The sequence below is a fragment of the Pseudomonas sp. 01L34 genome (genome assembly GCF_056400265.1).
The window spans coordinates 676973-792315 of record NZ_JBFTSX010000003.1; the positions used below are offsets into that span (position 1 = coordinate 676973).

The 115343-nt window shown below is 59.9% G+C and carries 100 protein-coding genes, 1 tRNA gene and 1 pseudogene (1 of these 102 cut by a window edge); 53 read left to right on the forward strand and 49 right to left on the reverse strand.

Features of this window, described 5'->3' with window-relative positions; all coding sequences use genetic code 11:
* Positions 1-92 precede the first annotated feature (92 nt).
* From AC1DQM_RS11675 to AC1DQM_RS11715, 9 genes are all read left to right on the forward strand, one after another.
* Positions 93-809 carry a TraX family protein gene (locus tag AC1DQM_RS11675; protein WP_064620833.1) on the forward strand — a complete coding sequence of 239 codons (717 nt, stop codon included), beginning with the start codon at positions 93-95 and terminating at the stop codon, positions 807-809.
* 316 nt (positions 810-1125) lie between these two features.
* Positions 1126-2379, forward strand: a complete 1254-nt coding sequence (gene glyA / locus AC1DQM_RS11680) for a serine hydroxymethyltransferase (RefSeq protein WP_018928796.1) — start codon at positions 1126-1128, stop codon at positions 2377-2379.
* Positions 2380-2402: 23 nt separating this feature from the next.
* Entirely contained in the window at positions 2403-3653 is a 1251-nt protein-coding gene (locus AC1DQM_RS11685; RefSeq protein ID WP_007936415.1) for a sarcosine oxidase subunit beta, read from the forward strand.
* A 14-nt stretch (positions 3654-3667) separates the two neighbouring features.
* Positions 3668-3997, forward strand: coding sequence for a sarcosine oxidase subunit delta (locus AC1DQM_RS11690; protein WP_007907563.1), 330 nt, complete (start codon positions 3668-3670; stop codon positions 3995-3997).
* Positions 3994-7011, forward strand: coding sequence for a sarcosine oxidase subunit alpha (locus AC1DQM_RS11695; protein WP_064620830.1), 3018 nt, complete (start codon positions 3994-3996; stop codon positions 7009-7011). The genes AC1DQM_RS11690 and AC1DQM_RS11695 overlap by 4 nt, the downstream gene beginning before the upstream one ends.
* Before the next feature lie 57 nt (positions 7012-7068).
* Complete coding sequence (locus AC1DQM_RS11700; protein ID WP_018928798.1) at positions 7069-7701, forward strand: sarcosine oxidase subunit gamma; 633 nt, start codon at positions 7069-7071, stop codon at positions 7699-7701.
* A 178-nt stretch (positions 7702-7879) separates the two neighbouring features.
* Positions 7880-8737 (forward strand): formyltetrahydrofolate deformylase, encoded by an 858-nt coding sequence (purU, locus tag AC1DQM_RS11705; RefSeq protein WP_018928799.1) that lies wholly within the window; start codon positions 7880-7882, stop codon positions 8735-8737.
* Positions 8738-8889: 152 nt separating this feature from the next.
* Positions 8890-10089, forward strand: a complete 1200-nt coding sequence (fdhA, locus tag AC1DQM_RS11710; RefSeq protein ID WP_477746205.1) for a formaldehyde dehydrogenase, glutathione-independent — start codon at positions 8890-8892, stop codon at positions 10087-10089.
* Between the two features lie 351 nt (positions 10090-10440).
* Positions 10441-11055: a DUF2780 domain-containing protein gene (locus tag AC1DQM_RS11715; protein ID WP_477746206.1), complete on the forward strand. Its 615-nt coding sequence runs from the start codon at positions 10441-10443 to the stop codon at positions 11053-11055.
* A 1-nt stretch (position 11056) separates the two neighbouring features.
* Here the strand turns inward: AC1DQM_RS11715 and AC1DQM_RS11720 are convergent, their stop codons facing one another.
* A complete protein-coding gene (locus AC1DQM_RS11720; protein WP_477746207.1) occupies positions 11057-11941 on the reverse strand; it encodes an acyltransferase in 885 nt (294 codons plus the stop codon).
* Positions 11942-12278: 337 nt separating this feature from the next.
* Here AC1DQM_RS11720 and rloA2 point away from each other — a divergent pair, with 337 nt between their 5' ends.
* From rloA2 to creD, 4 genes are all read left to right on the forward strand, one after another.
* Complete coding sequence (rloA2, locus tag AC1DQM_RS11725) at positions 12279-12785, forward strand: retropepsin-like aspartic peptidase RloA2 (protein WP_018928803.1); 507 nt, start codon at positions 12279-12281, stop codon at positions 12783-12785.
* Positions 12786-12844: 59 nt separating this feature from the next.
* Positions 12845-13534, forward strand: coding sequence for a two-component system response regulator CreB (gene creB / locus AC1DQM_RS11730; protein WP_477746208.1), 690 nt, complete (start codon positions 12845-12847; stop codon positions 13532-13534).
* Complete coding sequence (creC, locus tag AC1DQM_RS11735; protein WP_477746209.1) at positions 13534-14961, forward strand: two-component system sensor histidine kinase CreC; 1428 nt, start codon at positions 13534-13536, stop codon at positions 14959-14961. Before creB ends, creC begins: the two co-directional genes overlap by 1 nt.
* A gap of 119 nt (positions 14962-15080) precedes the next feature.
* The gene (gene creD / locus AC1DQM_RS11740) at positions 15081-16451 is read left to right on the forward strand and encodes a cell envelope integrity protein CreD (RefSeq protein ID WP_064620818.1); all 1371 of its coding nucleotides are present in this window, start codon (positions 15081-15083) and stop codon (positions 16449-16451) included.
* A gap of 181 nt (positions 16452-16632) precedes the next feature.
* Here the strand turns inward: creD and AC1DQM_RS11745 are convergent, their stop codons facing one another.
* From AC1DQM_RS11745 to AC1DQM_RS11755, 3 genes are all read right to left on the reverse strand, one after another.
* A complete protein-coding gene (locus AC1DQM_RS11745; protein WP_019650301.1) occupies positions 16633-17262 on the reverse strand; it encodes a glutathione S-transferase in 630 nt (209 codons plus the stop codon).
* A gap of 206 nt (positions 17263-17468) precedes the next feature.
* A complete protein-coding gene (locus AC1DQM_RS11750) occupies positions 17469-18176 on the reverse strand; it encodes a 3'-5' exonuclease (protein ID WP_477746210.1) in 708 nt (235 codons plus the stop codon).
* Positions 18173-20113, reverse strand: coding sequence for a putative nucleotidyltransferase substrate binding domain-containing protein (locus AC1DQM_RS11755; protein WP_477746211.1), 1941 nt, complete (start codon positions 20111-20113; stop codon positions 18173-18175). The genes AC1DQM_RS11750 and AC1DQM_RS11755 overlap by 4 nt, the downstream gene beginning before the upstream one ends.
* Before the next feature lie 265 nt (positions 20114-20378).
* Between AC1DQM_RS11755 and AC1DQM_RS11760 the strand changes: the two genes are divergently transcribed.
* Positions 20379-20825 carry a response regulator gene (locus tag AC1DQM_RS11760; RefSeq protein WP_477746212.1) on the forward strand — a complete coding sequence of 149 codons (447 nt, stop codon included), beginning with the start codon at positions 20379-20381 and terminating at the stop codon, positions 20823-20825.
* 261 nt (positions 20826-21086) lie between these two features.
* Here AC1DQM_RS11760 and AC1DQM_RS11765 read toward each other — a convergent pair whose 3' ends face one another.
* Positions 21087-23264: a malate synthase G gene (locus tag AC1DQM_RS11765; RefSeq protein ID WP_477746213.1), complete on the reverse strand. Its 2178-nt coding sequence runs from the start codon at positions 23262-23264 to the stop codon at positions 21087-21089.
* Positions 23265-23844: 580 nt separating this feature from the next.
* Between AC1DQM_RS11765 and AC1DQM_RS11770 the strand changes: the two genes are divergently transcribed.
* Positions 23845-24363, forward strand: coding sequence for a glycine cleavage system transcriptional repressor (locus tag AC1DQM_RS11770; protein ID WP_007936467.1), 519 nt, complete (start codon positions 23845-23847; stop codon positions 24361-24363).
* Positions 24364-24578: 215 nt separating this feature from the next.
* Here the strand turns inward: AC1DQM_RS11770 and rarD are convergent, their stop codons facing one another.
* The 5 genes from rarD to AC1DQM_RS11795 all read right to left on the reverse strand — a co-directional run bounded on the left by rarD (position 24579) and on the right by AC1DQM_RS11795 (position 30307).
* Complete coding sequence (gene rarD / locus AC1DQM_RS11775) at positions 24579-25466, reverse strand: EamA family transporter RarD (RefSeq protein ID WP_428633034.1); 888 nt, start codon at positions 25464-25466, stop codon at positions 24579-24581.
* 160 nt (positions 25467-25626) lie between these two features.
* A complete protein-coding gene (locus AC1DQM_RS11780) occupies positions 25627-26601 on the reverse strand; it encodes a serine/threonine protein kinase (RefSeq protein WP_477746214.1) in 975 nt (324 codons plus the stop codon).
* A 163-nt stretch (positions 26602-26764) separates the two neighbouring features.
* On the reverse strand, positions 26765-28666 hold the full coding sequence (locus tag AC1DQM_RS11785; RefSeq protein WP_477746215.1) for a PhoX family protein: 1902 nt from the start codon (positions 28664-28666) through the stop codon (positions 26765-26767).
* A 72-nt stretch (positions 28667-28738) separates the two neighbouring features.
* Positions 28739-29503 carry a TOBE domain-containing protein gene (locus tag AC1DQM_RS11790; RefSeq protein ID WP_477746216.1) on the reverse strand — a complete coding sequence of 255 codons (765 nt, stop codon included), beginning with the start codon at positions 29501-29503 and terminating at the stop codon, positions 28739-28741.
* Between the two features lie 63 nt (positions 29504-29566).
* On the reverse strand, positions 29567-30307 hold the full coding sequence (locus AC1DQM_RS11795) for a ComF family protein (RefSeq protein ID WP_064620802.1): 741 nt from the start codon (positions 30305-30307) through the stop codon (positions 29567-29569).
* 90 nt (positions 30308-30397) lie between these two features.
* Here AC1DQM_RS11795 and bioB point away from each other — a divergent pair, with 90 nt between their 5' ends.
* The 10 genes from bioB to AC1DQM_RS11845 all read left to right on the forward strand — a co-directional run bounded on the left by bioB (position 30398) and on the right by AC1DQM_RS11845 (position 42827).
* Positions 30398-31453 carry a biotin synthase BioB gene (bioB, locus tag AC1DQM_RS11800; protein WP_008008198.1) on the forward strand — a complete coding sequence of 352 codons (1056 nt, stop codon included), beginning with the start codon at positions 30398-30400 and terminating at the stop codon, positions 31451-31453.
* 120 nt (positions 31454-31573) lie between these two features.
* Positions 31574-32752 carry an 8-amino-7-oxononanoate synthase gene (bioF, locus tag AC1DQM_RS11805; RefSeq protein ID WP_477746217.1) on the forward strand — a complete coding sequence of 393 codons (1179 nt, stop codon included), beginning with the start codon at positions 31574-31576 and terminating at the stop codon, positions 32750-32752.
* Positions 32745-33476 carry an alpha/beta fold hydrolase gene (locus AC1DQM_RS11810; RefSeq protein WP_018928818.1) on the forward strand — a complete coding sequence of 244 codons (732 nt, stop codon included), beginning with the start codon at positions 32745-32747 and terminating at the stop codon, positions 33474-33476. Before bioF ends, AC1DQM_RS11810 begins: the two co-directional genes overlap by 8 nt.
* Positions 33469-34281 (forward strand): malonyl-ACP O-methyltransferase BioC, encoded by an 813-nt coding sequence (bioC, locus tag AC1DQM_RS11815; RefSeq protein ID WP_477746218.1) that lies wholly within the window; start codon positions 33469-33471, stop codon positions 34279-34281. Before AC1DQM_RS11810 ends, bioC begins: the two co-directional genes overlap by 8 nt.
* Entirely contained in the window at positions 34278-34958 is a 681-nt protein-coding gene (gene bioD, locus AC1DQM_RS11820; RefSeq protein WP_018928820.1) for a dethiobiotin synthase, read from the forward strand. Before bioC ends, bioD begins: the two co-directional genes overlap by 4 nt.
* 120 nt (positions 34959-35078) lie before the next feature.
* The gene (locus tag AC1DQM_RS11825; RefSeq protein ID WP_018928821.1) at positions 35079-35375 is read left to right on the forward strand and encodes a hypothetical protein; all 297 of its coding nucleotides are present in this window, start codon (positions 35079-35081) and stop codon (positions 35373-35375) included.
* Between the two features lie 277 nt (positions 35376-35652).
* The gene (locus tag AC1DQM_RS11830; RefSeq protein WP_007936490.1) at positions 35653-37458 is read left to right on the forward strand and encodes a phenylacyl-CoA dehydrogenase; all 1806 of its coding nucleotides are present in this window, start codon (positions 35653-35655) and stop codon (positions 37456-37458) included.
* 226 nt (positions 37459-37684) lie between these two features.
* On the forward strand, positions 37685-38974 hold the full coding sequence (locus tag AC1DQM_RS11835) for a GGDEF domain-containing protein (RefSeq protein WP_018928822.1): 1290 nt from the start codon (positions 37685-37687) through the stop codon (positions 38972-38974).
* A 90-nt stretch (positions 38975-39064) separates the two neighbouring features.
* Positions 39065-40861, forward strand: coding sequence for an acyl-CoA dehydrogenase C-terminal domain-containing protein (locus AC1DQM_RS11840; protein ID WP_477746219.1), 1797 nt, complete (start codon positions 39065-39067; stop codon positions 40859-40861).
* Positions 40862-41048: 187 nt separating this feature from the next.
* Positions 41049-42827: an acyl-CoA dehydrogenase C-terminal domain-containing protein gene (locus AC1DQM_RS11845; protein WP_018928824.1), complete on the forward strand. Its 1779-nt coding sequence runs from the start codon at positions 41049-41051 to the stop codon at positions 42825-42827.
* A 226-nt stretch (positions 42828-43053) separates the two neighbouring features.
* Here the strand turns inward: AC1DQM_RS11845 and AC1DQM_RS11850 are convergent, their stop codons facing one another.
* The gene (locus AC1DQM_RS11850; RefSeq protein WP_028940266.1) at positions 43054-43974 is read right to left on the reverse strand and encodes a LysR family transcriptional regulator; all 921 of its coding nucleotides are present in this window, start codon (positions 43972-43974) and stop codon (positions 43054-43056) included.
* Positions 43975-44143: 169 nt separating this feature from the next.
* Here AC1DQM_RS11850 and AC1DQM_RS11855 point away from each other — a divergent pair, with 169 nt between their 5' ends.
* On the forward strand, positions 44144-45427 hold the full coding sequence (locus tag AC1DQM_RS11855; RefSeq protein WP_477746220.1) for an aspartate aminotransferase family protein: 1284 nt from the start codon (positions 44144-44146) through the stop codon (positions 45425-45427).
* A gap of 169 nt (positions 45428-45596) precedes the next feature.
* Here AC1DQM_RS11855 and AC1DQM_RS11860 read toward each other — a convergent pair whose 3' ends face one another.
* The 10 genes from AC1DQM_RS11860 to AC1DQM_RS11905 form a co-directional block, all read right to left on the reverse strand.
* Positions 45597-47429 carry a S9 family peptidase gene (locus tag AC1DQM_RS11860; RefSeq protein ID WP_477746221.1) on the reverse strand — a complete coding sequence of 611 codons (1833 nt, stop codon included), beginning with the start codon at positions 47427-47429 and terminating at the stop codon, positions 45597-45599.
* Positions 47395-48537, reverse strand: a complete 1143-nt coding sequence (gene pqqE, locus AC1DQM_RS11865; protein WP_167331194.1) for a pyrroloquinoline quinone biosynthesis protein PqqE — start codon at positions 48535-48537, stop codon at positions 47395-47397. Before pqqE ends, AC1DQM_RS11860 begins: the two co-directional genes overlap by 35 nt.
* Before the next feature lie 4 nt (positions 48538-48541).
* On the reverse strand, positions 48542-48817 hold the full coding sequence (pqqD, locus tag AC1DQM_RS11870; RefSeq protein WP_018928829.1) for a pyrroloquinoline quinone biosynthesis peptide chaperone PqqD: 276 nt from the start codon (positions 48815-48817) through the stop codon (positions 48542-48544).
* On the reverse strand, positions 48814-49566 hold the full coding sequence (pqqC, locus tag AC1DQM_RS11875) for a pyrroloquinoline-quinone synthase PqqC (RefSeq protein WP_007936521.1): 753 nt from the start codon (positions 49564-49566) through the stop codon (positions 48814-48816). Before pqqC ends, pqqD begins: the two co-directional genes overlap by 4 nt.
* Positions 49567-49693: 127 nt before the next feature.
* Positions 49694-50605 (reverse strand): pyrroloquinoline quinone biosynthesis protein PqqB, encoded by a 912-nt coding sequence (gene pqqB, locus AC1DQM_RS11880; protein ID WP_018928830.1) that lies wholly within the window; start codon positions 50603-50605, stop codon positions 49694-49696.
* 84 nt (positions 50606-50689) lie between these two features.
* Entirely contained in the window at positions 50690-50764 is a 75-nt protein-coding gene (gene pqqA, locus AC1DQM_RS11885; protein ID WP_009045898.1) for a pyrroloquinoline quinone precursor peptide PqqA, read from the reverse strand.
* 156 nt (positions 50765-50920) lie between these two features.
* Positions 50921-53359: a pyrroloquinoline quinone biosynthesis protein PqqF gene (pqqF, locus tag AC1DQM_RS11890; RefSeq protein ID WP_477746222.1), complete on the reverse strand. Its 2439-nt coding sequence runs from the start codon at positions 53357-53359 to the stop codon at positions 50921-50923.
* A gap of 107 nt (positions 53360-53466) precedes the next feature.
* Entirely contained in the window at positions 53467-54261 is a 795-nt protein-coding gene (locus AC1DQM_RS11895; RefSeq protein ID WP_477746223.1) for a carbon-nitrogen hydrolase family protein, read from the reverse strand.
* 12 nt (positions 54262-54273) lie between these two features.
* Positions 54274-55956 carry a flavin monoamine oxidase family protein gene (locus AC1DQM_RS11900; RefSeq protein ID WP_018928833.1) on the reverse strand — a complete coding sequence of 561 codons (1683 nt, stop codon included), beginning with the start codon at positions 55954-55956 and terminating at the stop codon, positions 54274-54276.
* Between the two features lie 215 nt (positions 55957-56171).
* Positions 56172-56633, reverse strand: coding sequence for an Lrp/AsnC family transcriptional regulator (locus AC1DQM_RS11905; protein ID WP_007980298.1), 462 nt, complete (start codon positions 56631-56633; stop codon positions 56172-56174).
* Between the two features lie 138 nt (positions 56634-56771).
* Here AC1DQM_RS11905 and AC1DQM_RS11910 point away from each other — a divergent pair, with 138 nt between their 5' ends.
* Positions 56772-57416, forward strand: coding sequence for a peptidase M41 (locus AC1DQM_RS11910; protein WP_477746224.1), 645 nt, complete (start codon positions 56772-56774; stop codon positions 57414-57416).
* A gap of 70 nt (positions 57417-57486) precedes the next feature.
* Here the strand turns inward: AC1DQM_RS11910 and AC1DQM_RS11915 are convergent.
* Positions 57487-57796, reverse strand: a pseudogene (locus AC1DQM_RS11915) (DUF3077 domain-containing protein).
* 450 nt (positions 57797-58246) lie between these two features.
* On the opposite strand from AC1DQM_RS11915, the gene AC1DQM_RS11920 reads away from it, so the two are divergent.
* Both AC1DQM_RS11920 and AC1DQM_RS11925 read left to right on the forward strand, forming a co-directional pair.
* Entirely contained in the window at positions 58247-58441 is a 195-nt protein-coding gene (locus AC1DQM_RS11920) for a hypothetical protein (RefSeq protein ID WP_018928835.1), read from the forward strand.
* 125 nt (positions 58442-58566) lie between these two features.
* The gene (locus tag AC1DQM_RS11925; protein WP_007936539.1) at positions 58567-58752 is read left to right on the forward strand and encodes a hypothetical protein; all 186 of its coding nucleotides are present in this window, start codon (positions 58567-58569) and stop codon (positions 58750-58752) included.
* A 65-nt stretch (positions 58753-58817) separates the two neighbouring features.
* Here the strand turns inward: AC1DQM_RS11925 and AC1DQM_RS11930 are convergent.
* The 5 genes from AC1DQM_RS11930 to rpsU all read right to left on the reverse strand — a co-directional run bounded on the left by AC1DQM_RS11930 (position 58818) and on the right by rpsU (position 67361).
* Positions 58818-58894, reverse strand: a tRNA-Ile gene (locus tag AC1DQM_RS11930).
* A 15-nt stretch (positions 58895-58909) separates the two neighbouring features.
* Positions 58910-62656, reverse strand: coding sequence for a bifunctional diguanylate cyclase/phosphodiesterase (locus AC1DQM_RS11935; RefSeq protein ID WP_477746225.1), 3747 nt, complete (start codon positions 62654-62656; stop codon positions 58910-58912).
* A 123-nt stretch (positions 62657-62779) separates the two neighbouring features.
* Complete coding sequence (gene rpoD, locus AC1DQM_RS11940; protein WP_007936542.1) at positions 62780-64627, reverse strand: RNA polymerase sigma factor RpoD; 1848 nt, start codon at positions 64625-64627, stop codon at positions 62780-62782.
* A gap of 67 nt (positions 64628-64694) precedes the next feature.
* On the reverse strand, positions 64695-66662 hold the full coding sequence (gene dnaG, locus AC1DQM_RS11945; protein WP_018928839.1) for a DNA primase: 1968 nt from the start codon (positions 66660-66662) through the stop codon (positions 64695-64697).
* A gap of 483 nt (positions 66663-67145) precedes the next feature.
* Positions 67146-67361: a 30S ribosomal protein S21 gene (gene rpsU, locus AC1DQM_RS11950; protein WP_002551877.1), complete on the reverse strand. Its 216-nt coding sequence runs from the start codon at positions 67359-67361 to the stop codon at positions 67146-67148.
* Positions 67362-67560: 199 nt separating this feature from the next.
* Here rpsU and tsaD point away from each other — a divergent pair, with 199 nt between their 5' ends.
* Positions 67561-68586 carry a tRNA (adenosine(37)-N6)-threonylcarbamoyltransferase complex transferase subunit TsaD gene (tsaD, locus tag AC1DQM_RS11955; RefSeq protein WP_018928841.1) on the forward strand — a complete coding sequence of 342 codons (1026 nt, stop codon included), beginning with the start codon at positions 67561-67563 and terminating at the stop codon, positions 68584-68586.
* Between the two features lie 23 nt (positions 68587-68609).
* Here the strand turns inward: tsaD and plsY are convergent, their stop codons facing one another.
* The gene (gene plsY / locus AC1DQM_RS11960; protein ID WP_018928842.1) at positions 68610-69179 is read right to left on the reverse strand and encodes a glycerol-3-phosphate 1-O-acyltransferase PlsY; all 570 of its coding nucleotides are present in this window, start codon (positions 69177-69179) and stop codon (positions 68610-68612) included.
* Between the two features lie 74 nt (positions 69180-69253).
* Here plsY and folB point away from each other — a divergent pair, with 74 nt between their 5' ends.
* Both folB and folK read left to right on the forward strand, forming a co-directional pair.
* Positions 69254-69607 carry a dihydroneopterin aldolase gene (gene folB, locus AC1DQM_RS11965; protein ID WP_018928843.1) on the forward strand — a complete coding sequence of 118 codons (354 nt, stop codon included), beginning with the start codon at positions 69254-69256 and terminating at the stop codon, positions 69605-69607.
* On the forward strand, positions 69598-70116 hold the full coding sequence (folK, locus tag AC1DQM_RS11970) for a 2-amino-4-hydroxy-6-hydroxymethyldihydropteridine diphosphokinase (RefSeq protein ID WP_477746226.1): 519 nt from the start codon (positions 69598-69600) through the stop codon (positions 70114-70116). Before folB ends, folK begins: the two co-directional genes overlap by 10 nt.
* A 101-nt stretch (positions 70117-70217) precedes the next feature.
* Here folK and AC1DQM_RS11975 read toward each other — a convergent pair whose 3' ends face one another.
* From AC1DQM_RS11975 to AC1DQM_RS12025, 11 genes are all read right to left on the reverse strand, one after another.
* Complete coding sequence (locus AC1DQM_RS11975; protein ID WP_477746227.1) at positions 70218-71447, reverse strand: multifunctional CCA addition/repair protein; 1230 nt, start codon at positions 71445-71447, stop codon at positions 70218-70220.
* Between the two features lie 63 nt (positions 71448-71510).
* On the reverse strand, positions 71511-73073 hold the full coding sequence (locus AC1DQM_RS11980; protein WP_018928846.1) for a SpoVR family protein: 1563 nt from the start codon (positions 73071-73073) through the stop codon (positions 71511-71513).
* Positions 73070-74341, reverse strand: coding sequence for a YeaH/YhbH family protein (locus AC1DQM_RS11985; protein WP_018928847.1), 1272 nt, complete (start codon positions 74339-74341; stop codon positions 73070-73072). Before AC1DQM_RS11985 ends, AC1DQM_RS11980 begins: the two co-directional genes overlap by 4 nt.
* Positions 74342-74544: 203 nt before the next feature.
* A complete protein-coding gene (locus AC1DQM_RS11990) occupies positions 74545-76467 on the reverse strand; it encodes a PrkA family serine protein kinase (RefSeq protein WP_007904259.1) in 1923 nt (640 codons plus the stop codon).
* A 296-nt stretch (positions 76468-76763) separates the two neighbouring features.
* Positions 76764-77093, reverse strand: coding sequence for a thiosulfate sulfurtransferase GlpE (gene glpE / locus AC1DQM_RS11995; protein WP_018928848.1), 330 nt, complete (start codon positions 77091-77093; stop codon positions 76764-76766).
* 33 nt (positions 77094-77126) lie between these two features.
* Positions 77127-78008, reverse strand: a complete 882-nt coding sequence (locus AC1DQM_RS12000; protein WP_477746228.1) for a symmetrical bis(5'-nucleosyl)-tetraphosphatase — start codon at positions 78006-78008, stop codon at positions 77127-77129.
* A complete protein-coding gene (gene apaG / locus AC1DQM_RS12005; RefSeq protein WP_018928850.1) occupies positions 78008-78388 on the reverse strand; it encodes a Co2+/Mg2+ efflux protein ApaG in 381 nt (126 codons plus the stop codon). Before apaG ends, AC1DQM_RS12000 begins: the two co-directional genes overlap by 1 nt.
* 115 nt (positions 78389-78503) lie before the next feature.
* Entirely contained in the window at positions 78504-79322 is an 819-nt protein-coding gene (gene rsmA / locus AC1DQM_RS12010) for a 16S rRNA (adenine(1518)-N(6)/adenine(1519)-N(6))-dimethyltransferase RsmA (protein ID WP_018928851.1), read from the reverse strand.
* Positions 79319-80308, reverse strand: a complete 990-nt coding sequence (gene pdxA, locus AC1DQM_RS12015) for a 4-hydroxythreonine-4-phosphate dehydrogenase PdxA (RefSeq protein WP_019580736.1) — start codon at positions 80306-80308, stop codon at positions 79319-79321. Before pdxA ends, rsmA begins: the two co-directional genes overlap by 4 nt.
* The gene (gene surA, locus AC1DQM_RS12020; protein ID WP_138866396.1) at positions 80305-81621 is read right to left on the reverse strand and encodes a peptidylprolyl isomerase SurA; all 1317 of its coding nucleotides are present in this window, start codon (positions 81619-81621) and stop codon (positions 80305-80307) included. The genes pdxA and surA overlap by 4 nt, the downstream gene beginning before the upstream one ends.
* Positions 81602-84403 carry an LPS-assembly protein LptD gene (locus tag AC1DQM_RS12025; RefSeq protein ID WP_064620764.1) on the reverse strand — a complete coding sequence of 934 codons (2802 nt, stop codon included), beginning with the start codon at positions 84401-84403 and terminating at the stop codon, positions 81602-81604. The genes surA and AC1DQM_RS12025 overlap by 20 nt, the downstream gene beginning before the upstream one ends.
* A gap of 130 nt (positions 84404-84533) precedes the next feature.
* Here AC1DQM_RS12025 and AC1DQM_RS12030 point away from each other — a divergent pair, with 130 nt between their 5' ends.
* Genes AC1DQM_RS12030 through AC1DQM_RS12040 form a run of 3 tightly spaced genes read left to right on the forward strand, consistent with a single transcriptional unit; the run spans position 84534 to position 86987 of the window.
* Positions 84534-85553, forward strand: coding sequence for an aminoglycoside phosphotransferase family protein (locus AC1DQM_RS12030; RefSeq protein ID WP_477746229.1), 1020 nt, complete (start codon positions 84534-84536; stop codon positions 85551-85553).
* Positions 85550-86221, forward strand: a complete 672-nt coding sequence (murU, locus tag AC1DQM_RS12035; protein ID WP_477746230.1) for an N-acetylmuramate alpha-1-phosphate uridylyltransferase MurU — start codon at positions 85550-85552, stop codon at positions 86219-86221. Before AC1DQM_RS12030 ends, murU begins: the two co-directional genes overlap by 4 nt.
* A 1-nt stretch (position 86222) precedes the next feature.
* Complete coding sequence (locus AC1DQM_RS12040) at positions 86223-86987, forward strand: TerB family tellurite resistance protein (protein ID WP_064620755.1); 765 nt, start codon at positions 86223-86225, stop codon at positions 86985-86987.
* A gap of 43 nt (positions 86988-87030) precedes the next feature.
* Here AC1DQM_RS12040 and AC1DQM_RS12045 read toward each other — a convergent pair whose 3' ends face one another.
* Complete coding sequence (locus AC1DQM_RS12045; protein WP_477746231.1) at positions 87031-88023, reverse strand: alpha/beta hydrolase family protein; 993 nt, start codon at positions 88021-88023, stop codon at positions 87031-87033.
* Between the two features lie 74 nt (positions 88024-88097).
* Between AC1DQM_RS12045 and AC1DQM_RS12050 the strand changes: the two genes are divergently transcribed.
* The 14 genes from AC1DQM_RS12050 (at position 88098) to AC1DQM_RS12115 (ending at position 104174) form a co-directional block, all read left to right on the forward strand.
* On the forward strand, positions 88098-90494 hold the full coding sequence (locus AC1DQM_RS12050; protein ID WP_086944458.1) for a PAS domain-containing sensor histidine kinase: 2397 nt from the start codon (positions 88098-88100) through the stop codon (positions 90492-90494).
* A gap of 72 nt (positions 90495-90566) precedes the next feature.
* Positions 90567-91208 (forward strand): response regulator, encoded by a 642-nt coding sequence (locus AC1DQM_RS12055; RefSeq protein WP_177325199.1) that lies wholly within the window; start codon positions 90567-90569, stop codon positions 91206-91208.
* 277 nt (positions 91209-91485) lie between these two features.
* Positions 91486-92610: an ABC transporter ATP-binding protein gene (locus tag AC1DQM_RS12060; RefSeq protein ID WP_018928861.1), complete on the forward strand. Its 1125-nt coding sequence runs from the start codon at positions 91486-91488 to the stop codon at positions 92608-92610.
* Between the two features lie 49 nt (positions 92611-92659).
* Positions 92660-93703 (forward strand): ABC transporter substrate-binding protein, encoded by a 1044-nt coding sequence (locus AC1DQM_RS12065; RefSeq protein WP_018928862.1) that lies wholly within the window; start codon positions 92660-92662, stop codon positions 93701-93703.
* 212 nt (positions 93704-93915) lie between these two features.
* Positions 93916-95163, forward strand: a complete 1248-nt coding sequence (locus AC1DQM_RS12070) for an ABC transporter permease (protein WP_018928863.1) — start codon at positions 93916-93918, stop codon at positions 95161-95163.
* Positions 95164-95175: 12 nt separating this feature from the next.
* Positions 95176-96000 (forward strand): ABC transporter permease, encoded by an 825-nt coding sequence (locus tag AC1DQM_RS12075; RefSeq protein ID WP_018928864.1) that lies wholly within the window; start codon positions 95176-95178, stop codon positions 95998-96000.
* 138 nt (positions 96001-96138) lie between these two features.
* Positions 96139-97287, forward strand: a complete 1149-nt coding sequence (locus tag AC1DQM_RS12080; protein WP_019580746.1) for an iron-containing alcohol dehydrogenase — start codon at positions 96139-96141, stop codon at positions 97285-97287.
* Positions 97288-97378: 91 nt separating this feature from the next.
* Complete coding sequence (gene rpe / locus AC1DQM_RS12085) at positions 97379-98053, forward strand: ribulose-phosphate 3-epimerase (RefSeq protein WP_007941649.1); 675 nt, start codon at positions 97379-97381, stop codon at positions 98051-98053.
* On the forward strand, positions 98050-98868 hold the full coding sequence (locus tag AC1DQM_RS12090) for a phosphoglycolate phosphatase (RefSeq protein WP_477746232.1): 819 nt from the start codon (positions 98050-98052) through the stop codon (positions 98866-98868). Before rpe ends, AC1DQM_RS12090 begins: the two co-directional genes overlap by 4 nt.
* 71 nt (positions 98869-98939) lie before the next feature.
* Positions 98940-100421 (forward strand): anthranilate synthase component I, encoded by a 1482-nt coding sequence (trpE, locus tag AC1DQM_RS12095; RefSeq protein WP_018928867.1) that lies wholly within the window; start codon positions 98940-98942, stop codon positions 100419-100421.
* 467 nt (positions 100422-100888) lie between these two features.
* Entirely contained in the window at positions 100889-101482 is a 594-nt protein-coding gene (locus tag AC1DQM_RS12100; RefSeq protein ID WP_018928869.1) for an aminodeoxychorismate/anthranilate synthase component II, read from the forward strand.
* A gap of 9 nt (positions 101483-101491) precedes the next feature.
* Positions 101492-102541, forward strand: coding sequence for an anthranilate phosphoribosyltransferase (trpD, locus tag AC1DQM_RS12105; RefSeq protein WP_477746233.1), 1050 nt, complete (start codon positions 101492-101494; stop codon positions 102539-102541).
* Positions 102538-103374: an indole-3-glycerol phosphate synthase TrpC gene (trpC, locus tag AC1DQM_RS12110; protein WP_018928871.1), complete on the forward strand. Its 837-nt coding sequence runs from the start codon at positions 102538-102540 to the stop codon at positions 103372-103374. Before trpD ends, trpC begins: the two co-directional genes overlap by 4 nt.
* 98 nt (positions 103375-103472) lie before the next feature.
* Positions 103473-104174 (forward strand): lipoate--protein ligase family protein, encoded by a 702-nt coding sequence (locus tag AC1DQM_RS12115; RefSeq protein WP_477746234.1) that lies wholly within the window; start codon positions 103473-103475, stop codon positions 104172-104174.
* Positions 104175-104200: 26 nt separating this feature from the next.
* Here AC1DQM_RS12115 and crp read toward each other — a convergent pair whose 3' ends face one another.
* Complete coding sequence (gene crp, locus AC1DQM_RS12120) at positions 104201-104845, reverse strand: cAMP-activated global transcriptional regulator CRP (protein ID WP_018928873.1); 645 nt, start codon at positions 104843-104845, stop codon at positions 104201-104203.
* 246 nt (positions 104846-105091) lie between these two features.
* Here crp and AC1DQM_RS12125 point away from each other — a divergent pair, with 246 nt between their 5' ends.
* Together AC1DQM_RS12125 and speD are read left to right on the forward strand one after the other, a co-directional pair.
* The gene (locus tag AC1DQM_RS12125) at positions 105092-105514 is read left to right on the forward strand and encodes an OsmC family protein (protein WP_007941657.1); all 423 of its coding nucleotides are present in this window, start codon (positions 105092-105094) and stop codon (positions 105512-105514) included.
* Positions 105515-105752: 238 nt separating this feature from the next.
* The gene (gene speD / locus AC1DQM_RS12130; protein ID WP_018928874.1) at positions 105753-106547 is read left to right on the forward strand and encodes an adenosylmethionine decarboxylase; all 795 of its coding nucleotides are present in this window, start codon (positions 105753-105755) and stop codon (positions 106545-106547) included.
* A 93-nt stretch (positions 106548-106640) separates the two neighbouring features.
* On the opposite strand, the gene coq7 is transcribed toward speD, so the two are convergent.
* The 6 genes from coq7 to hemJ all read right to left on the reverse strand — a co-directional run bounded on the left by coq7 (position 106641) and on the right by hemJ (position 111164).
* Positions 106641-107288, reverse strand: coding sequence for a 2-polyprenyl-3-methyl-6-methoxy-1,4-benzoquinone monooxygenase (coq7, locus tag AC1DQM_RS12135; RefSeq protein ID WP_018928875.1), 648 nt, complete (start codon positions 107286-107288; stop codon positions 106641-106643).
* A 121-nt stretch (positions 107289-107409) separates the two neighbouring features.
* Positions 107410-107748 (reverse strand): histidine triad nucleotide-binding protein, encoded by a 339-nt coding sequence (locus AC1DQM_RS12140; protein ID WP_007906873.1) that lies wholly within the window; start codon positions 107746-107748, stop codon positions 107410-107412.
* Between the two features lie 80 nt (positions 107749-107828).
* A complete protein-coding gene (locus AC1DQM_RS12145) occupies positions 107829-108617 on the reverse strand; it encodes an SDR family NAD(P)-dependent oxidoreductase (RefSeq protein ID WP_018928876.1) in 789 nt (262 codons plus the stop codon).
* 62 nt (positions 108618-108679) lie between these two features.
* A complete protein-coding gene (locus tag AC1DQM_RS12150) occupies positions 108680-109639 on the reverse strand; it encodes a DUF805 domain-containing protein (RefSeq protein WP_477746235.1) in 960 nt (319 codons plus the stop codon).
* A 91-nt stretch (positions 109640-109730) separates the two neighbouring features.
* A complete protein-coding gene (locus AC1DQM_RS12155) occupies positions 109731-110699 on the reverse strand; it encodes an NAD(P)H-dependent flavin oxidoreductase (protein ID WP_477746236.1) in 969 nt (322 codons plus the stop codon).
* A 33-nt stretch (positions 110700-110732) separates the two neighbouring features.
* The gene (gene hemJ, locus AC1DQM_RS12160) at positions 110733-111164 is read right to left on the reverse strand and encodes a protoporphyrinogen oxidase HemJ (protein WP_018928879.1); all 432 of its coding nucleotides are present in this window, start codon (positions 111162-111164) and stop codon (positions 110733-110735) included.
* 135 nt (positions 111165-111299) lie between these two features.
* Here hemJ and argC point away from each other — a divergent pair, with 135 nt between their 5' ends.
* Both argC and erpA read left to right on the forward strand, forming a co-directional pair.
* A complete protein-coding gene (gene argC, locus AC1DQM_RS12165; RefSeq protein WP_019580754.1) occupies positions 111300-112334 on the forward strand; it encodes an N-acetyl-gamma-glutamyl-phosphate reductase in 1035 nt (344 codons plus the stop codon).
* 167 nt (positions 112335-112501) lie between these two features.
* Positions 112502-112852: an iron-sulfur cluster insertion protein ErpA gene (erpA, locus tag AC1DQM_RS12170; RefSeq protein WP_007906865.1), complete on the forward strand. Its 351-nt coding sequence runs from the start codon at positions 112502-112504 to the stop codon at positions 112850-112852.
* Positions 112853-112925: 73 nt separating this feature from the next.
* Here the strand turns inward: erpA and AC1DQM_RS12175 are convergent, their stop codons facing one another.
* Both AC1DQM_RS12175 and AC1DQM_RS12180 read right to left on the reverse strand, forming a co-directional pair.
* Positions 112926-114017, reverse strand: coding sequence for an anhydro-N-acetylmuramic acid kinase (locus AC1DQM_RS12175; RefSeq protein WP_026286625.1), 1092 nt, complete (start codon positions 114015-114017; stop codon positions 112926-112928).
* A 3-nt stretch (positions 114018-114020) separates the two neighbouring features.
* Positions 114021-115343, reverse strand: the 3' portion of a protein-coding gene (locus AC1DQM_RS12180) for a peptidoglycan DD-metalloendopeptidase family protein (protein ID WP_018928882.1). 96 nt of this gene lie beyond the right edge of the window; 1323 of the gene's 1419 nt are visible here — the last part of the coding sequence; its start codon lies off the right edge, out of view; the stop codon is at positions 114021-114023.

The following is a 115343-nucleotide window of genomic DNA, read 5'->3' on the forward strand; positions in this document are numbered from 1 at the left end:
CGTTGGTCAATGATGATGTGCACTTTACCGAAGATCGTCCGGGGAGCACACGGGATGAGTCTGTCAGAAAAATACAAATGCCTCGGGCAATTATGCACATGACGCAGAGGGACGGTGCACTGGATCTGCTCAAGTGGCTGGCGCTGTTGAGCATGGTGCTCGATCACCTGCGATATGTCGGTTATTCCCTCGATCTGCTGTATGTGCCGGGCAGATTGGCGTTCCCGTGGTTCTGTCTGGCGATGGCGGCGAACCTGGCGCGTGTCCGTACAGTGACGACCGACGGCCAGTGGCGCTACCTCGGTTGGTTGTTGCTGTTCAGTGCCCTGAGCGAAATTCCGTATCGGATGTACATTCCTGATCACGACACCTTGAATGTATTGCCTACGCTGGTCATGGGGTTGCTGGTGGCCCGTGGCTGGCAGCACGGGCCAGTTCAGTCGCGTCTGTTGGCGGTCGTTGCCTTGGTGCTGGCGGCACTGTTCCCGCAGCGATTGATGTTCGGCTTTTTCGGCGTGCTGTTGCCACTGGCGATGTTGCTGGTGATCCAGCGGCCTTGGTATTTCGGCCTGTTGCCGGGGCTGGTGTGCCTGGCGGCCAATCAATGGCAAGTGCTGTACTCCGCTGCCTGGTTCGGCAGCGGTGCGGCGATTTTGGGTATTGTCGTTTGTCTGATTGCGCCATTCTCGGGCCTGCTGCTATTGCGACATGCCCAAGGCATCCAGCCACCGCCGATGCGCCGCTGGGCCTACGCCCTTTATCCCGGGCATTTCCTCGTACTTTTGGCCTTGCGCCAACTCATCGCCTGACGCCCGTCCCCTGTGGCGAGGGGGCTTGCCCCCGTTGGGCTGCGAAGCGGCCCTAAACCCTCAGAGCGTGGTTTATCAGGCAAACCCCGTTTGTTGATTTTGCGACTACTGCGCAGTCGAACGGGGGCAAGCCCCCTCGCCACAAGAGCCTTCCTGGCTCAGCCTTCTCGGCCCATGTCGTAAACGCACCTTTGCGTGGCGTCCATAGGCATTTGACCTGTCTGCGCCGGTCATACCATCGCTATCAAAGGGCACTGCCGAAATGCCAGTGCCTCACCGAGACGAAAGGCGCACCGCCGCCGCTGGGAGAGACGCGATGTTCAGCAAGCAAGACCAGATTCAGGGTTACGACGATGCACTGCTGGCGGCGATGAATGCCGAGGAGCAACGCCAGGAAGATCACATCGAGCTGATCGCGTCAGAGAACTACACCAGCAAGCGCGTGATGGAAGCGCAAGGCAGTGGCCTGACCAACAAATACGCCGAAGGCTATCCGGGCAAGCGCTACTACGGTGGTTGCGAGCACGTCGACAAAGTTGAAGCCCTGGCCATCGAACGCGCCAAGCAATTGTTCGGTGCCGATTACGCCAACGTGCAGCCGCACTCCGGTTCTTCGGCCAACAGCGCCGTTTACCTGGCCCTGCTGCAAGCCGGCGACACCATTCTGGGCATGAGCCTGGCCCACGGCGGTCACCTGACCCACGGTGCCAAAGTGTCGTCGTCGGGCAAGCTGTACAACGCTGTGCAGTACGGCATCGACACCAAAACCGGCCTGATCGACTACGACGAAGTCGAGCGTCTGGCCGTCGAATGCAAGCCGAAGATGATCGTCGCCGGTTTCTCGGCCTACTCCAAGACCCTCGATTTCCCGCGTTTCCGCCAGATCGCTGACAAGGTCGGTGCCCTGCTGTTCGTCGACATGGCTCACGTTGCCGGTCTGGTCGCCGCTGGCCTGTACCCGAACCCGCTGCCATACGCTGACGTGGTGACCACCACCACCCACAAGACCCTGCGCGGTCCACGTGGTGGCCTGATCCTGGCCAAGGCTAACGAAGAAATCGAGAAGAAGCTCAACGCCGCGGTATTCCCTGGTGCCCAGGGCGGCCCGCTGATGCACGTCATCGCCGGTAAAGCAGTGTGCTTCAAGGAAGCACTGGAGCCTGGCTTCAAGGCCTACCAGCAACAAGTGATCGACAACGCCAAGGCAATGGCCGGCGTATTTATCAAACGCGGCTACGATGTAGTGTCCGGCGGTACCGACAACCACCTGTTCCTGGTCAGCCTGATCCGTCAGGGCCTCACCGGTAAAGAGGCGGACGCAGCACTCGGTCGCGCCCACATCACCGTGAACAAGAACGCTGTCCCGAACGATCCACAGTCGCCGTTCGTGACCTCCGGCCTGCGTATCGGCACCCCGGCGGTGACCACTCGCGGCTTCAAGGTTACCCAGTGTGTTGAACTGGCTGGCTGGATCTGCGACATCCTCGACAACCTCGGCGACGCCGATGTCGAGGCCAATGTCGCGCAGCATGTGGCAGCCCTGTGCGCGGACTTCCCGGTTTATCGCTGAGCGCGGTTTTGGAGTAAATGACTATGCAACGCTATTCGGGCTTCGGCCTCTTCAAACACTCCCTCAGCCACCATGAAAACTGGCAGCGCATGTGGCGTACGCCGACCCCGAAAAAGGTCTACGACGTGGTCATCGTCGGCGGTGGCGGGCATGGTCTGGCGACCGCCTACTACCTGGCCAAGGAACACGGCATCACCAACGTGGCCGTGGTCGAGAAGGGCTGGCTGGGCGGCGGTAACACCGCGCGCAACACCACCATCGTGCGTTCCAACTACCTGTGGGACGAGTCGGCACACCTGTACGAACACGCGATGAAATTGTGGGAAGGCCTGTCCCAGGACCTGAACTACAACGTGATGTTCTCCCAGCGTGGCGTCTACAACCTGTGCCACACCCTGCAGGACATTCGTGATTCCGAGCGTCGGGTCAGCGCCAACCGCCTCAACGGCGTGGACGGCGAACTGCTCGATGCCAAGCAAGTGGCGGACGAGATCCCGTACCTCGACTGCTCCAAGAACACCCGCTATCCGGTGATGGGCGCTACCGTCCAGCGTCGCGGCGGCGTGGCCCGTCACGATGCCGTGGCGTGGGGCTTTGCCCGTGCCGCCGACGCCTTGGGCGTGGACCTGATCCAACAGACCGAAGTGATCGGTTTCCGTAAGGAAAACGGTGTGTGCATCGGTGTTGAAACCAACAAGGGCTTCATCGGCGCCAAGCGCGTCGGCGTGGTGACTGCCGGTAACTCCGGGCACATGGCCAAACTTGCCGGTTTCCGCCTGCCGATCGAATCGCACCCGCTGCAAGCGCTGGTGTCCGAGCCGATCAAGCCGATTATCGACAGCGTGATCATGTCCAACGCCGTACACGGTTACATCAGCCAGTCCGACAAGGGCGACCTGGTGATCGGCGCCGGTATCGACGGCTACAACGGCTACGGCCAGCGTGGTTCGTACCCGGTGATCGAGCACACCATCCAGGCCATCGTCGAGATGTTCCCGGTGCTGTCGCGCGTACGCATGAACCGTCAGTGGGGCGGCATCGTCGACACCACGCCGGATGCGTGCCCGATCATTTCGAAGACTCCGGTACCGAACATGTTCTTCAACTGCGGTTGGGGCACCGGTGGCTTCAAGGCTACACCTGGCTCGGGCAACGTGTTTGCCGCCAGCCTGGCCAAGGGTGAAATGCACCCATTGGCTGCACCTTTCTCCATCGACCGCTTCCACAGCGGTGCGTTGATCGACGAACACGGCGCTGCAGCAGTCGCCCACTAACAGGAGAAATCCCTATGTTGCATATCTTCTGTCCTCACTGTGGCGAACTGCGCTCCGAAGAGGAATTCCATGCATCCGGCCAGGCGCACATCCCGCGTCCACTGGATCCGAACAGCTGCACCGACGAGGAGTGGGGCGACTACATGTTCTTCCGCGATAACCCTCGCGGTCTGCACCACGAACTGTGGGATCACGTCGCCGGTTGCCGTCAGTATTTCAACGTGACCCGTGACACCGTGACCTACGAGATTCTCGAAACCTACAAGATCGGCACCAAGCCGCAGTTCACCGACAAGACCGACAGCCCGAAAGCGGCCGCCACGGCTCTGGGAGAGAAGGTATGAGCCAGATCAATCGCCTGTCCAACGGCGGACGCATCGACCGCAACAAAGTGCTGAGCTTCACCTTCAACGGCCAGGTCTACAAAGGCTTTGAGGGCGACTCGCTGGCTGCAGCCTTGCTGGCCAACGGTGTCGATATCGTCGGCCGCAGCTTCAAGTATTCGCGCCCACGCGGCATCTTCGCCGCCGGTGCCGAAGAGCCGAACGCCGTGCTGCAGATCGGTGCGACCGAAGCCACGCAGATCCCGAACGTACGCGCCACGCAACAAGCGCTGTATCAAGGCCTGGTCGCCACCAGCACCAACGGCTGGCCAAGCGTGAACAACGACATGATGGGAATTCTCGGCAAGGTCGGCGGCAAGCTGATGCCACCGGGCTTCTACTACAAAACCTTCATGTACCCGCAATCGTTCTGGATGACTTACGAGAAGTACATTCGTAAGGCAGCCGGTCTTGGCCGTTCGCCGACCGAGAACGATCCGGACACCTACGACTACATGAACCAGCACTGCGACGTGCTGATCGTCGGCGCTGGCCCTGCGGGTCTGGCGGCTGCACTGGCGGCTGCCCGCAGCGGCGCCCGTGTGATCCTGGCCGATGAGCAGGAAGAGTTTGGCGGCAGCCTGCTCGACTCCCGCGAAAGCCTCGATGGCAAACCAGCTACCGAGTGGGTTGCCAGTGTCATCGCCGAGCTGAAAAACACCCCTGACGTGCTGCTGTTGCCGCGCGCCACGGTCAACGGTTACCACGACCATAACTTCCTGACCATTCACGAGCGCCTCACCGATCACCTCGGCGACCGCGCTCCGATCGGCCAGGTGCGTCAGCGCATCCACCGGGTTCGCGCCAAGCGCGTGGTGCTGGCGACCGGCGCTCACGAGCGTCCACTGGTTTACGGCAACAACGACGTGCCGGGCAACATGCTCGCCGGCGCTGTGTCGACTTATGTACGTCGCTATGGTGTGGCACCGGGCAAGAAACTGGTGCTGTCGACCAACAACGACCACGCCTACCGCGTTGCCCTGGACTGGCTCGACGCCAGCCTGCAAGTGGTGGCCATCGCCGACGCCCGCAGCAACCCTCGCGGTGCGCTGGTGGAAGAAGCGCGCGCCAAAGGCATTCGCATCCTGACCGGCAGCGCCGTGATCGAGGCCCGTGGCAGCAAGCACGTGACCGCCGCTCGCGTTGCAGCGATTGATGTAAAAGCACACACCGTGACCAGCCCGGGCGAATGGCTCGATTGCGACCTGGTCGCCAGTTCCGGCGGCTACAGCCCGGTGGTTCACCTGGCTTCGCACCTGGGTGGCAAGCCGATCTGGCGTGAAGACATCCTCGGTTTCGTACCGGGCGAGGCACCGCAGAAACGCGTGTGCGTCGGTGGCATCAACGGCGTCTACAGCCTCGGCGATTCGTTGGCCGATGGTTTTGAAGGCGGTGCTCGCGCTGCCAGCGAAGCTGGATTCGGCAAGGTCGAAGGCGTACTGCCCAAAGCCCTGAGCCGACTCGAAGAGCCGACGCTGGCGCTGTTCCAGGTGCCTCACGAAAAAGCCACTGCCCGTGCGCCGAAGCAATTCGTCGACCTGCAGAACGACGTCACCGCAGCCGCCATCGAACTGGCGACCCGCGAAGGCTTCGAGTCGGTCGAGCACGTCAAGCGCTACACCGCACTGGGCTTCGGCACCGATCAGGGCAAGCTCGGCAACGTCAACGGCCTGGCCATCGCTGCCCGTTCGCTGAACGTGACCATCCCGCAGATGGGCACCACCATGTTCCGCCCGAACTACACGCCGGTGACTTTCGGCGCCGTGGCCGGTCGTCACTGTGGGCACATCTTCGAGCCGGTTCGCTTCACCGCGCTGCATCACTGGCACGTTAAGAATGGCGCCGAGTTCGAAGACGTCGGTCAGTGGAAACGTCCTTGGTACTTCCCGAAAAACGGTGAAGACCTGCATGCCGCCGTAAAACGCGAATGCAAAGCCGTGCGCGACAGCGTCGGCCTGCTGGACGCTTCGACCCTGGGCAAGATCGACATCCAGGGCCCGGACTCCCGCGAGTTCCTCAACCGTATCTACACCAACGCCTGGACCAAGCTCGACGTGGGCAAGGCGCGCTACGGCCTGATGTGTAAAGAAGACGGCATGGTGTTCGACGATGGCGTGACTGCATGCCTGGCCGACAACCATTTCGTGATGACCACCACCACCGGCGGCGCTGCGCGCGTGCTGCAATGGCTGGAAATCTACCACCAGACCGAATGGCCAGACCTGAAGGTGTACTTCACTTCCGTGACGGATCACTGGGCAACCATGACCCTGTCCGGGCCGAACAGCCGCAAGCTGCTCAGCGAAGTCACCGACGCCGACCTGAGCAACGAAGCCTTCCCGTTCATGACCTGGAAAGAAGCCCTGGTCGGTGGCGTGCCGGCGCGGATTTTCCGGATTTCGTTTACCGGTGAGCTGTCGTATGAAGTCAACGTGCAGGCCGACTACGCCATGGGCGTGCTCGAGAAAATCGTCGAGGCCGGCAAGAAGTACAACCTGACCCCGTACGGCACCGAAACCATGCACGTACTGCGGGCCGAGAAGGGCTTCATCATCGTCGGTCAGGATACTGACAGCTCGATGACCCCGGACGACCTGAACATGGGCTGGTGTGTCGGTCGCACCAAACCGTTCTCGTGGATCGGCTGGCGTGGCATGAACCGCGAAGACTGTGTGCGTGATCAGCGCAAACAGCTGGTTGGCCTGAAGCCGATCGATCCGACCAAATGGCTGCCGGAAGGTGCGCAACTGGTGTTCAACACCAAGCAAGCGATTCCGATGACCATGGTGGGTCACGTGACTTCCAGCTACTTGCACAACTCCCTGGGCTATTCGTTTGCCATGGGCGTGGTCAAGGGCGGCTTGAAGCGCATGGGTGAGCGGGTGTTCGCACCGCTGGCCGACGGCAGCGTGATCGAGGCGGAAATCGTTTCTTCGGTGTTCTTCGATCCGAAAGGCGATCGCCAGAACGTGTAATCGATCACCCCCCGCGCCAGGCGCGGGGGGCGACAAAGAATTCAAGACAGGTGCTTTATGACCGCAGCCAATGTTTACCAACAACGCCCAACCACCGGGGCCAAGGCCGAGTCGTCGCTGCATCATGCCGACCTCGCCAGCCTGGTGGGCAAGGGTCGCAAGAACGCCGGCGTGATCGTGCGTGAGAAAAAACTCCTCGGTCACCTGACTATCCGTGGCGATGGCCACGACGCCGCGTTCGCCGCTGGTGTGCACAAGGCCCTTGGCATCGAGTTGCCAGGTGCGCTGACCGTGATCATCAAAGGCGAAACCAGCCTGCAATGGATGGGGCCGGATGAATGGCTGCTGGTCGTGCCGACCGGTGAAGAATTCGCCGCCGAGAAAAAACTCCGTGAAGCGCTGGGCGACCTGCACATCCAGATCGTCAACGTCAGCGGTGGCCAGCAGATCCTCGAACTCAGCGGCCCGAACGTGCGTCAGGTGCTGATGAAGTCCACCAGCTACGACGTGCACCCCAACAACTTCCCGGTGGGCAAGGCTGTTGGCACGGTGTTCGCCAAGTCGCAACTGATGATCCGCCATACCGCCGAAGACACCTGGGAACTGCTGATTCGCCGCAGCTTCTCGGATTACTGGTGGTTGTGGTTGCAGGATGCGTCGGCTGAGTACGGGCTTAGCGTCCAGGCGTAATTGTGGCGAGGGAGCTTGCTCCCGCTCGGCTGCGCAGCAGTCGTAAAACCTGAATCCGCGTTCCTTCTGCAGGAATGCGGTTGCTGACATAGGGGTCGCTTCGCAACCCAGCGGGAGCAAGCTCCCTCGCCACAGAGTTCTCTCTGATCACAGATGTAGCAGCAGGAGTCACCGCACTATGAGCCGCGCCCCAGACACATGGATTCTGACCGCCGACTGCCCAAGCGTCCTCGGCACCGTGGATGCGGTGACCCGCTTTCTGTTCGAGCAGGGCTGCTACGTCACCGAGCACCACTCCTTTGATGACCGGCTCTCAGGCCGTTTCTTCATCCGAGTGGAATTTCGGCAACCCGACGCTTTCGACGAACAAGCCTTCCGCGCAGGCCTGGCGGAGCGTGGTGCCGCCTTCGGGATGGTCTTCGAGCTGACCCCGCCGAACTACCGGCCGAAAGTGGTGATCATGGTCTCCAAGGCCGATCACTGCCTCAACGACTTGCTCTACCGCCAGCGCATCGGCCAGTTGTCGATGGACGTGGTCGCGGTGGTCTCCAACCACCCGGACCTCAAGCCGTTGGCCGACTGGCACCAGATTCCGTACTACCACTTTCCGCTGGACCCCAACGACAAACCATCGCAAGAGCGCCAGGTCTGGCAGGTGATCGAAGAGGCCGGCGCCGAGCTGGTGATCCTTGCCCGCTACATGCAGGTTCTGTCGCCAGAGCTGTGCCGCAAACTCGACGGCAAGGCGATCAACATTCACCACTCCCTGCTGCCGGGCTTCAAGGGCGCCAAGCCGTATCACCAGGCCTACAACAAAGGCGTGAAACTGGTCGGCGCCACGGCGCATTACATCAACAACGATCTGGATGAAGGTCCGATCATCGCCCAGGGCGTGGAAGCCGTGGATCACAGCCACTATCCCGAAGACTTGATCGCCAAGGGGCGGGATATCGAAGGGCTGACGTTGGCGCGGGCCGTGGGTTATCACATTGAAAGACGCGTGTTCCTTAACGCTAACAGGACAGTTGTTCTCTAGCGTTTTTACTGCCTGAAAAGATCGCCTGCCTCTGTAGACGCTGCCGAAGGCTCGGGCCGCGTTCGGACGATCTTTTGATTTATCGAGCAATCAACGCGCCGCCGTTTCCTGGCGACGCGACCGCTACATAAAAACAACAGCGAGGTGAAAGCATGTCTGGTAATCGTGGTGTGGTGTATCTCGGCGCAGGCAAGGTCGAAGTACAGAAAATCGACTATCCCAAAATGCAGGACCCGCGCGGCAGGAAGATCGAGCACGGTGTCATCCTGCGCGTAGTTTCCACCAACATCTGTGGTTCCGATCAGCACATGGTGCGCGGTCGCACCACCGCTCAGACCGGTCTGGTGCTGGGCCACGAGATCACGGGTGAAGTGATCGAGAAGGGCAGCGGTGTCGAGAACCTGCAGATCGGCGACTTGGTGTCGGTACCTTTCAACGTTGCCTGTGGCCGTTGCCGTTCGTGCAAAGAGCAACATACTGGCGTCTGCCTGAGCGTTAACCCGGCGCGTCCGGGCGGTGCCTATGGTTATGTCGACATGGGTGACTGGACCGGTGGCCAAGCCGAATACGCGTTTGTGCCGTATGCCGACTTCAACCTGCTGAAACTTCCAGATCGCGACCGGGCCATGGAAAAAATCCGTGACCTGACCTGTCTCTCTGACATCCTGCCTACCGGTTACCACGGCGCAGTGACCGCCGGCGTTGGCCCTGGCAGCACCGTGTACGTCGCCGGCGCCGGCCCGGTTGGCCTGGCAGCTGCCGCTTCCGCTCGCCTGCTGGGTGCTGCGGTGGTGATCATCGGTGACGTCAACCCGATCCGCCTGGCCCATGCCAAGGCTCAGGGTTTCGAAATCGCCGACCTGTCGACAGACACCCCACTGCACGAACAAATCGCTGCACTGTTGGGCGAACCAGAAGTGGACTGCGCCGTCGATGCCGTAGGCTTCGAAGCTCGCGGTCACGGCCATGCCGGCGTGAAGCACGAGGCTCCCGCCACCGTACTCAACTCGCTGATGGGCGTGGTTCGCGTCGCTGGCAAAATCGGTATTCCTGGCCTGTACGTCACCGAAGATCCGGGTGCAGTGGACGCTGCCGCGAAAATGGGCAGCCTGAGCATTCGCTTCGGCCTGGGCTGGGCCAAATCCCACAGCTTCCACACCGGCCAGACGCCAGTGATGAAGTACAACCGCCAGCTGATGCAGGCGATCATGTGGGACCGCATCAAGATTGCCGAAATCGTGGGTGTGGAAGTCATCAGCCTGGATGACGCTCCACGGGGTTACGGCGAGTTCGACGCGGGCGTGCCGAAGAAGTTTGTGATCGATCCGCACAAGTTGTTTAGTGCGGCGTAAGGCCTGGAGCAAGACGGAAAAAAGGGCGACAGTGATGTCGCCCTTTTTTATGGCGAGTGGCACGTAATTGCTCAGAGAAAATGAGCGATCACCAATGGACCTCGAACGATAATCTGATTTGCTCCATGCCGTAGACGTCGCTTTCCAGTTGATCTCATTGTCCAGAACTCAGACGCAGCCGGTTCGGTCATACCGTTCATCGGTTGCGTCCCAGGAGGCACGTTTTATAGACGCCACCTGGGGATAAATGCCCACGCAAACGAGGAACATGCTGGCGTACATCCGGTCCAATCAGCAGTTTTGCCGCCCCGCCGTTACCGGGCGGCTTTCATGGCACAAGAGGATGTCTGGATGAACGTTTCACGCTGTTTTGCACTGGCATCGCTCATGGCTGTCGCTTCGTTGACGACGCTGGCCGCCAGCCCGGCCTTTGCACAGTTAAGCCTCAGCGATGCGGTCAAGGCGGTGTCATCGATGCAGGACGACGAGGATGTTGAGAGTGTCGAGGCCGATGATGTCGATGGCATCGTGGCGGCGGCGCCCAAGGCGGCCGGTTTGCTCAATACCCTGGGTTCGCAGCTCGACATTACCCCGGAGCAGGCCATCGGCGGTGCCGGTGCGATGCTGGGGCTGGCGAGGAATCAGCTCAGCGGCCAGGACTTCTCCGAACTGAGCAAAACCGTGCCAGGCCTCGCTCAGATCGCCGGCAACAGCGCGATCAGTGGCCTGACTGGCTTGGGTGGGTTGCTCGGTGCGGGTTCAGACAAGAATGCGTTGCTCGATGGCTTGCTGGGTAACGTCAAAGACACCAAGGACCTGAACAACGCCTTCAGCGCCCTGGGCATGGACACCGGGATGGTTGGCGTGTTTGCCCCGGTGATCCTGCAATACCTCGGTCAGCAAGGCGTTGCCGGTTCGCTGTTGCAAAACCTCGGCGGGATCTGGGGCACCGGCGCCGGTAGCTGAGTCAGCCCTCGCCGCGTAGTGCCTGGATGCGCCGGTCCTTCACGATCCAGAGCTGGTTGACCCAGTTCTGGATTGTTTCGCGAAACTCCGGATCGTTTTCGTAATCGCCTTGCCACAGTGCCGGGTCCAGTTCGCGGGTGTGGATGTCGATGATCACTTTGGGCACGTTGCCACTAAGCAAATCCCAGAACCCCGGAATCTTCTGCTGCGGATACACCACCGTCACATCGAGAATGGCGTCCAACTGTTCGCCCATCGCCGCCAGCACGAACGCCACGCCGCCCGCCTTGGGCTTGAGCAGGTGGGTGAACGGTGACTGCTGCTGGGCGCTTTTCGCCGCGGTGTAGCGGGTGCCTTCCAGGTAGTTGACCACGGTCACCGGCTGGCGCTTGTACAACTCGCAAGCTTGTTTGGTGATCTCCAGATCCTTGCCGGCCAGCTCCGGGTGCTTCTCCAGGAACGCCTTGCTGTAGCGCTTCATGAACGGATAGTCCAACGCCCACCAGGCGAGGCCCAGGAATGGCACCCAGATCAGTTCTTTCTTGAGGAAGAACTTGAAGAACGGCGTGCGCCGGTTCAGTGCCTGGATCAGCGCCGGGATATCGACCCAGGACTGATGGTTACCGATCACCAGATACGAGGTGTCGCCGCGCAGCTCATCGCCACCGCGAATGTCCCATTGGGTGGGAATGCACAGGCGGAAGATCAGCTTGTCGATCTCGGCCCAGGTTTCGGCAATCCACATCACCGCCCACGAGGCGTAATCGCGAAAGCGCCCGGGCAGGAGCAGTTTGAGCAGCGCGAACACCATCAAAGGCCCGAACAGGACCAGCGTGTTGAGCAATAGCAGCAGGGTAACGAAACAGCCGGTGAGCAGGCGGCGCATAGATAACTCTTGAAAGCGTGTGGGCGCGCCATGATAAGCAGCTTCGGTTGGCAGGCCAAATCGGTGGTGACGAATGTTTCACCTTGGTAGCGGTATGCTCTCAGCGTATCGCTGTTGCCTTTGTGGCGAGGGAGCTTGCTCCCGCTGGGTTGCGCAGCGGCCCTAAAACCAGGCGCCGCGATTTTCAGGTATACCGCAGGCAACGGTTTTACGAGCGCTGCGCCCCCGAACGGAAGCAAGCTACCTCGCCACAAAAGTGGGAAGTGGTCCAACTATCGTTGTTTTTTGCGGTCTAGAATTCGGCCATGCGTCCACATCCCTCAAGGAAGCCCCTTACGTGAAATCTCTCCTTGCACTGCTTGCCCTCGTGACCCTGCCGGTCCTGGCCGCCGAGCCGACCCTGTACGGGCGTTACGAATACATCGCGCTGCCGGAAATCGGCGGTGAAGTCCTCAAGGCCAAAATGGACACCGGCGCCCTGACCGCATCGCTGTCGGCCAAAGACATCGAAACCTTCACCCGCGACGGCGACGAGTGGGTACGTTTCCGTCTCGCCACCAAAGGCGCGAGCAACAAGGTCTACGAACACAAGGTCGCGCGGATCAGCAAGATCAAGAACCGTGCCGATGAAGAAGATGAAGACAAGGCCGTGAGCGAAGTGACCAAGCGTCCGGTGGTCGATCTGGAACTGTGCCTGGGCAACGTCAAGCGCACCGTCGAGGTCAACCTCACCGACCGCAGCAGCTTCAACTATCCGCTGCTGATCGGCGCCAAAGCCCTGCGCGAATTCGGCGCAGCAGTGAACCCGGCGCGTCGCTTTACAGCCGACAAACCCGACTGCTGATTGACGGCGAATCAGCCTTGGGGCACCGTTCGTCCACTTAACCAGCGGGCTCGGACGCCATGCCTCATATCCTGATTGTCGAAGACGAAGCGGCGATTGCCGACACCCTGATTTTCGCCTTGCAGGGCGAGGGCTTTACCACCACCTGGTTGAGCCTTGGCGCGGCGGCGCTCGAACATCAGCGCGCCACGCCGGCCGACCTGATCATTCTCGATATCGGCCTGCCGGATATCAGCGGCTTCGAGACCTGCAAGCAATTGCGGCGTTTCAGTGACGTGCCGGTAATTTTCCTCAGTGCCCGTGACGCCGAGATCGACCGCGTGGTGGGCCTGGAAATCGGCGCCGATGACTACGTGGTCAAGCCGTTCAGCCCTCGGGAAGTGGCGGCGCGGGTCCGGGCGATTCTCAAGCGCATGGCGCCACGACTGGTGGCGGAGGTGTCGGAGGTGGCTTCAGCGCTGTTTCGCATCGACGGCGATCGGGTGCAGATCAGCTATCGCAACCAGCCGCTGAGCCTGACTCGCCATGAGTTTCGTTTGCTGCAATGCCTGCTGGAACAACCTGAGCGAGTCTTCAGCCGCGAGCAATTGCTCGATGCGCTGGGCGTGGCCGCCGATGCCGGTTACGAGCGCAGCATCGACAGCCACATCAAGAGCGTGCGCGCCAAGTTGCGCCTGGTGAAGGCCGATGCCGAGCCGATCCAGACTCATCGCGGCCTCGGCTACAGCTACAGCCCGGGACACAGCTGATGTCATTGGGGATCCGGATTTTTCTGGTCTACGTGCTGTTCATCGGCCTGACCGGCTACTTCGTGCTCAACACCGTGATGGAAGAAATCCGCCCCGGTGTGCGCCAGTCCACCGAAGAGACCCTGGTGGACACCGCCAACCTGATGGCCGAGATCCTGCGCGACGACTTCAAGGCCGGCACCCTCAGCCAGAACCGCTGGCCCGAGTTGCTCAAGGCTTATGGCGAGCGACAACCGCAGGCGAAAATCTGGGGCCTGTCGAAGAATCAGGTCAATCACCGCATTTACGTCACCGATGCCAAAGGCATCGTGGTGCTGGATTCCAGCGGGATTGCGGTGGGCCAGGACTACTCGCGCTGGAATGACGTCTACCTGACCCTGCGTGGCGAGTACGGTGCGCGTTCGACGCGCAGCAACCCGGACGACTCGAATTCGTCGGTGATGCACGTCGGTGCGCCGATTCGCGACAACGGCCAGATCATCGGCGTGGTGACGGTGGCCAAACCCAACAGCTCACTGCAGCCTTACGTCGATCGCACCGAACGGCGATTGCTGACGTATGGCGCTGGATTGATTGGCCTCGGTTTGTTGTTCGGTGCGCTGTTGTCCTGGTGGCTGAGCGCGGCACTGCGGCGGTTGACGGCCTATGCCCAGGCCGTCAGTGAAGGCCGCCGGGTCGAGGTGCCGCATTACCGCGGCGGCGAGCTGGAGCAACTGGCCACGGCACTGGAGCACATGCGCACCCAGCTCGAAGGCAAAGCCTACGTCGAACGTTATGTACACACCCTGACCCATGAATTGAAAAGCCCGCTGGCGGCGATTCGTGGCGCGGCGGAGCTGCTGCAAGGCGAAATGCCGCCGGCCCAGCAGCAGCGTTTCGTCAGCAACATCGACAGCGAAAGCGCGCGCATGCAGCAGTTGATCGAACGACTGCTGAACCTGGCGCAGGTTGAGCAGCGCCAAGGGTTGGAGGAGCGGGTGGCGGTGCCGTTGGCGGGCCTGGTGGAAGAACTGTTGAGCGCGCAGGCTGCACGAATCGAAGGCAAGCAATTGCGTGTGGAACGGCAAATTGCAGCGGATCTGAATCTGCTTGGCGAGCCGTTCCTATTGCGCCAGGCGCTGGGCAATCTGCTGGAGAATGCCTTGGACTTCACCCCAGCGCACGGCGTGCTGCGATTGTGTGCCGAGCGAGTCGGTGAGCAGATCGAGTTCAGGCTGTTCAACCAGGCCGAAGCGATTCCCGACTACGCGTTGCCACGCTTGAGCGAGCGCTTCTACTCACTGCCGCGTCCGGACAGTGGACGCAAGAGCACCGGTTTGGGGCTTAACTTCGTTGAGGAAGTGGTCAAGTTGCATGGTGGTGTGATGAGTATCGGCAACGTCGACGGCGGTGTTCAAGTGCGTTTGCGGTTGCCTTCTAGCCGCTGAAGATCGCAGCCTTCGGCAGCTCCTGCGCCGAGCGCAAACTCCACACACTCTCCACATTCTTCCCACAAAACCCCCACATACCCAATCCAGACTTTCCCCATCCAAACAGGGAGAGTCCCATGAACCGAAGCCTGACCCTAAAACTCGGGGCAATTGCCCTGCTGATTCTGTTGCTGCTGATCCCGCTACTGATGATCAACGGCGTGATCCAGGAGCGCCAGCAACTGCGTGACGGTGTACTCGAAGACATCGCCCGCAGTTCCAGTTACAGCCAGCAATTGAGCGGCCCGCTGATGGTGGTGCCCTATCGCAAAACAGTGCGCACCTGGAAAACCAACGAAAAAACCAACCAGCGTTATCAGGATGTCGGCGAGGAGCGTGGACGTTTGTATTTCTTGCCGGAGCGTTTCGAACTCGACGGCCAGGTCCAGACGGAGCTGCGCTCCCGGGGCATCTACGAGGCGCGACTGTTCCATGCCGATAACCGCATCAGCGGGCATTTTTCGGTTCCGGCACAACTGGGCATCAAGGAAGACTTCGCCGATTACCGCTTCGATCAGCCGTTCCTGGCTGTTGGCATCAGCGACATCCGCGGCATCGAAAATGCGCTGAAACTCGAACTCAATGGCCAGAAGCTGGATTTTGTACCGGGTAGCCAGGTGGGCTGGCTGGGCGAGGGTGTGCATGTGACGTTGCCGGCGCTGGACACCCAACAGGCCACGGAGTTGGCCTTCGGTTTCGACTTGCGTCTGCAAGGCACCGGCCAGTTACAGGTTCTGCCGGTGGGCAAGACCAGCAAGGTTTCACTGGCGGCCAATTGGCCTCACCCCAGCTTCATCGGCAATTACCTGCCGGCCCAGCGGGAAATCACCGATCAGGGCTTTACCGCCAACTGGCAGACCTCGTTTTTCTCCACCAACCTGCAAGAAGCGTTGAACAGTTGCGTGTCGGGCGGTCATTGCGAGGCGTTCAGCGGTCGCAGTTTCGGCGTGAGTTTCATCGACCCGGTGGACCAGTACCTGAAAAGCGACCGGGCAATCAAATACGCATTGCTGTTTATCGTCCTGACCTTCGCCGGTTTCTTCCTGTTCGAAGTGTTGAAAAGCCTGGCGGTGCACCCGGTGCAGTACGCCTTGGTGGGTGTAGCGCTGGCGTTCTTCTACCTGTTGCTGTTGTCGCTGTCCGAACACATCGGCTTTGCCCTGGCGTATCTGCTGTCGGCGAGTAGCTGTGTGGCGTTGATCGGTTTCTATGTCTGCCATGTGCTGCGCAGCGTGCGTCACGGCTTGAGCTTTTCGGCGGGGTTGGCGGCGCTATACGGGCTGCTTTACGGCTTGTTGAGCGCCGAGGATTACGCGCTGTTGATGGGCTCGCTGCTGTTGTTCGGGCTACTGGGTGTGTTCATGGTGCTGACCCGCAAGCTGGACTGGTACGGGATCGGGCAGAAAACCGCGAAGCCCTTGGACTTTGATATAGGTGCCGTGGAATGAGCCGGTGGTTGGGGTTGCACGAGGATCAGCGAGTGGGTGAGGTGTTGGCGACGCGGATTGCCAGGTTGTTTGCACAGAGATCAAAAGATCGCAGCCTGCGGCAGCTCCCACAGGAGCACGCGTTCGGCGCAGGAGCTGCCGAAGGCTGCGATCTTCTGAGGCCGGCATGGCCGACCAAAGATCAAACCTTGGGCATCGTCGCGATCATCGAAGGCCGCTGACTCACTTCGAAATACCACTCGGCCAACTTTGGATTTTCCTTGCGCCATTCCAGATCCGGATGGCGTAAATCCAGATAACCCAAGGCACAGGCCACACTGATCGCTGCCACATCGAAATGGCTGGTCAGCTCGGCAATCGCATCGGCCTCCAACAGCGCCAGGGCGCGACGAATCTTGTCGCGCTGACCGTCGAGCCATGCGTCCCAATGTTTCTCCGGTGAGCGCAGGGCCACTTCATAGCGAATCATCACGGCGGCATCCATGATCCCGTCTGCCAGAGAAGCCAGGGTCAAGCGCCGCCAGCGTGCCGAGCCTTCACGAGGAATCAGCGGATTGCCGACGTGTTGGTGATCGAGGTAATCGAGGATCACCCGGCTGTCGTACAACACATTGCCGTCGGCCAGGCGCAGCGCCGGAATCTTGCCCAGCGGGTTGTCTTTGTTGAGAGCCTGATCCGGACTGACCGGCGTGAGCTGGCAGGCTTGCAGCGCCACGCGGTTCGTTTGACCGGTCTCGTGCAACAGCACCATGACTTTGCGAACAAAGGGCGAGGCGGGGTTGTGGAACAGGGTCATGCTGGGGGCGGACATGGCGGCATCTCGATCATGGGCAGTGTCGGGAGCATAGCGCTTTGGTGTTTGAGTGTGGGAGCGAGCTTGTGGCGAGGGGGCTTGCCCCCGTTCGGCTGCGCAGCAGTCGTAAAACCGCCGAATGCGGTCTATATGGCGAAATGCAGGGGGCCGCTTCACGACCCAACGGGGCGGTGCGGCGGTCCGACAAGCCCCCTCGCCACAGGTCAGAAAGAAGGCGCTTGCCGCCGCCGCTTCCACTGACTCAGCCGCTGCTGCAGGTTCAACGGGCTATGAATCTGTTGCTGCCGCGCTCGGCTGAACAAAATCAGCATCAGCTCCGCCGTTGCCAAGGCATCGGCACTGGCGTTATGCCGTTCGAAGACCTCCAGCTTGAACCAGTCGATCCACTCATCCAGCCCGGCCTCGCGAAAGTGTGCCTGGGGGCAAAGCAGCGGGGCGATGTCTGCCACGTCCAGAAACGGATGTTGCAGCTTGTAACCCAGATGTTCTTTCAGTGCGCGCCCCAGCATGTGCTGATCGAACGGCGCATGAAACGCCAACACCGGACTGTCGCCGACAAATTCCATGAATTCGAGCAGGGCCTGCGCGGGGTCGCTGCCGGCGGCAATGGCGCTCGGACCCAGCCCATGAATCAACACGCTGGGGCCGAGTTTGAGTTCGGTGCATTGCAGCGTGCGCTCGAACTGCTGGCTGAAGTCGATCGCGCCGTCCTCGATCACCACGGCCCCGATGGACAACAGCCGATCCTTGTTCAGATTCAGTCCGGTGGTTTCCAGGTCGAGCACCACCCAGCGTTGCTCGCGCAGGCTGCAGTCGCTCAGTTGGGCCACGGCCGGCAAGCGATCCCGACGGTGTTGCAGTTCGCCGGGCAAAACGGGACTGGCCGGGCGCAGCCATGAAAACAGGCTCATAACTGATACCGCAGGGTCAGGCTGCTTTGCAGGCGTTGGGCCTGGCGCAGGGATTCACGCAGGATGCGTCGGTCCAGATGATTGAGGCTGTCGGGATCGACCCGGTTGGAGTAGGGCAAGTTCTCACGGGTCTGTAGCTGATGTTGCTGCATGCGGGTTTGCTGGATGAAGTGATACGCCTCTTCATAGGCCGCGCCGTCCAGCTGATCGATGACCTCTTTTTCCACCAATTGGCGAAAACGCTCCAGGGTGTTGTTGGCATCGATGCCGTGGGCCAGGGCCAGCACTCGCGCGCCGTCGACGAAGGGGGTCAGGCCCTGGAGTTTCAAGTCGAGGGTGGCTTTCTCGCCATTCTTGCGCGCCAGGACGAATTCGCGGAAACGTCCTACGGGTGGACGGTTGCGCAGGGCGTTCTCGGCCATCATGCGCTGGAACAACCGGTTGTCGCCGACCTGATCGAGAATGCCCCGGCGCAGTTGCTCGCAGCCCCGCTCATCGCCCCAGACCACGCGCAGGTCGAAGTAGATGCTCGATCCCAGCAGGTTTTCCGGGGTCGCCTCGCGGATAAACGCCGCAAAGCGTCGCGCCCATTCGACTCGGGACAAACACAGCTCGGGGTTGCCGGCCATGATGTTGCCTTTGCACAAGGTAAAGCCGCACAGCGCCAGGCTCTGATTGACCTGCTGGGCAATGGGCAGCAACTTGCCGCGAATCTCGGCGGCGTGGGCCGCATCGCGAGCTTCGAACAGAATGCCGTTGTCCTGATCGGTGTGCAGCGTCTGCTCGCGGCGGCCTTCGCTGCCGAAGCACAGCCAACTGAACGGCACACCGGGATCACCTTTCTCCGCGATGGCCAGTTCGATCACCCGGCAGACGGTGTGGTCGTTGAGCAGGGTGATGATATGGGTGATCTGCGTCGAGGACGCGCCGTGGGCTAGCATCCGCTCGACCAATTGGCCGATTTCGCCGCGGATCGCCACCAGGTTTTCCACCCGCTGGGCGCTGCGAATGGTCCGCGCCAGGTGCACCAGATCGACCCTTTGCAGGGAAAACAGGTCACGCTCCGAAACCACGCCACACAGGCGCTGGTCCTTGACCAGGCAGACGTGGGCGATGTGTCGCTCGGTCATGGCGATCGCTGCGTCGAAGGCACTGTGGTCCGGCGACAGGAAAAACGGCGCCCGGGTCATGTGCCGCTCGATGGATTCATTGAAATCACTGGTGCCGTTGGCCACCACATGCCGCAAATCGCGCAGGGTGAAAATGCCCAGCGGCGCCTTTTGTTCATCGACCACCACAATGCTGCCGACTTGCTGATCGTGCATCAGCGTCACCGCTTCACGCAGGGGTGTGATCGGGCTGCAGGTAACCGGGTGACGCATGGCCAATTCGCCCAGCCGGGTATTGAGCGAATACTGGGTGCCGAGGGTTTCCACGGCTTTTTGCTGGACTTGCTGATTCACCTGGTCCAGCAAGCTGCTGACACCCCGTAGGGCAAAGTCGCGGAACGGATTGGACAGTGCGAACAGTTTGATGAACGCGAGCTTGTTCAGCTGTAGGCAAAAGGTATCTTCGGCCGCCAGATGTTCGGTGCGGGTTGCACGTTCGCCCAGCAGCGCGGCAAGGGGAAAGCACTCGCCGGTGGTGATTTCGAAAGTGGTTTCGGTGCCACCCTTGGCCGTGTGCGGGCGTTCCCCCACGACCCGGCCCTGTTTGACGATGTAGAAATGCTCAATCGGGCCATCGGCGGGTTTGATGATGCTCTCGCCGGGGGCATAAAAACGCAGCTGGCATTGCTCCACCAGATAGGCCAGGTGAGCGTTTTCCATCTGATTGAAGGGTGGGAAGCGCTGCAGGAATTGCAAAGTGCCTTGGATGTTCTGCAACACCGCGGTTTTCCCTGCCTGGGTGAAGGCGTCCGCTTTACTCATAACCATTACCGCAGTCTTTTTCTGATTGTTGTGTCGGATCGTTGTTTCAGATCGTTCCAGGCATGGTCGACCCCTGCGGGCAGGGTGCCCATTGGACGTAAGTCTAGGTAGGCAGTGCAGCGGCCGGAATATGGGAAATGTCTGACACAGCGGTGGGAAAAACCTCCTACATTGTCTATTGGAAAAGTTTCCGACGAAGTGCACATTGAAGTCTGCTGAGCGATGTCTGACACCCTGTGTCAGGAATCGCATCGAAAACGTTGAGAACGCCATGTCCGACCACGATATTTTGAGTGATGCCGAGCGCGAAGCACTCAGCGCCGTCATGCTGGAACCAGACTTGCCGCCGCAGCGGGTGCTGATCGTCGATGACGATAAGGATGCCCGCGAATTGCTGTCGGAAATTCTGGGGCTCGATGGCATTCACTGCATGACAGCGGCCAGTGGCGAGACGGCGCTCAAAATGCTGGAAGAGAAGCCATCGATCGGTCTGGTGATTACCGACCTGCGGATGGGCCACGTCGACGGCCTGGAACTGATCCGCCTGGTGCGGGAGTCGCCACGCGCGGCATTGCCGATCATCATCGTTTCCGGCGATGCCGACGTGAAGGATGCGATCGAAGCCATGCATTTGCACGTCGTGGATTTTTTGCTCAAGCCCATCGATAGCGAAAAATTGCTTGAATTGGTCAAGCATGAGCTGGGGATAGATGTGTAGCGCGGACTTCCAGGTTGGCAGCTTTTGTGGCGAGGGGGCTTGCCCCCGTTCGGCTGCGCAGCAGTCGTAGATTCTGCCGATGCGGTGTACGAAAGAATGTATGGGGCTGCTTCGCGACCCAACGGGGGCAAGCCCCCTCACCACAGGAATTGCATGTCTAGTCCTGAAACAGGTGTGAACCTATTTCAGGACTAGACAGCGTAAATGAAAAAGCCCTGATCTCTCGATCAGGGCTTTTTCACGTCCGGCGTCAGCGTTTACTCAAAGGCCGTTGGCAGCCTTGAACTCACGACGACGACGGTGCAGAACCGGCTCGGTGTAGCCGTTCGGCTGTTTAGTGCCTTCGACCACCAACTCGACCGCCGCCTGGAAGGCGATGTTGCTGTCGAAGTTCGGTGCCAGCGGGCGGTACAACGGGTCGTTGGCGTTCTGACGGTCAACCACCGGCGCCATGCGCTTGAGGCTTTCCATCACTTGCGCTTCGGTAACGATGCCGTGGCGCAGCCAGTTGGCGATGTGCTGGCTGGAAATACGCAGCGTCGCACGGTCTTCCATCAGGCCGACGTCGTTGATGTCCGGCACTTTCGAGCAACCTACGCCCTGGTCGATCCAGCGCACCACGTAACCGAGAATGCCCTGGGCGTTGTTGTCCAGTTCGTTCTTGATCTGTTCCGCAGTCCAGCTCGGATTTACAGCCAGCGGGATAGTCAGGATGTCGTCCACCGAAGCACGCGCACGTTTGGCCAGCTCGGCCTGACGGGCGAACACGTCGACCTTGTGGTAGTGCAACGCGTGCAGCGCAGCAGCTGTCGGCGATGGAACCCAGGCGGTGTTGGCACCGGCCAATGGGTGAGCGATTTTCTGTTCCAGCATGGCGGCCATCAGGTCGGGCATGGCCCACATGCCTTTACCGATCTGGGCACGACCTTGCAGGCCGGTGCTCAAACCGATGTCGACGTTCCAGTTCTCGTAGGCACTGATCCACTTCTCGGCCTTCATGTCGGCCTTGCGCACCATCGGGCCGGCTTCCATGGAGGTGTGGATTTCATCGCCCGTGCGGTCGAGGAAACCGGTGTTGATGAACACTACGCGCTCGCTGGCAGCCTTGATGCAGGCCTTGAGGTTGACCGTAGTACGGCGCTCCTCGTCCATGATCCCGACTTTCAGCGTATTGCGCGGCAGGCCGAGGACGTCTTCGATGCGACCGAACAGCTCGTTGGTAAACGCGGCTTCTTCCGGGCCGTGCATCTTCGGCTTCACGATGTAGACCGAACCGGTACGGCTGTTCTTGCGCGAGCTGTTGCCGTTGAGGCTATGGATCGCCGCGAGGCAAGTCACCAGACCGTCGAGAATGCCTTCTGGCACTTCGTTGCCGTCTTTGTCGAGGATCGCGTCAATGGTCATCAGGTGACCGACGTTGCGCACGAACAACAGCGAGCGACCGTGCAGGCTCAGTTCGCTGCCATCGAGAGCGGTGTAGGTGCGGTCGGCGTTCATGGTGCGGGTAAAGGTCTGACCGCCCTTGGAGACTTCTTCCGACAGGTCGCCCTTCATCAGACCGAGCCAGTTGCGATAGATCACCACTTTGTCATCGGCATCGACGGCGGCGACCGAGTCTTCGCAGTCCATGATGGTGGTCAGCGCGGCTTCCATCAGGATGTCTTTGACGCCGGCTGCGTCAGTCTGGCCGACCGGGGTGCTGGCGTCGATCTGGATTTCGAAGTGCAGGCCGTTGTTCTTCAGCAAGATCGCGGTCGGTGTGGCTGCATCGCCGTGGAAACCGATCAGTTGAGCATCGTTGCGCAAGCCGGTGTTGCTACCACCCTTGAGGGCGACAACCAGTTTGCCGTCAACGATCTTGTAGCCGGTGGAATCGACGTGGGAACCGGCAGCCAATGGCGCGGCTTCGTCGAGGAACGCACGGGCGAAGGCGATGACCTTGTCGCCACGTACCTTGTTGTAGCCTTTGCCCTTTTCCGCGCCATTCGCTTCGCTGATGGCGTCGGTGCCGTAGAGCGCGTCATACAGCGAACCCCAGCGGGCGTTCGAGGCGTTGAGCGCGAAACGGGCGTTCATTACCGGCACCACCAACTGTGGGCCGGCCATGCGGGCGATTTCGTCATCGACGTTTTGTGTCGTTGCCTGGAAATCGGCCGCTTCTGGCAGCAGATAACCGATGTCTTGCAGGAAGGCTTTGTAGGCCACCGCATCGTGCGCAACACCTGCACGAGCCTGGTGCCAGGCATCAATACGAGCCTGGAAATCATCGCGTTTGGCGAGTAGGGCTTTGTTCTTCGGTGCCAGGTCATGGATGACCTTGTCGGCACCGGCCCAGAACGTGTCGGCGGTGAGGCCGGTACCGGGAATGGCTTCGTTGTTCACGAAGTCGAACAGGACTTTGGCGACCTGCAGGCCACCGACTTGAACGTGTTCAGTCATTGCTTGCCTCACTCTGCTCAGCTATTTCGCTTTTCAGCTCTTCAATTTAACAATGAAGCCTCTGGCCATTTAAACCACAAACCCTTCTACCAGTACATGCCATTGCTGGCGGCTGGGTTCGTTCCGATCAACGGCATTGCGGCCTTGCTGACGGGGCTTTCAGGGTTGCGAGTGTGCCTGCGGCAGACATCGATCCAACGTTATGTAGTGCGCGCTGCGGCATACTACATGATGAATTGCGGTTGTGAAAATTAGACTAATTACGTCGTTCTGCGACCCCATGACGCATTGCAGTCATGTCGGGGAACGGGATGTTCTCAAAAAACTATTGGATTGTTCCAGCTAAATATAAAAACTTGTACACATAATCTTCGGTGCCCTGCTATGGGGCATTGCCTTTGTGGCGAGGGAGCTTGCCCCCGTTCGGCTGCGAAGCAGTCGTAGATCGCCTGATGCGAACACGCTGGAGAAACTCAAGGGGCCGCTTTGCGACCCAACGGGGGCAAGCCCCCTCGCCACATCCAGCCCCTTGCCTATACTTGCCTTTCCATTACAAAAGTCATGACAAGAGGGCTGCGCCATGGACCACCTCGTACTTACGGTATTCGCCCCGGACAAGCCCGGGCAGGTCGAGCGCATTGCCCAATGCATTGCCGAGCATGGCGGCAACTGGCTGGAGAGCCGCATGTCGCGCATGGCCGGGCAGTTCGCCGGGATTCTTCGGGTAGGCGTACCGGCCGAAGCCTACGATGAACTGGTAGACGCCCTACAGGGACTGTCGACCCAGGGCATCCGCGTGATGATCGCCGAAAGCAGCATCGAACAATCCTGCACCTGGAAGCCGATTGCCATGGAACTGGTGGGCAATGATCGCCCGGGCATTGTGCGGGACATTACGCGTCTGTTGAGTGAGCAAGGGGTGAGCCTGGAGCGGCTGGTGACCGAGGTGCGTCCGGCGCCGATGAGCAGCGAGCCGTTGTTCCATGCCGAAGCAATCCTCGCGGTGCCCCTGACCTTGTCGCTGGAGGTGCTGCAATCGCGCCTGGAAACCCTGGCGGACGACCTGATGGTCGAATTGGTGCTGCGCAGCGAACCTTGAACAGGTTATCCAAGTTATACGTGCACCTGCCTGTGGATAACCTGTAGAGACACCCCGCCAGCCCACGCCGGCCGGGGCTCTTCAGGATCTGATCAAAAAACCAGCAGTTTCAGTGACTTGCGCACAAACGCCGGGGATCACGTTGTGGATAACCTTGGGAAGGATGGATGCAGGCCACGGGAGACGTGGCCTGTAGAGGTTTGTATGTTTTCTGATCAACTGCGGCGGCGCAGACTTATCCACGCGTCGACGCTGTAAACCGCCAGACCTGCCCAGATAAAGATGAACGCCACCAGCGTGCTGGACGACAAGTGTTCGCCAAACAGCAGTACGGCTTGCAACAGCACCAGCGTCGGCGCCAGGTACTGGAGAAATCCGAGAGTGGTGTAGGGCAAGTGCCGGGCGGCGGCGTTGAAACATACCAGCGGCACCAGCGTCACCGGACCGGCGGCTACCAGCCACCAGGCTTCGGAGCTGGTCCAGAATGCGGCTTGCGCGCTGGTCGCCGTCGGGTTGAACAGCAGCCAGGCGAGCGCAATCGGCACCAGCATCCAGGTTTCCACCACCAGCCCCGGCAGCGCCTTGACCGGAGCCTGCTTGCGGATCAGGCCGTAGAAGCCGAAGGTCAATGCCAGCACCAGCGACACCCACGGCAGACTGCCGACCTGCCACACTTGCTGCGCGACACCGACCGCCGCCAGCCCCACCGCGATCCACTGCATGCGCCTTAGCCGTTCGCCGAGGATCAGCATCCCCAGCAGCACGTTTACCAACGGGTTGATGTAGTAACCGAGGCTGGCCTCAAGCATGCGTCCGTTGTTCACCGACCAGACGTAAGTCAGCCAGTTGGCCGCGATCAGCGTGCCGCTCAGGGCCAGGATCGCCAGCCGCCGTGGATTCTCACGCAGCTCGCGCCACCAGCCGGGATGCTTCCAGACGAGCAGCAGCAGGGCGCCGAACAACGCGGACCAAAGCACTCGGTGGATGATGATCTCCACGGCGGGTACGTTGGCGATGGCTTTGAAGTAGAGCGGGAAAAGTCCCCAGATGATGTAGGCACTCAGGCCCAGGATGTACCCGCGACGCAGGTTGGCGGCTTGCATGAGAATCCTTGCTTAGGCAGCTAACAAAGAGGGGATTGTATAGATGTGTCATGACTTTTGTAGGCGCGAGGCTTGCTCGCGAAGAACTTTAACGCCGTTTGCCGGCTAGCCCGCATCGATCTTTTCGCGGGCAAGCCTCATTCCTGCAAGGGGAGCGGCGTCAAAAGAGTTTCAACGGCTCTTCATTCAGCGCCGCCAATTGCTCACGCAACGCCAACACTTGATCGCCCCAATAGCGCTCGGTGCCGAACCACGGAAAGCTGCGAGGGAAGGCCGGGTCGTCCCAGCGACGGGCGAGCCAGGCGCTGTAGTGCATCAACCGCAAGGCGCGCAGCGGTTCGATCAGTGCCAGTTCCCGCGGGTCGAAGTCGTGGAATTCGCTGTAGCCGTCCATCAGTTCCGACAGTTGCCCCAGACATTCCTGACGGTCACCCGCCAGCATCATCCAGATATCCTGCACCGCCGGGCCCATGCGGCAGTCGTCGAGGTCGACGATGTGGAACATTTCGTCGCGGCACATCATGTTGCCGGGGTGGCAATCGCCATGTATGCGGATGTTCTGGTGTGGCGTGGCCTGGTAGGCCTCTTCCACGCGCTTGAGCAAGTCGCGGGCGACGGACTCGTAGGCCGGCAGCAGACTGCGCGGTACGAAATTGCCTTCGAGCAAGGTGGCCAATGAGTCGTGACCGAAGTTTTTCACCCCAAGCACTTCACGGTGTTCGAACGGTTTTGTAGCGCCGACCGCATGCAGACGACCCAGCAGTTGGCCCAGGCGATACAGCTGATCAAGGTTGCCCGGCTCCGGTGCGCGACCACCCCGGCGCGGGAACAGGGTGAAACGGAATCCGGCATGTTCGTGCAGGCTTTCATCGTTGTGGATCAGCGGCGGGACCACCGGTATATCGCACTCGGCGAGTTCGAAGGTGAATTGGTGTTCTTCGAGAATCGCTTCGTTGGTCCAGCGCAGCGGACGGTAAAACTTGGCGATCAGCGGCTCGGAGTCTTCGATGCCGACCTGATAGACACGGTTCTCGTAGCTGTTGAGCGCCAGAATACGGGCGTCGCTGAGAAAGCCGATGCTTTCGACGGCATCGAGCACGAGGTCTGGGGTGAGGGTTTCAAACGGGTGGGCCATGCTGACTCCTGCGCGCGGCAGGCTGCCGCGTCCGGCCAAGCATGGTAGCGCAGACGGGGCCTCTTTAGGGGGTGGGCTTGAGGTAAGTGTGGTTTGGGCTGACGCTTTCGCGGGCAAGCCTTGCTCCTGCAGTAGGCGCGAGACTTGCCGCGAAGAGGCCCCGTCAGGCGCCGACGATTCCGCCATCCTCGCGGGTAATCGCCATCACCGAAGACCGCGGCTTGCCATTGGGCAGGTGTTCAGGGAATGTCGACCCGCCGTTTTCCCCCGGATGCTGAATCCCGACAAACAAGGTCTTCTGATCCGGCGAGAAGCTGATCCCTGTCACCTCACAGCCCACCGGCCCGACCATGAAACGGCGGATCTCACCGGTTGCCGGGTCGGCGCACAGCATCTGGTTATTGCCCATGCCCGCGAAGTCGCCCGCATTGCTCGTGTCGCCGTCGGTCAGAATCCACAAGCGTCCGGCCTTGTCGAAGCCCAGGCCGTCCGGGCTGTTGAACATGTTCTGCGGGGTGATGTTTGACGAGCCGGCCTTCGGCGTGCCGGCGTGGACGCCCGGGTTGCCGGCGACCACAAACAGGTCCCAGGCAAAGCTATTCGAACCGTGATCGTCGCGGTCGGTGCGCCAGCGCAGGATCTGCCCGTAGACGTTCTTCTCGCGTGGGTTCGGGCCGCCCACCGGTTGGCCTTCTTCGCCGCGCTTGGCGTTGTTGGTCAGGGTGCAATAGACCTGGCCGTCCTTGGGGCTGACGACGATCCATTCCGGGCGGTCCATGCGCGTGGCGCTCACCACGCTGGCGGCGAGGCGCGCATGAATCAGCACTTCGGCCTGATCGGCAAAACCGCTGCTGGCGTCGATGCCGTTCTTGCCGTGGGTCAGTTCGATCCACTGGCCCTGGCCTTTCGGATGATCGGCGTTGCCGTCGCCCGCATCGAAACGCGCCACGTACAAGGTGCCGTGGTCCAGCAGATCGCGGTTGGCTTTGGGGTTTTTGTGGTTGATCTTGTCGCGGCTGACGAATTTATAGATGAACTCGCCACGTTCGTCGTCGCCCATGTACACCACGGCGCGACCGTCGTTGGTTTCGGCCAGGGCAGCGTTTTCATGTTTGAAGCGGCCCAGCGCGGTGCGTTTGACCGGCGTCGATTGCGGATCGAACGGGTCGATTTCCACCACCCAGCCGTGGCGGTTGAGTTCGTTGGGATTTTTCGCCAGGTCGAAGCGTGGATCGTGTTGATGCCAGTTGATGTCTTTGCTGGTTGCCACTGCGCCGTAGCGTTTCTGCGCGGCGTCGAATTTTTGCTCGGCATTGCTGCTGCCGAAGCAGTCGGTGAAGTTCTCTTCGCAGGTCAGATAAGTGCCCCACGGCGTTTTGCCGTTGGCGCAATTCTGGAAGGTGCCGAGGACTTTCTTGCCGTGTTTGTCGGCACTGGTTTTCAGCAGGTCGTGACCTGCTGCGGGGCCGCTCAGTTTGATGGGCGCATTACCGTGAATGCGCCGGTTGTAGCGCGAGCCCTGGACGAACTGCCACTGGCCGTTCTTGCGCTGCACTTCGATCACTGACACGCCTTCGCAGGCCAGGGCCTTGCGCACATCTTCCGCCGATTGCGGCATGCCGCCGTGGGGGTAGAGGTAGCGGTAATTGGTGTATTCGTTGTTGATCGCCATCAGCGCCCGGTCTTTGTCACCGGGGAATTCGAACAGGCTCATGCCGTCGTTGTTGTCGCCGAACTGGACTTCCTGCGCCTGGGCCGTGCCGTTACCGCTAGGGTCGAATGCCGGGCCATTCTTTTGCAGAGGCTGGCCCCAGCTAATCAAAACCGAGGACTTGTAGCCCGGCGGCAGGGTGATGGTATCGGTCGTGGCGACGGCAATGCTGTCGAAGCCCAACAGTTTGCTGGAACCGGCGCTGACGCTGGCGGCCAGCACGCTGCGACTCAACAGGTTGCCACCGAGAAACATCGCCGCACCGCAGAGGGCGCCGGCGCTGATGAAACCACGACGGCTGAGGCCGACCATTTTTTCGAGGTCGGTGGGTTGGTTGTCTTCTAATAGGCTCACATCAGGCTCCCTGCGGGTTTTTGCAGCCACCTTAAGGGCGGTTGATGAAGCTTTTGTTGCAGCGCCTGCAGGCTAGAGCGGTGTACCCAGCAGGATGTTCGATGGCGCGAACTGCACCTGCACCGGTTTACCGGCGGCAAGCCCGAGGTTTTTCAGGTGCAGCGGCTCGGCCAGGGCGCAAAGTGTCTGGCCATTGGGCAGGCCGATGCGCACTTCGCTGGGGCTGTCTTCAGCGTCGAGGATTTCTTCGATCGTGCCCTTCAGGCAATTGTTGCCATGTGTTGCAGCTTGATCGATGCCAAGCAGTTCCAGCCAACCGGCCTTGATCAGTGCGACCACTTCGGTACCCGTTTCCAGCTCCAGGCGCAGGGTGCTGTCGTGAGTGATCTGCGCGTCAATGAGCAAGCCTTCGGCCAGTTCAAGGCGGATCCGGTCGTTGCGCCCCTGTGCATCGATCGCCACGACCTTGCCGTGCAATTGATTGCGCGCGCTGGTTCTGAGCATCAGCCGACCGAGCAAGTCCAGGTCGCAGGCCTCTTCGGCGGCTTCCAGAACCTGAGCCTGCAACGCTTGCAGCTTTTGATACAGGCGCAACACGCGCTCGCCTTCGCTGGACAATTTGGCGCCACCGCCGCCCTTGCCACCAACGCTGCGCTCCACCAGTGGTTTCTGCGCGAGGTTGTTCAGCTCGTCGATGGCGTCCCACGCGGCCTTGTAACTCAGGCCGGCGCTTTTTGCGGCGCGGGTGATCGAGCCCTGTTCGGCGATGTGTTGCAGCAACGCGATGCGCTGCGGACGACGGACAATGTGCTGGGACAACAACGTAGGCAAGGACATGGCAAGGCGCTTTGGGCTGTGGCGATGGATGGGACGTTGGCGACTTGGCGTGCGGGAGTCAAGTCAGGCCCCATCGCCAGGTTTGGGGGTACGGGCCAGGCAGTAGACGTCGACCCGCGTCGCACCCGCCGCCATTAACAGCCGGGCCAGGGCCTGTGCGGTGGCGCCGGTGGTCAGCACATCGTCCACCAGTGCGAAGTGGCGACCTTTGACCGAAGCCTCGGGCGCCAGGGCAAAGGCGTGGCGCAGGTTCTTTTTACGTGCATCGGCATTAAGGTCTTGTTGCGCGCTGGTGTCCTGAGTCCTCACCAACAGCGTTTCATCACAAAGAATGTCGAGGCCGGCGCTGAGCCAGCGGGCGAGCATCGCCGCTTGGTTGAAACCCCGCTGTCGCAGCCGCTTGGGGGCCAGCGGTACCGGTATCAGCGCGTCGGGCCGATCCAGATCTTCATCGAAGCGATGTTGCAGGAACTGAGCAAGAAGTTCGGCGAGCAGGCGGCCAAGCGGCCATTTTGCGCTGTGCTTGAAGCGGGTGATCAAACTGTCGACGGGAAAGCTGTAAGTCCAGGGCGCGGCGACTCGCTCGAAGGCTGGCGGTTGTTTCAGGCATTGGCCGCACGTCAGACCGGTGGCGGGCAAGGGCAGGGCGCAGGTATGGCATTGGTCGCCCAGCCAGGGCAGCTCGGTTTCGCAGGCCATGCAGATCGGTATGGTGTCGTCTGCGACCTCTGAGCAGAGCAAACAGGATTGTTTGTTTTTTAACCAGATGTAAACCGGTCCTTCGTATCGTGGTTGACAGTGCATGAGTCTTCCTTAAATATGCCGAACATCCGTGTCGCGTCTGTGGGTATTCCATTCCCCAGTCGCTTGCCAAGCATAACCAAGGAATCGCCCATGAGCGCCAGCACCACTGCCACCCTGCGTCACGACTGGTCTTTGGCTGAAGTCAAAGCACTCTTCGTTCAGCCATTCAATGACCTGCTGTTCCAGGCGCAGACGGTGCACCGCGCGCATTTCGACGCCAATCGCGTCCAGGTTTCCACCCTGCTGTCGATCAAGACCGGCGCGTGCCCTGAAGATTGCAAATATTGTCCGCAGTCGGGTCACTACAACACTGGCCTGGAAAAAGAAAAGCTGATGGAAGTGCAGAAGGTCCTCGAAGAGGCTGCTCGCGCCAAGGCGATCGGTTCGACCCGTTTCTGCATGGGCGCGGCGTGGAAACACCCGTCGGCCAAAGACATGCCTTACGTGCTGGAGATGGTCAAAGGCGTGAAAGCCATGGGCCTGGAAACCTGCATGACCCTTGGTCGTCTCGATCAGGACCAGACCGTCGCCCTGGCCGAAGCCGGCCTGGACTACTACAACCACAACCTCGACACCTCGCCGGAGTTCTACGGCAGCATCATTACCACCCGCACTTACAGCGAACGCCTGCAAACCCTGGCCTACGTGCGTGATTCGGGGATGAAGATCTGCTCCGGCGGCATTCTCGGCATGGGCGAGTCCCTCGACGACCGCGCCAACCTGCTGATCCAGCTGGCCAACCTGCCAGAGCATCCAGAGTCGGTGCCGATCAACATGTTGGTGAAAGTCGCCGGCACGCCGCTGGAAAATGCCGACGACGTCGATCCGTTCGACTTCATCCGCATGCTCGCCGTTGCACGCATCCTGATGCCGAAATCCCACGTACGCCTGTCCGCCGGTCGCGAAGCGATGAACGAGCAGATGCAGGCCCTGGCGTTCTTTGCCGGCGCCAACTCGATTTTCTACGGCGAAAAACTGCTGACCACCGCCAACCCGCAGGCAGACAAGGACATGCAACTGTTCTCGCGTCTGGGCATCCTGCCGGAAGCCCGCGAAGAGCACGCCGACGAAGTGCATCAGGCCGCCATCGAACAGGCGCTGGTGGAGCAGAAGAGCAGCGAGCAGTTCTATAACGCTGCTGTTTAACCCACGCAAAACCCTGTAGGAGCCTGCTTGCTGGCGATAGCATCACCACGGTCTGTCTGATGACCGTGGTGATGCTATCGCCAGCAAGCAGGCTCCTACACTCTGATCTTCGAGGCCTGCATGTCTTTCGATCTCGCCGCACGCCTTGCTGCCCGTCGTGCCGAAAACCTTTATCGCCAGCGCCCGCTGCTTGAAAGCCCTCAAGGCCCGGAAGTGGTGGTCGATGGTCAGCCATTGCTGGCGTTCTGTAACAACGATTACCTGGGCCTGGCCAATCACCCGCAAGTGATCGAAGCCTGGCGCGCCGGCGCGTCTCGTTGGGGCGTGGGCGGTGGTGCTTCGCATCTGGTGATTGGCCACAGCGGCCCGCATCACGCGCTGGAAGAAGCCCTTGCAGAATTCACCGGCCGCCCGCGCGCACTGCTGTTCACCACCGGCTACATGGCCAACCTCGGCGCGGTCACCGCATTGGTCGGGCAAGGCGATACGGTGCTGGAAGACCGGCTCAATCACGCGTCGTTGCTGGATGCCGGTTTGCTGTCCGGTGCGCGTTTCAATCGCTATCTGCATAACGACGCGGCCAGTCTGGCCAACCGCCTTGAGAAGGCCACCGGCAATACGCTGGTGGTCACCGACGGCGTGTTCAGCATGGACGGTGACATCGCCGATCTGCCGGCGCTGGCGCGGGAAGCCAAGGCCAAAGGTGCCTGGTTGATGGTCGATGACGCTCACGGCTTTGGTCCGCTGGGCGCCAATGGCGGTGGGGTCGTCGAGCATTTCGGCCTGAGTCAGGAGGACGTGCCGGTGTTGGTCGGCACCCTCGGCAAGGCGTTCGGTACGGCCGGTGCTTTTGTGGCTGGCAGTGAGGAGTTGATCGAGAGCCTGATCCAGTTCGCTCGCCCCTACATCTACACCACCAGCCAGCCGCCGGCACTGGCCTGCGCGACGCTTAAAAGCCTGGAATTGTTGCGCAGCGAACACTGGCGACGTGAGCATTTGCAGGCGCTGATTCGCCAGTTCCGCCAAGGCGCCGAGCAGATTGGCCTGGAGTTGATGGACAGCTTCACGCCGATCCAGCCGATCATGATTGGCGATGCCGGGCGTGCGGTCCGGCTGTCGCAGATGCTGCGTGAGCGTGGCCTGATGGTGACCGCGATCCGTCCACCGACCGTGCCTGCCGGCAGCGCACGCTTGCGCGTAACCCTGACCGCCGCTCACAGCGAGGCGCAGGTGCAGCTATTGTTAAATGGACTGGCCGATTGTTTTCAACAACTGGGACCGGAGCCAAGCCATGCGTGATCGTCTGATTCTGCTGCCGGGCTGGGGTCTCGGGATTTCTCCGCTGGAACCCTTGGCGGCTGCCTTGCAAGGCCTGGATGAGCATCTGCGCGTCGAAATCGAACCACTGCCGGAACTGGAATCGAGCAACCTTGAAGAATGGCTCGATGAACTGGATTCGACGCTGCCCCAGGATGCCTGGCTAGGTGGTTGGTCATTGGGCGGCATGCTGGCATCCGAATTGGCGGCGAAGCGCGGTGACCGTTGCTGCGGTTTGGTGACCCTGGCGAGTAACCCTTCTTTTGTCGCCCATGAGCAGTGGTCGAGCGGGATGCCTGGCGAGACCTTCGACGCGTTTCTGGCCGGTTGCAAAGCCGATCCGGGCATGACGTTGAAACGTTTCTCGCTGCTGTGCACCCAAGGTGCCGCAGACCCGCGCGGGCTATCGCGGCTGTTGCTCGCTGGCGCACCGCTTTCGTCTCCATCGGTGCTGATGAGCGGCCTGGAGTTGCTTGCACAGCTGGATACCCGGCAAGCGTTGCAGGCGTTTCGCGGTCCGCAATTGCACTTGTTCGGTGGTCTCGACGGATTGGTCCCGGCCGAAGCGGCGGGGGATTTGCTGGCGCTGCTGCCGGATGTCGAAATCGGTCTGATTGAACAGGCCAGCCACGCGTTTCTTCTGGAAGACCCCCACGGTGTGGCGGGGGCGATTCAGGCCTTTTTGCATGAGTCCGGTGATGACTGATTTGTCCATTCCCAACCTGCCCGGCGGCTTGCCCGATAAACGCCAGGTAGCGGCGTCCTTTTCCCGAGCGGCGGCGAGCTACGACAGCGTGGCCGAATTGCAGCGCGACGTTGGCAATGAATTGTTGCGTCGCTTGCCGGAGGATTTTGTCCCGGGTCGATGGCTGGACATGGGTTGTGGCACCGGGTATTTCAGCCGTGCGCTCGGTGAGCGTTTTCCTGCCGGCAACGGGCTGGCCCTTGATATCGCAGAGGGGATGCTCAATCACGCCCGTCCCTTGGGCGGCGCCAACCATTTCATCGCCGGTGATGCCGAACGCTTGCCGTTGCAGGATTCGACCTGCGACCTGGTCTTCTCCAGCCTGGCGGTGCAATGGTGCGCGGATTTCGCCTCGGTGCTCAACGAAGCGTATCGGGTGCTGAAACCGGGCGGTATTTTCGCGTTTGCTAGTCTGTGTGTAGGCACGCTGTACGAATTGCGCGACAGCTGGCGTCAGGTGGATGGCATGGTGCACGTCAACCGCTTCCGCGAGTTCGGTGTTTACCAGCAGCTTTGCGCGGGCAGTGGCTTGAAGGTCATCAGCCTTGAAACACATCCACATGTGTTGCATTACCCCGATGTCCGCAGCCTGACCCATGAGCTCAAGGCACTCGGGGCGCATAACCTGAACCCCGGTCGGCCGGGCGGTTTGACCGGCAGGGCGCGAATCCTCGGCTTGATCGAGGCTTACGAGCAGTTTCGTCAGGCACAGGGACTGCCGGCGACTTATCAAGTGGTTTACGCCGTGCTGGAGAAACCCTTATGAGCGCAGCCTATTTCATCACCGGTACTGACACCGATGTCGGCAAGACCACCGTCGCCGCAGGTTTGCTGCATGCCGCGCGATTGTCAGGCTTGAGCACAGCGGCGGGTAAGCCGGTAGCCTCCGGGTGTGAGCTGACGCCCAAGGGATTACGTAACGCCGACGCACTGGCACTGCTGGCCGAATGCTCGATACCGTTGACCTACGATCAGGTCAATCCGGTCGCGTTCGAGCCGGCGATCGCACCGCATCTGGCGGCGCGGGAGGCTGGCGTGGCGCTGACCGTGCAATCGTTGCTGGCACCAATGCGGCAGGTTCTCGATCTGCAGGCGGACTTCACCTTGATCGAAGGCGCTGGCGGCTGGCGAGTGCCGTTGGCGGATCAAGACAATCTGTCAGACCTGGCCATGGCGCTGGATCTGCCGGTAATCCTGGTGGTTGGTGTGCGCCTGGGCTGCATCAACCATGCGCTGCTGACGGCTGAGGCAATTGCTCGGGATGGTTTGCAGTTGGCGGGGTGGGTGGCGAACATCATCGATCCGAAGACCTCGCGCCTGGAAGAAAACCTGGCGACGCTGGCCGAGCGCATTCCCGCGCCGTGCCTGGGGCGGGTGCCGAAACTCAAGTCGGTGACGGCCGAAGCGGTGGCCGAACATCTACAGCTGGATCTGCTGGACTGACGTTTCTGGCGTGGGTTTTACCTATGATAAGGCACTGTGCCATTAGTGTTTTTGTCGGGCCTTTTAGCGGCGTGTCTGGTTCAATGGCCGCTGTTGATCCTTTGTAGGACGAGTTCTCCCATGGAAATCTCAGGAAACACCGCTTTCTATGCCGGTCTGAGCACTATTCAGACAGGGCAGAGCCGCGTCGATCAGGCTTCGGGGCAGATCGCCAACAACACCATCGAGCGTTCGGTCACCAGTCAGTCCTCCGAGGTTCAGGTCGATCGTCTGCGCTCGGTAGACCGCAGCCAGCAATCGGATCTGGCCAGCAATGTGGTCGAGATGTCTCAAGGCAAGTTCCAGGTGGAACTTGGCGTCAAAGTCGCCAAGGCCTCCGATGAAATGCTCGGTACGTTGATCGATACCTTCGCCTGATTCCTCATTGAATTCACTACCCCAGCGCCGCGCCTGTTCGCGGCGTTTTTCTGCGTAAGTCCTTCTCCCTCAACTAATCTCTCCTACATGACGTGTTGCTCAATCAACGACGTTGCGCCACTGCGCACCCAAGATTTTCATAGATCGAAGACGAACGGCAAAAGATCGGCGCTTGACAAGGTTTGGGCGTAAACGTATGTTTCAAACAACTGTTTGACCGTCACAACAAATCACCACGGTCGTTCATTCCCGGTTACATCAGCAGAGGTTTATCGCTATGCCTGACTACAAGGCCCCCTTGCGTGATATTCGCTTCGTTCGTGACGAACTGCTCGGCTACGAAGCGCACTATCAGAGCCTTCCGGCTTGCCAGGACGCAACTCCGGACATGGTTGACGCCATTCTCGAAGAAGGCGCCAAGTTTTGTGAGCAGGTGCTGGCTCCGCTGAACCGCGTGGGTGACACCGAAGGCTGCACCTGGAGCGAGTCGGGCGTTAAAACCCCGACCGGTTTCAAAGAAGCCTACAAGCAATTCGTCGAAGGCGGCTGGCCTAGCCTGGCCCACGATGTAGAGCACGGCGGCCAGGGCCTGCCGGAGTCTCTGGGCCTGGCTGTCAGCGAAATGGTTGGCGAGGCCAACTGGTCGTGGGGCATGTACCCAGGCCTGTCCCATGGCGCGATGAACACTATTTCCGAGCACGGCACGCCTGAGCAGCAAGAGGCTTACCTGACCAAACTGGTTTCCGGCGAATGGACCGGCACCATGTGCCTGACCGAACCGCACTGCGGCACTGACCTGGGCATGTTGCGCACCAAGGCCGAACCTCAGGCCGACGGCTCCTACAAAGTGTCCGGCACCAAGATCTTCATCTCGGCCGGTGAGCACGACATGGCCGACAACATCGTCCACATCGTTCTGGCACGTCTGCCGGACGCACCTGCCGGCACCAAAGGCATCTCGCTGTTCATCGTGCCGAAATTCCTGCCGAACGCAGATGGCTCGATCGGCGCGCGCAACGCTGTGAGCTGCGGTTCCCTGGAACACAAGATGGGCATCCACGGCAACGCCACCTGCGTGATGAACTTCGACGCAGCCACCGGTTACCTGATCGGCCCGGCGAACAAAGGCCTGAACTGCATGTTCACCTTTATGAACACCGCACGTCTGGGTACCGCGCTGCAAGGTCTGGCACACGCCGAGATCGGCTTCCAGGGCGGCCTGAAATACGCTCGCGATCGCCTGCAAATGCGCTCCCTGACTGGCCCGAAAGCGCCGGACAAAGCCGCTGACCCGATCATCGTTCACCCTGATGTTCGTCGCATGCTGTTGACCATGAAGGCGTTCGCCGAAGGCAACCGTGCGATGGTTTACTTCACCGCCAAGCAAGTCGACATCGTCAAATACGGCGTCGATGAAGAAGAGAAGAAGAAAGCCGACGCATTGCTGGCCTTCATGACGCCGATCGCCAAAGCCTTCATGACTGAAGTCGGTTTCGAATCCGCCAACCACGGCGTGCAGATCTACGGTGGCCACGGCTTCATCGCCGAGTGGGGCATGGAGCAGAACGTTCGCGACAGCCGTATTTCGATGCTGTACGAAGGCACCACCGGCATCCAGGCACTCGACCTGCTGGGCCGTAAAGTGCTGATGACTCAAGGCGAAGCGCTCAAGGGCTTCACCAAGATCGTCCACAAGTTCTGCCAGAGCAACGAAGGCAATGACGCGGTCAAAGAGTTCGTCGAGCCATTGGCTGCGCTGAACAAAGAATGGGGCGAGCTGACCATGAAGGTCGGTATGGCGGCCATGAAAGATCGCGAAGAAGTCGGCGCAGCATCCGTGGACTACCTGATGTACTCCGGTTACGCCTGCCTGGCCTACTTCTGGGCTGACATGGCGCGTCTGGCGGCCGAGAAACTGGCTGCCGGTACCACCGAAGAGGCGTTCTACACCGCCAAGCTGCAGACTGCGCGCTTCTACTTCCAGCGCATCCTGCCGCGTACCCGCACTCACGTTGCAACCATGCTGTCGGGCGCCAACAACCTGATGGACATGAAAGAAGAAGACTTCGCACTGGGTTACTAAGCCCTACGCAGTCTCTTCACAAAGCCGCTGCTTCCTCGGAAGCAGCGGCTTTTTTATGCCTGACGCAAACGATCACGTCTTTAAATATTCCTGACTAAAACGCTAAGAAGAACGACTTTGCTGCCGTTAAAGAGGCTGCGATGTGACGCCTGTCACGTTGCACGTGCTTAGCTGCGCCAAATGCAGGCACAATGCCATCTTTGTTTGCCGGGTCGGAGCTTTACCCTTGCCGCGTTCTTCCGCTGTACGTTTCAGCCATTTTTTGCCATCGCTGCTGTTGTTGCTCGCGGGGCTTGCGGCTGCCTACGTCAAGGATCTCAACGTCTTCTTCACTTCGCTGTTCAACGTGCTGCCCACTCTGGTGCTGTTGCTCGGCGGTGCGTATTGCGCGGTTTATCGACGTCAGCGTGAACTGTTTCTGATGGTCACGGTGTACATCGCCTACTTTCTGCTCGACACCCAGACTGACTATTACCGCGACAACGGCAAGGTTCGTGAAGACGCCGCGGTGGTGTTCCATCTGTGCTGTCTGTTGTTGCCGTTGCTGTTTGGCTTGTTCGCTGCCTGGCAAGAGCGTACTCACCTGTTCCAGGACATGGTGGCGCGTTTCGCTGTGTTGCTGGCGTTCGGCAGTGTGGCGCTGGGGCTGGAGCAAAGTTACCCACAGGCGCTGCTGATGTGGCTGTCGGAGATCCGCTGGCCGGCGTTGCATGGTGCGTGGATGAGCCTGATCCAATTGTCTTATCCCGTGTTCATCGCCTCGTTCCTGTTATTGGCCTGGCAATACTGGCGCAACCCAAGACCCTTGCACGCTGCGCAATTGGTGGGGCTGTTGGGATTGTTCTGGATGTTGCCGAAAACCTTCATCCTGCCCTTCACCCTCAACATCATGTGCAGCCAGGTGATGTTGATGATTGCCGCCGCGGTTGCCCATGAGGCCTATCAGATGGCTTTCCGCGACGAACTCACCGGCTTGCCGGGGCGCCGCGCCCTGAACGAGCGCATGCAACGGCTGGGGCGCAATTACGTGCTGGCGATGAGCGACGTCGATCACTTCAAGAAATTCAACGACACCCACGGCCACGATGTCGGCGACCAAGTGTTGCGTCTGGTCGCCAGCAAGCTGTCGAAAATCAGTGGTGGCGGTAGGGCATATCGCTACGGCGGTGAGGAATTTGCCTTGGTGTTCGCAGGCAAGACCCTCGAAGAGTGCATGCCGCATCTGGAGGTCATCCGCGAATCCATTGCCACTTACAACATCCAGCTGCGCAATCAGGACAGCCGTCCCCAGGATGACCAGCAGGGGCGCCAGCGTCGCGCGGGTTCGGGTGCCTCGAGTGTTTCGGTCACCGTCAGCATCGGCGTCGCCGAACGCCTGGAACAACGCACCCCCGAAGAAGTGCTCAAATCCGCCGACCAGGCGCTCTACAGCGCCAAGGGCGCGGGGCGAAACTGTGTGATGGCCTTCGGTCAGAACCGCCGTGGCGCAGTGCGCATGGACGCCGCTGCGGGTTGAGTGATGATGGCGCATTCAGCGTCTGGACTGTGATTGTGAGGTGTGATGCACGGCAGTAGGTTTGAGCCATCTGCTGCCGGAGAAATGAACATGCCCGAGTACAAAGCTCCCCTGCGCGACATGCGCTTTCTGATCGATCACGTGTTTGATTTTCACAGCAACTACGCCGCGCTGGGGGCCTCCGATGCCAGCCCGGACATGGTCAATGCGATTCTCGAAGAAGGCGCGAAATTCTGTGAGAACGTTCTCGCACCGCTGAACCGCAGCGGCGACGAAGAAGGCTGCCATTTCGACAACGGTGTGGTCACAACGCCTACAGGCTTCAAGCAAGCATTCGCACAATACGTGGAAGGCGGCTGGCATGGTCTGGCGGCGGACCCGGCTTACGGCGGCCAGGGCTTGCCAAGTTCCTTGGGGCTGGTCATCAGCGAAATGGTCGGCTCCAGTAACACGTCCTGGGGCATGTACCCCGGCCTGACCCACGGTGCGATGTCGGCCATCCATGCCCATGGCACTGAAGAACAGAAACAGACCTACCTGAGCAAGCTCACCGCAGGCCAATGGACCGGCACCATGTGCCTGACCGAAGCCCATTGCGGCACCGACCTGGGCATCATCAAGACCCGCGCCGTGCCTCAGGCCGATGGCAGTTACGCGATCTCTGGCAGCAAGATATTCATCTCCGCCGGTGAGCACGACATGAGTGACAACATTATTCATCTGGTGCTGGCCAAACTGCCGGACGCGCCAGCGGGGACTAAAGGCATTTCTCTGTTTATCGTGCCCAAATTCCTACCCAATGCCGAGGGCGAGGCAGGCGAGCGCAACGGCGTTTCCTGCGGTTCGATCGAACACAAAATGGGCATCAAGGCCTCGGCCACCTGCGTGCTGAATTTCGACGATGCCAAGGGCTTCTTGATCGGTGAGCCGAATAAGGGCCTGAACTGCATGTTCACCATGATGAACCACGCGCGGCTCGGCACCGGCATGCAAGGTTTGTGTCTGGGGGAGACGAGCTTCCAAGGTGCGGTCAAATACGCCAACGACCGTCTGCAAATGCGCTCGCTGACCGGCCCGAAAGCCCCGGAAAAACCTGCCGACCCGATCATCGTGCATCCCGATGTGCGCAGGATGTTGTTGACCATGAAGGCCTTCAACGAAGGCAACCGGGCGCTGACTTACTTCACCGCACAGTTGCTGGACGCTGCGCACCTGAGCCCGGATGAAACGGCGCGTCAGGACGCCGAGGATTTGCTGGCGTTCCTCACACCGATCTGCAAAGCCTTCATGACCGACACCGGGCTGGAGGTGACCAACCTCGGCATGCAGGTGTTTGGCGGCCACGGTTTCATTCGTGAGTGGGGCATGGAGCAGTTGGTTCGCGACTGCCGGATCGCGCCGATCTATGAAGGCACCAACGGCATTCAGGCGCTGGATCTGCTTGGGCGCAAAGTCCTTGGCAGTCAGGGAAAACTGCTGCGCGGCTTCACTAAAATCGTCCACAAGTTCTGTGCGGCAAACGCTGAGCACCCGCAACTCGGCGGTTATGTGGCGCAACTCAACGATCTGAATCAGCAGTGGGGTGAATTGACCACCAGGATCGGCATGGCTGCGATGAAAAATCCGGATGAGGTCGGCGCCGCCTCGGTGGATTACCTGATGTACTGCGGCTATATCATCCTCGGCTACCTGTGGCTACGCATGGCGCTGGTGGCTCAGTCGCAGTTGGAGGCGGGCAGCGGTGATGCCGATTATTGCCGAGGCAAGCTGGCGACCAGCGAGTTTTACTTCAAGCGCTTACTGCCGCGTACGGCTGCTCATCGGGCGGCCATCGAGGCGGGTAGCGACTGTTTGATGAAGTTGCCGGCGGAGTTGTTTGCACTTTAATCATTCAAATCGGCCATAAAGAAGCCCGCCTTGCTGCGGGCTTCTTTATGAAGAACAGGTCAGTGACTAAAAATAACAAATCGGTCATGGGCTGACCCTATGTGTCGTAAAAGTTGTTGAGGTACACTCGGACACAGCGAAATCACTATTCCTACGAACCACCTGTTTAGATCTTGCGAGGTTTGCCATGGCTGACTACAAAGCGCCCCTGCGCGATATGCGCTTCGTCCTCAATGAAGTTTTCGAGGTCGCCAAACTCTGGGCCGAACTGCCTGCGCTCGCCGAGACCGTCGATGCTGAAACCGTCGAAGCCATTCTGGAAGAAGCCGGCAAGGTCACCAGCAAAAGCATCGCGCCCCTGAGCCGTGCGGCTGACGAAGAAGGTTGCCACTGGGCCGACGGTGCCGTCACCACCCCGGCCGGTTTCCCACAGGCGTATCAGACCTACGCTGAAGGCGGTTGGGTCGGTGTCGGTGGCGATCCAACCTACGGCGGCATGGGCATGCCCAAGGCGGTTTCGGCGCAGGTCGAAGAAATGGTCAACTCCGCCAGCCTGTCGTTCGGTCTGTATCCGATGCTGACCGCCGGCGCCTGCCTGTCGATCAACGCCCACGCCAGCGAAGAGCTGAAAGCCGCGTACCTGCCGAACATGTACGCCGGTGTCTGGGCCGGTTCCATGTGCCTGACCGAGCCGCACGCCGGTACTGATCTGGGGATTATCCGCACCAAGGCCGAACCTCAGGCTGACGGTTCCTATAAGGTCAGCGGCACCAAGATCTTCATCACCGGCGGCGAACACGACCTGACCGAGAACATCATCCACTTGGTCTTGGCCAAGCTGCCGGACGCGCCAGCAGGGCCGAAAGGTATTTCGCTGTTCCTGGTGCCGAAGTTCATGGTCAATGCCGATGGCAGCCTCGGTGCGCGCAACCCGGCGACCTGTGGTTCGATCGAACACAAGATGGGTATCCAGGCATCCGCAACCTGCGTGATGAACTTCGACGAAGCCGTGGGTTACCTGGTCGGCGAGCCGAACAAAGGCCTGGCGGCGATGTTCACCATGATGAACTACGAGCGTCTGGGTGTTGGCATCCAGGGCCTGGCCTCGGGTGAACGTTCCTACCAGAACGCCATTGAATACGCTCGCGACCGCCTGCAGAGCCGTTCGCCGACCGGCGCGCAGAACAAGGACAAAGTGGCTGACCCGATCATCGTCCACCCTGACGTGCGTCGCATGCTGCTGACCATGAAAGCCTCGAACGAAGGCGGCCGTGCATTTTCCACTTACGTGGCGATGCAACTGGACACCGCCAAGTTCAGCGAAGACGCCACCACCCGCAAGCGCGCAGAAGACCTGGTCGCACTGTTGACGCCTGTTGCCAAGGCATTCCTGACCGATTTGGGGCTTGAAACCACAGTTCATGGCCAGCAGATTTTTGGCGGCCACGGCTACATCCGTGAGTGGGGCCAGGAGCAACTGGTTCGTGACGTGCGTATCACGCAGATCTACGAAGGCACCAATGGTATTCAGGCGCTGGACCTTGTCGGGCGCAAGATCGTCGGCAGCGGCGGGGCATTCTACAAACTGTTCGCTGACGAGATTCGTCATTTCACCGCGACGGCCAGTGCTGATTTGGCGGAGTTCACCAAACCGCTGAACGATGCAGTGGGCACCCTCGACGATCTGACCGCATGGCTGCTGGACCGGGCGAAAAACAACCCGAACGAAATCGGCGCTGCTTCGGTCGAGTATCTACAAGCATTCGGTTACACCGCCTATGCCTACATGTGGGCACTGATGGCCAAGGCAGCCTTCGGCAAAGAAGCGCAGGACGATTTCTACGCGAGCAAACTGGGTACGGCGCGGTTCTATTTCGCTCGTCTGCTGCCACGTATTCATTCGTTGAGCGCGTCGGTAAAGGCAGGAAGCGAATCGTTGTTCCTGTTGGACGCAGGACAGTTCTGACGTCTGTAACGTCATGTAAGCATTCTCTTACATGACGTGCTGCTGTTTTCCCATATGCGCAGATTGGATCCAGAGCTAATCTACTTCACATGGACGTCGCGCAGGAAGCGCAAAGCAACAACACGGACACGTAGGATTCTGCCAGGACGGCGGAGTGAAATGGATGTCAGGGAAACAGTCTGCAAAGCCCCGCTTCGGCGGGGTTTTCTTTTGCCTGCAAAAAAGTTCAGCTCAACCCATCCAGGGCCGTCGGGCTACGCAAGTGTTCATCCATCACCTCTTCCAGCAATGTCCGCAACAACGCCAGCGAAGCCTGTTGCCGCTGCACATCCCGACACACCAACCCCACTTTCAGCGGCACCCGCGGCTCACTCAGTGGTTTCCACAGCAACTCTTGGTCGCCATGGGTCTTTTGCGAGCGTCCGGGCAGCACAGTCGCCAGCCGCGTGTGCGGCAGGCTGTCGAGAATCCCCGCCATGTTGTTCAGCTCGGCCTGCACCTGCGGCCGGCGCCCAAGACTGGCCAGTTGTGCCTGCCAGATCTGCCGTACCTGGAACTCTTCACCCAACAGCAACATGGGCAACTCGGCCGCCTGGCTCATGGAGACCTTCTTGAATTCGCGCAACGGATGGTCCGCCGGGATGACAAGGGTCAGCTCATCTTCGTACAACGGCACGCCGTGCAAACCCGGCTGACGGGGCGGCAGGTAACTGATCCCGATGTCCAGCGAACCATTGAGTAGTCGTCGCTCGATTTCCAGGCCGGTCAGTTCATAGATCTGCACCACCAGATGCGGCTGTGCCTTGCGCACGCGTTCGAGCATTTGCGGCACCAGGCTGGAGTGGACGGTCTGCAGTACGCCAATGGCCAAGGTTCGCAACGCCTTGCCCTTGAAATTGCCCAAGGCTTCGCGCGCGCGTTGCAAGCCATCGAGCAAGGGCAGGGCATGGTTGTACAACGTGTGGGCCGCCAGGGTTGGTAGCAGACGTTTGCTGCTGCGTTCGAACAGGCTCACATCGAGGTTCTGTTCGAGTTGGCGGATCTGCTGGGACAACGCTGGCTGGGAGATAGAAAGCCGCTCGGCGGCCCGACCGACATGGCCCTCTTCGTAAACCGCGACGAAATAACGCAGTTGCTTGAAATCCATAACTAACACTTATCAAAAATGCTGAGAAATCGAAATGGCTCAGTGCCTTGCCTACGCCTAGTCTAACCGCATTCACAAGGCTTACAGGGCCATAAAGCACGATGAATACCGTTTACAGCGATGGTGTTTACATAGGCAAGGCAAAAAACCTCGGACGAGGTTTTATCCGATGAATCTGTTCAACCTGCGACGCAAGCCACCGAGCCTTGATGACCTGGCGATGGACACTTCCCTGCCGGCCAGAAGCGACAACTTTTCCAGCGAGTACCTGATGCCCAGTGTCGAACGACCGAAACAGATTTTCGTGCGTGGCCAAGGCTCCTGGTTGTGGGACAGCGATAACCGCGCTTACCTGGATTTCTCACAGGGTGGCGGCGCCAATAGCCTCGGACATAGCCCCTCGGCACTGGTCAAAGCGATTTCGGAGCAGGCTCAGTCGCTGATCAATCCGGGTTTCGGACTGCACAACCGCGGCGTGCTCAACCTCGCCGACCGGCTCTGCGCCAGTACCGGCAGTGACCAGGCGTACCTGCTCAACAGTGGCAGCGAAGCCTGTGAAGCGGCGATCAAACTGGCGCGCAAATGGGGCCAGCAACATCGTGGCGGCGCTTCGCGGATCATTGTGGCCAGTAAAGGCTGTCATGGTCGTAGCCTCGGGACGATTTCTGCGTCGGACAGTTCGAATCTGATCAACCGATTCGAGCCACAGTTGCCGGGCTTCAGCCATGTCCCGTTCAATGACCTGCCCGCCTTGCATGCGGCCGTGGATGCCCAGACGGTCGCGATCATGCTCGAACCGATCCAGAGCGAGGCCGGGGTGATTCCCGCTACCGAGCACTACCTCAAGGGCGTCGAGCGCTTGTGTCGTGAGCTTGGCATTCTGCTGATATTTGACGAAGTGCAAACCGGCGTCGGGCGCTGCGGCACATTGCTTGCCGAACACTCCTACGGCGTGCGGGCAGATATCGTGGTGCTCGGCAAAGGGCTCGGTGGTGGCGTGCCATTGGCGGCATTGTTGGCGCGAGGCAAGGCCTGTTGTTTCGAAATCGGCGAAATGAGCGGTACTCATCATGGCAATGCGTTGATGAGTGCCGTCGGGCTTGTCGTGCTCGACAGCGTGCAGGACAAGGGCTTTATCGATCATATGCGGGAAACCGCTCAGCATCTGGGCGAAGGCCTGAGTCGTCTGGCCCATCGCTATGGTCACGGCGAATTGCGTGGGCAAGGGCTGCTCTGGGGGCTCGATCTGTCCGACGATTCGGCCGACGCCGTAGTCAAGGCTGCATTGTACGAAGGCTTGCTGCTCAATGCGCCGCAAGCCGATTGCCTGCGCTTTACCCCGGCCCTTACGGTCAGCAAGGCCAATATCGACGAAATGCTCCTGCGTCTGGCCCGCGCCTTCTCCCGCGTGCGCACCGCGCAACTGCAGTGCCGCAAAGGTATTGCGGTCTGATCAGACCCGCCCTACACGAATTTCCGAACCGTCTCGCGGTATAACGCAGCGCCCCACGTTTGATTCTTTTCGCGTGGGGCGTTTTTTTGTCTCTGCGTTTTGCCGAAGACATTTCAGTGCTTGAGTGATAGCAGGATCAATGGTTGCCCGCGAATGGGGCGCTACGATTTCAGTCCGCCAACTCCATCACCCGCCGATAAAACATCCATTCCTGCTCCAGCACATGGGCCTGGTTGCCGGCCTTGCGAAAGCCATGGCGTTCGTCGGCATAGTAATGCGCTTCGACCAGAATGCCGTTGTCCTGTAATGCCTTGACCATGTCGCGGGTCTGTTGCGGCACCACCACGGCGTCCAGTTCACCCTGAAAGAAGATCATTGGAACGCTAATGTTGTTCGCATGCAGCAGCGGCGTGCGCGCGGCGTAGCGTTCAGCGTCCTCTACCGGGTCGCCGATCAACCAGTCCAGATAATCGCTTTCGAACTTGTGCGTGACGCGGCCCAGCGCAACGGGATCGCTGACGCCATACAGGCTGGCGCCCGCACGAAAGACCTTGTGAAAGGCCAATGCGCACAATGCGGTGTACCCGCCGGCGCTGCCACCACGGATAAACGCTTTATCGCCGTCGATCAGTCCGCGCTCGGCCAGGTAGCCGACCACTGCGCAGGCATCTTTCACGTCCACCTTGCCCCAGCTCAAATGCAGCGCCTGGCGATAAGCACGGCCGTAGCCGCTGCTGCCTCGGTAGTTGAGATCGGCCACGGCGAAGCCGCGTTGTGCCCAATACTGGATTCGCGGGTCGAACATCGGGTAGCAGGCCGAAGTCGGGCCGCCGTGAATGAACACCACCAAGGGCGGTTTCGTATCGTCGTTCATTGCCGGGTAGAAGAACCCGTGGGCCTCGCCCGAACCGCTCGGATAACGCAGGGTTTGCGGGCGGCTGATCTGATCGGCCGGCAGGGGGACAACACCACCGGCGAGGGTCTTCACCTGCCGGGTCTTGCGGTCAATGGCAATCACCGACGCCGAACTGACTGGTGAAGCGGCGATGCAGTAGATGAACTGGTCATCCTGTGCGAGATGGCGGAAGCGGCTGTAGTCGCCCGTGAAATCCTCACGGGAGCCATCGCCATGACAAAGCCCCAGTCGCCCAAAACCCTCTTCGGTCCAACTGGCCAGATAAGTGTCTTCGCTCAACGGTAACCAGGTGCAACCACCCAATTGCCAGGGCGCCGGTCCATGGTCGGCAGCAGTGCTCGGGAGTGGGCTCAGTCCTTCTGTCGACTCCACCCACGGCTGCCAGAAACCGCCGCGATCGGTCAGACAATACAGACGGCCGCTGTCATCGAATCCCGGTTGTTGCAGTGACTCCTGAGCACCGTCACCGGCCACACAACGCGGCTGCGCAAAGGTGTGATCGCGCTGGCGTTCGGCAACCATCAGGCGTGTTGCGGTCCAGGGCTGATCCGGGCGATTCCACTCGATCCAGGCCAGACGTCGACCGTCAGGACTCAAGGTCGGTGCCGCGTAGAAATCAGCGCCTTCGGCCAGCAGATGGCGTCGGCCATCTGCCAGATCGATCGCCACCAGGCGATGCCGATCGCGGTTTTCTTCCACCGCCAGCACTTGCCCGTTGGCGAAGTGCAGATCGCCGTACCGGCATTCACTTGAAGTCAGCACCTCAGGCGTCTCATCGCTCAGCGATTGCCGATACAGCTGCTGATCGGCCTCGTTGACGAACACCAGCCCGTCATCGGTCAGACAAAACGCGCCACCGCCATATTCGTACACCCGGCTGCGCACACTGAAGGTGGGTGGCGTCAGGCAGTGGGCCTGACCGTCGCGCCACTGCCAGACTCGGCAGGCAGCATCTTCGGGGCGGTACTCGTTCCAGAACAGGCCATGTGGCCCGACCTGCAACTCGGCGAAGTCGATGCCGGCCGCGACGGCCCTGGCGGCGCTCAAGGGTTCAGCTTTTGGCGATGAGGCGTGAGTTTCGTTCATTGCGAAAGGCCAGTTGTTCGATGGTCTGGGTCGCGTGCTCGGCTTCTTCGCGGGCCTTGAGGATCACGCCGTGATGTTTCGACTTGCTGCACACCGGGTCGGCATTGCTCGCGTCACCCGTGAGCATGAACGCCTGGCAACGGCAGCCGCCGAAGTCCTTTTCTTTCTCGTCGCAGGAGCGGCACGGCTCGGGCATCCAGTCGTAACCGCGAAAGCGGTTGAAGCCGAACGAGTCGTACCAGATGTGCTGCATGCTGTGGTCGCGCACGTTGGGAAACTGCACCGGCAGCTGTCGGGCGCCATGACAGGGCAGGGCGGTTCCGTCTGGTGTGACCGTCAGAAAAATACTGCCCCAGCCATTCATGCAGGCTTTCGGACGCTCTTCGTAATAGTCCGGCGTCACGAAAATCAGCTTGCACGGATGCCCTTCGGCTTCCAGTTTCGCGCGGTATTCGTTGGTGATGCGTTCGGCGCGAACCAATTGTTCCTTGGTCGGTAGCAGGCCGACCCGATTGAGCTGAGCCCAACCATAGAACTGGCACGTCGCGAGTTCGACGAAGTCTGCCTCAAGGGCAATGCACAGCTCGATGATCCGGTCGATTTTGTCGATGTTGTGCCGATGGGTGACGAAGTTCAGCACCATCGGATAGCCGTGCGCCTTCACCGCACGGGCCATTTCGAGTTTTTGCGCGAAGGCCTTTTTCGAGCCGGCCAGCAGGTTGTTCACCTGCTCGTCGCTGGCCTGGAAGCTGATCTGGATGTGGTCCAGGCCGGCCTTTTTGAAGTCGCTGATTTTCTGCTCGGTGAGGCCGATGCCGGAGGTGATCAGGTTGGTGTAGAACCCCAGTTTGCGCGCCTCAGCGATCAACTCGGCGAGGTCCTGGCGTACCAGCGGTTCACCACCGGAAAACCCCAACTGCGCCGCGCCCATTTCCCGGGCTTCGCGAAAGACCTTGATCCACTGCTCGGTGGTCAACTCCTGGCCTTGCTCGGCGAAATCCAGCGGATTGGAGCAGTACGGGCATTGCAACGGGCAGCGATAGGTCAGCTCCGCCAGCAGCCAAAGGGGCAGGCCGATTTCGGGCTTGGGCGGTAACTTGTCTGACACGGAATCAGGCAAGTTCGATCCAGTGCTGAGCACGGGCGACCTCCATGAATTGCTCGATGTCGTCACCGAGCTCGGGCACGCCGGGGAACTGTTTGTCGAGCTCGGCGATGATGGCCGCGACATCTCGCTGGCCATCGATCAAGCCACCGATCAGCGCGGCGCTCTCATTGAGTTTGATCATGCCTTCGGGGTAGAGCAATACATGGCCCTTTTGCGCCGGTTCGTACTGGAAACGGTAGCCGGGACGCCAGGTCGGGGTTTTGCTGCGATCAAAACTCATAAGGTGATTCCTTTATGCCAGACCCGCTGTTCGGTCACGCTGTGGTACGGCGGGCGGTTCAGTTCGTAGGCCATGCTCATGGCATCGAGCATGCTCCAAAGAATGTCCAGTTTGAACTGGAGAATTTCCAGCATGCGCTCCTGGCCTTCCCGCGTAGTGTAATGCTGCAACGTGATTGCCAGACCGTGCTCCACATCCCGGCGAGCCTGGCCCAGGCGCGTACGGAAATATTCGTAACCGGCCGGGTCGATCCACGGGTAATGCTGCGGCCAACTGTCGAGGCGCGATTGGTGGATTTGCGGCGCGAACAGCTCGGTCAATGAGCTGCTAGCGGCTTCCTGCCAACGGGCCCGGCGGGCGAAGTTGACGTAGGCATCCACGGCGAAACGCACGCCGGGCAGCACCAGCTCCTGGGAGCGCAACTGATCCGGGTCGAGGCCGACCGCTTGCCCAAGACGCAACCAGGCTTCGATACCGCCGTCTTCGCCGGGGGCGCCGTCATGGTCCAGCAGGCGCTGAATCCACTCGCGACGAATCTCGCGGTCCGGGCAGTTGGCCAGGATCGCGGCGTCCTTGAGCGGGATGTTCACCTGATAGTAAAAGCGGTTGGCGACCCAGCCCTGGATCTGCTCGCGGGTCGCCCGGCCTTCATACATCGCCACGTGATACGGATGATAGATGTGGTAGTAGGCGCCCTTGGCGCGCAGGGCCGCTTCGAATTCGGCGGGGGACATTGGGGTATCAGTCATTGCGGTTCTCCGGGAACAACCGGTGGATTCTTTGGTGTCTGGTCTGACGCCTTCGCGGGCAGGCCTGCTCCCACAGAGATAGCGCTATCCCTGTGGGAGCGTGGCTGGCCCGCGAAGAGGCTATCCGCTACAGCACAATACTCATGCCGTCATAAGCCACTTCAACTTCACGACGGGCCAGCTCCGCACGCTCTGGCGAATCCTCATCGAGAATCGGGTTGGTGTTGTTGATGTGGATAAGCACTTTGCGCTGCTTGGGCAGTTGTTCCAGCACTTCGAGCATGCCGCCGGGGCCGTTCTGCGCCAGGTGGCCCATTTCCCGACCCGTGCGCGTGCCGACGCCACGGCGCTGCATTTCGTCGTCGTCCCACATCGTACCGTCTACCAGCAGACAATCGCTGCTGGCCATGATCTTCAGCAGCGGAGCATCGACCTTGCCCAGGCCCGGTGCGTAGAACAGTTTACCGCCGGTGCTCAGGTCTTCGACGATCAGGCCGATGTTGTCGCCCGGATGCGGGTCAAAGCGGTGCGGCGAGTAGGGTGGGGCGGCGCTGCGCAGGGGCAGTGGGGTGAAACGCAGATTCGGGCAGGCCGGGACGGTGAAGCTCTGATCGAGTTCGATACGGTTCCAGTTCAACCCGCCGTTCCAGTGGGTCAGCATGGTGAACAACGGGAACCCGGTGCTCAGGTCTTCATGGACCATGTCAGTGCACCAGACCTGATGCGGGCAACCTTCACGCAGGCTGAGCAGGCCGGTGGTGTGGTCGATCTGGCTGTCCATCAGGATGATTGCGCTGATGCCGGTATCACGCAGCGCGCGTCCCGGCTGCATCGGCGCGAAACTCTGGAGCTGGGCGCGGATGTCCGGCGAAGCATTGCACAGCACCCAGTTCACGCCATCATCGGAAATCGCGATGGACGACTGGGTACGCGCTTCGGCCCGCAGGCTGCCGTCGCGAAAACCTGCGCAGTTCGCGCAGTTGCAGTTCCACTGGGGGAAACCGCCGCCGGCGGCGGAACCTAGAATCTGGACAAACATGGCCGCTCCATCATTGAAAACTGAAAATAAAAACGCCCCGGCAAGCCGAGGCGTAGCACTGCATTCTCTACCAAACGGCAGAGCTTAGCGGCTTGCGAAGTACATGGTGACTTCGAAGCCGATACGCAGGTCGGTGTAAGCAGGTTTGGACCAGGACATAGAAGCGCTCCTTCAGGTGGATGGGACAGTTGAGACCTACACATATAGTCCACCTCCAGCCGGAGATGTTCAGATAGTTAGGTGGCTATGTTACTCAAAATTACAGAGCGATTGGCTGCGAATCTTTGAGAAAGCTAATTGCAGCGCCGGTAATGATCATTTTGCCACTTGCCAGCGCGTAGTCGGGCAAGGTCCGCTGGCCAGACAGCGCCAGCCACCTTCGGCCCTATTCAGTCGCTGTGCCGCGGCCAGCAAGGCTTTGCGGTCGATCTTCAGAATCGCTTGAGGTAAAAGGCCCAGATAATCCGACGAGTGGCCGGCCAGTTTGCCTTGCCAGAGCAGTTCGGCGGCCTGGGTGTTGGGCAGGGCGGTGCTGTCGAATTGATCGGCCAGGGCTTGGCGTTGGGCGATGAAGGTCAGCTCATCGATGCTTTCGATCATCCTTTCGAGCTCGCCGAGGAATTGTTCGATGTGCTGCAACAAGTCCAGAGGCGCGACGCTCGGCGATTGCACGCCGAACAACAGCCCGGTCTGACCGTTGATCTGGCGCAGGCCACTGAACACCGCGTAACCGAGTTGCAGCTCCACCCGCAAGCGTTGATAGAACGGTGTCTGGCACACGTGTGCGAGCAAGCGCCAGGCAGCTTCGTCGGCGATGTCATGGGTTGCCGTCGGACAAAAGAGTAACAGCGCGTGTTCGCTGGAGCCGGTATCGATGGCGCTCCAGAGATGCTGTGAGCCGATCGATAGAGGTGACGTCGATTGATGGTCTGGCGTTCCCGGCACACGACTCAACGCCAACCCCATCGCCGCTTGCGTCTGGGCCGACAATCCGGTCGCCAGGCCATCCCAGCGCGCACTCGACCAGAGTTGCTGCAAGTCATCCGAGGCTGCGGTGTGCTCAGTGCATAGATCGGGCAACGCCTTGAGCAGCTGTCGAATCGGCATCAATGGGGTGGCCGTCGGTGCTTCCTGTAAGAAACGGGCATCAGGTTTTGTCAGCGCTTTCAGCACATGTTCGAGGACTGTTGGCATCGGCTCCTGCAGGCCCGTCAGTTTCAGCAGCCACTCATTGCCCGATGCGCTGAAGGAAACGTCGACACCGGCCTGACGTGCATCCTCGCGCAACGGCCCCAGGTTGTTTTCCAGATTGGTCTGAAGACGGCCATGAGGCGCGGACTCCAGGCGCCAGCGCAGATAAACCGCGCCTTCATCCGTGTTATCCGGCAACGCCTGACTGAACTGCATCGGCGAACGTTCGCGGCGACTGCGCGAGCGATCCTGGGCAAAGGTCCGCAGGCCACGGTGGGCGCTGGTCTGGCCGCGAATCAAGCCGGCATTCGGGGCTGGAGTCTCGGTACGCAAAAACGGGTTGGGGGGCGGTAGTTGCCACTGGCCGGTGAAGTTATCCACGGCGCCGATTTGTTGCAGGATTGCCTTGAGGGCGACAACGCCCTGTTCGGACAACCCCGGTGCAAGTTGCTCGCTGTCCCGTTGGGCCAGTTGCAAGGCGCTGCTGACTTGTTGTTGGCGCTGCTGCAGGGCTGCGTATTCTTCGCGCAATTGGGCCCAATCCTGACGGGAGGCAAAAAAGCCCAGCCAATCCAGAAGCCGTTCGCGGATCACGTTGCCCGATTGCGTGGCGTTTGCGGGCAGCGTGAATTCGATGTGCAGCAAGGCTTGCCCGGCATAGCAGTAGAGCGGCGCGGCTTTCAGGTTGTCTGCCAGCCCGCTGTCTCGCAGCTGCGCCAACAGGCCGCCGGGCTTTGCGGCGGTCAGCCAATGGCACAGGAACGCCAGCGCTTCGGGCGATGAGTCGGGCAGCCCTTCGAAGGTGAACAGCAGATCCAGTCGACGTTCTCCAGCCTGTTGATAACTATTGGCCGATGAATCCATCAACAGGCTGGGCTTTGCCTGGGGGACTTTTTTACCGGCGGGAATGGCAAGGGCAAACGCCTGCGCCATCCCTTTCAATGCTTCGAGACTCTGCGGGCCGGCCAGGCTCAACGTCATTTGCCCGGTCTGATAAAACTGCTGATGGAAGTCCTTCAACGCTTGCTGAAACTCGGGCTGCGGAATCGGCAGGCTGTAACGGTTGCCAGCATGAAACGCCCGTAACGGGTGAGCCGCCGAGAGCCCGTCGAACAGCGCGAATTGCTGTTGGGCTGTGGCATCCCGCGACCAGGCGACAAATTCGGCGTGCAGCACTTCCCGTTCCCGCCGCTGATCGTCCGGATTCATACGCGGATGGGCGAGCATGTCTGACAGATGCTCCAGCCCAGCGCTGAACGTCTGGGGCGGCAGTTCGAAAAAGAAGTCCGTCGTCCGTTCGCTGGTTCGCGCGTTTACCTGCCCGCCATGACCTTGTACGTAGGCCATCAGCCCTTGTCCTGCGGGAAAGCGCTCTGTACCCAGGAACAGCAAATGCTCGAGAAAGTGCGCCAGCCCTGGCCAGGCCGATGGCACGTCGTGACTGCCGGCAGCGACCCGCAACGCAGCGGCGCCGCGCTTCAAACCGGGAGCATGACGCAGCGTCACCCGCAGACCGTTGGCCAGGGTTTCAGTGTGAAGGTGGGGGTGATTCAGCGCAGGCATGAGCACTTCCAGAACAGAGAAGCGCTAATGCTAGCGGATTAGGGGGCGTTCTCAATGAGTTTCCACACTGCGCCGGGGAAACATATTGAGAACGCCCCCTAAGTGGATCAGCGCTTGTTCAGCGCGTCGTAAAGCTCGGGACGACGATCGAGGAAGTAGCGATTGGCTGCGCGGGAATCGATCATCAGCTGGCGATCCAGCTCACCGACAATCAGCGCTTCATCAAGACCGGCCTGGGCGATACGGCTGCCATCCGGCGCGGCGATGCTGCTCTGGCCGCAATACTGGATCTCGCCCTCGCTCCCACAGTAGTTGGCGTAAGCCACATAACACTGGTTTTCGAAGGCCCGGGCGCGGACGGTGACGTCGGCGATGAAATCGTAGGGAATCATGTTCGCGGTCGGTACCAGGATCAGCTCGGCACCGGCTAACGCCAGACGCCGGGCGTTCTCCGGGAACTCCAGGTCGTAGCAGATCAAAAAGCCAAGCTTCCAGCCGTTGAGTTCAACCAACGGAAACTCATCCGGCCCGGGGCTGAACATCGAGTGATCGAGGTCGCCGAACAGATGAGTCTTGCGGTAGTTGCACAGCCGCTCGCCATTGGCGTCGATCAACTGCACGGCGTTGTAGATCTGCCCGTCCTCGGTACGCTCCGGGTAGCCATACAGAATGGCGATCCCGGTTGCCTTGGCGATACGCGCGATTTGCTGCGCCGATTCACCGTTGTGCACCTCCGCCAGCACGCTGACGGCGTCTATGCCGATGTTGTAGCCGGTCAGGAACATCTCCGGCACCACCAGCAAATCCGCGCCCTTGGCCTCCAGCGCCAGTTGATGCAGGCGTTGCAGGTTGCCTGCGACATCCAGGGGCAGCGGTGGACATTGGTAAAGGGCTACGCGCATTTCGGATTCCTCTTACTCGGGCAGGGCGATCGGACCGATCTCGTTGAACACATCTCCTGGACCCGGGTTTTCGGCGTGAGTTTCACCGCCGAAGTGTTTCATGATGCCCCATACCGCGTTGAGCGACGTCTGCACCGCGCCTTCAACCCACGCCGGCGTCCATGAAACGTCATCGCCGGCGATGAAAATCCCGCGTTGCTCGGGCGGCATGTCGTCCTGCATGAAGTGCGCGTACATGCGCTGGTTATAGCGATAGTGGCCGGGCAGCGCGCCTTTGAAGGCCCCGAGGAAATGCGGGTCGGCTTCCCACGACACGGTGATCGGATCGCCGATGATCCGCGCGGCGATGTCGACTTTCGGGTAGATCTTCTTCAGCGCATCCAGCGCCAGCTTCACGCGCTTTTCCACTGGCTGTGGAAGCATTTTCAGGGCGTCACTCATCCATGAGTACGACAGGCAAATCACCCCAGGCTTGTCGTCGCCGTTATCGAACAAGTACGTGCCACGGGTCAGGCGATCAGTGAGGGTCATGCTCATCAGGTCGCGGCCGGTTTCCGGGTCTTTGTCCTTCCAGAACGGGCGGTCGACCATCACGAAAGTTTTCGACGACTGCATGTAGCGGGTACGGTCCAGGGCCATCCACATCTTTTGCGAGAACAGGCTCTCGTCGCACTCGATCTGGGTGGTCAGCAGCCAGCTCTGGCAAGTGGTCAGCACCGCTGCGTATTCGCGGGTGTCGCCCCAGTTGTCGGTGACCGCAAAACGGCCGCCTGCCGCGTGGGCAATTTTCTTCACGCCGGTACGCGGCGCGCCGTTGTGCAACGAGCTGAGGCTGGTGCCTTCAGGCCAGTGCACGCAACGCTCCGGCACATGGCGCCAGATGCCTTGCGGCACTTGTTCCACGCCGCCGACCACCAGGTGCTGGTGATCGTCGCAGTTGGTCATCACCACGCGGAAGATTTCCAGCATCGAGTTGGGGAAGTCCGAGTCCCAGCCACCGGTGCCGAAACCGACCTGGCCGAACACTTCGCGGTGATGGAAGGAGAGCTTGGCGAAGGCTTTGGAGGTGGCGACGAAATCGTAGAACGTGCGGTCGTCCCACAACGGCACCAAGGTGTTCCACAATTCCTTGAGGCGCGGCACGTCGCGATCGCGGATCGCCTGCTGGATCTCGCCGAAGCGAGAACCGTCTTCCAGGGCATCGGCCCAAGCGTCAGCTACTTCCTGGAACAGTGCAGGAAGATCCGCCAGTTTCTGTGCGTAATGGGTTTTGCCTTCCAGATCGATCACCGTGCTGCCAGACGCGGGGGTCAGCGGGTTCGGGAAGGGCTTGGTCTCGAGGCCGAGTTTGTCGACGTAGTGATAAAACGCAGTGGACGACACCGGGAAGCGCATGCCGCCGAGCTCGGCGATGATGCCTTCGGCACCGTTGAACGCCTGGGAGCGCAGACGACCGCCCATTTTCGAGGCTTCGTAGACGACTGGTTTCAGGCCCAGTTTCATCAGTTCATAGGCGGCCACCAGACCGGCAATGCCAGCCCCGACGATCGCCACTTCGGCGCCGTGATTGTGCGCTGGAATGCTCCCCAGCCCGGCCGGGTGCTCGATCCAGTCATCGAAGGCGAAAGGAAAATCCGGGCCGAAAATAGTGACTGGTTTTTTACCGTCTGCAGGATGGCGATTGTTCTTGTTCATGGCTGACCTTGCTGGCGACCCGACGCAGGATGCGCGTCTGAGTATAGGAAAAGATGGCAGCCATTCTAGAGAGCGTAGAACACGTTAATAAGACGCAATGTGTCGTCGTTTTGCTAATTGTTTTATCAATATGACGATTTATCACTACATATTGTAGGAGCGAGGCTTGCCTGCGAAGAGGCCCGACCAGACACCGAAGACCTACCGGCGGAAATTCAAACCGGCTGCCCCCGATCAATCTTGCTGCTCAGGATGATCGAAGTCGTCGTCTTCTCCACCCCATCCACACTGCCGATCTGATCCAGCAACTGATCCAGCTGCTCCGGCGAATCGGTGCGCAACCACGCCACATAATCAAACTCGCCACTCACCGCACACAGCTGCTGCACCTGAGCCATGGCGCTAAGTCGTCGCAGCACTTCCTTGCCAGACCTCGGTTGCACCGTAATCCCGACGTAAGCCTGCAATCCGCCATCCACCACACGCTGACCCAGTCGCACACCGTAACCGGTGATCACCTTGGCCTTTTCCAACCGGGCCAGGCGCGAAGTAACGGTGGTCCGGGCGATGCCCAGTTGCCGGGCAAGCATGGCCACACTTTCACGGGCATTGATCTGCAAGGCGGCGATCAATTGGCGGTCGATTTCGTCGAGAACGGGCGGGCGAGTGTCAGGCAAAGGGGTATCTCCAGCGGTACAGAGCAATGGGCAGGCATATTACAGGCAGTCCATGCCCTCAACGGGTTAATTGGATGGACACAAATTGTCACTCGTAGTCGAATGCGCAACCAGGGGCTGTGAAGCGAGGGGATCGAAATGAAGAGCATGCCTGCGGCTCTGCGCGACTATGCACTGCAGATTGCCAATCACGAAATGGGGCATTACGTCGTAGCCCGAGCCCTGGGTTTTGAAACGGGTGATGTGACCCTGAAAGTGACCATGGGTCTGACGCACCATGGCGGGGCCTCCATTACCTTGACGCGGTCCATTTCGTCGCTCGAAGCCATGAAGGAACATTTGGAAGCCCGGATAATGGTCCTCTTCGCTGGCGCCATGGCGCAGACCTTGCCTGCAAAGCACTCGCCCGAGAAACGCGTCGATAAGTCGAAAGCGGTAGCCATCCTGAAAGGAGAGTTTGGAGCGGAACAGGATCACGCAAAAATAAGAGAGTTGCGGTACTTGCTTCGAAACATCGCCTATCCCGATACGGATCCAGCGTCGTCTGATCGCATCATTGCTGAGCTGACAGACATTAATGATCGCTTGTGGTTGCGCACCCAAGAAATCGTCGAGGTGTTGGCCGATACGATTACTGGATTGGCGGGGCTTTTGGTGGAGCGCATGGTCATTGTGGAGCAGTGGGGTAGGGGGGCGGATACGTATGAGATTGTGTTGGTGGGTGAAATGCTTGAGCGGTTGCAGCCGGTGCAGGCCATTCCAACGTTAAGTGTTTGGGCTTAAGCATCCGAACTCCCGATCACGATCTGGAAGCCCCGAAAAATCGGGGCGTGTTTCAAGTAATGTGCAGGCGCTATTCCTCGGACTCTGTCGCCGTCCGGGCAGGCCGAGGTGTCAGCACTTTCACCACATCATCAATCACCGCTTTGCTCATCGCCGTCAGGTAGTGTGCGGCCCAGGCGTGGCGGTCGGTGTCTTTTGCGTAGGCTGCGTCATTCGGCAAATGATTTGGCGAGGGATAGCAGGTCGGAGGTTTGAGTCAATGCATCGAGGATGGGGACGCCAGCGCTGACGTGGAACAGTGGCTGATCCGAGCAATAGGTGAAGGGCGTGAGGCCGATGGTTTTCAGTTCGGAAGCTGCGGGCGGAATTGTTTTGGTCATGGTTCTACTCCTGGGTTCGAGGAGCTGCCCTTTTCGTTACCACACGAAAAGGTGGCAGCTGTACGCAGGGTGGTAAACCGGGAACCAAGGAAACCGGCACGCCCGAGGGCGTCCCACGCACAGCCGCCATATCAAGATCACAGGCATAAAAACTGCCTGTATTCGTAATGAGTGCACTGTTGTGCTGGTTTCACCGGGTTACCACACCCGATCGCTGCATTGGCAGCGACGTCTGGAGAGTATCCCGTCGAAGAAAAGCCCAACAAGGCGGCAAAGTGCCTAAATGCGCCCATTACGCAATTCTCGGAGTTTGCCTACAACCTTGGCGGACGTCATCTGATAACCCACCGTCCGCACAAAATATAACCTAGACGGCAGATAGGAATAATGATGCACGGCCCGCCTCAGAGCAGCGCATAAGGCGCGACCCGAGCTCCGACAGGATGACTGATGCTACAGAATGACCGCGATAATCTGGAACTCGATAAGCTCCAAGTCGAAATCCGGAAATTCATGGCCGAGACCCGCAAGTTTATGGCCGAAGAAAGTAAGCTCAGACAGGAAGCCTTTTGGTATCCGTTTGCGGTGGGCGCGGGTCTGGTCACCGCCTTCGTCGCAGCCGTTGGGCTGTGGTCCAAGCTCTAATACCGAGCCCGCCAGAGCGCAGCCAATCATCGGCGGCGCTTGAGTTTTGCCGCGGAGCAGCCCACCTTATCCAACTAGGGCTAGCGCATTAGGCGCGGCCCGTGATCCACACAGGAAGACGCAGTATGTCCACACCCCCCACGACTCAAGCCAGCATTGAACAGTTGCACCGAGACGTGGCCGCTTTGGCTGAAGACATGCGTAGCCCAGCACCCACTGCGACCCGAGCGATACTACTGCCGTTTGGGCTCGGCGCCGCGCTGGCCCTAGTGACCTTTGCCGTCGTCGCCTTGGTGGCTCGGCTGGTCTAAACCCCTAAGACCAAACGTCAATCTCAGAAAACGCAAAAGCCGCGCATTAGCGCGGCTTTCTTGTTTGGTGGGCCCACACGGACTTGAACCGTGGACCAAAGGATTATGAGTCCTCTGCTCTAACCAACTGAGCTATAGGCCCTCAGTAGGCCGCGGATTATAGCGATGGTTTCTCGGCTGTGCTATCCGAAAAATCCGATACGGTTATACGAAGAAACGTCGCGGCGAATTCGTCGGGGGGAAGTGGCAGGCTGACGATGTAGCCCTGGATCTGTTCGCAGCCTTCGGCGGTGAGGAATTGTTGCTGGGCATGGGTTTCGACACCTTCGGCGATGACGGTGAATTGCATGCTGCGGCCCAGGGCGATGATTGCGCGGACAATCGCTGCGTCGTGCGGGTCGTCCGGCAAGCCGCGGACGAAGGACTGGTCGATCTTGAGGATGTCCAGCGGCAGGCGTTTGAGGTAGCTCAGGGACGAATAACCGGTGCCGAAATCATCGATCGCCAGCTGCACGCCCAGGCGTTTGAGTTGGTGCAGGACCGTCAGCGCTTCTTCGGCCTGGCTCATGATGAAGTTTTCGGTAATCTCCAGTTGCAGAAAATCAGGTTTGAGGCGGTTGTCCTTGAGCAATTGCTCGATCCGGCCGAGCAGGTTCGGCTGGCGTAATTGAGCGCCCGCCAGGTTGACCGAGAGTGGGCCGAGGCACTCATAGACCTGATTCCACTCGTACATCTGCTGGCAGGCAGTCTCCAATACCCAATCACCGATTTGCAGGATCATGCCGTTTTCTTCGGCCAGGGGAATGAAGTGCTCGGGGGGCACATCGCCAAAGGTCGGGTGATGCCAGCGAATCAGCGCTTCGGCACCGACCAGCCGATGATCCTTGAGGCTGATTTTGGGTTGGTAGTACAAAAACAGCTCATTGCGCTCGATGGCGCGTCGCAGTTCATGCTCCAGTGCCACGCGTTCGCTGGCCTGGGCGGTGAGGTCGCGGGTGTAGCTTTCAACCCGGTTACGGCCCTTGGCCTTGGAGCGATACATCGCGGCATCGGCGTTCTTGACCAGCGTGGCAACGTCGCAGCCGTCCTTGGGATACAGGCTGGTGCCGATGCTGGCGCTGATGAAAAACTCGTGCTCGCCGGCCTGGAAAGGGGCGCTGAAGCAATTGAGCAGCTTGGTGGCAATGTTGTCGGCATCGCTGGCCTGTTGCAGGCCGGGGAGCAGGATGATGAATTCGTCGCCACCCAGCCGCGCCACGGTATCGATATCGCGCAACTGCTCCTTGAGGCGTACGGCGATGCCTTTGAGCAGCAGGTCGCCGACCGGGTGACCGAGGCTGTCGTTGATGTGTTTGAAACGGTCCAGGTCCAAGAATAGCACGGCGCCTTGGCCACCGTTTTCCTGCTGGTTGTTCAGCGCGGTCAGCAGGCGGCTTTCGAACAGTGTGCGATTCGGCAGGCCGGTCAGCGGATCGTGGTGCGCCTGGTAGTCGAGTTTGGCTTGCGCATGCTTGAGGCTGGAAATGTCCGCGAACACCGCGACAAAGTGGGTGATGAGTTTGTCCCGGTTGCGCACGGCGCTGATGGTCAGCCAGCTCGGGTAGAGCTCGCCGTTCTTGCGCCGGTTGGAAATCTCGCCTTGCCAATGACCTTCGGCGGTCAGTTGATGCCACATCGCAGCATAGAAGGCGCTGTCGTGCAGGCCCGAGGCGAGCAGGCGAGGGGTGTGGCCCAGTGCTTCGGTCTCGCTGTAGCCGGTGATTTCGGTGAATGCCCGATTGACCGCGCTGATGTGCTGTTGGGTGTCGGTGATCAAGACGCCCTCGGCGGTGCTTTCGAACACGGTGGCGGCCTGTTGCAATTTTTCCTGCATCAGGTGCCGCTCGGTAATGTCCCGGGCGATGGTCAGCATGCAGTCTTCATCGCCGATGGGCAGCGGTCGGCTTGAAACTTCGCAGAGCCGGATCTGCCCGTCCTTGCGGCGGATGTGGCAACTGAAGTCGCGGACGAAACCATCGCGGTGCAGCAATTCGAGCATCTGTTTGCGCTCGTTGAGATTGACCCAGATCCCCAGGTCCAACGCCGACCGATCTACCGACATCGCACTGTTGAACCCGGTTATACGGCTGAAACCTTCGTTGACCTCCAGCAGCAAGCCGTCGCTCTGCCGGGACAGCAGCAAGCCGTCGGGGGAGGCGTGGAAGGCCTTGGCAAATTTCTCTTCGGAGGTTTGCAGCTGTTGCTGGGTTTCCTTGAGCTGACTGATGTCTCGTACGACGACCACCAGGGCCGGGGTCGTGTCGAGGTCGAAAGGCTCGGCGGAAATCAGGCCGGTAAACACCTGGCCATTGTTGCGGCGAAAGGGCATCTCCAGGTTGCGGATACTGCCGGCCTGCAACCGCTGCAGCAAACCCGGTCCCACGCCGGGAACGCCCCAGATGTTCAGGTCGGTGGCCGTCTGGCCTATGACGTCTTCGGCCTTGAGGCCGATCTGTTCCTCGAACGCTTCGTTGACTTCCAGCAGGCAGCCATCGGAAAGCCGTGCGATCACCAGAATATCCGGGCATTGCTGGAACACTGAGGCGAACTTCTGTTCCGACAGGCGCAGCGCCTCTTCGGTGCGCTTGGCTTCGCTGATGTCGATCATCAGCCCGCGCAGGACCGGTTCATGGCCGTGCTCGATCAGGCTGACGATATCGCGGACCCACAGGCAACGGCCATCAGCGGTGATGACCCGGTAATCGACGCTGTGATCGCGCCCGGCCGCCACTTCACGGTCGCAGAAGGCCTGGGCCCGGGTGAGGTCCGCGGGGTGGATGATGTTGCGCCAGAAGCCCGGAATCAGCCAATGGGACAGGGGATAACCGAGGAGGTCCTGGGCGTGGGGCGACACGTAACTGTAGGTGTAATCGCTGATCTGCGCTTCCCAGGCGATGGCTGAAAGACTCTCCACCAGCCCGCGATAATGGTATTCGCTGCTGCGCAGCTCCTGTTCCAGATTGACCCTGCGGGCTATTTCCGAACTCAGTCGGCGGTTGATCCGGATAACCACTGCCAGAACGACGATCAGAAGCAGTAGTCCTGGGAGGCCGTACATCAGCACATCGGACCAGAAGGTTCGATGATCGAGGACATTACCGACCCAATGTTCTTGGATGGCACTGATTTCACTCGGGCTCATGTCTGCCAGGACTTTGTCCAGGATACTGACCAGCAGCTTGTCGTTCGGCGGGACGGCCATCGCCAATTGATAGCGGTAGGGCGTTTCACCGCTGACGTAGAGCCCTTCGAGCTTGAGCTGGCGCAGGCTCCAGACGCTGGAGGCAAGATCGCCCACGACGGCGTCCACCGCATCGGTGGCAAGTGCCTGCAGCGCCGAGCTGACATTGGGCATTGCCACCAGATTCAAGTCGGGATGCTGGGTGCGCAACAGTTCATGGGGAGCGTAGTTTTCCACCACGGCGATCTTCAGCCCGTACAGATCTTTGAGTTTGCGCGGTTGGGGGCCTCCGACGTGGGCCAGAATGACAATCGGAAAATCGAGGTAGGGGCGGGTGAACGACAGATAGGTCTGGCGCTCGGGGGTCGACATGATGCCCGGCAAGATGTCTAGCTTGCCTTGTTTGGCCTGCTGCAGCACTTCAGTCCAGCTGACCGGTTCGATGGGCGTGAGTTTGATGGCCAGCCGTTGCCGGATGACGTTGATATAGTCCGCTGCCAGGCCCTGATAACGCCCATGATCGTCGCGAAACTCAAACGGCGGCCAGGAGGCATCGACGCCCAGGCGCAATTCCGGGTGAGCCGCCAGCCAGCTACGTTCTTCGTCGGTCAGAGTCAGCGCGCCAGCCGTTGCGGTCCAGGTCATCAGCGACAGCAAAAAAAGCACGGTCGACCATCTGGGCATAACGGTCTCGTTATGGCTTTGGGGGAATGCTTCGAGTGTAGACGGGCTATTCGGCGGGTGGGACGTGCGGGGCATTTAATCTGCATAAAGCAAAACCCCCGGCCTGGGCCGGGGGTTCTGTGATCACTCGTCGAGGAAGGAGCGCAAATGCTCGCTTCTCGTCGGGTGGCGCAGCTTGCGCAGCGCCTTGGCTTCGATCTGACGAATCCGTTCACGGGTCACGTCGAACTGCTTACCAACCTCCTCGAGGGTGTGGTCGGTATTCATGTCGATACCGAAACGCATGCGCAAAACCTTGGCTTCACGGGCAGTGAGGCCGGACAGGACTTCGCGAGTCGCTTCTTTAAGGCTCTCAACGGTGGCGACATCGATTGGCGACTGCATGGTCGAGTCTTCGATGAAGTCACCCAGATGGGAGTCTTCGTCATCACCGATCGGGGTTTCCATGGAGATCGGCTCTTTAGCGATCTTCAATACCTTGCGGATCTTGTCCTCAGGCATTTCCATGCGTTCGCCCAGCTCTTCCGGGGTCGGTTCGCGACCCATTTCCTGCAACATCTGCCGGGAAATACGGTTGAGCTTGTTGATCGTCTCGATCATGTGCACCGGAATACGGATGGTGCGGGCCTGGTCGGCGATCGAGCGAGTGATCGCCTGACGGATCCACCAGGTGGCATAAGTCGAGAATTTGTAGCCACGGCGGTATTCGAACTTGTCTACCGCTTTCATCAAGCCAATGTTGCCTTCCTGGATCAGATCGAGGAACTGCAGGCCACGGTTGGTGTACTTCTTGGCGATGGAGATCACCAGACGCAAGTTCGCTTCGACCATCTCTTTCTTCGCGCGGCGGGCCTTGGCCTCACCGATCGACATGCGACGGTTGATGTCCTTGATCTCGGCGATCGTCAAACCGGTTTCGGTTTCCAGCGCGGTCAGCTTCTGCTGGCAACGAATGATGTCCGGTTGCAGGCGACCAATGGCTTCAGCGTATTTGCTTTTGCCTTTGGCCAGTGCATCGCTCCAGCTTTCGTCGACTTCATTGCCCGGGAACTGGCGCAGGAAATCGGCACGCGGCATGCGGGCATCACGAACGCACAATTGCATGATCGCGCGCTCTTGCTGACGCAGACGATCCAGGGCGCTGCGAACACGCTCGACCAGGCCTTCGAATTGCTTCGGCACCAGTTTGATCGGCATGAACAGCTCAGCCAGGGCCAACAGCTCGGCAATCGCAGCCTTGTTGTAGCGACCGTGCTTTTTCAGCGCCTTGCGGGTGATTTCCATCTGATCGGCGACAGCGCCAAAACGCTGTGCGGCGATGACCGGATCCGGACCGCTTTCGGCTTCTTCTTCGTCATCGCTTGCTTCGGCGTCATCGTCGTCGGTGTCGTCGTCCGCTTTCACGGCTTTCGGGTCGACAGGCGGTGGCACTTCGGCTGCAGGCGGCGCAATGCCGTCGTCCGGGTCGATATAACCGCTCAGGACGTCGGACAGGCGGCCACCTTCGGTGGTGACGCGAGTGTACTCGGAGAGAATGTGGTCAACCGTGCCAGGGAAGTGCGCGATTGCGCCCATCACTTCGCGGATGCCCTCTTCAATACGCTTGGCGATTTCGATTTCGCCTTCACGTGTGAGGAGCTCTACCGTACCCATTTCACGCATGTACATGCGCACTGGGTCGGTGGTGCGACCAATGTCGGTCTCGACCGCTGCCAACGCTGCTGCTGCCTCTTCGGCCGCGGCTTCGTCGGTATCGGCGTCGGCCAGCATAAGGGAATCCTTATCTGGCGCAACCTCGAATACGTTGATCCCCATGTCATTGATCATGCGGATGATGTCTTCCACCTGTTCCGGATCTGAAATATCCTCCGGCAGGTGGTCGTTGACCTCCGCGTAAGTCAGGTAGCCCTGCTCACGACCAAGTGTGATCAACTCTTTGATACGAGACTGCTGTTGCGCTTTTCCGGACATAACACCCTATCCACTGAAGGTCTTGGCGGGCAAAAAACAAGCCGAGGATTATACCTGAGCTATGACCTCACGCGCCAGTTGAGGTCGGGTTTGATGCGCAAACATTGCGGCTTAAAAGGTCGCGCAGTTGATTTTTCTCTTCGGCACTCAACTCACTTTGACGCGCTTTTCGAAGAAGTTGTTCCAGATTTCGCTCGCGTTGGCGGGCTGACAAGCTAGTAATGGTGTCGAAAAACTGTTGTTCAAGGTTATCTCCATCAATCAGCCATTCCTTTTCTGCCAGCGCTTTCAGCAGTCGGCCCTGTTCAGTGCCGTGCCAACGCGCAATCAGTTGAAATGAGTTTAGCTTGGGATTCTTCTGTACGGCTTCGAGCAGGGCGACCAGCAGTTGCGTGTTAGTGTGGTCTTCGGCCGCAAAGTGCCCGGCATCCTCGACTTTTTCGGCCAGTTGCGGGTGATGCAGCAACGTGCGCAAGGCGGCCAGGGTGGGTGGCTCTACAGCAGCCGGTACCCGTGGCGCGCGCGGTTGATCGCGATCGCCGCCACGTTTGCCGTTCTTGTCCCACGGCTTCTTGTCCCATTTCTTACCGCCAGCGCCGGGTTTTTTCGGCGTCCACTCCTGCTGCGGCACATACATCTCTTGCGCCTGCGGCTGATGGTAGTCGCTGTAATCGGGCATGGCGTCGTAATCAATGCCCGGGTCGTACGCCGGTGGTGCTTCCTGAGGTGCGCTTTGCACCAGTTGACTCACGGCTTCGCCGCTGAGCCCGGTAATTTCGGTCAGGCGCTGGCGCATCAGAATGCGTAGGTTGGCGCCCGGAACCTTGTCGATCAGTGGCGCGGCGAGGGTAGCCATGTGGGCCTTGCCTTCAAGCGAGCGCGGGTCCGATTCCTCGGTCAGCTGCTGGAAAAAATAATCGGCCAATGGCTGTGCATGCTGATTGATCCGCGCGCGGAAGGCGTCAGTGCCTTCGGAGCGGACCAGTGTGTCCGGGTCTTCGCCTTCGGGCAGGAATAGAAAGCGTGCACGCCGTCCGTCCTGCAAGCTCGGCAGCGTCGCCTCCAGTGCGCGCCACGCGGCGTTGCGGCCGGCCTGGTCGCCGTCAAAGCAGAACAGCACGTTGGGCACGACGCGAAACAGTCGCTTCAAGTGCTCTTCGCTGGTGGCGGTGCCCAGGGTTGCCACAGCATTGCGCAGGCCTTGCTGGGCGAGGGCGATGACGTCCATGTAGCCTTCGACGACGATGATTTCGTCGAGGTTGCGGTTGTTCTTGCGCGCTTCGTAAAGGCCATAGAGTTCCTGGCCCTTATGGAAAACCGGGGTTTCCGGTGAGTTCAGGTATTTCGGCTTGTCATCGCCCAGTACCCGGCCACCGAAGGCGATGATGCGCCCGCGGCTATCGCGGATCGGGAACATCACGCGATCGCGGAAGCGGTCATAGCGCTTGCCGGTTTCGGCGTTCTCCACCAGCAGGCCGGCATCGATCATGGCTTTTTGCTGCAGGGTGTCGCTGCTCAGATGCTTGAACAGATTATCCCAGCCGGGCGGAGCGAAACCGAGGCCGAAATCCCGAGCAATTTCGCCGGTCAATCCACGACCTTTCAAGTAATCCACGGCCGCTTTGCGCGCCGGATGGCTTTTCAGGGCCTGGCGGTAAAAATCGGCGGCAGCGGTGAGCAGCGGATACAGCGGCGAATCGGTGGGCTGCCGCGGTTTGTGCGGTCGGCCGCTTTCTTCGCGGGGGATTTCCATGCCGGCGGCTTTGGCCAGTTCTTCGACCGCCTGGGGGAAGTCCAGGTTGTCGTGGTCCATGATGAAGCCGAGGGCGTTACCGCCAGCGCCGCAACCGAAGCAGTAATAGAACTGTTTATCGGGGCTGACGCTGAAGGAGGGGGTTTTCTCTTTGTGAAATGGGCAGCAGGCAGTGTAGTTCTTGCCGGCCTTTTTCATTTGCAGGCGCGAGCTGACCACATCGACGATGTCGGTGCGGTTCAGAAGGTCGTCAATGAAGCTCTGGGGAATTAGCCCGGCCATGGCGTTCTCGTCATCTGCGCTGAAATGGACCCGAAACGAAGTGCGGCCGAACGCAGGTCGTTGTTTGAGGCGCGCAGGGTGTGCGGCTCGACCGGTGTCGTCTGCGTAATCGCTGTCGGGAAGTGTATCTGCCGAAAATCCACTGACGTTAGTACCAATCAGCATTCGACTATTCGAAAGTGTTTCGCTGAGTCCGGCGACGGCCAATCTATGGCCTCGGATAGCTCAATAAGCGGGCACGCAAGAAGGCGCCTTGGGCTGATCGTCGTGAGAGGAATCAGTGGGTGTGCTCGTCAGTAGCCTTGAAAGGCTCGTCAGAAAAGACGTGCACCGCTGGCAAAAGAGCCAGGTCTGACGCTGTGAAGCAGGTTTGTCTCGGTCGCGTCTGCGGCTTTGACGGTGAAGCATCAAGCGTTGTCCGCAAATGCCATTAGCCCGGCTGAGGGCCGGGCTTGGCAGAAGCTTGCTACGATCGTCTGTGTATTAGTACAGACGAACGGCGCGGCGCTGTTCGCGCTGTACTTTCTTGGCGTGACGCTTAACAGCGGCTGCTGCTTTGCGCTTACGCTCAGAAGTAGGCTTCTCGTAAAATTCGCGGCTACGAACTTCAGCCAGTACACCGGCTTTTTCGCAGGAGCGCTTGAAACGACGCAGAGCTACGTCGAAGGGTTCGTTCTCTTTAACTTTGACGGCTGGCATCCAGAGCTACCTTCATTCATTACCGGGGTCAACATCCTCGCGGCAAAAGAGCACTTGAAGACGTCGGTTTTTAAGGGTTGCGGATGTTAACCCCTCATCGCTCGGAATGCAAAGCCTCTGATCGAAAACCGCTGGTCGGGGCATCACGCGACGACTATTATGCGCGCCTTCGAATTCAGCCTCTACAAGGCGCAAACCCATGCTAGTACTGGGATTAGAAACCTCTTGCGACGAAACCGGTGTCGCACTTTACGACAGTGAACGCGGGTTGTTGGCCGATGCGCTGTTCAGTCAGATCGACCTGCATCGCGCTTATGGCGGCGTTGTGCCGGAGCTGGCTTCGCGCGATCACGTCAAACGCATGCTGCCCTTGATCCGTCAGGTGCTGGCGGAGGCCGACTGCGTGCCGACCGAGATCGACGCCATCGCTTATACCGCCGGCCCCGGCCTGGTCGGAGCCCTGCTGGTAGGGGCTTCCTGCGCGCAGGCGCTGGCTTTTGCCTGGGGTATCCCGGCACTGGGCGTGCACCACATGGAAGGTCACTTGCTGGCGCCGATGCTGGAGCCGCAGCCACCGGAGTTCCCGTTCGTCGCTTTGTTGGTCTCGGGCGGTCATACGCAGCTGGTTCAGGTCGATGGGATCGGTCAGTACACGCTCTTGGGCGAGACCCTCGACGATGCCGCCGGCGAAGCGTTCGACAAAACTGCAAAAATGATGGGCCTCAATTACCCGGGCGGTCCGGAGATCGCTCGTCTGGCGGCGCAAGGCGTTGACGGACGTTTCGTCTTCCCGCGTCCGATGTGTGATCGTCCGGGCCTGGCGTTTAGCTTCAGCGGTTTGAAAACCTTCGCCTTGAACACCTGGCAGCAATGCGTCAGCGCCGGGGACGACGGCGAGCAAGCCCGTTGCGACATCTCGCTGGCGTTCCAGCAGGCCGTGGTGGAGACTTTGACCATCAAGTGCAAGCGTGCCCTGAAACAGGCTGGCATGAAGCGTCTGGTGATCGCTGGCGGCGTCAGCGCCAACAAGGCGTTGCGTACGTCACTGGAAAAAATGCTCGGCGACATGAGGGGCGATGTGTTTTATGCCCGTCCGGAGTTCTGCACCGACAACGGTGCGATGATTGCGTTTGCCGGCTGCCAGCGCTTGCGGGCCGGTCAGCACGAAAGCCTGGCAATCAGCGTGCAGGCGCGCTGGCCGATGGAGCAGTTGTCGGCGCTGTGATGAGTGGCGCTCACGTGCGGTATTTAAAAATGCCGTTCGCGCCCGGCAAACAGGTCGCGTAGATTGCCGCGATGACGCCAGACGATCAGCCCCGTGAGTGCGCTCATGGGCAGCAGTGCCGCCGGTTCTTGCCAGGCGAGCAGCGGCAGGGTCAGGGGTGTGGCAATCAGGGCGGCGAGTGAGCTGGTGCGGGTCAGGTAGAACGTCAACAGCCAGGCACAGACCGCCAGCAGCGCAGCGGGTGGATAGAGCCCCAGCAGCATGCCGGCCGCGGTGGCGACACCCTTGCCGCCGCGAAAGCGGAAGTACAGTGGAAACAGGTGACCGATGACGGCGAAGACGCCGATCCAGGCCTGTTCCTGCAGTGAAAGGCCCATTGCACCTGCGACCAGCACTGGCAGCAGGCCTTTGCAGAGGTCGCCGAGCAAGGTCAGGATGGCGAGTTTTTTGCCGGCCAGACGAAACATATTGGTGGCACCGGCATTGCCCGAGCCACTCATTCGCGGATCGGGGTTACCGGTCAGGCGGCTGAGCAAAATGGCGAAGGACAGAGAGCCGAGCAGGTAGGCGAAAATCGCCAGTGACCAAAACATGCTAACTATTCCGGGCGAGGACGCCCTGATTCTAACGGCGCATTGCGCCCTTGTCGTGCAGCGGAGAGAAGTGCTTGGACAGAGTGTTTATCGAGGGCCTGGAAGTCGACACCGTGATTGGTGCCTACGACTGGGAACGAGGCATCCGACAGTGTCTGCGACTTGATCTGAGCTTCGCCTGGGACAATCGTCCGGCCGCTGCTGGTGATGACCTGACCCTGGCGCTTGACTACGCGAGCGTTTCGTCACGCATCCAGGCTTTTGCCGAGCAGGCGCAGTTCCAGCTGGTCGAGACGTTTGCCGAGCGTCTGACAGAAGTGCTGATGAGTGAGTTCAAGATCACCTGGATGCACCTCAAGCTGACTAAGCCAGGTGCCGTTCCGGCGGCCAAGGGCGTGGGTGTGGAGATCGAGCGCGGATGTCGCTGACTCAGGTGTACCTCGGGCTCGGTAGCAACATCGAGCGCGAATCCCATTTGCAGGCTGGCCTGGACGCCCTGGCGGGTTTCCTGGTGGATATGCGCTGCTCGGCGGTGTTCGAAAGCCAGCCGGTGGGGATCAAGAGCGGGCCGTTTTTCAACTTTGTGGTCTCGGCCTATACCGATCTACCGTTGATGGAGCTGGATCGACGGCTGAAATTCATCGAAGCGGATAACGGCCGTTACGCGCCGGACCGCAAGGGCTTGCCGCTGGATATCGACGTGCTGCTGTTCGGCGACCTGGTGGGTAACTTCGATGGCTTGATCTTGCCCAGGGCAGAGATTCTGAAAAATGCCTTCGTGCTGTGGCCGTTGTCGCTGATTGCGCCGGACAGAGTGCATCCGGGCGTAGGCAAAAGCTTTGCGACCTTGTGGAGCGAGGCGCGGATCGATCAGGTGTTGGCGCCGGTGGCTTTTGAGTGGCGTGGCCAGCAGTTGACCCCCTTGAATCTGCTGTGATCTTGCTGACGCCTTCGCGGGCAAGCCTCGCTCCTACAAGTTTGACGTCGATTGTATGAACGGCACCAACCTGTAGGAGCGAGGCTTGCCCGCGAAGCTTTTCAGGCTGACGCCGCGTCTTTGTAAGCCTTCAACGCCTTGAGCCGCTCGCGCTTGATCGCCTCGCCCAACTCCGGCCCCTTGAATCCCTTCTCCAGCAACGGCTGAACCGCCACGCTTCGCGCTGCAGTCGCCGCACCGCGCAAATAATCCGCCTGTGGATAACTTCGCTGCTCCAGGCCTTTGCGCCCTCGAGCGTCCATCTCGCACGCCGCAATAAACTCCTCAAAGCGCTGAGGTCGACGATAGACGTCGAAACTCTGCAGCAACTCCAGCAGGGTCGACGGTTTCAGCTCCAGAGCCCGGTGGCCATGGGTGTGATACTCGCCCACCAGCAGTGCCAATTCCTGACAATCCTTCGGTGCCTTGAAGCGCTCGTTGATCGCTTTGATCAGCTTCAGGCCTTTGTGCTCGTGGGCGATGTGGCGGGGCCATTCCTCCTCGGGCGTCAGTCCTTTGCCCAAGTCGTGCAGCAGGCAGGCCCAGCGCACGGTCAGCGGTTGTTTGTGCTGTGCCGCTTGCTCCAGCACGCTCAGGGTATGCACGCCTGTGTCGATTTCCGGGTGATGGGCCTCGGGTTGCGGTACACCGAACAGCGCATCGACTTCCGGCATTAGCACTTTGAGCGCACCGCACTCGCGCAGCACCTGGATGAACACCTGGGGTTGGTCTTCCATCAGCGCACGGGCGATTTCTTTCCAGCTGCGTTCCGCGGTCAGTGCCTCCAGTTCACCCGATTCGCTGAGTTGCCTCATCAGCGCCAGTGTCTCGGGGGCGACGGTGAAGCCCAGTCCTGCATAACGCGCGGCGAAGCGGGCAACGCGCAGAACGCGGAGCGGATCTTCGGCGAACGCGGGGGAAACGTGACGAAGCAGGCGAGCCTCGAGATCCCGCTGGCCATGGTAGGGGTCGGTCAGGTTCTGCTGATCGTCTTCGGCCATGGCGTTGATCGTCAGGTCACGACGAATCAGGTCTTCTTCGAGCGTGACTTCGGGGCTGGCGTGAAAGGTGAAGCCGCCGTAACCGCGCCCGCTTTTGCGTTCGGTGCGGGCGAGGGCGTATTCCTCACCGCTTTTGGGGTGAAGAAATACCGGAAAATCCGCACCCACCGGGCGAAAGCCCTTGGCGAGCATTTCTTCGGTGGTGGCGCCTACCACGACCCAGTCGATATCGGTGACAGGCCTGCCCAGCAGGCGATCGCGTACCGCACCACCGACTTTATAAATCTGCATAAAAAACCTCCGTTAGCCCGACAGAATAACCTTTGCGTCGAACTTCCGGAGGCCGAAACAGGATCAAAGATGAATGACAGCCAAGTCTAGCCGGCCGTAGTCTCCCTCGCCGTGTTCGCTTCTGGGTGGAACATGGTGGGTTTTCACCACCTGATCCCCTTGCAGGGTTTCCAGGTGAATGTCGAAGCCCCAGAGCCGATGCAGGTGCTTGAGCACTTCCTCGGTGGAATCGCCGAGCGGCTTGCGGTCGTGCTGCTGGTGACGCAGGGTCAGCGAGCGGTCCCCGCGCCGGTCGATGCTGTAGATCTGGATGTTGGGTTCGCGATTGCCCAGGTTGTATTGCGCCGCCAGGGTTTCGCGGATGGTTCGATAGCCCTCTTCGTCGTGGATCGCCGGAACCAGCAGATCATCCTTTTGGTCGTCATCGAGGATGCTGAACAGCTTCAGGTCGCGGATCACCTTGGGTGACAGGTACTGCAGGATGAAGCTCTCGTCCTTGAAGCTGCTCATGGCGAATTTGATGCTGGACAGCCAGTCTGTGCCGGCGATTTCCGGGAACCAGCGGTAGTCCTCTTCGGTAGGCTGTTCGCATATCCGCCGGATATCGCGATACATGGCAAAACCGAGGGTGTAGGGGTTGATTCCGCTGTAGTAGGGACTGTCGAAGCCCGGCTGGAACACCACGCTGGTATGGGACGTCAGGAACTCCATCATGAAGCCATCGGTGACCAGGCCTTCGTCATACAAGTCGTTCATCAAGGTGTAGTGCCAGAAGGTGGCCCAGCCTTCGTTCATCACCTGTGTCTGGCGCTGTGGATAAAAATACTGGGCGATCTTGCGCACGATCCGCACGATTTCACGTTGCCATGGCTCCAGCAGCGGGGCGTGTTTTTCGATGAAATACAGGATGTTTTCCTGAGGCTCGGCGGGGAAGCGTGCGTTGTCCTTGTCGCTGAATTTGTCCGCGCCTTTTGGAATGGTCCGCCACAAATCGTTGATCTGCTTTTGCAGATGTTCTTCCCGATCCTTCTGCCGACGGCGTTCTTCTTCGGCGGAAATCGGATAAGGGCGTTTGTAACGGTCGACCCCGTAATTCATCAGCGCATGGCAGGAATCGAGCAAGTCCTCTACCGCGTCGATACCGTGGCGTTCTTCGCACTGCATGATGTACTGCTTGGCGAACACCAGGTAATCGATGATCGAGCTGGCGTCGGTCCAGGTGCGGAACAGGTAATTACCCTTGAAGAAGCTGTTATGGCCATAGCAGGCGTGAGCCACCACCAGGGCCTGCATGCAGATGGTGTTTTCTTCCATCAGATAGGCGATGCAAGGGTCCGAGTTGATCACAATCTCGTAGGCCAGCCCCATCTGGCCGCGGCTGTAGGATTTTTCGGTACTTAGGAAGTGTTTGCCATAGGACCAATGGTGATAACCCAGGGGCATGCCCACAGAGGCGTAGGCGTCCATCATCTGTTCGGCAGTGATGACTTCGATCTGGTTGGGGTAGGTATCGAGCGCATAGCGGGCCGCGAGACGACTGATTTCGCGGTCGTAGGCCTGGATCAGCTCGAACGTCCATTCGGAGCCGGTGGAAATGGGTTGGCGCTTTTGCTCTTTGGCGGTCATGTCACTAACCTGCGCTGGAAGAGTTCACGGAAGACCGGATAGATATCCCCGGCCGAGACCAGTTGCTGCTGGGCAAAAGTGTCAGAGAAGGCTTCGGCGATGCGTTCGTACTCGAACCACAGGGCCTGGTGTTCGCGCGGGGTAATCTCTACATAAGTGTAGTACTGCACGAACGGCATGATCTGATTGATCAGAATGTCGCGGCAGATCGGCGAGTCGTCGTTCCAGTTATCGCCGTCGGACGCCTGGGCGGCATAGATATTCCACTCATTGCTCGGATAACGCTCGGCCATGATCTCCTGCATCAGTTTAAGGGCGCTGGAAACGATGGTACCGCCGGTTTCCCGGGAGTAGAAAAACTCCTCCTCATCCACTTCGCGGGCACTGGTGTGGTGGCGGATGAACACGACGTCGATTTTGTCGTAGTTCCGCTTGAGGAACAGGTACAGCAGGATGAAGAAGCGCTTGGCGATGTCCTTGGTCGCCTGGGTCATGGAGCCGGACACGTCCATCAGGCAGAACATCACTGCTTTGGAGCTCGGGTTCGGCTGTTTGATCAACAGGTTGTACTTGAGGTCAAAGGTGTCGAGAAATGGCACTCGGTGAATGCGCGCACTGAGCTTCTCGATTTCCGCTTCGAGTTCCTGGATGTCGCCGAAGTTGTCCGGCTCCTCCCGTCTAAGCCGGGCGAGCTCCTCTTTGACTTCGCGCAGTTTTGCCCGGCTGCTGCCGGACAGGGCGATTCGCCGGGCATGGGCCGAGCGCAGCGTACGGATAATGTTGATCCGTGACGGGTTGCCCTCGTTGCTGATGCCCGCGCGTACGGTCTTGAAGGTGTCGGTGCCGGTCAGGTGACGTTTGACCAGGTTAGGCAGTTCAAGGTCCTCGAACATGAATTCGAGGAATTCTTCCTGGGTGATCTGGAAGACGAACTCGTCCATCCCTTCACCCGAGTTACCGGCCTTACCGGGGCCTCTGCCGCCGCCACCTCCGGGCGGACGGGCAATGTGCTCGCCGCTGGTGAACTCCTTGTTGCCCGGGTGCACGATGGTCTGCTTGCCGCCCCGGCCATGGTGAAGCACCGGCTCGTCGATGTCGCGGCCGGGAATGCTGATTTGCTCGCCGTGTTCCATATCGGTAATGGAACGCCGGCCTACCGCCTCTTCGACGGCCTTTTTGATGTGATCACGGTAGCGCCGCAGAAACCGCTGACGGTTTACCGTGCTCTTGTTCTTGCCATTGAGACGTCGGTCGATCACATAGCTCATGACTGCTCCTTAGAAGCTGTCCTGAAAGGGGCGAGCGGTTATGCAGCATCGACCTGTGCCGAGGGATGTTCACGCTCCCCCAAGCGCTTCTGGATGCTGCCTGAACCTCGTTACCGACTTTCGAACACCTCCCAGAGGTCTGTGTAACAGAAAATGCGTACACAGGCCTCTGGCTAACGACAACCGGTCTGACCGGCAGCGGGTTACTGTGATTTTCTGACCCGCAAGTACCACTCGGACAGCAGTCGTACCTGTTTGTCGGTGTAGCCCCGCTCGACCATCCGTGTGACGAAGTCGTTGTGCTTCTGCTGGTCCTCTTTGCTGGCCTTGGCGTTGAAGCTGATGACTGGCAGAAGGTCCTCGGTGTTGGAGAACATTTTCTTCTCGATGACCACCCGCAGTTTTTCGTAGCTGAGCCAGGTTGGGTTCTTGCCGTTGTTGTTGGCACGGGCGCGCAGTACGAAGTTGACGATTTCGTTGCGGAAATCCTTCGGATTGCTGATGCCGGCCGGTTTCTCGATTTTCTCCAGTTCCTCGTTCAGGGCTACGCGGTTGAGGATCTCGCCGGTTTCCGGATCGCGGTATTCCTGATCCTGAATCCAGAAGTCGGCGTACAGCACATAGCGATCGAAGATGTTCTGGCCGTACTCGCTGTAAGACTCGAGGTAGGCAGTCTGGATCTCCTTGCCGATGAATTCGATGTAACGCGGCGCCAGGTACTCTTTCAGGAAGCGCAGATAGCGTTCGCGGGTCTCGGCCTGGAATTGTTCCTGTTCGATCTGCTGTTCCAGCACGTAGAGCAGATGCACCGGGTTGGCGGCGATTTCGTGTGGATCGAAGTTGAAGACCTTCGACAGGATCTTGAAGGCGAAGCGGGTCGACAGACCGTTCATGCCTTCGTCGACACCTGCTGCATCGCGGTATTCCTGGATCGACTTGGCCTTCGGATCGGTGTCCTTGAGGTTTTCGCCGTCATACACGCGCATCTTGGAGTAGATGTTGGAGTTTTCCGGCTCTTTAAGGCGCGAGAGCACGGTGAACTGAGCGAGCATTTTCAGCGTGTCGGGTGCGCAATGGGCCTTGGCCAGCGAGCTGTTGAACAGCAGCTTGTCGTAGATCTTCACCTCGTCGCTGACGCGCAGGCAATACGGCACTTTGACGATATAGATCCGGTCGATGAAGGCTTCGTTGTTCTTGTTGTTCCGGAAGGTGTGCCATTCCGATTCGTTGGAGTGGGCCAGCAGAATCCCGGTGAACGGAATTGCCCCCAAGCCTTCGGTGCTGTTGTAGTTGCCTTCCTGAGTGGCCGTCAGCAATGGGTGCAGCACCTTGATCGGTGCCTTGAACATTTCGACGAATTCCATCAGGCCCTGGTTGGCCCGGCACAGCGCGCCCGAATAGCTGTAGGCATCGGCGTCGTTCTGCGGGAACTCTTCCAGTTTGCGAATATCGACCTTGCCCACCAGTGCCGAGATGTCCTGGTTGTTTTCATCGCCCGGCTCGGTTTTCGCAACTGCAATCTGGTTGAGGATCGACGGATAGAGTTTCACCACGCGGAACTGGCTGATGTCGCCGCCGAATTCGGCCAGGCGCTTGGTGGCCCATGGCGACATGATGGTGTTGAGGTAGCGCCGGGGAATGCCGAAGTCTTCCTCTAGGATCGCGCCATCTTCAGTGGCGTTGAACAGACCCAGGGGCGACTCGAAAACCGGCGAGCCCTTGATTGCGTAAAAGGGCACTTTCTCGATCAGCTGTTTGAGCTTTTCGGCCAAAGATGATTTACCGCCACCGACTGGGCCCAGCAGGTAGAGGATCTGTTTCTTTTCTTCCAGACCCTGAGCGGCATGGCGGAAATACGACACGATCTGGTCGATGCATTCTTCCATCCCGTGGAAGTCTTCAAAGGCCGGATAGCGGCGGATCACCTTGTTGGAAAAGATGCGCGACAGCCTCGAGTTGGTTGAGGTGTCGAGCAGTTCCGGTTCGCCGATGGCCAGCAATAGACGCTCGGCCGCGGAAACGTAGGCGCTGCGGTCCTTTTTGCACAGTTCCAGATACTCTTGCAGCGAGAGTTCTTCCTGGCGCGTGGACTCGAAGCGTTGTTGGAAGTGGCTAAAGATACTCATGACGTCACCTCGCTCGATACGTGGAGCCGACGCCGGATCACTCAGTCGATGCTGGCAGCAACCGAACAGGCAGTTGCTGTTTACCCCCCAGAACTCTTCCGGAGCTGACTACTCCGAAAGCTACTCCCGATGACCCGTGCGCCGGTGTACCGGCTCTCCCCTGTTTTGGATGGCCTGCGCTTAAGGATAGTTGGGAATTTGGGAGGTAAAGGCAAGATACGTAATTAGTTGTGGCAGACCGTTCGTCTGTAATCGCGCGAGCCCACGGGGGCCGGGGCTTGCGCATTACAAAATAATTATTCGGAAGTGCCTTGCGCCGTTTCCGAAGGATAGGTCGTACGCCACAGCTCAAAACCGCCGTCCATGCTGTAGACGTCGGAAAAGCCCTGGCTGATCAGATAAGCAGCTGCGCCCTGGCTGGAATTTCCGTGATAGCAGACCACTACCGTCGGCGCATCCAGATCGGCGCCCTGGATGAAAGCATGCAGAGAATGGTTGTCCAGATGCTTCGAACCGGTGATGTGCAGCGCGGCAAATGTTGCCGGGTCGCGGACATCAACCACCACCGCGCCTTGTTCGCGCAGGGCCTGGGCCTGTTCTGGGGGGATACGTTTGAATTCGCTCATGGCGGGCTCCTGTGGCTCGGCTGAAAGCGCAGTCTAGCGCGGGGCGCTGGCTGACGTTTGTTCGGGAATAGAGGTGGCGACTGCCGGTCGAAGGTGGCCATGGGCGTCACACTTGCATTGCAGGCGCTCGAAGGTGTCGACATTCATCAGGGTCATGGCACCACCCCAGACGCAACCGCTGTCGAGGGCAAAGAGCCCCGGTTCGTTGCACTGGCCTTCGAGCGCCGCCCAATGGCCGAAGATGATCTTCAGGCCTTTGGTTTTACGCTCCTTGTGCGCGAACCACGGCGCATAGCCCGGCGGTGCGGTGTCGATGCCTTCCTTACCCTTGAGGTCGAGTTTGCCGTCGCCGGTGCAAAAACGCATCCGGGTGAAATAGTTGGTGATGACTCGCAGGCGGGCGGCGCCTTTGAGGTCGCTATTCCATTTCACCGGCTCGTTGCCGTACATGCCGTCAAGGTAAGGCGCGAAGCGGTTGTCATCGTGCAGGGCTTCTTCGACTTCGGCGGCGCACTTCAAGGCTTTGCGCAGCGACCATTGCGGCGGGATACCGGCATGGACCAGGGCAATATCGCGTTGTTCATCGTAGTGCATGAGCTTTTGCTGGCGAACCCACTCCAGCAGGTCCGCGCTATCGGGTGCTTCGAGGATCTCACGCAAGGTATCGGCTTTCTTCAGGCGCTCGATGTTTTGCCCGACGGCCAGCAAGTGCAGGTCATGGTTGCCGAGTACGCATACCAGCGACTCGCGGATGCCATAGAGGAAGCGCAGGGTTTCCAGCGACTGTGGGCCACGGTTGACGAGATCACCCACCAGCCACAGGCGATCTCGGGCAGGGTCGAAGGCCACTTGCTCGAGCAGGCATTTGAGCGGTTCAAGGCAACCTTGCACATCACCGACGGCATACGTCGCCATCAGTGCAACGCCCCTGGGACCGCCAGACGGAACGGCGCGATGATGGCGTCGAAGTGCTTACCGTCTTCGGCGAGCATCTGGTAGGTGCCCTGCATCGTGCCGACCTTGGATGTCATGACGGTGCCGCTGCTGTACGTGTGGCTCTTGCCCACCTCGATCAACGGCTGCTGGCCGACGACGCCCGCACCGCGAACCTCCTCGACATGGCCGTCACCGTCGGTGATGACCCAATGCCGTGAAAGCAGTCTGGCGGGTAGCAGGCCATTGTTTTGCACGGTGATGGTGTAGGCGAAGGCAAAGCGGTCTTGCTCGGGTTGCGATTGTTCTGCCAGATAGCGGGTGACGACGCTGACGTCGACCTGGTAACGAGGATCGGACATGCAAAAGGCCTTAGAAACGAAGCGGAACGCGGGGCGTAGCTGATAGAACTCAGTCTAGGCCAAGTATCGGGTAGTAAACCAGAGTGGCGTCCTACCCGATAGCGCTCATCGCCTGTCAGTCAGTGGCAGGCTTTTGTAGGGCTTGTTCACTGAGCTTGTCGGCCAGGCGTACGAAGGCGGCCAGGTCGAGCTGCTCGGGGCGCAAGCTGCCATCGACGCCGGCGGCTTCGATTTCGGCATTGCTCAGCAAAAGTTTCAGTGTGTTGCGCAGGGTCTTGCGGCGCTGGTTGAAGGCTTCACGCACAACGCGCTCCAGCAGGCGATGATCCTTGGCCGGGTGCGGCAGTACCGCGTGGGGCACCAGGCGCACGATCGCGGAGTCGACTTTCGGCGGAGGATTGAACGCACCCGGGCCGACGTTGAACAGATGCTCGACCCGGCAATGGTACTGAACCATGATCGACAGGCGACCCCAGTCACCGCCACCCGGACCCGCAGCCAGACGTTCGACCACTTCCTTTTGCAGCATGAAGTGCATGTCGCGAATCAGGTTGGCGTTGTTCAGCAGATGAAAGATCAGCGGCGTCGAGATGTTGTACGGCAGGTTACCGACCACTCGCAGGCTGTTTGGCGCAGCGTTCAGGCTGTTGAAGTCGAACTTCAGCGCGTCACCCTGATGCAGGTTGAAGTTGCTCTTGCCGGCGAACTGCTGATTGAGAATCGGGATCAGGTCCTTGTCCAGCTCTACGACGTCCAGTTGAGCGCCGCTGTTGAGCAGGCCGGCGGTCAATGCACCCTGGCCCGGACCGATTTCCAGCAGGCGGTCTTCAGGTTTGGCGTGAATGGAGCGCAGGATGCGATCGATAACGCCGGCATCGTGCAGGAAGTTCTGGCCGAAGCGCTTGCGCGCCCGGTGTTGGTAATGCTCGGTCATAAACGGGTCTCGGCCATCTGGTAGGCGGTTTCCAGGGCGACTTGCAGGCTGCCGGTGTCGATGTTGCCGCTGCCGGCCAGGTCCAGGGCGGTGCCGTGGTCGACCGATGTGCGGATGATCGGCAAGCCGAGGGTCACGTTGACTGCCGCGCCGAAGCCTTTGTATTTCAGCACAGGCAAGCCCTGGTCGTGGTACATCGCCAGCACCGCGTCGCAGTGCTCCAGATATTTGGGGGTAAACAGAGTGTCGGCGGGCAGGGGGCCGCGAAGGTCCATGCCCTCGCCGCGCAGGCGCTCTAATGTAGGTTCGATGATGTCGATTTCTTCATGGCCCAGATGACCGCCTTCACCGGCGTGCGGGTTGAGCCCGCAAACCAGGATGCGTGGCTGGGCGATGCCGAATTTTTCTTTCAGATCGGTGTGCAGGATCCGCGTGACCCGCTCCAGCCGCTCCGGCGTGATCGCGTCGGCAATCTCGCGAAGAGGCAGGTGAGTGGTGACCAGCGCCACGCGCAAACCGCGGGTGGCGAGCATCATCACCACTTGCGCGGTGTGGGTCAGGTCAGCGAGAAACTCCGTGTGCCCGGAAAAGGCGATCCCGGATTCGTTGATCACGCCCTTGTGCACCGGCGCGGTGATCATGCCGGCGAAATGCCCATCCAGACAGCCCTGGCCAGCACGGGTCAGGGTTTCCAGAACGAAAGCCGCATTGGCCTTGTCCAGTTGCCCGGCGGTGACCTTGGCGTTGAGGGGCGTATCCCACACATACAGGCTGTTGGCGGGTGCAGGAGCATCCGGCCAGCTGTCCGGTGTTACCGGCAGCAGATCGACAACCACGCCCAGCTGCGCGGCCCGCTCAAGGAGCAGGTCGCGGCTGGTAATGGCAATCAGGGGATGTGGCTGGGCTTGCGAGGCGAGCAGCAGGCACAGGTCGGGACCTATGCCGGCTGGTTCGCCGGGGGTCAGCGCGAAACGCTTGGGTTTCACTGCGCTGCCTGGTCTGCACCAGGGAGTTTGATTTCTACGTACGCTTCGTCACGGATCTGACGCAGCCAGGTTTGCAGCTCTTCGTCGTATTTGCGGTTACGCAGTACGGTCATGGCTTGCTGCTCGCGGGCCTGGGCGGTGCTGTCGGTGGCGCGGCGGCCAAGAACTTCCAGTACGTGCCAGCCATATTGGGTCTTGAACGGCTTGGACAGCTGACCTTGGGGGGTCTTGGCCATCACTTCGCGGAATTCAGGCACCAGCGCGTTCGGGTCGATCCAGTTCAGGTCGCCACCGTTGAGGGCGGAACCCGGATCCTCCGAGAAGCTTTTCGCCAGCTCGCCGAAATCTTCGCCCGCTGCGATACGGGTATAGAGCGACTGAGCCAGGGCCTTGGTTTTTTCTTCGTCGCGAATCGGACTCGGTTTGACCAGGATGTGCCGCACGTGGACTTCGTCACGCACCTGGGATTCGCCGCCACGCTTGTCGAGGATCTTCAGGATAATGAAGCCGCCCGGGGTGCGCATTGGCTGGGTCACGTCGCCAACGGCCATGGTGCCGAGCAAACGATCGAACGGAGGTGGCAGTTGAGCGGCTTTACGCCAGCCCATGTCGCCGCCTTCCAGCGCGGTTTCGCTGGCGGACTTGGCGATTGCCAACTGACCGAAGTCAGCGCCTTGCTTGAGTTGCTGGTAAACCGCATCGGCTTGCTTGGCGGCATTCTGAATCGCGTCGGAGTTGGCGCTTTCCGGCGTAGGAATCAGGATGTTGGCCAGGCGGAACTCTTCGGACAGCTGCATTTTGCCCAGATCGGATGCCAGGAAGTTCTTCACTTCCTGCTCGGACACCTGGATGCGTTCCGCCACACGGCGCTGACGCACACGGCTGATGATCATTTCACGGCGGATCTGGTCACGGGCATCGTCATAAGACAGGCCGTCGCGAGCCAAAGCGGCGCGGAATTGTTCGATCGACATGTTGTTGCGCTGGGCAATGGTGCCGACAGCCTGGTTCAGCTCTTCATCGGTAATGCGGATGCCGGAACGCTCGCCGATCTGCAATTGCAGGTTTTCGACGATCAGACGCTCGAGCACCTGCTGATCCAGTACGCCGGTAGGCGGTACGGCAGCACCGCGTTTGGCGATGGTTTGCTGAACTTCGTGAACGCGCCGGTCCAGTTGGCTCTGCATGACCACGTCATTGTCGACGATGGCCACCACTTTATCGATGGACTGTACCGCGGCGTTGGCCGCGGTACCCAGGAACAGCGCGCCCAGCATCAGCGGGCGCAGACAATCAGAAAGCTTGGTCTTCACGTTCACGATAACCTTGGATGCCTTTGTCGAGGAAACTCTCTACTTTGGCGCCAGTGAGGCCGCCGAGTCCCTTCAGAACAATTTGGAGGAAGACGCCGTGGTCGCCTTTTTCGTTTTGTGGAGCTTCCTGACTGAATTCGTCATAGGAAACCCAGTAACGGTTGATCAGGCGTAGTTTCCAGCAGCAGTTGTCGTACTCGAAACCACCAAAGGCTTCCAGGGTACGGTTGCGGTTGTAGTCATACTGCCAGCGGCTGATAGCGTTCCATTGCGGCACGATCGGCCAGATCACCGAGAAGTCGTGCTGTTTGATCTTGTAGTAGTCCTTCACGTAGCCAGGTTGGCCCGGGGTGCCGTAATCGCCACCGCCCACCGACCATTTACCGGTGTTCTGGTCATAACGGACCTGGTCATTGCGATAGCGATAGCCGGCGTTGATGACCTTGTTCGGGTTGTCTTCAGGCTGGTAGTGGAACATCGCGCTGCCCGAGCGAGGGCTGCGGCTGTCCGGGTCCCAGTTGTAGTCGGCCGTGGTACGCCAGTCGCGGTTCCAGCGGTATTCGTATTCCAGTGCATATGGCGAAACGTTGGCCTTCGCATCGTCACGATCATCGAAAGCAATGCCTGGCAGTTGGACTTTACGGTCCTTGAAGTACAAGGCTTGGCCGACGCTGATGCGTTGACGTTCGAAACCATTGTCTTCGATCCAGCGGCTGGTCACGCCCAAGGACAGTTTGTTCTCGTCGCCGACACGGTCGGAGCCGGAGAAACGGTTGTCACGGAAGAGCGACGCGTAATTGAAGGTGTATTCGCTGGTGTCGAACACTGGAATATCCTTCTGGTCTTCCTCAGGTACATAGAGGTAGAACAGACGCGGTTCCAGGGTCTGACGGTAGTTTTTTCCGAACCAGGAAGTGTTGCGGTCAAAGTAAAGACCGCTGTCGATGCTGGCGATCGGTACCCCACGGTTCTGGTTGCTGCTGAATGTGCCGTTGAGCCTGTCCTGCTCCGCGCTTTGCGAAGCGATTTCGCTTTTGCCGCGGCCGTCCAGATCCAGTTGATACTGTGTGTACTGGTACTTGAGCGATGGCTTGAAGAAACCATAGGTCCAGTACAGCGGCAGGCTGACACCTGGTTTGAGATTCAAACGGTCGCCGTTGGCGCGTGCCAGACCAAAGATGTTGTTATCCAGACGTGACTCAGTGGTAATCCCGTCCTGCTGGACGAATGTTCCAGTCTTCAGATCCCGGTCAAATCGAACGATCTCTGTCTCGTAATCGAAGTCCAAACCTTCCGGATGATACGGCAGCTGACCATTAAAGGTGATCTGCGGCAAACGGTCATACGGCGTGATGTTCGAAACGGTCGCCAGCTGATAAGCCTGGGCGTTCAAGCGAGCGACGTAGCTGTCGCCACGATAGGTGACGGAGCCCTGCTGGTTCACGTAGTCAGCGCTTTTCACGCCAATCTGGTTAGTCTGCAGATCCTGGAAGTAATACGGATCGCTGATCTTGGTGTAGTCGACTTGCGTAAAGACGCGCGAGTCGAGGCCACCCTTGTGCTGCCAGTTGTACATGTAGCGGGTTTTTTCGTAGTCGGTCTGCTTGCTGCGTTCAGTATCTTCGTCGTTGAGGTACGCGGCGCCGAACTGACCTTCGCTGGACTTGGTCAGGTAACGGAATTCGCCTTCCATCAACAGGCCGCGCTTGCTCATATAGCGCGGGTACAACGTGGCGTCGTAGTTCGGCGCCAGGTTGAAGTAATACGGGGTGACCAGCAGGAAGCCGGTATCGCTGCCGGCGCCGATGGTCGGCGGCAGGAAGCCGGATTGGCGGCGGTCGTCGATCGGGAAATAGATGTACGGCGTGTACAGAACCGGAATGTCCTTGACCCGCAGCGTCACGTTGGTCGCGGTGCCGAAACCGGTGGCCGGGTTCAAGGTGATGTTGTTGCCCTTGAGCTGCCAGGCGTTGCTGTTCGGTTCGCACGTGGTGTATGTACCATCCTTGAGGCGGATGATCGCGTTCTCGGCACGTTTGGCATATAGCGCGTTACCGCGGATACGCGACTTGTGCATCACGTACTCGGCGTTGTCGACCTTGGCTTCACCGGTGTCGAGCTGTACGTCGGCGTGATCGCCCACGATCAGCGCGCCATTGTCGCGAATGCGCACGTTGCCGGCCAGTTCGCCACGGCTCTCGGCCTGGTACAGGTTCGCTTCGTCGGCTTCGACCTGCATGCTGCCCTGACGCATGACCACGTCACCGGCCAGGGTCGCGACCTGCTCTTCCTGCTTATAGCGGGAGGCCTTGGCGCCGATAAAGGTTGGAGCGTCACTTTTATTCGTCTTGTCGTTCATGCCAGGACGAATCGGTTCGATATAGGAACCAGAGCAGTAAGGACCGGTTTCGGCCAATTGCGCTGCGGTGAGCTTCTCGCGCGGAACCCAGTCGAGGTGGCTGTAGTCTTCACTACGCGACTTCAGGCCGCGGCCCTTGGACTCGGTAACCAGCACAGGCTTGGCACCGGTGTCTTCGCTGGAGGCGGTGCCTGCCGGGGTTTCTCCAGTAGCGGAAACTGCGCTGCCTTCATGCACGGGGCGCGGCGGCAATGCAGCGGCCGGTGCCTTTGGCGCACAGTCCCAGGCACCCGAAGCAGATACTGAGCAGTCATACTGTTCCGCGGCGACCACGAACGACGTGGCCAGGGGTTGCAGGGCCAGCAGACTGCCGGTAACCAACAACGGAAATTTTTTACGAAACGCGGGGGATTTCAATGCCATCTTATTAGTCCGGGCTTCCTGCGTGCCATCTGCCCGCGGTGTGGGCCGCACGCCTCTCGATGGTCTGAAAAAGATGCTGGATAATAAAGCATGACCCGCTTGACGGCTAGCGCCGTCGGAGACCCTTGCAATGCCTGACCAAGATGTACGCTTGCAACACCTGAAAGTTTGGCTCGATGAACAGTTGGCTATCCTCTTTGCAGAACAAGGTTGGGGCGCCGTGCCCCCGGCCACGTTGACCGCGGCCAGTAGCGACGCGAGTTTTCGGCGCTATTTCCGTTGGGAAGGAGCAGGCAGAAGTTTCGTCGTGATGGACGCGCCACCGCCCCAGGAAAACTGCAAACCCTTTGTGGATATCGCTTTTCTGCTGGCGAAATCCGGCATAAACGTGCCGAAAATTTATGCCGAGGACCTCGAGCGCGGTTTCCTTTTGCTCAATGACTTGGGCAACAAGACTTATCTGGACGTGATCGACGGCGAAAATGCCGACGATTTGTTCAAGGATGCCCTGCAAGCGCTGTTGGCTTTCCAGCAATTGCCGATGGTGGCGCCGCTGCCGAGTTATGACGTCGCGCTGCTGCGTCGCGAGCTCGAACTGTTCCCCGAGTGGTACGTGAAGCGCGAACTGGGTATCGAGTTCGATGCTGCGCAGCAGGTGCTCTGGCAGCAGGTCAGCGACCTGCTGATCGACAGCGCTCTGGCTCAGCCTAAAGTCCTGGTGCATCGCGACTACATGCCGCGCAACCTGATGATCAGCGAGCCGAATCCCGGCGTGCTGGATTTCCAGGACGCGGTCTACGGGCCGGTGACTTATGACGTGACCTGCCTGTTCAAGGACGCCTTCCTCAGCTGGCCTGAAGAACGCGTACGCGGCTGGCTGGAGGATTACTGGCAGCAAGCCGGTGCGCTCGACATCCCGGTTCAGCCGGACTTTGAAGACTTTCTGCGCGCCAGCGACCTGATGGGCGTGCAGCGTCACTTGAAAGTCATCGGCATCTTCGCCCGCATTTGCCATCGCGACGGCAAGCCACGCTATCTCGGCGATGTGCCGCGTTTCTTTGCTTATATAGACGCGGTCATTGCCCGTCGTCCTGAACTGGCTGAGCTGGATGTGTTGCTGGCCAGTCTGCGTGCTGGAGTGAAGGCATGAAGGCAATGATTCTGGCGGCGGGTAAAGGCGAGCGCATGCGTCCGCTGACCCTGACCACGCCAAAACCACTGGTTCGTGCCGGCGGAGCGCCCTTGATCGAGTATCACCTGCACGCGCTGGCGGCTGCCGGGTTTACCGAGATCGTGATCAACCATGCCTGGCTCGGTCAGCAGATCGAAGATTATCTGGGCGATGGCTCGAAATATGGCGTGAGCATTCAATATTCGCCGGAAGGTGAACCGCTGGAAACCGGTGGCGGTATTTTCCGCGCGTTGCCTTTGTTGGGTGATGAGGCTTTTGTGGTGGTCAACGGCGACATCTGGACCGACTACGACTTCAGCGTGTTGAACCAGCCCATCGTCGGGCTCGCCCATTTGATCCTGGCGGACAACCCGGCGCATCACCCGAGCGGGGACTTCACTCTGGTCGATGGCCATGTGCAGGACGGTCAGCCGGATACCCCAACCCTGACCTACAGCGGCATCGCCGTGCTGCACCCGCAGTTGTTTGACGGTTGCTCGGCCGGGGCCTTCAAGCTTGCGCCATTGTTGCGCAAAGCCATGGCCGATGGACAAGTGACGGGCGAGCGCCTGAATGGACATTGGGTAGATGTCGGCACTCACGAGCGCCTGGCTGAAGTAGAAACCTTGATAGAAGCGAGACGCTGACATGTTGTGGCCAGGGACTCTGATTGGAGCCGGAGCGGGCTTTGCCATAGCCAGCATTCCGGGGGCCATGCTCGGTGCTTTATTGGGACAGGCGCTGGATCGGCGCTTGCACCTGCAGAGCTGGGCACATTTATGGGAAAAGTTCGGTGGCCGCTCGGTGCTGCGCAACGATGAACTGCTGTTTGTGTTGCTGGGCCGATTGGCCAAGAGTGATGGGCGGGTAGTGGATGGCCACATTCAGCAGGCGCGACAGGAAATGCGTGCGCTGGAGATGACCGAGTCGGCGCAACGTCGGGCGATAGCGGCGTTCAACCGCGGCAAGTCGGGGCGTGATCGGTTGCGTGGCTATCTGCGACGCTTGAGTGCTCAGCCCCATGCCGCGGAAGGCGTGTTGCGTGCCTGTTGGCGGATGGTCTGGGCCGATGGCCGCGCCGGTAGCAGCGAGCGCGAACTGATTGCCCAGTGGGGCAAATGGTTGGGCTGGACGCCGCAACAGGTACAGGCACTGGCGAGTGACTACGAGCCGAAGCGACCATTGGTCAGCAGCGCGATTACGTATCAGGACGCCTTGCGGTTATTGGGAGTGTCGGCGACCAGCGAGCCAGCACAGATCAAACGCGCCTATCGACGCCTGCTCAGTCGCCATCATCCGGACAAGATTGCCGGCAGCGGTGCGACGGCGTTGCAGGTTCGCGAGGCGACGGACAAGACTCGTGAATTGCACAACGCCTACACGTTGATTCGTGAACGGCGGGACTTTCGATAGCAGGGCAGAGTTGTGTCGCCCGCGAATGGGGCGACGCGATCCATCAGTCCGCCGCAGGCTGCGGATTCAACCATCCCCGCACCCGGCGAACCAACTGCTCTTGCTCAGCCTTGGCATTGCCCGGCAGTGCCTTGAGCGAGACCTGGCTGAACGCCGATGTCTTCAAACGTTTATTGGCCTGCAAGCGTTCCAGTGCCGCGTTGCGATCCAGTGGTTTGTCTATATAGAAGATGTCGGCAGTCGGCAGCTTGATTGTCGGCGTCAACTCGGCAAGCTCAGGCTTCGCCGTAACAGGCGTCTGGGCGGCGACCATCACGAACTTCTCGACTTGCGATGGCTGCTTCTCGCTCAGATAGCGCGCGGCCCAGTAAGCGCCGGTGCCATGCCCCAGCACGACGACTTTGCGAGCGCTTTGCTGTTCGGCATAAGCGATGGCCGCGTCGATGCGGGCGAAAATTCGCTCGGCGTCGGCTTTGGCGTGTTCTTCGGTGGTTTCGGCGATAGCCTTGTCGGCCACCTCCGCTTCGCCGCCGGCGGCCTGTTCGATGGGCGCCGCGGTGGTCGAGTCTTTGTTGCCGGTATCAGGCGCTTTGGGCGCTGGCGCCACTTCGACGACACGTGGCGCAATGGCTTCGCTTTGCAGGTCCGGCAAGGTGATACTCAGGCTGCTCCACTCGGCGTCCGGCAATTGGCGGCGCAACGGGCTGATCGCTTGCGGCCAGTCAACGGTTTCGCCGGCACCCGGGATGATAATCACCGCGCCTTTGGGGTCGGCGGTATTGGCCGGCTTCCACAGGGCGAGAAAACTGTCGGTACCGGCTTGCAGTTGCTGCTGTTCCTGCGCAGGAATTTGTCGCTCAAGTGCCGTCGATTCTTCCTGGCTACGCTCAAGCAGCGGCTGGCGTTCGACCGGTTTTTCTTCGGCGGGCTTTTCCGCAGTGGCAGGTGCCGGGTCGGCCGCCTCGACGGAAAAGGCGCACGGCAGGATCAGCGACAGGCACAATGCTGGCAGTGCCAGGCGGTAGACAGGGGGCATCGGATATTCCAGGCCAGAAGTTAATTCCGGCAGCCTAATGGGTTGGTCAGTATTTGTCAGTGTGTGAGACTTCGATGATGCATTTTCGCTGCCTGTGGGTTATCGGCTGTTTGTGGTTTCCCTTGATGGGCTGGGCGGCTCCCGCGCCACCGGCGCATGTCGTGTCGTTGTCTTCGGCGCAACAGCAATGGCTGGCGCAGCATGAAGAGTTGCGGGTAGGGGTCGTATTGCAAGTGCCCTATGCCCAATACGATCGCCGCTTGCAGCGCCTGTCCGGGGTCAACATCGAGTTGATGAAGTGGCTGGCCAAGTCGCTCAAGGTCGAGCTGAGCTGGCGTAATTATCCTGATCTTGCGCAACTGGAAGCCGCCGCGCGCGAAGGCGATATCGATATCGCGCCGGGGCTGACCCAAACCCCCGCCGGTTTACGATTCTGGCAATTTTCCGATCCGTACATGCGGGTGCCGCAACTGGTGGTCAGCGACCAGAAGAGCACCGGTGTGGTGGAGCTGGAAAAACTCGACAGTCAGACCCGCGTCGCCGTGCGCATGCCCAGCGTCACCGCCGATTTCTTGCGTAGTACCTATCCGCATTTGAACCTGCAGGGCGTGCCTCTGGAGCGCCAGGCGCTGCAACTGTTGTTGAGTCAGCAGGCCGGTTACGCGGTGGTCGATGAAGCGCAATTCGGGCGTCTGTCAGCCGAACCCGAGTTTGCCGGGCTGGCCGTGGTGGGCGACATCGGTTTCCCGCAACTGTTGCGAGTGGCCACGCGTCGGGACTGGCCGGAGTTGGCCGGCATCGTCGAAAACGCGCTGCGCGCGATTCCGGCCAAAGACCTCGAGCGACTGCACGATCAATGGCTGCAACCCAAGTACCCGCGGCTGTCCGATTCACCGGTTTTCTGGAAAAACCTCTGCCTGCTGTTGCTGGTGTTATTGCTGAGCAGCATGGCCATTGTGTTCTGGCAGCGTCGTCAGCAACACAGTCTGGAGCAACGTTTGCTGGCGGCGCGCGAAGACATTGCCCTGCGCGAGGCCAGCGAAGAAGCCTTGCGTCTCACGCAGTTTTCCATCGATCAAAGCACCGTCGGCATCCTTTGGGTCAACTGGGACAGCCATGTGCGCTACGCTAACCGTGCCGCCGAAAGTATGCTCGGCTATCCGGCGGGCGGGATCATTGATCGACCCTTGATCGATTTCGAGCCCGGTTTGCACATGGACCGCTGGCTGAGCCTGTGGAAACGCGCCCGGGCCAGTGAGGAAGGGCCGCTAAGTTTCGAAACCAATTGTGTGCGGGCCGATGGCAGTATTCTGCCGGCGGATGTCTCGTTGAGCTTCCTGCGTTTTCGCGAGGGCGAATACCTGGTGGTTTACCTCAATGATGTCACCGAGCGTCGTCGCGCCCTGGCCGCCTTGCAGGAAAGTGAAGCACGGCTGCAGGGGATCGCCGCCAACGTCCCCGGGCTGGTCTTTCGTCTGGAGCGCGCGCCAGTGACCGGGCAGATCGACTTTGCCTACATCAGTGAAGGCAGCGAGAGCCTGGTGGGCTACTCGCCCGCCACCCTGGCCCATCGTGACAAAGGCCTGCGCAGCCTGGTGCATCCGGATGACAAGGCCAGTTATCACCAGACCCAGGACCATGCACTGGACACCGACAGCGACTGGTCGTGGCAGGGACGGATTCTGACCCGTCAGGGCGAACAACGCTGGGCTGAGATCAAGGCCATTACCCGCCGACTGGAAGACGGCGCCTATGTCTGGGACGGGATCGTCTGGGACATCACCGAGAGCAAGCGCATCGAGCTGGAGCTGGCCAGCTCCCGTGAGCAGTTGCGCGAGTTGTCTGCGCACCTGGAGAGCGTGAGGGAAGAGGAGAAGGCGCGGATTGCCCGGGAAGTTCACGACGAGCTGGGGCAGATGTTGACGGTGTTGAAGCTGGAAACGTCCATGTGCGAGTTGGCGTATGCGCAGCTCGATCCGGGCCTGCACGAGCGCTTGAACAGCATGAAGCGTTTGATCGCGCAGCTGTTTCAACTGGTGCGTGATGTGGCCACGGCGCTGCGGCCACCGATTCTCGATGCCGGGATCGCCTCGGCCATCGAGTGGCAGGCCCGACGGTTCGAGGCGCGCACGCATATTCCGTGTCTGGTACAAGTGCCGGATAACTTGCCGGTGCTCAGCGATGCCAAGGCCATCGGCCTGTTCCGGATCCTTCAGGAGGCGCTGACCAATGTCATGCGCCACGCCCAGGCGCATACTGTTGAACTGACGCTGGCCCTTGAGGGCGATGAGCTTTGTCTGACTGTCAGCGATGATGGCGTAGGATTTGTCGCTGCGCCTGGCAGGCCGACATCCTTCGGCGTGGTTGGCATGCGTGAGCGGGTGTTGATCATGGGCGGGCAATTGTCGCTTGAGAGTGAGCCGGGGGAGGGCACGACCCTGACGGTGCGAGTGCCGCTGGATGAAGCCTGATGGTTTTGTGTTGTTTGAGCTGGCGCCTTTGCAGGCAAGCCCGCGATAGATCTTGGTTCTGACATAAGAAGAATGGAGAAGAACGTGATCCGTGTATTGGTAGCCGAAGACCACACCATCGTTCGCGAAGGCATCAAGCAATTGATCGGCCTGGCCAAGGACTTGCTGGTGGTCGGGGAGGCGAGCAATGGCGAGCAGTTGCTCGATACCTTGCGCCATGTTCCCTGCGAAGTGGTGTTGCTGGACATCTCCATGCCCGGGGTCAACGGCCTGGAGGCGATCCCGCGGATTCGCGCCATGAGCAATCCGCCGGCGATTCTGGTGTTGTCGATGCACGACGAAGCGCAGATGGCCGCTCGGGCGTTGAAGGTCGGCGCTGCGGGTTACGCGACCAAGGACAGCGATCCGGCATTGTTGCTGACGGCGATTCGCAAGGTCGCGGCGGGCGGGCGCTACATCGATCCGGACCTGGCCGACCGCATGGTTTTCGAAGTCGGCCTGACCGACACACGGCCGCTGCACTCGTTGCTGTCGGAGCGTGAATTCTCGGTATTCGAACGCCTGGCCCAGGGCGCCAACGTAAACGACATCGCCCAGCAACTGGCCTTGAGCAGCAAAACCATCAGTACCCACAAGGCGCGGCTGATGCAGAAACTCAACATCACCTCCCTGGCCGAACTGGTGAAGTACGCGATGGAACACAAACTCCTGTGATCCACACGACCCGCTGACTCACTGCAAATACCTGTGGGAGCGTGCATGTCCAATTACGACATGCCCGCAAAGCCGCTTTTACCGGTTCCTGTGGCTTGCAGCTCACCGTCTGTCGCCATCAAGAATCGACATATCCATCCCCGCCATCCTTGTAGGGCAATCCCTACCCCCAACCTTCCATCCGGCTGAGGCGATTCTCTCCTGCGCCCCGATTTGCGCGGCTCCCAGCGTCCACTAGGCTTAGTCCACAGCAGTCATCAATAACAAAGGTGTGGGTATGAGCCAGGTTGATTCAAGTGCAGGGGCCAGCGATATTCTGGTCAGCTTTCGTGGAGTGCAAAAGAGCTACGACGGCGAGAACCTGATTGTCAAAGACCTCAACCTGGAAATTCGCAAAGGCGAATTCCTGACCTTGCTCGGGCCGTCCGGTTCCGGCAAAACCACCAGTCTGATGATGCTCGCCGGCTTCGAAACGCCGACCGCCGGGGAGATTCAACTGGCCGGGCGTTCCATCAACAACGTGCCACCGCACAAGCGCGACATCGGCATGGTGTTCCAGAACTACGCGTTGTTTCCGCACATGACCGTGTCCGAGAACCTGGCGTTCCCGCTGACCGTGCGCGGCTTGAACAAGAGCGACGTCAGTGACCGGGTCAAGCGTGTGCTGAGCATGGTTCAGCTCGATACTTTCGCCCAGCGCTATCCGGCGCAACTGTCCGGCGGTCAGCAGCAGCGTGTGGCCCTGGCTCGCGCCCTGGTGTTCGAACCGCAACTGGTGCTGATGGACGAACCCCTCGGCGCACTGGACAAACAACTGCGTGAACACATGCAGATGGAAATCAAACACCTGCACCAGCGCCTCGGCGTGACCGTGGTCTACGTGACCCACGACCAGGGCGAAGCCCTGACCATGTCCGACCGCGTCGCCGTGTTCCACCAGGGCGAGATCCAGCAGATCGCGCCACCGCGCACGCTCTACGAAGAGCCGAAAAATACTTTCGTCGCCAACTTCATCGGCGAGAACAACCGCCTCAACGGCCGCTTGCATAGCCACACCGGTGATCGCTGCGTGGTCGAGCTTGGTCGCGGTGAAAAGGTTGAAGCACTGGCGGTCAACGTCGGCAAGACCGGCGAACCCGTCACGCTGTCGATTCGTCCGGAGCGCGTGAGCCTCAATGGCTCGAGCGAGTCCTGTGTCAACCGCTTCTCGGGAAGGGTGGCGGAATTCATCTATCTGGGCGACCACGTCCGGGTTCGCCTGGAAGTCTGCGGCAAGACCGACTTCTTCGTGAAACAACCGATTGCCGAGCTCGATCCTGCGCTGGCTGTCGGCGACGTGGTACCGCTTGGCTGGCAGGTCGAACACGTTCGCGCGCTCGACCCACTTCTAGAGGCGCATTGATCGCCCCCTGCTTCACCAACACCAACCCTGCACGTGGAGAGAACAATAAATGTTGAGATCCCTGAAATTCACCGCCCTGGTCGTCGGCATGATCGGCGCGGCGCACGCGATGGCGGCTGGCCCGGACCTGACCGTGGTGTCCTTTGGCGGGGCGAACAAGGCGGCGCAGGTCAAAGCCTTCTACGCACCATGGGAAGCGGCGGGCCACGGCAAAATCGTCGCTGGCGAATACAACGGCGAAATGGCCAAGGTCAAAGCCATGGTCGACACCAAGAGCGTGTCCTGGGACCTGGTGGAAGTTGAATCGCCGGAACTGTCCCGTGGTTGCGACGAAGACATGTTCGAGCAGCTTGATCCGAAGCTGTTCGGCAAGTCTGAAGACTATGTCAAAGGCGCTATCCAGCCGTGCGGCGTGGGCTTCTTCGTGTGGTCGACCGTGCTGGCCTACAACGCCGACAAGCTGAAAACCGCTCCGACCAGTTGGGCTGATTTCTGGGACACCAAGAAATTCCCGGGCAAGCGCGGCCTGCGCAAAGGCGCCAAGTACACCCTGGAATTCGCACTGATGGCTGACGGCGTTGCGCCGAAAGACGTCTACAAAGTGCTGGCCGGCAAAGATGGCCAGGACCGCGCGTTCAAGAAACTCGATGAACTCAAGCCAAGCATCCAGTGGTGGGAAGCCGGCGCACAACCGCCGCAATACCTCGCCTCCGGTGACGTGGTCATGAGCTCGGCCTACAACGGCCGGATCGCCGCGGTACAAAAAGAAAGCAACCTGAAAGTAGTGTGGAACGGCGGTATCTACGACTTCGACGCATGGGCCATTCCAAAAGGTCTGGACAAGACCCGTGCCGAAGCTGCGAAGAAATTCATCGCCTTCTCGGTACAGCCGCAACAGCAGAAGACCTACTCGGAAAACATCGCCTACGGCCCGGCCAACACCCAGGCAGTGCCATTGCTGTCCAAGGATGTCCTGAAAGACATGCCAACCACCCCGGAAAACATCGCCAACCAGGTGCAGATCGACGTCAGCTTCTGGGCTGACAACGGCGAGCAACTGGAGCAGCGCTTCAATTCCTGGGCAGCGAAGTAACCAGAGGGCTAGCCCTCTTGTGAGGGCGAGCCATTGTGGTGAGGGGGCTTGCCCCCGTTGGGTCGCGAAGCGGCCCTAAAACCTGCAACCGCGATGTATCAGGTACACCGGATGCATGGTTTCACGGCTGCTTCGCAGCCGAACGGGGGCAAGCCTCCTCGCCACAATTTCGCTCCCCCTTATCGATTGATCAAAGATTTCCGGAGTACGCCATGGCTATCGCCGTTCCCGTGAACGCGGGCACCGACCCCACCTTGAAGCAGCGGCTAAAGCACGCCGAGCGAATCAACCGCTGGAAAGCACAAGCCTTGATCGCGCCGTTGGTGCTGTTTCTGTTGCTGGTGTTCCTGGTGCCGATCGTGGCGCTGCTCTACAAAAGCGTCGGTAACCCGGAAGTGGTCGGCGTCATGCCGCGCACCGTGGCAGCCATCGCCAGTTGGGATGGCCGAGGCCTGCCGGCAGAGCCTGTGTACAAGGCCGCCAGCGAAGACCTCGCCGAAGCCCGCAAGAATCAGACCTTGGGTGATTTGTCCAAGCGCTTGAACATGGAGTTGGCCGGCTACCGCAGCCTGCTGACCAAAACCGCGCGCGCCTTGCCGTTCGCCACGGAGCCTGCTTCTTATAAAGAAGCGCTGGAAGGACTCGACGAACGCTGGGGCGATCCGGCCTATTGGCAGGTGGTGCGCCGCAACACCAGTGGCGTGACGCCTTATTACCTGCTGGCCGCCGTCGATCACCGTATCGACGACCTCGGCGAACTGGCCCGGGCCACTCCCGATCAGGCGATCTACCTCGACATCTTTGCCCGTACGTTCTGGATGGGCCTGATCATCACCATGATCTGCCTGGTGCTTGCTTATCCGCTGGCCTACCTGCTGGCGAACCTGCCCTCGCGCCAAAGCAACCTGCTGATGATTCTGGTGCTGTTGCCGTTCTGGACCTCGATTCTGGTGCGGGTCGCGGCGTGGATCGTGTTGCTGCAATCGGGCGGCTTGATCAACAGCGGCCTGATGGCCATGGGCGTCATCGATAAGCCGCTGGAGCTGGTGTTCAACCGCACCGGGGTCTACATCTCGATGGTGCACATCCTGCTGCCGTTCATGATTCTGCCGATCTACAGCGTGATGAAAGGTATCTCGCCGACTTACATGCGTGCGGCGATTTCCCTGGGCTGCCACCCGTTCGCCAGTTTCTGGCGGGTGTACTTCCCGCAGACCTATGCCGGTGTTGGCGCCGGTTGCCTGTTGGTGTTCATCCTCGCCATCGGCTACTACATCACCCCGGCGTTGCTGGGCAGCCCGAACGATCAGATGGTCAGTTACTTCGTCGCCTTCTACACCAACACCAGCATCAACTGGGGCATGGCGACCGCGCTCGGTGGACTGTTGCTGCTGGCGACCGTGGTGCTTTATCTGATTTACAGCTGGCTGGTGGGCGCCAGTCGCCTGCGCCTGAGCTAAGGGGAGAGTGAAATGCTGAGTCCTTATATGTCGCCCATCGAACGGGTGTGGTTCTACAGCTTGCGGATTCTCTGCGGCTTGATTTTGTTGTTCCTGATCTTGCCGGTGCTGGTGATCATTCCGCTGTCGTTCAACTCAGGGAGTTTTCTGGTCTACCCGCTGCAAGGCTTCTCGCTGCACTGGTATCAGGACTTCTTTGCCTCGGCGGAATGGATGCGTTCGTTGAAGAACAGCATGATCGTGGCTCCGGCAGCGACCGTGCTGGCGATGATCTTCGGTACGCTGGCGGCGATCGGCCTGACCCGTGGCGACTTCCCGGGCAAGGCGCTGGTAATGGCGCTGGTGATTTCGCCGATGGTGGTGCCGGTGGTGATCATTGGTGTGGCCAGTTACCTGACCTTCGCGCCACTGGGCTTCGGCAACAGCTATACCTCGTTGATCGTGGTGCACGCCGTGCTGGGCGTGCCGTTTGTGATCATCACGGTATCGGCGACCTTGCAGGGGTTCAACCAGAACCTGGTGCGGGCCGCGGCCAGCCTGGGGGCTTCGCCGCTGACGACGTTCCGCCGGGTGACCTTGCCGTTGATTGCGCCGGGGGTGATTTCCGGTGCGCTGTTTGCCTTCGCTACCTCGTTCGATGAAGTGGTGGTGACGCTGTTCCTCGCCGGTCCCGAACAAGCGACCTTGCCACGGCAGATGTTCAGCGGCATCCGCGAAAACCTCAGCCCGACGATCGCCGCTGCCGCGACGCTGCTGATCGCATTCTCGGTGATCCTGTTGCTGACCCTGGAATGGCTGCGTGGGCGCAGCGAAAAACTGCGCACCGCCCAAGCCTGACGCCAACTGTGATCGTTCCCGCGCGAGTGTGGGAACGATCACAGAAGCACCTCGATCATTCACCAACTTAATAGCAGACAAACCCCAATCCCCAGCTACTATTGTGCCCAGCTCCCCTATCTATAAGAGGCTGCGCACATGAGTCTTTCCTCTTTCAAAATCGCTCACAAACTGATCACCGGCGCAGGTGCCATCGAGCAACTGGCGGCCGAGCTCACGCGTCTGGACATCGACAACCCGCTGATCGTCACCGATGCCGCGCTGGTCAAGTCCGGCACGGTGGAGCTGGCGCTGGCGCAGCTGGGCGAGCGCAGTTATGAGATTTTCGACCGGGTGTTGCCGGACCCGGAAATCGCCATCGTCGAAGATTGCATGCGGGTTTACCGTGAGGGTGGGCATGACGGGCTGATCGGCCTCGGCGGCGGCAGTGCCATCGATATCGCCAAGAGTGTTGCCGCCTATGCCGGTTATCACGGTGCGCTGGAGGATTTGTTCGGCATCGATCAGGTGCCGCGCAAAGGCCCGCCGCTGATCGCCATCCCGACCACCGCTGGCACCGGTTCGGAAGTGACCAACGTGGCCATCCTCTCCGACAAGGTCGCGCAGCTGAAGATGGGTATCATCAGCGATTACCTGTTGCCGGACGTGGCGTTGGTCAGCCCGCAAATGACCCTGACCTGCCCGCGCAGTGTCACCGCCGCCAGTGGCGTCGATGCGCTGGTGCACGCCATCGAGTCCTACCTGTCGCTCAACGCCTCGCCCATCACCGATGCCTTGGCCATTGGCGCGATCAAGCTGATTACCAAGGCGCTGCCCAAGGCTTACGCCAATCCCGCCCACCTGCAAGCCCGCGAAGACATGGCCACCGCCAGCCTGATGGCCGGCATGGCGTTCGGCAATGCCGGGGTCGGTGCGGTGCATGCGTTGGCGTATCCGCTGGGTGGGCGTTTCAACATTGCCCATGGTGTCAGCAATGCCTTGCTGCTGCCGTATGTCATGACCTGGAACAAGATGGCCTGCGTGGAACGCATGCAGGATATTGCCGAGGCCATGGGGGTGAAGACCGCTCATCTGAGCGCCAGTGAGGCGGCGGATAAAGCCGTGGAGGCGATGACCGAGCTGTGCGCCGCCGTGGAGATCCCGCGAGGTCTGCGCAGTTTCGGGGTGCCCGAGGAGGCGATCCCGGCCATGGCCGTGGAAGCCGCTGGCACCGAACGCCTGATGCGCAACAATCCGCGCAAGTTGAGCGCCACCGATATCGAGAAGATCTACCGAGCGGCCTACTAGGACTTGCCCCAATCATCGCAGCACGGTGCGCGCGTCAAAGCATGAGGTATACAATGCGCGCCATCGTGATTCTGCTCAAAAAAGGTGCGTCATGCAGCCCTTCGTTATTGCTCCGTCGATTCTCTCCGCCGACTTCGCCCGCCTGGGCGAGGAAGTGGACAACGTCCTGGCCGCCGGCGCCGACTTCGTGCACTTCGATGTCATGGACAACCACTACGTGCCGAACCTGACCATCGGCCCGATGGTCTGCTCCGCGCTGCGCAAGTACGGCGTGACCGCGCCGATCGACGCGCACCTGATGGTCAGCCCGGTGGACCGCATCGTCGGCGACTTCATCGAAGCCGGTGCGACCTACATCACCTTCCACCCGGAAGCCACGCTGCACGTCGACCGTTCCCTGCAACTGATCCGCGAAGGCGGCTGCAAGGCGGGCCTGGTGTTCAACCCGGCGACCCCGCTGGACGTGCTCAAGTACGTGATGGACAAGGTTGACATGATCTTGCTGATGAGCGTCAACCCGGGCTTCGGCGGGCAGAAGTTCATTCCAGCCACCCTCGACAAGCTGCGTGAGGCACGGGCGCTGATCGATGCCTCCGGGCGTGACATTCGCCTGGAAATCGACGGCGGGGTGAACGTGAACAACATTCGCGAAATCGCCGCTGCGGGCGCCGACACTTTCGTGGCCGGCTCGGCGATCTTCAATGCGCCGAACTACCAGGAAGTGATTGAAAAAATGCGCTCCGAACTGGCGCTGGCTCGCCCATGAGCGGTTTTGAGCAGCTGTTCCCGGGGCGTCTGCCGCGGCTGGTGATGTTCGATCTGGATGGCACGCTGGTCGATTCGGTCCCTGACCTCGCAGCGGCTGTGGATAACATGCTGCTCAAACTCGGGCGTGACCCGGTCGGCATCGAACCGGTGCGTGAGTGGGTCGGCAACGGCGCGCCGGTGCTGGTGCGCCGTGCACTGGCCGGCGGCATCGATCATTCGTCGGTCGATGATGGCGAAGCCGAGGGTGCACTGCAGATTTTCATGGAGGCCTACGGTGAGGGGCATGAGCAGACCGTGGTCTATCCCGGTGTGCGCGACACCCTGAAATGGCTGCACAAGCAGGGCGTGGCGATGGCGCTGATCACCAACAAGCCGGAGCGCTTCGTCGCGCCGCTGCTGGATCAGATGAAAATCGGCCGTTACTTCAAATGGATTATCGGCGGCGACACCCTGCCACAACAGAAACCTGATCCGGCTGCGCTGTTTTTTGTGATGAAAATGGCCAACATTCCGGCGTCGCAATCATTGTTCGTCGGCGACTCGCGTAGCGATGTGCTGGCGGCGAAAGCGGCGGGGGTCAAATGCGTGGCCCTCAGTTACGGTTATAACCATGGTCGACCGATTGCCGAAGAGTCGCCGGCGCTGGTGATCGATGATCTGCGCAAACTAATTCCCGGTTGCCTGGATCCGGCCGCTGAGATAACGTTGCCCGACGCTGTTCAACCCCCTGCTGGAAACGCCATCGTGGTGGTCACTCGCAAACTCTGGATGAAAGTCATCAAGGCCCTGGCCCGCTGGCGTTGGCGCGCCTGACTTGTTCCTGGCCGGCTATCCGGCGCGTTTGCATACCTGACCGTTAGACCCTCAAGCCACGAGGCTACTCCATGATCCGCGAAGAATTCCTGCGTTTGGCCGCTGCCGGCTACAACCGCATCCCGCTTGCCTGCGAAACCCTGGCCGACTTCGACACGCCGCTGTCGATCTACCTGAAACTGGCCGACGAGCCGAACTCCTATTTGCTGGAGTCGGTGCAGGGCGGCGAGAAGTGGGGCCGTTATTCGATCATCGGCCTGCCGTGCCGCACTGTGTTGCGGGTTCACGATCACCACGTCAGCGTGACCCACGACGGCGTCGAGATCGAAAGCCACGACGTTGAAGACCCACTGGCCTTCGTCGAAGCCTTCAAGGCGCGCTATAACGTGCCGACCATTGCCGGTCTGCCGCGCTTCAACGGCGGTCTGGTGGGTTACTTCGGTTACGACTGCGTGCGTTATGTGGAGAAGCGTCTGGGCAAATGCCCGAACCCGGATCCGCTGGGCGTGCCGGACATTCTGCTGATGGTGTCCGATGCGGTGGTGGTGTTCGACAACCTCGCCGGCAAGATGCACGCGATTGTCCTGGCCGATCCGTCTCAGGAAGATGCCTTCGAACAAGGTCAGGCGCGTCTGCAAGCGCTGCTGGAACAACTCCGTCAGCCGATCACACCGCGCCGTGGCCTGGACTTCAGCAAACAGCAATCGGCCGATCCAGTGTTTCGTTCGAGTTTCACCCAGGACGATTACGAGAAAGCCGTCGACACCATCAAGGAATACATCCTGGCCGGTGACTGCATGCAGGTCGTGCCGTCCCAGCGCATGTCGATCGACTTCAAGGCTGCGCCTATCGATCTGTACCGGGCGCTGCGTTGCTTCAACCCGACGCCGTATATGTACTTCTTCAACTTCGGCGACTTCCACGTCGTCGGCAGTTCGCCGGAAGTGCTGGTGCGGGTCGAAGACAACCTGATCACCGTGCGCCCGATTGCCGGCACTCGCCCACGCGGGGCCAACGAAGAGGCGGACCTGGCGCTGGAAAAAGACCTGCTGTCGGATGACAAGGAAATCGCCGAGCACTTGATGCTGATCGATCTGGGCCGCAACGATACCGGGCGCGTCTCGGAAATCGGTTCGGTGAAGCTCACCGAGAAGATGGTCATCGAGCGTTATTCCAACGTGATGCACATCGTGTCTAACGTCACCGGCCAATTGAAGGCCGGGCTGACAGCGATGGACGCACTGCGGGCGATCCTGCCGGCCGGCACCTTGTCCGGCGCACCGAAGATTCGCGCGATGGAAATCATCGACGAGCTGGAACCGGTCAAGCGGGGCGTCTATGGTGGCGCGGTCGGTTACTTCGCCTGGAACGGCAACATGGACACCGCGATTGCGATTCGCACCGCCGTGATCAAGAACGGTGAACTGCATGTGCAGGCCGGTGGCGGCATCGTCGCCGACTCGGTACCGGCGCTGGAATGGGAAGAAACCCTGAACAAGCGTCGCGCGATGTTCCGCGCCGTGGCCCTGGCCGAACAAACCCCGGAAAACTGATCCACATAGAAAACGCGGTGCCTGCGAGGGCGCCGCGTTTTTTTATGCCTGTCATTCCCCTTTTAATCTTTTGATTTTGTGCTTCGGCCGCTCTCGACACCGCCAAAAAACTTCCAGCTTTTTGCCATCTGTCGCTAACCCTTCGATTGTTTCGCGAGCTGTCGCTCCGGCCATATTGCACGCTCTGCCCAGCTACGTTACTGTGCCCAGACGTATGAATGAGACCTTTCCCGTGTTGATCGTCAGCAAACTCCTGGATCAAGTCATCAAGGCACACGCCCGTTGGCGTTGGCGCGCCTGAATCTTTTCTGCCGGCCTGGCCGGACCTGTACCGCTTTGCCTTCTTTACCTGTACGAAATGCCGCTTTGCTGGCGCCACTCCAGCACCCGTCAAAGCGCAGCGCACTGCGGGTAAATCATTCGAAGGCCGTATTAAAAGTCAGTGAATTCAAGAGGTTCTTAACGCCATGTTGCTGATGATCGATAACTACGACTCTTTTACTTACAACGTTGTGCAATACCTCGGCGAGCTAGGCTCCGAGGTCAAAGTCGTGCGCAACGATGAACTCACCATTGCCGAAATCGAAGCCCTCAAGCCTGAGCGCATCGTCGTGTCTCCCGGTCCTTGCACCCCGACCGAAGCCGGTATTTCCATCGAAGCGATCAAATACTTCGCCGGCAAGCTGCCGATTCTCGGCGTTTGCCTGGGTCACCAATCCATCGGCCAGGCGTTTGGCGGCGATGTGGTCCGTGCCCGTCAGGTCATGCACGGAAAGACCAGCCCGGTATTTCACGAGGACAAGGGCGTATTCGAAGGTCTGAATCGCCCGTTGACGGTCACCCGCTACCATTCGCTGATCGTCAAGCGCGAAACCCTGCCCGATTGCCTGGAGCTGACTGCCTGGACCCAGCTCGAAGACGGCTCGGTGGATGAGATCATGGGCCTGCGTCACAAGACGCTGAACATCGAGGGTGTGCAATTCCACCCCGAGTCTATCCTCACCGAACAGGGGCACGAGCTGTTCGCCAACTTCCTCAAACAAACTGGCGGCACGCGCTAAGGACTTTCCATGGATATCAAGACAGCCCTGAGCCGTATCGTCGGCCACCTCGACCTCAGTACCGATGAAATGCGTGATGTCATGCGCGAAATCATGACCGGGCAATGCACGGACGCACAGATTGGTGCGTTCATGATGGCCATGCGCATGAAGAGCGAAAGCATCGACGAGATCGTCGGCGCCGTGACGGCGATGCGCGAGTTGGCGGACAAGGTCGAACTCAACACCCTCGACGGCGTGGTCGATGTGGTCGGCACCGGCGGCGACGGGGCCAATATCTTCAACGTCTCGACTGCTTCCTCATTCGTGGTCGCGGCGGCCGGTTGCACCGTGGCCAAGCACGGTAACCGTGCGGTGTCGGGCAAAAGCGGCAGCGCCGATTTGCTGGAAGCAGCGGGTATCTACCTGAACCTGACCCCAGTTCAGGTTGCACGCTGCATCGACAACGTTGGCATCGGTTTCATGTTTGCCCAGACCCATCACAGCGCCATGAAGCACGCCGCCGGCCCGCGCCGCGAGCTGGGCTTGCGCACCTTGTTCAACATGCTCGGCCCGCTTACGAATCCGGCCGGCGTGAAACATCAGGTGGTGGGTGTATTCAGTCAGGCGTTGTGCCGGCCATTGGCCGAAGTCTTGCAGCGCTTGGGCAGTAAGCACGTGCTGGTGGTGCACTCCAAGGATGGCCTGGACGAGTTCAGCCTGGCGGCCCCGACCTTTGTCGCGGAGTTGAAGAATGACCAGATCACCGAGTATTGGGTCGAGCCCGAAGACCTCGGCATGAAGAGCCAGAGCCTGCACGGTCTGTCGGTGGAATGCCCGGCGGCTTCCCTGGAACTGATTCGCGATGCCTTGGGCAAGCGCAAGACCGAGAATGGTCAGAAAGCCGCCGAGATGATCGTGCTCAATGCCGGCGCCGCGCTGTACGCCGCCGACCATGCCAGCAGTTTGAAAGAAGGCGTTGCCCTGGCGCACGATGCGCTGCACACAGGCCTCGCTCGGGAAAAACTTGAGGAGTTGGGTGCATTTACCGCGGTATTCAAAGTGGAGAATGAGGGATGAGTGTACCGACGGTTCTGGAAAAAATTCTGGCCCGCAAAGTCCAGGAAGTCGCCGAGCGTAGCGCTCGTGTGAGCCTGGCAGAGCTGGAAAACCTGGCCAAGGCGGCCGATGCACCCCGTGGTTTCGCCAAGGCATTGATCGATCAGGCCAAGAAGAAACAGCCGGCGGTGATTGCTGAAATCAAGAAAGCTTCGCCAAGCAAGGGCGTGATTCGCGAGAACTTCGTGCCTGCGGACATTGCCAGGAGTTACGAGAAGGGCGGGGCTACTTGCCTGTCGGTGCTCACCGACATCGACTACTTCCAGGGTGCGGATGCGTATCTGCAACAAGCCCGGGCGGCGTGCAAGCTGCCGGTGATCCGCAAAGACTTCATGATCGATCCGTACCAGATCATCGAGTCCCGCGCCCTGGGCGCTGATTGCGTGCTGTTGATCGTCTCCGCACTGGATGACGTGAAAATGGCCGAGCTGGCGGCCGTGGCCAAAAGTGTCGGCCTCGATGTGCTGGTGGAAGTCCACGATGGCGACGAGCTGGAGCGGGCCTTGAAAACCCTCGACACGCCGCTGGTGGGCGTGAACAACCGCAACCTGCACACCTTCGAGGTCAGCCTGGAAACCACCCTCGACTTGTTGCCGCGTATTCCGCGTAATCGTCTGGTGGTCACCGAGAGTGGCATTCTTAACCGCGCCGATGTCGAGCTGATGGAAATCAGCGACGTGTATGCGTTCCTGGTCGGCGAAGCGTTCATGCGCGCCGAAAGTCCGGGTACTGAACTGCAGCGCCTGTTCTTTCCTGAGCGCGGTGTTCCAGTGAGCGGCTCTACGCTCGACTGAACACATTTTCGCAGGCAACCCGATCCCCTGTGGGAGCGGGTTTACCCGCGAGTAGGTCATCAAGCCCCCCAAAGACTTCATGTCTTACGGAGTCGTCCATGTCCCAGCCAACCTCTCTGACCATCGAAGCCGGCCTGCTCGCCGAACAGGACCTGTTGGCCCATGTGTGCACCGGTGATTCGGAGTTCGGCTTGTTATTCTGGCAACCCACAGACCAGGCATTGGTCATGCCGCGCCGCTTGAATCGCTTGCCGGGTTTCGAGGCGGCGTGCGAGATATCAGCCGCTGCCGGTTGGCCGGTACTGCTGCGCGAAACCGGCGGCGAGCCGGTGCCGCAATCGGCATCGACCCTCAACATCGCGCTGGTCTACGCGCCACCGCGTAGCGAGGGTGACCAGAACCGGATCGAAACCGCCTATCGCCGACTCTGTGACCCGATTTGCCAGCTGCTTGACGAGTTGGGTGGTGTGTCGTCCGTGGGCGAAATTGAAGGCACGTTCTGCGATGGCCGTTTCAACGTCAACCTCGATGGTCGCAAGATGGTCGGTACCGCTCAGCGCTGGCGGCAGAGCAAGGGCGGTCAGCGTCCGGTCGGGCTGGTGCACGGGGCGATGCTGATCGATAACGAGCGAGAGTCAATGGTCGCGGCGGTCAATCGTTTCAACGAAGCCTGCGGTCTGGAACAGCGGGTTCGCGCAGAAAGCCACATTGCCCTGCATGAAAAATTTGCCGCTCCCGATGCACTGGAACGGCTCGATGCGTTGTATCGCAAAATGCTGGCAGAAGTGCTCGGGGCTTAAGTGTTCCAGGCTTCGGTTTTCAGAGCCTAGCGCGTACCGAAGACCACCATGGTCTTGCCTTTGACGTCGACCAGGTTGCGTTCTTCCAGATCCTTGAGCACGCGGCCGACCATCTCACGGGAACAACCGACAATCCGGCCGATCTCCTGGCGGGTCACCTTGATCTGCATGCCATCCGGGTGGGTCATGGCGTCTGGCTGCTTGCACAGCTCCAGCAGGCAGCGCGCCACGCGGCCGGTCACGTCGAAGAACGCCAGGTCGCCGACCTTGCGCGTGGTATTGCGCAGGCGTTGTGCGATTTGTCCGCTGAGCACGTAAAGAATGTCTGGATCCTGTTGAGACAACTCGCGGAATTTCGCGTAGCTGATTTCCGCGACTTCGCATTCGACTTTGGCGCGAACCCAGGCGCTGCGCTCCTGTTCCAGCCCGGCTTGCTCGAACAGACCCAGTTCACCGAAGAAGTCGCCGGAGTTGAGGTAGGCAATGATCATTTCACGGCCGTCGTCATCCTCGATCAGGATGGTCACCGAACCCTTGATGATGAAGAACAACGTGTCCGAGCGGTCGCCGGCACAAATGATGTTGCTCTTGGCGGCATAGCGACGGCGCTGGCAGTGCATCAACAGTTTGTCGAGGTTCTTGATTTTGGATATGGGGGTAATAGCAACCATGGTTGTATCCCGAAAAGACTGCACGGTATGTTTGTTTTTTGTAGGGGGCTGGTGAAGCCTGGTTTTTTGTTCGCTACAAAGCTGGCTAAGCGCCAGTGAATTGGCGTCAGCTTAACAGACACATTCCTTCAAGATTCGAGAATTTACCTACGACCCATACGGTTATGTCCTAGGAAGGCGAAGCGCTGCCAATCAAGGGCCCTGTGCTAAGCTGGCGACCCTTTTTTATACAGTGGAGTCTTGGCGATGAAGGCACGCATCCAATGGGCAGGCGAAGCCATGTTCCTCGGTGAATCCGGCAGCGGTCATGTCGTGGTCATGGACGGTCCGCCCGATGCCGGCGGTCGCAACCTGGGTGTCCGCCCGATGGAAATGCTCCTGCTGGGTGTTGGTGGTTGCAGCAATTTCGATGTGGTCAGCATCCTCAAGAAGTCGCGTCAGGCCGTCGAAAGCTGCGAAGCCTTCCTCGAAGCCGAGCGTGCGACCGAAGATCCGAAGGTGTTCACCAAGATCCACATGCACTTCGTGGTCAAGGGACGCGGGCTGAAAGAAGCCCAGGTCAAGCGCGCCATCGAGCTGTCGGCCGAGAAGTACTGCTCGGCCTCGATCATGCTCGGCGCGGCTGGCGTGGCGATTACCCACGACTACGAGATTATCGAGCTCGGTTGAATCGACATTCAACTATCATAAAAGCGGTGCAGACTCTGGTGATCCATAGCTGACGTCTGCATAATGCGCCACTTTTTTCAGGGCAGTGATCGGTCACCCGACAGGTCGCTTGCCTGAACAGACAACCAAAATCGCCATCGCGAAGAGGTGTTAACCGTCCTACGCAGGTGCGTCGTTCGCATCTGACGGGCATGCTTGATCACGCGGCCAGCCCGCAATACATAGAGAGTTTTTAACGGTGAAAAGCAAACTCAAGCTCCACGGGTTCAATAACCTGACAAAGACCTTGAGCTTCAACATCTATGACATCTGCTACGCGGAAACCCCGCAAGACCAGCAGGCTTACGTCGAGTACATCAATAAAGAGTACAACGCCAAGCGCCTGACGCAGATCCTCACAGAAGTTGTCGATATCATTGGTGCCAATATCCTGAACATCGCCAGTCAGGACTATGAACCCCAGGGCGCCAGCGTCACGATTCTGATCTCTGAAGAGCCGGTAACCCCCACCGACAGTCAGATTGAAGAGTCTCCGGGCCCGTTGCCCGAAATCATCCTGGCCCACCTCGACAAGAGCCACATCACGGTGCACACCTACCCGGAAATCCATCCGGTGGACGGTATCGCGACGTTCCGTGTGGACATCGACGTGTCGACCTGTGGCGTCATTTCACCGCTCAAGGCGCTCAATTTTCTGATTCACCAGTTCGATTCGGATATCGTGACTGTGGATTACCGCGTGCGCGGCTTCACCCGTGACGTTGAAGGCAAGAAACACTTCATCGACCACGAGATCAACTCGATCCAGAACTATCTCTCCGAAGACACCCGCGACGCGTACCAGATGACCGACGTGAACGTGTATCAGGAAAACCTGTTCCACACCAAAATGCTGTTGAAGAACTTCGAACTGGATAACTACCTGTTCGGCGACGCCACCAGCAACCTGTCCTCTGAGCAGCGTGCCCAGGTGACTGAGCGTGTGAAACACGAAATGCTTGAAATCTTCTACGCGCGCAACATGCCGAGCTGAGAGTTCCGAGTACAAAAAAAGGCGACTACCGCAAGGTAGTCGCCTTTTTCATTGCTGTTGTCCGCGAAGAGGCCCGATCAAACAACGCAACCGTCAGATCCGATAAGTGCTCTTGGTCATCACCTTGGCCAGCAGACTCATTCCGAACTTCACCGGCGCAGGAAAACGGAACCCTCCAGCATCCAGCGCACTTTCGGCGTGATGTTCTTCATCAATGCGCATCTGCTCAAGGATCGCCCGGGATTTTTCGTCCTCGGCGGGCAGTTGTTCAAGGTGTTCGTTCAGGTGTTTGCAAACCTGATGCTCGGTGGCGGCAACGAAACCCAGGCTGACTTTGTCGCTGATCAACCCGGCCACCGCGCCAATCCCGAACGACATTCCGTAGAACAGCGGATTGAGAATGCTGGTGTGGCTGCCCAACTGGTGGATGCGCTGTTCGCACCAGACCAGATGATCGATTTCTTCTTCGGCGGCATGTTCCATGGCAGCGCGCACTTGCGGCAACTTGGCGGTCAGGGCTTGACCTTGATACAGCGCCTGGGCACAGACTTCGCCGGTATGGTTGATGCGCATCAAACCGGCGACGTGCCGGGTGTCCTCGTCGTTCATTTGCGCATCCGGCTGCACGATGGCAGGCGACGGACGGTAGGGCTGACCGCTGAAGGGCAGCAAAGTACGCATCGCGGCATCGGCTTGCAGCAGAAGACGGTCAATTGGCGAGTAGTGACGTTGGGTAGTCATGCTGACCTCCGGGAAAAATCTCGGCGGCCAGTTTAACCCAATCGGCCGGGGAGGGTTTGCGCTGGGTCATCTGTGGCGAGGGAGCAAGCGCCCTCGCCACATAAACCGGTACTGCTTGCAATCAGCCCGGAGGCCAGTGCATCTGGCGCTGACCCAGCACGTGCATATGAATGTGATAAACGGTCTGCCCGCCCAATTCATTGCAGTTCATGACCACCCGGAAACCTTCTTCACAGCCCAGTTCCAGAGCCAGACGCTGCGCGGTGAACAGAATATGCCCGGCCAGAGCCTTATCGTCCTCGGTGAGATCGTTAAGGGTGCGCACCGGTTTCTTCGGGACCACCAGGAAATGCACGGGGGCCTGTGGGGCGATGTCGTGGAAGGCCAGTACCTGGTCGTCCTCGTAAATGATCTTCGCCGGGATTTCCCGGTTGATGATCTTGGTGAACAGAGTATCCACAGCTGTTTTCTCCGTTGTTTGGCTGGCTTGAGTGTACGCATGGGCCCTGCCTGAGCCCAGTTTTTTACCTTGAAGGCTGGTCAGCGCGGGCAGTACGCCTTATTGACCATGCCCGCGATTGTCCGGGTCAGCCAGCGCGAGCCGAGCCGTGGCAAGAAGGCGAACCAGCGATTCAGGCGACCGGGGATGATAATGGCGCGATTTTTCTCCAGGGCGCGCACGGTGTAGAGCGCGACTTCCTCTGGGCTCATCAGCAGTTTGCTCTCGCCCAGCTTGTCGGTGTTCAGTTGCGCGGTGCGAAAAAACGCCGTGCGGGTCGGGCCGGGGCAGAGCACCGACACCTTGACCGCGCATTTTTTCAGTTCGACGCGCAAGCCTTCGGAAAAATTCAGCACATAAGCCTTGCTGGCGTAATAAGTGCTCATCCAGGGGCCGGGATGGAACGCCGCAACCGAGGCGACGTTCAGAATCTGCCCGCCGCCCTGCAAGGCCATGCTGTTACCAATGGCATGACACAAGCGAGTGAGGGCCAGGATGTTCACTTCGATCAGGTCCTGCTCGGTCATCCAGTCCTGGGCCAGGAATGGGCCACAGGTACCGATGCCGGCGCAGTTGACCAGCAGATCGATTTGCCGCTCACCTTCCTCCAGCTCCAGCAGAAATCCGGACAGGCGCAACGGTTCACCCAGGTCACAGGCACGAAACAAAACTTCCACGCCAAAACGTTGAGTCAGTTCAATCGCAATACTTTCCAGCTGATCACGCTGTCGGGCCACCAATAGCAGGCTGCGGCCGCGCCGGGCCAGCGCTTCGGCCATTGCCAGGCCGATGCCGCTGGAAGCGCCAGTGATCAGAGCGTAACGGGTCATGCAGTTCTCCATCGCAACAGCTCCGCGCCAGCGACGCAGGTGTCACGGGCGGGGAGCGCTGTTCATTCTTTTGCAGAGTCTACAGGGGGCTGGGCCGCTTCGGCTGCATCGTTGGTTGAATCTGCTGCCGAGTCGACTTCGACGGGCGCAGCTTCGACTTCATCGGTGGTCACGGAGCTGCTTTGATAGGCGCTATCAGTGGCGCTTTCGTACTCATCCTGAATTGCCGTGAGACCTCCGGTCAGCCCGCCAACGAACATGATCGCAATAAACACCAGCCACAATGAAGCCAGTACCCTGACTGCGTTGCTGTTGGGCGGCGGCGGTGCGCCATATCGATTGGCAGTGTTGTTACCCGGCACGATCATTATCACGAACGGGAAAGCGCCCCCCACGAACGGCACAAGGTTCAACAGCCAGAGCCATCCAGACCAGCCGATATCGTGCAGGCGCTGCACACTGAACTGAATGCTGATGAACGCGAGTATCACGATCAGAATAACGGCCAGCAGACCCGCGACAATCAGGCCGGCAGTCGAGTTGGTGCTGATGAGGCCGAAGCCGAAAATGGCCAGCACCGAGCCAATGCCCAACGTCACCAGCGTCAGAGCCATTGTCCAGGCCAGAAAGCGCAGTCGGCCGATGCGGCCACTGAAACTGAATGCCTTGAGTGTGGCGAACTCCGGCAGCGCTTCGCCGACCGTGGCGCGTGGCGGAGCGTAGGGGGAATCGGGCTCTGCCGATGGCGGTGGGCTGACGTGAACGTCGGACAGGTTCAGCTCGATCGAGGGTTCGGCTTCGATTCGGGCATCGATGCCGGTTTTCGTCAGCGCCTGAAGATAAGTTTGCGCGTCGGCGTGTGACAGTTCGCGTTTGAGCGCAACCGTCCGGCCACTGAACAGGCGTTCGATGGCTGCGACATCGCTTTTGAACAGCTCGGCGAGATTGAGCTTGGCGGTGGTGGCATCAACACCGGGCAGCAAAGCACCATCGAAGACGATCTTGAAACGGTTTTCGCTCATGGCCGAGGCATCCTTGTCGCGAGAGTTGTAATGGAAAGTGTAACAAGAGGGAGTTTAAGGCCGGCCGGGTTGGGCTGGCCAAACTTTCCTGTCAGCGCGGCCAGCGCTTGGGCAGTGCTGCCGCCAGTTCCAGCGCCTTGCGGTATTCGGTGCCGAGACGTTCGACCAGTTGGTCGACACTCGGCAGATCCTCGATCTCCCCGACACCCTGGCCCGCAGACCACACGGTTTTCCAGGCTTTGGCTTCATCGTTCAACGGCTTGAGCTTGGAGCCGAAGTCCACCTCGCCCTTGCTTTGCAGCGCCGCCATGTCGAAACCGGCGGCCTCCAGGCTCTGACGCATGAAGCTTGCCGGAACCCCAGACACCGCTGGAGTATGGACGATGTCCGCGGCTCTGGCAGTCAGGAGCATCTCCTTGTAGGCGTCAGGCGCATGACTTTCGGTGGTGCCGATAAATCGCGTACCGAAGTAGGCCAGATCCGCACCAAGCAATTGCGCAGCAAGAATCTCGTGGCCATGGTTCAGGCAGCCAGCCAGCAGCAGGGTCTTGTCGAAAAACTGGCGAATCTCGGCGATCAGCGAAAACGGGCTCCAGGTCCCGGCGTGACCACCGGCCCCCGCGGCAACGGCAATCAAACCGTCGACACCGGCTTCGGCGGCTTTTTCTGCGTGGCGACGGGTCGTCACGTCGTGAAACACCAGGCCGCCGTAGCTGTGCACGGCATCGACCACTTCCTTCACGGCGCCGAGGCTGGTGACCACGATCGGTACTTTGTGTTCGATGCAGATCGCCAGGTCCGCCTGCAATCGCGGATTGCTGTGGTGGACGATCAGGTTCACCGCGTAAGGGGCGGGGTTTTCCAGTGTCGCCAACCCTGCTTCGATTTCTTCCAGCCAGGCCTTGAAACCGCTGCTTTCACGCTGATTCAGCGCAGGGAAACTACCCACCACGCCATTACGGCAGCAGGCGAGCACCAGCTCAGGGTTGGAGATCAGGAACATCGGTGCCGCCACCACCGGCAGTCGCAAGCGTTGTTCGAGCAGAGCGGGCAGCGACATTGGAAGTACCCCGGGTGAGTGTGCCTGTTGGATTTAAAACGGCCGGACGACGACCAGAATTACGATAGCCAGCAATATCAGAACCGGCACTTCATTGAACCAGCGATAAAAGACATGGCTGCGGGTGTTTTCGCCACGGGCAAAACGTTTTACCTGTGCGCCGCACATGTGGTGGTAGCCGATCAGGATCACCACCAGGGTCAGCTTGGCGTGCATCCACGCGCCCTGGCCGAAATAGGCGCTCGGGTTGAGGCTGATCAGCCAGATACCGAAGACCAGGGTGGCGATCATCGCTGGCCCCATGATACCCCGGTACAGCTTGCGCTCCATGATGCTGAAGCGTTCCTTGCTGACGGTGTCTTCGCTTTGCGCGTGATAGACGAACAGGCGCGGCAGGTAAAACAGGCCGGCAAACCAGCAGACCATGCTGATGATGTGAAGCGCTTTGAGCCACAGATAAAGCATTTTTGGTTATTCCCAGGTTCACGGTAGTGAAGATAGTAGGGGGTAGAGCGCCCGCACGTCACCTTGACGGTTGTCGCAGGGCCGCGCGGCCCCTATTATCGACGGCTTTCCAGTGGGTTCGTTGAGGGCAGGTTTATGGTCAAGGTCGGTATCGTCGGCGGCACGGGTTACACCGGTGTCGAACTGCTGCGTCTGTTGGCACAGCATCCGCAGGCAGAAGTGGTGGTGATCACTTCCCGATCCGAGGCCGGCCTGGCCGTGGCCGACATGTACCCGAACCTGCGAGGCCATTACGACGGCCTGGCGTTCAGCGTTCCGGACATCAAGACCCTCGGGGCTTGCGATGTCGTGTTCTTCGCCACGCCGCACGGTGTCGCCCATGCCCTGGCGGGTGAATTGCTGGCTGCCGGCACCAAGGTTATCGACCTGTCGGCAGACTTCCGTTTGCAAGACGCCGATGAATGGGCCAAGTGGTACGGCCAGCCGCACGGTGCGCCGGAACTGCTGGATGAGGCGGTCTACGGCTTGCCGGAAGTCAATCGCGAGCAGATCAAGCAGGCACGCCTGATTGCTGTACCGGGTTGCTACCCGACCGCGACGCAATTGGGTTTCCTGCCATTGCTCGAAGCCGGTCTGGCCGATACCACACGCTTGATTGCGGACTGCAAATCCGGTGTCAGTGGTGCCGGTCGTGGCGCTTCCGTAGGTTCGCTGTACTCCGAGACGTCGGAAAGCATGAAGGCCTACGCCGTAAAAGGTCACCGTCACTTACCGGAAATCCGTCAGGGGCTGCGTCGTGCCGCGGGCAAGGACGTTGGCCTGACGTTCGTTCCGCACCTGACGCCAATGATTCGCGGCATTCACTCGACGCTCTACGCGACCGTCGTGGACCGCTCGGTGGATCTGCAGGCTCTGTTCGAAAAGCGTTATGCCAACGAACCGTTCGTCGACGTAATGCCAGCCGGCAGCCATCCGGAAACCCGCAGCGTGCGTGGTGCCAACGTTTGCCGTATCGCCGTGCATCGTCCGCAGGATGGTGATCTGGTGGTGGTGTTGTCGGTCATCGACAATCTGGTCAAAGGCGCGTCGGGTCAGGCTGTGCAGAACCTGAATATCCTCTTCGGTCTGGATGAGCGCCTGGGTCTTTCCCATGCGGGCATGCTGCCGTAAGCTTTATCCCGCAATGCAAAAAGGCCCGTTGAACGGGCCTTTTTGCATTCTGGTCTGACAATTGGGTTGATTGATATACCGTAACAATAGTTGACCGATTTTCTGGGAGAAGCGGATAATGCGCGTCATCACGCATTATGGCGGCGTAACGCCGGGAGATAGTCAGCATGAGCGTCGAATCCTTCACCCCCACGGCTTTGCAATTCACCCACGGTGCTGCGCACAAGGTGAAGAGCCTGGTCGATGAAGAGGGGAATGATCGCTTGAAGCTGCGCGTATTCGTTACGGGCGGCGGTTGTTCAGGGTTTCAGTACGGCTTCACCTTCGATGAAGAAGTGGCCGATGACGACACCATTGTCGAGCGCGAAGGCGTCAGCCTGGTGGTCGATCCGATGAGCTTCCAGTACCTGGCAGGTGCCGAGGTGGATTATCAGGAAGGTCTGGAAGGTTCGCGTTTCGTGATCAAGAACCCGAACGCCACCACCACGTGTGGCTGCGGCTCTTCGTTCTCGATCTGATCGCAACTCTCCGCATCAACAAGCGCCGCAGGGTCTCAGGATTCTGCGGCGTTTTGCTGTCTGGAGTTAAGGTTCAGGCGGGGTAGATGGCGCCGAGAATGCGCAGGCCACGGGCGCCGGTGACGCTTGGGCGGTTGGTCGCGATACCTTCCAGGCAGCAATGAGCCAGCCAGGCAAAGGCCATGGCTTCAACCCAGTCCGGGTCTACACCATAAGCGGCAGTGCTGCTGACTTTCGCGTTCGGCAACAGGCTGGCCAACCGTTTCATCAACGTGGCGTTGTGTGCGCCACCGCCGCAGACCAGCAGCTCCCGGGTATCCGATTGAGCGCTTTGCAATGACTCGACGATGGTCAGGGCGGTCAGCTCAAGCAGTGTGGCCTGTACGTTTTCGGCTGCGAAGGTTGGCAGTTGTGACAGATGCTGCATCAGCCATGGCAGATTGAACACTTCGCGGCCAGTGCTCTTCGGGCCTTGAGTTACAAAGAACGGATCACTGAGCAGCTCATTCAACAGAGCCGGTTCAACCTTGCCGCTGGCGGCCCATTGGCCATCGCGATCGAAGTTGTCGCCGCGTTGCCGGTGAATCCAGGCATCCAGCAGGACATTCCCCGGGCCGCAGTCAAAACCCGCGACAGGCTTGCCGGGTTCGATCAGGCTGAGGTTACTGAACCCGCCGACGTTCAGCACCGCGCGGTTACCGGGCTGCTGTTCAAACAAGGCTTCGTGAAAGGCCGGAACCAATGGGGCGCCTTGTCCGCCAGCGGCTACGTCGCGGCTGCGGAAATCGCTGACCACGGTGATGCCGGTCAGCTCGGTGAGCAGCGCAGGGTTGCCGATCTGCACCGTGAACCCGCGTGCCGGTTCGTGGCGAATGGTCTGGCCGTGGCTGCCAATCGCGCGAATGTCGTCGGGCTTGAGGTTTTGTTGGTCGAGGAGGGTGTGAATGCCCTGTGCGGCCAGCTTCACCCAGTTTTGCTGGGCAATGGCGGAGCGGGCAATCTCGTCCGGACCGCTGGCGCACAAGCCAAGCAGCTCGGCGCGCAGGGATTCGGGCATGGGGATGTAATGCGTGGCGATCAGCTTGATCGCCGGGGCTTGCTCGATCAGCGCAATGTCCAGGCCATCAAGGCTGGTCCCGGACATCACACCTATATAGAGCGCCATGGCTTAGCGTTTGCTCGAAGCCAACAGGGTGGCTTTCTCTTGGTCCATACGCGCCATCAGCGGTTGGCTTTGCGCAAGGAAGCGTGAGCGTTCAGCTTTGGAGATCGGATCGGCCATCGCTACCTTCTGACCCAGTGGATCGACGTGCACGCCATTGACCTGGAACTCGTAGTGCAGGTGCGGGCCGGTGGAGAGGCCGGTGGTGCCGATGTAGCCGATCACCTGACCTTGCTTGACGCTGCCGCCAGTCTTGATGCCTTTGGCGAAGCCCTGCATGTGGCCGTACAGCGTACGGTAAGTACTGCCGTGCTGGATAATCACGGTATTGCCGTAACCGCCCCGGCGACCGGCCAACAATACCTGGCCGTCGCCGGCAGCCTTGATCGGTGTGCCGCGCGGTGCTGCGTAATCGACACCCTTGTGGGCGCGGATCTTGTTCAGGATCGGGTGCTTGCGGCCCATGGAGAATTTCGAGCTGATGCGGGCGAAGTCTACCGGAGTACGGATGAACGCCTTGCGCATGCTGTTGCCGTCAGCCGTGTAGTAGCTGCTGTTGCCTTGTTTGTTGGTGTAGCGCACGGCGGTGTAAGTCTTGCCACGGTTGGTGAAGCGCGCGGAAAGAATGGGACCGTTACCGACGGCTTTACCGTTGACGACTTTCTGTTCATAGATCACATCGAACTCGTCACCCTGGCGAATATCCTGGGCGAAGTCGACGTCATAGCCAAACACGCTGGCCATATCCATGGTCAGGCTATGGGACAAACCGGCACGGGCTGCGGATTGCGACAGCGAACTGTTGATCACGCCATGTACGTAGGCGGTGCGAACAGTGGGCTTGGCGGTAATGCGGTTGAATGTATAACCCTTGCCGTTCTTGGTCAGGCTGATGCTTTCCGTGTCGCTGACTTTGCTGTGCAAATTGGTCAGTTGGCCGTTCGGGCCGAGTTCGAACTCGAGCTTCTGGCCATGTTTGAGCTGGCTGAACTGCTTGGCCTGCTTGTCGCTGGCCAGCACTTCATGCACCGAAGTGGCCGGAAGGCCGACTTTCTCAAACAAGGTCGAGAGAGTGTCGCCTTTGGCAACGATCACTTCCCTGTGGCCTGGCGCCTTCTTTTCTTCGACGACTGGCGCGGGGGCGGCCTGGGCGGCTTCCTGAGTGTTTTCGGCGCTGTTTTCGATCTGCGCGAAAGGGGAGGCTGCCGGCTCATTTGTGGCTTGGACGACGTCGGCGGCGTCTTGATCTTGTGTCAGTTGTTCTACAGGGCTTTCCAGTTCAAGACTCAGGGTCGTCTTTTTGGCTTCAACATCACTGGAAGGAAATAC

Bases quoted from the DNA above. Each gene is read 5' to 3' on its own strand.
- AC1DQM_RS11675 (WP_064620833.1), top strand. From the start codon at position 93: ATGCACATGACGCAGAGGGACGGTGCACTGGATCTGCTCAAGTGGCTG.
- glyA (WP_018928796.1), top strand. From the start codon at position 1,126: ATGTTCAGCAAGCAAGACCAGATTCAGGGTTACGACGATGCACTGCTG.
- AC1DQM_RS11685 (WP_007936415.1), top strand. From the start codon at position 2,403: ATGCAACGCTATTCGGGCTTCGGCCTCTTCAAACACTCCCTCAGCCAC.
- AC1DQM_RS11690 (WP_007907563.1), top strand. From the start codon at position 3,668: ATGTTGCATATCTTCTGTCCTCACTGTGGCGAACTGCGCTCCGAAGAG.
- AC1DQM_RS11695 (WP_064620830.1), top strand. From the start codon at position 3,994: ATGAGCCAGATCAATCGCCTGTCCAACGGCGGACGCATCGACCGCAAC.
- AC1DQM_RS11700 (WP_018928798.1), top strand. From the start codon at position 7,069: ATGACCGCAGCCAATGTTTACCAACAACGCCCAACCACCGGGGCCAAG.
- purU (WP_018928799.1), top strand. From the start codon at position 7,880: ATGAGCCGCGCCCCAGACACATGGATTCTGACCGCCGACTGCCCAAGC.
- fdhA (WP_477746205.1), top strand. From the start codon at position 8,890: ATGTCTGGTAATCGTGGTGTGGTGTATCTCGGCGCAGGCAAGGTCGAA.
- AC1DQM_RS11715 (WP_477746206.1), top strand. From the start codon at position 10,441: ATGAACGTTTCACGCTGTTTTGCACTGGCATCGCTCATGGCTGTCGCT.
- AC1DQM_RS11720 (WP_477746207.1), bottom strand. From the start codon at position 11,941: ATGCGCCGCCTGCTCACCGGCTGTTTCGTTACCCTGCTGCTATTGCTC.
- creB (WP_477746208.1), top strand. From the start codon at position 12,845: ATGCCTCATATCCTGATTGTCGAAGACGAAGCGGCGATTGCCGACACC.
- creC (WP_477746209.1), top strand. From the start codon at position 13,534: ATGTCATTGGGGATCCGGATTTTTCTGGTCTACGTGCTGTTCATCGGC.
- creD (WP_064620818.1), top strand. From the start codon at position 15,081: ATGAACCGAAGCCTGACCCTAAAACTCGGGGCAATTGCCCTGCTGATT.
- AC1DQM_RS11745 (WP_019650301.1), bottom strand. From the start codon at position 17,262: ATGTCCGCCCCCAGCATGACCCTGTTCCACAACCCCGCCTCGCCCTTT.
- AC1DQM_RS11750 (WP_477746210.1), bottom strand. From the start codon at position 18,176: ATGAGCCTGTTTTCATGGCTGCGCCCGGCCAGTCCCGTTTTGCCCGGC.
- AC1DQM_RS11755 (WP_477746211.1), bottom strand. From the start codon at position 20,113: ATGGTTATGAGTAAAGCGGACGCCTTCACCCAGGCAGGGAAAACCGCG.
- AC1DQM_RS11760 (WP_477746212.1), top strand. From the start codon at position 20,379: ATGTCCGACCACGATATTTTGAGTGATGCCGAGCGCGAAGCACTCAGC.
- AC1DQM_RS11765 (WP_477746213.1), bottom strand. From the start codon at position 23,264: ATGACTGAACACGTTCAAGTCGGTGGCCTGCAGGTCGCCAAAGTCCTG.
- AC1DQM_RS11770 (WP_007936467.1), top strand. From the start codon at position 23,845: ATGGACCACCTCGTACTTACGGTATTCGCCCCGGACAAGCCCGGGCAG.
- rarD (WP_428633034.1), bottom strand. From the start codon at position 25,466: ATGCAAGCCGCCAACCTGCGTCGCGGGTACATCCTGGGCCTGAGTGCC.
- AC1DQM_RS11780 (WP_477746214.1), bottom strand. From the start codon at position 26,601: ATGGCCCACCCGTTTGAAACCCTCACCCCAGACCTCGTGCTCGATGCC.
- AC1DQM_RS11790 (WP_477746216.1), bottom strand. From the start codon at position 29,503: ATGTCCTTGCCTACGTTGTTGTCCCAGCACATTGTCCGTCGTCCGCAG.
- AC1DQM_RS11795 (WP_064620802.1), bottom strand. From the start codon at position 30,307: ATGCACTGTCAACCACGATACGAAGGACCGGTTTACATCTGGTTAAAA.
- bioB (WP_008008198.1), top strand. From the start codon at position 30,398: ATGAGCGCCAGCACCACTGCCACCCTGCGTCACGACTGGTCTTTGGCT.
- bioF (WP_477746217.1), top strand. From the start codon at position 31,574: ATGTCTTTCGATCTCGCCGCACGCCTTGCTGCCCGTCGTGCCGAAAAC.
- AC1DQM_RS11810 (WP_018928818.1), top strand. From the start codon at position 32,745: ATGCGTGATCGTCTGATTCTGCTGCCGGGCTGGGGTCTCGGGATTTCT.
- bioC (WP_477746218.1), top strand. From the start codon at position 33,469: ATGACTGATTTGTCCATTCCCAACCTGCCCGGCGGCTTGCCCGATAAA.
- bioD (WP_018928820.1), top strand. From the start codon at position 34,278: ATGAGCGCAGCCTATTTCATCACCGGTACTGACACCGATGTCGGCAAG.
- AC1DQM_RS11825 (WP_018928821.1), top strand. From the start codon at position 35,079: ATGGAAATCTCAGGAAACACCGCTTTCTATGCCGGTCTGAGCACTATT.
- AC1DQM_RS11830 (WP_007936490.1), top strand. From the start codon at position 35,653: ATGCCTGACTACAAGGCCCCCTTGCGTGATATTCGCTTCGTTCGTGAC.
- AC1DQM_RS11840 (WP_477746219.1), top strand. From the start codon at position 39,065: ATGCCCGAGTACAAAGCTCCCCTGCGCGACATGCGCTTTCTGATCGAT.
- AC1DQM_RS11845 (WP_018928824.1), top strand. From the start codon at position 41,049: ATGGCTGACTACAAAGCGCCCCTGCGCGATATGCGCTTCGTCCTCAAT.
- AC1DQM_RS11850 (WP_028940266.1), bottom strand. From the start codon at position 43,974: ATGGATTTCAAGCAACTGCGTTATTTCGTCGCGGTTTACGAAGAGGGC.
- AC1DQM_RS11855 (WP_477746220.1), top strand. From the start codon at position 44,144: ATGAATCTGTTCAACCTGCGACGCAAGCCACCGAGCCTTGATGACCTG.
- AC1DQM_RS11860 (WP_477746221.1), bottom strand. From the start codon at position 47,429: ATGAACGAAACTCACGCCTCATCGCCAAAAGCTGAACCCTTGAGCGCC.
- pqqD (WP_018928829.1), bottom strand. From the start codon at position 48,817: ATGAGTTTTGATCGCAGCAAAACCCCGACCTGGCGTCCCGGCTACCGT.
- pqqC (WP_007936521.1), bottom strand. From the start codon at position 49,566: ATGACTGATACCCCAATGTCCCCCGCCGAATTCGAAGCGGCCCTGCGC.
- pqqB (WP_018928830.1), bottom strand. From the start codon at position 50,605: ATGTTTGTCCAGATTCTAGGTTCCGCCGCCGGCGGCGGTTTCCCCCAG.
- pqqF (WP_477746222.1), bottom strand. From the start codon at position 53,359: ATGCCTGCGCTGAATCACCCCCACCTTCACACTGAAACCCTGGCCAAC.
- AC1DQM_RS11895 (WP_477746223.1), bottom strand. From the start codon at position 54,261: ATGCGCGTAGCCCTTTACCAATGTCCACCGCTGCCCCTGGATGTCGCA.
- AC1DQM_RS11900 (WP_018928833.1), bottom strand. From the start codon at position 55,956: ATGAACAAGAACAATCGCCATCCTGCAGACGGTAAAAAACCAGTCACT.
- AC1DQM_RS11910 (WP_477746224.1), top strand. From the start codon at position 56,772: ATGAAGAGCATGCCTGCGGCTCTGCGCGACTATGCACTGCAGATTGCC.
- AC1DQM_RS11920 (WP_018928835.1), top strand. From the start codon at position 58,247: ATGCTACAGAATGACCGCGATAATCTGGAACTCGATAAGCTCCAAGTC.
- AC1DQM_RS11925 (WP_007936539.1), top strand. From the start codon at position 58,567: ATGTCCACACCCCCCACGACTCAAGCCAGCATTGAACAGTTGCACCGA.
- AC1DQM_RS11935 (WP_477746225.1), bottom strand. From the start codon at position 62,656: ATGCCCAGATGGTCGACCGTGCTTTTTTTGCTGTCGCTGATGACCTGG.
- rpoD (WP_007936542.1), bottom strand. From the start codon at position 64,627: ATGTCCGGAAAAGCGCAACAGCAGTCTCGTATCAAAGAGTTGATCACA.
- dnaG (WP_018928839.1), bottom strand. From the start codon at position 66,662: ATGGCCGGGCTAATTCCCCAGAGCTTCATTGACGACCTTCTGAACCGC.
- rpsU (WP_002551877.1), bottom strand. From the start codon at position 67,361: ATGCCAGCCGTCAAAGTTAAAGAGAACGAACCCTTCGACGTAGCTCTG.
- tsaD (WP_018928841.1), top strand. From the start codon at position 67,561: ATGCTAGTACTGGGATTAGAAACCTCTTGCGACGAAACCGGTGTCGCA.
- plsY (WP_018928842.1), bottom strand. From the start codon at position 69,179: ATGTTTTGGTCACTGGCGATTTTCGCCTACCTGCTCGGCTCTCTGTCC.
- folK (WP_477746226.1), top strand. From the start codon at position 69,598: ATGTCGCTGACTCAGGTGTACCTCGGGCTCGGTAGCAACATCGAGCGC.
- AC1DQM_RS11975 (WP_477746227.1), bottom strand. From the start codon at position 71,447: ATGCAGATTTATAAAGTCGGTGGTGCGGTACGCGATCGCCTGCTGGGC.
- AC1DQM_RS11980 (WP_018928846.1), bottom strand. From the start codon at position 73,073: ATGACCGCCAAAGAGCAAAAGCGCCAACCCATTTCCACCGGCTCCGAA.
- AC1DQM_RS11985 (WP_018928847.1), bottom strand. From the start codon at position 74,341: ATGAGCTATGTGATCGACCGACGTCTCAATGGCAAGAACAAGAGCACG.
- AC1DQM_RS11990 (WP_007904259.1), bottom strand. From the start codon at position 76,467: ATGAGTATCTTTAGCCACTTCCAACAACGCTTCGAGTCCACGCGCCAG.
- glpE (WP_018928848.1), bottom strand. From the start codon at position 77,093: ATGAGCGAATTCAAACGTATCCCCCCAGAACAGGCCCAGGCCCTGCGC.
- AC1DQM_RS12000 (WP_477746228.1), bottom strand. From the start codon at position 78,008: ATGGCGACGTATGCCGTCGGTGATGTGCAAGGTTGCCTTGAACCGCTC.
- apaG (WP_018928850.1), bottom strand. From the start codon at position 78,388: ATGTCCGATCCTCGTTACCAGGTCGACGTCAGCGTCGTCACCCGCTAT.
- rsmA (WP_018928851.1), bottom strand. From the start codon at position 79,322: ATGACCGAGCATTACCAACACCGGGCGCGCAAGCGCTTCGGCCAGAAC.
- AC1DQM_RS12025 (WP_064620764.1), bottom strand. From the start codon at position 84,403: ATGGCATTGAAATCCCCCGCGTTTCGTAAAAAATTTCCGTTGTTGGTT.
- AC1DQM_RS12030 (WP_477746229.1), top strand. From the start codon at position 84,534: ATGCCTGACCAAGATGTACGCTTGCAACACCTGAAAGTTTGGCTCGAT.
- murU (WP_477746230.1), top strand. From the start codon at position 85,550: ATGAAGGCAATGATTCTGGCGGCGGGTAAAGGCGAGCGCATGCGTCCG.
- AC1DQM_RS12040 (WP_064620755.1), top strand. From the start codon at position 86,223: ATGTTGTGGCCAGGGACTCTGATTGGAGCCGGAGCGGGCTTTGCCATA.
- AC1DQM_RS12045 (WP_477746231.1), bottom strand. From the start codon at position 88,023: ATGCCCCCTGTCTACCGCCTGGCACTGCCAGCATTGTGCCTGTCGCTG.
- AC1DQM_RS12050 (WP_086944458.1), top strand. From the start codon at position 88,098: ATGATGCATTTTCGCTGCCTGTGGGTTATCGGCTGTTTGTGGTTTCCC.
- AC1DQM_RS12055 (WP_177325199.1), top strand. From the start codon at position 90,567: ATGGAGAAGAACGTGATCCGTGTATTGGTAGCCGAAGACCACACCATC.
- AC1DQM_RS12060 (WP_018928861.1), top strand. From the start codon at position 91,486: ATGAGCCAGGTTGATTCAAGTGCAGGGGCCAGCGATATTCTGGTCAGC.
- AC1DQM_RS12065 (WP_018928862.1), top strand. From the start codon at position 92,660: ATGTTGAGATCCCTGAAATTCACCGCCCTGGTCGTCGGCATGATCGGC.
- AC1DQM_RS12070 (WP_018928863.1), top strand. From the start codon at position 93,916: ATGGCTATCGCCGTTCCCGTGAACGCGGGCACCGACCCCACCTTGAAG.
- AC1DQM_RS12075 (WP_018928864.1), top strand. From the start codon at position 95,176: ATGCTGAGTCCTTATATGTCGCCCATCGAACGGGTGTGGTTCTACAGC.
- AC1DQM_RS12080 (WP_019580746.1), top strand. From the start codon at position 96,139: ATGAGTCTTTCCTCTTTCAAAATCGCTCACAAACTGATCACCGGCGCA.
- rpe (WP_007941649.1), top strand. From the start codon at position 97,379: ATGCAGCCCTTCGTTATTGCTCCGTCGATTCTCTCCGCCGACTTCGCC.
- AC1DQM_RS12090 (WP_477746232.1), top strand. From the start codon at position 98,050: ATGAGCGGTTTTGAGCAGCTGTTCCCGGGGCGTCTGCCGCGGCTGGTG.
- trpE (WP_018928867.1), top strand. From the start codon at position 98,940: ATGATCCGCGAAGAATTCCTGCGTTTGGCCGCTGCCGGCTACAACCGC.
- AC1DQM_RS12100 (WP_018928869.1), top strand. From the start codon at position 100,889: ATGTTGCTGATGATCGATAACTACGACTCTTTTACTTACAACGTTGTG.
- trpD (WP_477746233.1), top strand. From the start codon at position 101,492: ATGGATATCAAGACAGCCCTGAGCCGTATCGTCGGCCACCTCGACCTC.
- trpC (WP_018928871.1), top strand. From the start codon at position 102,538: ATGAGTGTACCGACGGTTCTGGAAAAAATTCTGGCCCGCAAAGTCCAG.
- AC1DQM_RS12115 (WP_477746234.1), top strand. From the start codon at position 103,473: ATGTCCCAGCCAACCTCTCTGACCATCGAAGCCGGCCTGCTCGCCGAA.
- crp (WP_018928873.1), bottom strand. From the start codon at position 104,845: ATGGTTGCTATTACCCCCATATCCAAAATCAAGAACCTCGACAAACTG.
- AC1DQM_RS12125 (WP_007941657.1), top strand. From the start codon at position 105,092: ATGAAGGCACGCATCCAATGGGCAGGCGAAGCCATGTTCCTCGGTGAA.
- coq7 (WP_018928875.1), bottom strand. From the start codon at position 107,288: ATGACTACCCAACGTCACTACTCGCCAATTGACCGTCTTCTGCTGCAA.
- AC1DQM_RS12145 (WP_018928876.1), bottom strand. From the start codon at position 108,617: ATGACCCGTTACGCTCTGATCACTGGCGCTTCCAGCGGCATCGGCCTG.
- AC1DQM_RS12150 (WP_477746235.1), bottom strand. From the start codon at position 109,639: ATGAGCGAAAACCGTTTCAAGATCGTCTTCGATGGTGCTTTGCTGCCC.
- AC1DQM_RS12155 (WP_477746236.1), bottom strand. From the start codon at position 110,699: ATGTCGCTGCCCGCTCTGCTCGAACAACGCTTGCGACTGCCGGTGGTG.
- hemJ (WP_018928879.1), bottom strand. From the start codon at position 111,164: ATGCTTTATCTGTGGCTCAAAGCGCTTCACATCATCAGCATGGTCTGC.
- argC (WP_019580754.1), top strand. From the start codon at position 111,300: ATGGTCAAGGTCGGTATCGTCGGCGGCACGGGTTACACCGGTGTCGAA.
- erpA (WP_007906865.1), top strand. From the start codon at position 112,502: ATGAGCGTCGAATCCTTCACCCCCACGGCTTTGCAATTCACCCACGGT.
- AC1DQM_RS12175 (WP_026286625.1), bottom strand. From the start codon at position 114,017: ATGGCGCTCTATATAGGTGTGATGTCCGGGACCAGCCTTGATGGCCTG.